Annotated in this window: 102 protein-coding genes and 1 pseudogene (1 of these 103 only partly in view); 56 read left to right on the plus strand and 47 right to left on the minus strand. The window is 64.9% G+C overall.

The genetic code is table 11. The features are described from left to right. Positions 1-208 precede the first annotated feature (208 nt). Both I3J27_RS11910 and I3J27_RS11915 read left to right on the plus strand, forming a co-directional pair. Positions 209-724 carry a YcgN family cysteine cluster protein gene (locus I3J27_RS11910; RefSeq protein WP_270169216.1) on the plus strand — a complete coding sequence of 172 codons (516 nt, stop codon included), beginning with the start codon at positions 209-211 and terminating at the stop codon, positions 722-724. Positions 725-879: 155 nt separating this feature from the next. Further along, on the plus strand, positions 880-2,463 hold the full coding sequence (locus I3J27_RS11915) for an MDR family MFS transporter (protein ID WP_270169218.1): 1,584 nt from the start codon (positions 880-882) through the stop codon (positions 2,461-2,463). 4 nt (positions 2,464-2,467) lie between these two features. Here I3J27_RS11915 and I3J27_RS11920 read toward each other — a convergent pair. Next, positions 2,468-4,944 (minus strand): annotated as a pseudogene (locus I3J27_RS11920) (GAF domain-containing sensor histidine kinase). 86 nt (positions 4,945-5,030) lie between these two features. Beyond that, positions 5,031-6,665, minus strand: coding sequence for a thiamine pyrophosphate-requiring protein (locus I3J27_RS11925; RefSeq protein ID WP_270169224.1), 1,635 nt, complete (start codon positions 6,663-6,665; stop codon positions 5,031-5,033). A gap of 294 nt (positions 6,666-6,959) precedes the next feature. On the opposite strand from I3J27_RS11925, the gene I3J27_RS11930 reads away from it, so the two are divergent. Continuing rightward, a complete protein-coding gene (locus tag I3J27_RS11930; protein ID WP_270169226.1) occupies positions 6,960-7,598 on the plus strand; it encodes a VOC family protein in 639 nt (212 codons plus the stop codon). 57 nt (positions 7,599-7,655) lie between these two features. Here the strand turns inward: I3J27_RS11930 and I3J27_RS11935 are convergent, their stop codons facing one another. The 5 genes from I3J27_RS11935 to ku all read right to left on the minus strand — a co-directional run bounded on the left by I3J27_RS11935 (position 7,656) and on the right by ku (position 14,006). Next, positions 7,656-10,409, minus strand: coding sequence for a beta strand repeat-containing protein (locus I3J27_RS11935; protein WP_270169228.1), 2,754 nt, complete (start codon positions 10,407-10,409; stop codon positions 7,656-7,658). Positions 10,410-10,803: 394 nt separating this feature from the next. Beyond that, complete coding sequence (locus tag I3J27_RS11940) at positions 10,804-11,217, minus strand: hypothetical protein (RefSeq protein WP_270169231.1); 414 nt, start codon at positions 11,215-11,217, stop codon at positions 10,804-10,806. A gap of 1,028 nt (positions 11,218-12,245) precedes the next feature. Further along, positions 12,246-12,410 carry a Flp family type IVb pilin gene (locus tag I3J27_RS11945; protein WP_091890949.1) on the minus strand — a complete coding sequence of 55 codons (165 nt, stop codon included), beginning with the start codon at positions 12,408-12,410 and terminating at the stop codon, positions 12,246-12,248. A gap of 314 nt (positions 12,411-12,724) precedes the next feature. Beyond that, positions 12,725-12,961 (minus strand): hypothetical protein, encoded by a 237-nt coding sequence (locus I3J27_RS11950; RefSeq protein ID WP_270169241.1) that lies wholly within the window; start codon positions 12,959-12,961, stop codon positions 12,725-12,727. A 58-nt stretch (positions 12,962-13,019) separates the two neighbouring features. Then, positions 13,020-14,006 (minus strand): non-homologous end joining protein Ku, encoded by a 987-nt coding sequence (ku, locus tag I3J27_RS11955; RefSeq protein WP_270169243.1) that lies wholly within the window; start codon positions 14,004-14,006, stop codon positions 13,020-13,022. A gap of 235 nt (positions 14,007-14,241) precedes the next feature. Here ku and I3J27_RS11960 point away from each other — a divergent pair, with 235 nt between their 5' ends. The 14 genes from I3J27_RS11960 to I3J27_RS12025 all read left to right on the plus strand — a co-directional run bounded on the left by I3J27_RS11960 (position 14,242) and on the right by I3J27_RS12025 (position 31,650). Further along, positions 14,242-14,397, plus strand: coding sequence for a hypothetical protein (locus I3J27_RS11960; RefSeq protein WP_165448146.1), 156 nt, complete (start codon positions 14,242-14,244; stop codon positions 14,395-14,397). Between the two features lie 240 nt (positions 14,398-14,637). Beyond that, positions 14,638-15,312, plus strand: coding sequence for a response regulator transcription factor (locus I3J27_RS11965; RefSeq protein WP_011085905.1), 675 nt, complete (start codon positions 14,638-14,640; stop codon positions 15,310-15,312). An 87-nt stretch (positions 15,313-15,399) separates the two neighbouring features. Further along, positions 15,400-16,776, plus strand: coding sequence for an ATP-binding protein (locus I3J27_RS11970; RefSeq protein ID WP_270169266.1), 1,377 nt, complete (start codon positions 15,400-15,402; stop codon positions 16,774-16,776). A 162-nt stretch (positions 16,777-16,938) separates the two neighbouring features. Further along, on the plus strand, positions 16,939-18,342 hold the full coding sequence (locus I3J27_RS11975) for a hypothetical protein (protein WP_270169268.1): 1,404 nt from the start codon (positions 16,939-16,941) through the stop codon (positions 18,340-18,342). Between the two features lie 100 nt (positions 18,343-18,442). Continuing rightward, complete coding sequence (locus I3J27_RS11980; RefSeq protein ID WP_270169270.1) at positions 18,443-18,712, plus strand: hypothetical protein; 270 nt, start codon at positions 18,443-18,445, stop codon at positions 18,710-18,712. A gap of 131 nt (positions 18,713-18,843) precedes the next feature. Continuing rightward, positions 18,844-19,965 (plus strand): c-type cytochrome biogenesis protein CcmI, encoded by a 1,122-nt coding sequence (ccmI, locus tag I3J27_RS11985; protein WP_270169272.1) that lies wholly within the window; start codon positions 18,844-18,846, stop codon positions 19,963-19,965. Positions 19,966-20,002: 37 nt separating this feature from the next. Continuing rightward, complete coding sequence (gene ccmE / locus I3J27_RS11990) at positions 20,003-20,539, plus strand: cytochrome c maturation protein CcmE (protein WP_270169278.1); 537 nt, start codon at positions 20,003-20,005, stop codon at positions 20,537-20,539. Further along, complete coding sequence (locus tag I3J27_RS11995) at positions 20,536-22,518, plus strand: heme lyase CcmF/NrfE family subunit (RefSeq protein WP_270169283.1); 1,983 nt, start codon at positions 20,536-20,538, stop codon at positions 22,516-22,518. Before ccmE ends, I3J27_RS11995 begins: the two co-directional genes overlap by 4 nt. A gap of 4 nt (positions 22,519-22,522) precedes the next feature. Continuing rightward, positions 22,523-23,005: a cytochrome c-type biogenesis protein gene (locus tag I3J27_RS12000; RefSeq protein ID WP_270169285.1), complete on the plus strand. Its 483-nt coding sequence runs from the start codon at positions 22,523-22,525 to the stop codon at positions 23,003-23,005. 108 nt (positions 23,006-23,113) lie between these two features. Continuing rightward, positions 23,114-24,457, plus strand: a complete 1,344-nt coding sequence (locus I3J27_RS12005; protein ID WP_270169287.1) for a methyl-accepting chemotaxis protein — start codon at positions 23,114-23,116, stop codon at positions 24,455-24,457. 220 nt (positions 24,458-24,677) lie between these two features. Continuing rightward, on the plus strand, positions 24,678-26,258 hold the full coding sequence (locus I3J27_RS12010; protein ID WP_270169289.1) for a Do family serine endopeptidase: 1,581 nt from the start codon (positions 24,678-24,680) through the stop codon (positions 26,256-26,258). A 307-nt stretch (positions 26,259-26,565) separates the two neighbouring features. Beyond that, entirely contained in the window at positions 26,566-27,246 is a 681-nt protein-coding gene (locus I3J27_RS12015) for a response regulator transcription factor (protein ID WP_270169291.1), read from the plus strand. After that, positions 27,230-28,684 (plus strand): sensor histidine kinase, encoded by a 1,455-nt coding sequence (locus I3J27_RS12020; RefSeq protein WP_270169293.1) that lies wholly within the window; start codon positions 27,230-27,232, stop codon positions 28,682-28,684. Before I3J27_RS12015 ends, I3J27_RS12020 begins: the two co-directional genes overlap by 17 nt. After that, positions 28,681-31,650: a bifunctional [glutamine synthetase] adenylyltransferase/[glutamine synthetase]-adenylyl-L-tyrosine phosphorylase gene (locus tag I3J27_RS12025; RefSeq protein ID WP_270169295.1), complete on the plus strand. Its 2,970-nt coding sequence runs from the start codon at positions 28,681-28,683 to the stop codon at positions 31,648-31,650. The genes I3J27_RS12020 and I3J27_RS12025 overlap by 4 nt, the downstream gene beginning before the upstream one ends. On the opposite strand, the gene I3J27_RS12030 is transcribed toward I3J27_RS12025, so the two are convergent. The 5 genes from I3J27_RS12030 to I3J27_RS12050 are packed head-to-tail and all read right to left on the minus strand — an operon-like array spanning position 31,625 to position 37,620. Then, positions 31,625-31,861 (minus strand): formate dehydrogenase subunit delta, encoded by a 237-nt coding sequence (locus I3J27_RS12030; RefSeq protein WP_270169297.1) that lies wholly within the window; start codon positions 31,859-31,861, stop codon positions 31,625-31,627. The two genes, I3J27_RS12025 and I3J27_RS12030, sit on opposite strands and share 26 nt — an antisense overlap. After that, the gene (gene fdhD, locus I3J27_RS12035) at positions 31,848-32,678 is read right to left on the minus strand and encodes a formate dehydrogenase accessory sulfurtransferase FdhD (RefSeq protein ID WP_270169299.1); all 831 of its coding nucleotides are present in this window, start codon (positions 32,676-32,678) and stop codon (positions 31,848-31,850) included. Before fdhD ends, I3J27_RS12030 begins: the two co-directional genes overlap by 14 nt. A gap of 4 nt (positions 32,679-32,682) precedes the next feature. Next, positions 32,683-35,568: a formate dehydrogenase subunit alpha gene (gene fdhF, locus I3J27_RS12040; RefSeq protein WP_270169301.1), complete on the minus strand. Its 2,886-nt coding sequence runs from the start codon at positions 35,566-35,568 to the stop codon at positions 32,683-32,685. A gap of 10 nt (positions 35,569-35,578) precedes the next feature. Beyond that, the gene (locus tag I3J27_RS12045; RefSeq protein WP_270169303.1) at positions 35,579-37,135 is read right to left on the minus strand and encodes a formate dehydrogenase beta subunit; all 1,557 of its coding nucleotides are present in this window, start codon (positions 37,133-37,135) and stop codon (positions 35,579-35,581) included. Beyond that, entirely contained in the window at positions 37,132-37,620 is a 489-nt protein-coding gene (locus tag I3J27_RS12050) for a formate dehydrogenase subunit gamma (protein WP_270169305.1), read from the minus strand. Before I3J27_RS12050 ends, I3J27_RS12045 begins: the two co-directional genes overlap by 4 nt. Positions 37,621-37,843: 223 nt before the next feature. On the opposite strand from I3J27_RS12050, the gene I3J27_RS12055 reads away from it, so the two are divergent. Next, a complete protein-coding gene (locus I3J27_RS12055) occupies positions 37,844-38,737 on the plus strand; it encodes a LysR family transcriptional regulator (protein ID WP_270169307.1) in 894 nt (297 codons plus the stop codon). Positions 38,738-38,740: 3 nt separating this feature from the next. On the opposite strand, the gene I3J27_RS12060 is transcribed toward I3J27_RS12055, so the two are convergent. The 13 genes from I3J27_RS12060 to I3J27_RS12120 all read right to left on the minus strand — a co-directional run bounded on the left by I3J27_RS12060 (position 38,741) and on the right by I3J27_RS12120 (position 54,122). Then, positions 38,741-41,071 (minus strand): PAS domain-containing sensor histidine kinase, encoded by a 2,331-nt coding sequence (locus tag I3J27_RS12060; RefSeq protein ID WP_270169309.1) that lies wholly within the window; start codon positions 41,069-41,071, stop codon positions 38,741-38,743. A gap of 225 nt (positions 41,072-41,296) precedes the next feature. Continuing rightward, complete coding sequence (locus tag I3J27_RS12065) at positions 41,297-42,670, minus strand: cation-efflux pump (protein WP_270169311.1); 1,374 nt, start codon at positions 42,668-42,670, stop codon at positions 41,297-41,299. Positions 42,671-42,909: 239 nt separating this feature from the next. Continuing rightward, entirely contained in the window at positions 42,910-43,881 is a 972-nt protein-coding gene (locus I3J27_RS12070) for a quinone oxidoreductase family protein (protein WP_270169313.1), read from the minus strand. A 25-nt stretch (positions 43,882-43,906) separates the two neighbouring features. Next, positions 43,907-44,902 (minus strand): NAD(P)H-dependent flavin oxidoreductase, encoded by a 996-nt coding sequence (locus I3J27_RS12075; protein ID WP_270169315.1) that lies wholly within the window; start codon positions 44,900-44,902, stop codon positions 43,907-43,909. Between the two features lie 370 nt (positions 44,903-45,272). Further along, positions 45,273-45,923: a hypothetical protein gene (locus I3J27_RS12080; RefSeq protein ID WP_270169317.1), complete on the minus strand. Its 651-nt coding sequence runs from the start codon at positions 45,921-45,923 to the stop codon at positions 45,273-45,275. Between the two features lie 47 nt (positions 45,924-45,970). Continuing rightward, on the minus strand, positions 45,971-46,171 hold the full coding sequence (locus tag I3J27_RS12085; RefSeq protein WP_270169319.1) for a hypothetical protein: 201 nt from the start codon (positions 46,169-46,171) through the stop codon (positions 45,971-45,973). Between the two features lie 183 nt (positions 46,172-46,354). Further along, on the minus strand, positions 46,355-47,761 hold the full coding sequence (locus tag I3J27_RS12090) for a coiled-coil domain-containing protein (RefSeq protein WP_270169321.1): 1,407 nt from the start codon (positions 47,759-47,761) through the stop codon (positions 46,355-46,357). 552 nt (positions 47,762-48,313) lie between these two features. Next, positions 48,314-49,087 carry a fumarylacetoacetate hydrolase family protein gene (locus I3J27_RS12095; RefSeq protein ID WP_270169323.1) on the minus strand — a complete coding sequence of 258 codons (774 nt, stop codon included), beginning with the start codon at positions 49,085-49,087 and terminating at the stop codon, positions 48,314-48,316. An 11-nt stretch (positions 49,088-49,098) separates the two neighbouring features. Next, positions 49,099-50,118: a 2-dehydropantoate 2-reductase gene (locus I3J27_RS12100; protein ID WP_270169325.1), complete on the minus strand. Its 1,020-nt coding sequence runs from the start codon at positions 50,116-50,118 to the stop codon at positions 49,099-49,101. A 135-nt stretch (positions 50,119-50,253) separates the two neighbouring features. Beyond that, positions 50,254-50,682, minus strand: coding sequence for a CBS domain-containing protein (locus I3J27_RS12105; protein WP_270169327.1), 429 nt, complete (start codon positions 50,680-50,682; stop codon positions 50,254-50,256). Between the two features lie 186 nt (positions 50,683-50,868). Further along, the gene (gene oxlT, locus I3J27_RS12110; RefSeq protein WP_270169329.1) at positions 50,869-52,191 is read right to left on the minus strand and encodes an oxalate/formate MFS antiporter; all 1,323 of its coding nucleotides are present in this window, start codon (positions 52,189-52,191) and stop codon (positions 50,869-50,871) included. A 260-nt stretch (positions 52,192-52,451) separates the two neighbouring features. Beyond that, entirely contained in the window at positions 52,452-53,738 is a 1,287-nt protein-coding gene (gene oxlT / locus I3J27_RS12115) for an oxalate/formate MFS antiporter (RefSeq protein WP_270169331.1), read from the minus strand. 246 nt (positions 53,739-53,984) lie between these two features. Continuing rightward, positions 53,985-54,122: a hypothetical protein gene (locus I3J27_RS12120; RefSeq protein ID WP_270169333.1), complete on the minus strand. Its 138-nt coding sequence runs from the start codon at positions 54,120-54,122 to the stop codon at positions 53,985-53,987. 293 nt (positions 54,123-54,415) lie between these two features. On the opposite strand from I3J27_RS12120, the gene I3J27_RS12125 reads away from it, so the two are divergent. Continuing rightward, positions 54,416-55,747: an Hsp70 family protein gene (locus I3J27_RS12125; protein WP_270169335.1), complete on the plus strand. Its 1,332-nt coding sequence runs from the start codon at positions 54,416-54,418 to the stop codon at positions 55,745-55,747. Positions 55,748-55,772: 25 nt separating this feature from the next. Here the strand turns inward: I3J27_RS12125 and I3J27_RS12130 are convergent, their stop codons facing one another. Beyond that, a complete protein-coding gene (locus I3J27_RS12130; protein ID WP_270169337.1) occupies positions 55,773-56,681 on the minus strand; it encodes a GntR family transcriptional regulator in 909 nt (302 codons plus the stop codon). 86 nt (positions 56,682-56,767) lie between these two features. On the opposite strand from I3J27_RS12130, the gene I3J27_RS12135 reads away from it, so the two are divergent. Genes I3J27_RS12135 through I3J27_RS12155 form a run of 5 tightly spaced genes read left to right on the plus strand, consistent with a single transcriptional unit; the run spans position 56,768 to position 61,700 of the window. Beyond that, complete coding sequence (locus I3J27_RS12135) at positions 56,768-57,706, plus strand: hydroxymethylglutaryl-CoA lyase (protein WP_270169339.1); 939 nt, start codon at positions 56,768-56,770, stop codon at positions 57,704-57,706. Continuing rightward, positions 57,703-58,917, plus strand: coding sequence for a CaiB/BaiF CoA transferase family protein (locus tag I3J27_RS12140; protein ID WP_270169341.1), 1,215 nt, complete (start codon positions 57,703-57,705; stop codon positions 58,915-58,917). The genes I3J27_RS12135 and I3J27_RS12140 overlap by 4 nt, the downstream gene beginning before the upstream one ends. 40 nt (positions 58,918-58,957) lie before the next feature. Next, a complete protein-coding gene (locus tag I3J27_RS12145) occupies positions 58,958-60,001 on the plus strand; it encodes an ABC transporter substrate-binding protein (RefSeq protein ID WP_270169343.1) in 1,044 nt (347 codons plus the stop codon). After that, positions 59,998-60,846 (plus strand): ABC transporter ATP-binding protein, encoded by an 849-nt coding sequence (locus I3J27_RS12150; RefSeq protein ID WP_270169349.1) that lies wholly within the window; start codon positions 59,998-60,000, stop codon positions 60,844-60,846. The genes I3J27_RS12145 and I3J27_RS12150 overlap by 4 nt, the downstream gene beginning before the upstream one ends. A 2-nt stretch (positions 60,847-60,848) precedes the next feature. Then, entirely contained in the window at positions 60,849-61,700 is an 852-nt protein-coding gene (locus I3J27_RS12155; protein ID WP_270169351.1) for an ABC transporter permease, read from the plus strand. Between the two features lie 120 nt (positions 61,701-61,820). Here the strand turns inward: I3J27_RS12155 and I3J27_RS12160 are convergent, their stop codons facing one another. Beyond that, positions 61,821-62,264: an SRPBCC family protein gene (locus I3J27_RS12160; RefSeq protein ID WP_270169353.1), complete on the minus strand. Its 444-nt coding sequence runs from the start codon at positions 62,262-62,264 to the stop codon at positions 61,821-61,823. Positions 62,265-62,659: 395 nt separating this feature from the next. Here I3J27_RS12160 and I3J27_RS12165 point away from each other — a divergent pair, with 395 nt between their 5' ends. The 3 genes from I3J27_RS12165 (at position 62,660) to I3J27_RS12175 (ending at position 63,489) form a co-directional block, all read left to right on the plus strand. Continuing rightward, the gene (locus tag I3J27_RS12165) at positions 62,660-62,869 is read left to right on the plus strand and encodes a cold-shock protein (RefSeq protein ID WP_091953905.1); all 210 of its coding nucleotides are present in this window, start codon (positions 62,660-62,662) and stop codon (positions 62,867-62,869) included. Positions 62,870-62,967: 98 nt separating this feature from the next. Next, positions 62,968-63,210: a transcriptional regulator gene (locus I3J27_RS12170; protein WP_270169373.1), complete on the plus strand. Its 243-nt coding sequence runs from the start codon at positions 62,968-62,970 to the stop codon at positions 63,208-63,210. A gap of 54 nt (positions 63,211-63,264) precedes the next feature. Beyond that, the gene (locus I3J27_RS12175) at positions 63,265-63,489 is read left to right on the plus strand and encodes a hypothetical protein (protein ID WP_270169374.1); all 225 of its coding nucleotides are present in this window, start codon (positions 63,265-63,267) and stop codon (positions 63,487-63,489) included. Positions 63,490-63,564: 75 nt separating this feature from the next. On the opposite strand, the gene I3J27_RS12180 is transcribed toward I3J27_RS12175, so the two are convergent. From I3J27_RS12180 to I3J27_RS12195, 4 genes are all read right to left on the minus strand, one after another. After that, on the minus strand, positions 63,565-63,747 hold the full coding sequence (locus I3J27_RS12180) for a hypothetical protein (protein ID WP_270169376.1): 183 nt from the start codon (positions 63,745-63,747) through the stop codon (positions 63,565-63,567). A 359-nt stretch (positions 63,748-64,106) separates the two neighbouring features. Further along, positions 64,107-65,384, minus strand: coding sequence for a formyl-CoA transferase (frc, locus tag I3J27_RS12185; protein WP_270169378.1), 1,278 nt, complete (start codon positions 65,382-65,384; stop codon positions 64,107-64,109). 65 nt (positions 65,385-65,449) lie between these two features. Next, positions 65,450-67,183, minus strand: coding sequence for an oxalyl-CoA decarboxylase (gene oxc / locus I3J27_RS12190; RefSeq protein WP_270169380.1), 1,734 nt, complete (start codon positions 67,181-67,183; stop codon positions 65,450-65,452). Between the two features lie 74 nt (positions 67,184-67,257). Next, the gene (locus I3J27_RS12195; RefSeq protein ID WP_161966556.1) at positions 67,258-67,953 is read right to left on the minus strand and encodes a GntR family transcriptional regulator; all 696 of its coding nucleotides are present in this window, start codon (positions 67,951-67,953) and stop codon (positions 67,258-67,260) included. Positions 67,954-68,302: 349 nt separating this feature from the next. On the opposite strand from I3J27_RS12195, the gene I3J27_RS12200 reads away from it, so the two are divergent. The 11 genes from I3J27_RS12200 (at position 68,303) to I3J27_RS12250 (ending at position 81,262) form a co-directional block, all read left to right on the plus strand. After that, positions 68,303-70,432, plus strand: a complete 2,130-nt coding sequence (locus tag I3J27_RS12200; protein WP_270169382.1) for an acetate--CoA ligase family protein — start codon at positions 68,303-68,305, stop codon at positions 70,430-70,432. Between the two features lie 55 nt (positions 70,433-70,487). After that, positions 70,488-71,330: an IclR family transcriptional regulator gene (locus I3J27_RS12205; RefSeq protein ID WP_270169384.1), complete on the plus strand. Its 843-nt coding sequence runs from the start codon at positions 70,488-70,490 to the stop codon at positions 71,328-71,330. A 105-nt stretch (positions 71,331-71,435) separates the two neighbouring features. Continuing rightward, positions 71,436-72,404 (plus strand): Bug family tripartite tricarboxylate transporter substrate binding protein, encoded by a 969-nt coding sequence (locus I3J27_RS12210; RefSeq protein WP_270169386.1) that lies wholly within the window; start codon positions 71,436-71,438, stop codon positions 72,402-72,404. Next, on the plus strand, positions 72,401-72,886 hold the full coding sequence (locus tag I3J27_RS12215; RefSeq protein ID WP_270169388.1) for a tripartite tricarboxylate transporter TctB family protein: 486 nt from the start codon (positions 72,401-72,403) through the stop codon (positions 72,884-72,886). The genes I3J27_RS12210 and I3J27_RS12215 overlap by 4 nt, the downstream gene beginning before the upstream one ends. After that, positions 72,886-74,385, plus strand: coding sequence for a tripartite tricarboxylate transporter permease (locus I3J27_RS12220; RefSeq protein WP_270169390.1), 1,500 nt, complete (start codon positions 72,886-72,888; stop codon positions 74,383-74,385). Before I3J27_RS12215 ends, I3J27_RS12220 begins: the two co-directional genes overlap by 1 nt. A 53-nt stretch (positions 74,386-74,438) precedes the next feature. After that, positions 74,439-75,239 carry an NYN domain-containing protein gene (locus I3J27_RS12225; protein ID WP_270169392.1) on the plus strand — a complete coding sequence of 267 codons (801 nt, stop codon included), beginning with the start codon at positions 74,439-74,441 and terminating at the stop codon, positions 75,237-75,239. 86 nt (positions 75,240-75,325) lie between these two features. Beyond that, entirely contained in the window at positions 75,326-77,128 is a 1,803-nt protein-coding gene (locus I3J27_RS12230; RefSeq protein WP_270169394.1) for an adenine deaminase C-terminal domain-containing protein, read from the plus strand. A gap of 152 nt (positions 77,129-77,280) precedes the next feature. Beyond that, positions 77,281-79,065 carry a glyoxylate carboligase gene (gene gcl, locus I3J27_RS12235; RefSeq protein ID WP_270169397.1) on the plus strand — a complete coding sequence of 595 codons (1,785 nt, stop codon included), beginning with the start codon at positions 77,281-77,283 and terminating at the stop codon, positions 79,063-79,065. Positions 79,066-79,078: 13 nt separating this feature from the next. Then, on the plus strand, positions 79,079-79,864 hold the full coding sequence (gene hyi, locus I3J27_RS12240) for a hydroxypyruvate isomerase (RefSeq protein WP_270169399.1): 786 nt from the start codon (positions 79,079-79,081) through the stop codon (positions 79,862-79,864). Between the two features lie 12 nt (positions 79,865-79,876). Beyond that, entirely contained in the window at positions 79,877-80,764 is an 888-nt protein-coding gene (locus I3J27_RS12245) for a 2-hydroxy-3-oxopropionate reductase (RefSeq protein ID WP_270169401.1), read from the plus strand. A gap of 114 nt (positions 80,765-80,878) precedes the next feature. Beyond that, positions 80,879-81,262: a DUF1236 domain-containing protein gene (locus I3J27_RS12250; protein WP_270169402.1), complete on the plus strand. Its 384-nt coding sequence runs from the start codon at positions 80,879-80,881 to the stop codon at positions 81,260-81,262. A 43-nt stretch (positions 81,263-81,305) separates the two neighbouring features. On the opposite strand, the gene I3J27_RS12255 is transcribed toward I3J27_RS12250, so the two are convergent. The 3 genes from I3J27_RS12255 to I3J27_RS12265 form a co-directional block, all read right to left on the minus strand. Then, the gene (locus I3J27_RS12255) at positions 81,306-81,683 is read right to left on the minus strand and encodes a VanZ family protein (protein ID WP_270169404.1); all 378 of its coding nucleotides are present in this window, start codon (positions 81,681-81,683) and stop codon (positions 81,306-81,308) included. Between the two features lie 77 nt (positions 81,684-81,760). Beyond that, positions 81,761-82,357 carry a thiamine pyrophosphate-dependent enzyme gene (locus I3J27_RS12260; protein WP_270169407.1) on the minus strand — a complete coding sequence of 199 codons (597 nt, stop codon included), beginning with the start codon at positions 82,355-82,357 and terminating at the stop codon, positions 81,761-81,763. Positions 82,358-82,365: 8 nt separating this feature from the next. Beyond that, on the minus strand, positions 82,366-82,932 hold the full coding sequence (locus I3J27_RS12265; protein WP_270169410.1) for a thiamine pyrophosphate-binding protein: 567 nt from the start codon (positions 82,930-82,932) through the stop codon (positions 82,366-82,368). A 254-nt stretch (positions 82,933-83,186) separates the two neighbouring features. On the opposite strand from I3J27_RS12265, the gene I3J27_RS12270 reads away from it, so the two are divergent. Then, positions 83,187-84,236: a hydroxyacid dehydrogenase gene (locus tag I3J27_RS12270; RefSeq protein ID WP_270169412.1), complete on the plus strand. Its 1,050-nt coding sequence runs from the start codon at positions 83,187-83,189 to the stop codon at positions 84,234-84,236. A gap of 117 nt (positions 84,237-84,353) precedes the next feature. Further along, on the plus strand, positions 84,354-84,794 hold the full coding sequence (locus I3J27_RS12275; RefSeq protein ID WP_270172706.1) for a flagellar basal body rod protein FlgC: 441 nt from the start codon (positions 84,354-84,356) through the stop codon (positions 84,792-84,794). Positions 84,795-84,828: 34 nt separating this feature from the next. Here I3J27_RS12275 and I3J27_RS12280 read toward each other — a convergent pair whose 3' ends face one another. Then, positions 84,829-85,770 carry an ornithine cyclodeaminase family protein gene (locus tag I3J27_RS12280; protein ID WP_270169414.1) on the minus strand — a complete coding sequence of 314 codons (942 nt, stop codon included), beginning with the start codon at positions 85,768-85,770 and terminating at the stop codon, positions 84,829-84,831. A gap of 154 nt (positions 85,771-85,924) precedes the next feature. Here I3J27_RS12280 and I3J27_RS12285 point away from each other — a divergent pair, with 154 nt between their 5' ends. Continuing rightward, a complete protein-coding gene (locus I3J27_RS12285; RefSeq protein WP_270169416.1) occupies positions 85,925-86,137 on the plus strand; it encodes a hypothetical protein in 213 nt (70 codons plus the stop codon). Positions 86,138-86,140: 3 nt separating this feature from the next. Here the strand turns inward: I3J27_RS12285 and I3J27_RS12290 are convergent, their stop codons facing one another. From I3J27_RS12290 to I3J27_RS12305, 4 genes are all read right to left on the minus strand, one after another. Continuing rightward, entirely contained in the window at positions 86,141-86,716 is a 576-nt protein-coding gene (locus I3J27_RS12290; RefSeq protein WP_270169418.1) for a GNAT family N-acetyltransferase, read from the minus strand. 6 nt (positions 86,717-86,722) lie between these two features. Beyond that, positions 86,723-89,080 (minus strand): Orn/Lys/Arg family decarboxylase, encoded by a 2,358-nt coding sequence (locus I3J27_RS12295; protein WP_270169420.1) that lies wholly within the window; start codon positions 89,078-89,080, stop codon positions 86,723-86,725. A gap of 85 nt (positions 89,081-89,165) precedes the next feature. Beyond that, on the minus strand, positions 89,166-90,362 hold the full coding sequence (locus I3J27_RS12300; protein WP_270169422.1) for a cupin domain-containing protein: 1,197 nt from the start codon (positions 90,360-90,362) through the stop codon (positions 89,166-89,168). 204 nt (positions 90,363-90,566) lie between these two features. Continuing rightward, positions 90,567-91,046, minus strand: a complete 480-nt coding sequence (locus I3J27_RS12305; protein ID WP_270169423.1) for an Lrp/AsnC family transcriptional regulator — start codon at positions 91,044-91,046, stop codon at positions 90,567-90,569. A gap of 133 nt (positions 91,047-91,179) precedes the next feature. Between I3J27_RS12305 and ald the strand changes: the two genes are divergently transcribed. Beyond that, positions 91,180-92,295: an alanine dehydrogenase gene (ald, locus tag I3J27_RS12310; RefSeq protein WP_270169425.1), complete on the plus strand. Its 1,116-nt coding sequence runs from the start codon at positions 91,180-91,182 to the stop codon at positions 92,293-92,295. 13 nt (positions 92,296-92,308) lie between these two features. Here the strand turns inward: ald and I3J27_RS12315 are convergent, their stop codons facing one another. From I3J27_RS12315 to I3J27_RS12325, 3 genes are read right to left on the minus strand one after another with little or no spacing between them, the layout of a single operon-like run. Continuing rightward, positions 92,309-94,219 (minus strand): flavin-containing monooxygenase, encoded by a 1,911-nt coding sequence (locus I3J27_RS12315; protein ID WP_270169427.1) that lies wholly within the window; start codon positions 94,217-94,219, stop codon positions 92,309-92,311. Then, positions 94,216-94,863 carry a TetR/AcrR family transcriptional regulator gene (locus I3J27_RS12320; RefSeq protein ID WP_270169429.1) on the minus strand — a complete coding sequence of 216 codons (648 nt, stop codon included), beginning with the start codon at positions 94,861-94,863 and terminating at the stop codon, positions 94,216-94,218. Before I3J27_RS12320 ends, I3J27_RS12315 begins: the two co-directional genes overlap by 4 nt. Then, positions 94,860-96,353, minus strand: coding sequence for an AMP-binding protein (locus I3J27_RS12325; RefSeq protein WP_270169431.1), 1,494 nt, complete (start codon positions 96,351-96,353; stop codon positions 94,860-94,862). The genes I3J27_RS12320 and I3J27_RS12325 overlap by 4 nt, the downstream gene beginning before the upstream one ends. A 170-nt stretch (positions 96,354-96,523) precedes the next feature. On the opposite strand from I3J27_RS12325, the gene I3J27_RS12330 reads away from it, so the two are divergent. The 7 genes from I3J27_RS12330 (at position 96,524) to I3J27_RS12360 (ending at position 102,814) form a co-directional block, all read left to right on the plus strand. After that, on the plus strand, positions 96,524-97,783 hold the full coding sequence (locus I3J27_RS12330; protein ID WP_270169433.1) for an ABC transporter substrate-binding protein: 1,260 nt from the start codon (positions 96,524-96,526) through the stop codon (positions 97,781-97,783). A gap of 90 nt (positions 97,784-97,873) precedes the next feature. Beyond that, entirely contained in the window at positions 97,874-98,776 is a 903-nt protein-coding gene (locus tag I3J27_RS12335) for a branched-chain amino acid ABC transporter permease (protein WP_270169436.1), read from the plus strand. Beyond that, complete coding sequence (locus I3J27_RS12340; protein ID WP_270169438.1) at positions 98,773-99,792, plus strand: branched-chain amino acid ABC transporter permease; 1,020 nt, start codon at positions 98,773-98,775, stop codon at positions 99,790-99,792. Before I3J27_RS12335 ends, I3J27_RS12340 begins: the two co-directional genes overlap by 4 nt. A gap of 2 nt (positions 99,793-99,794) precedes the next feature. Next, a complete protein-coding gene (locus tag I3J27_RS12345; RefSeq protein WP_270169440.1) occupies positions 99,795-100,550 on the plus strand; it encodes an ABC transporter ATP-binding protein in 756 nt (251 codons plus the stop codon). Next, positions 100,547-101,260 carry an ABC transporter ATP-binding protein gene (locus I3J27_RS12350; RefSeq protein WP_270169442.1) on the plus strand — a complete coding sequence of 238 codons (714 nt, stop codon included), beginning with the start codon at positions 100,547-100,549 and terminating at the stop codon, positions 101,258-101,260. The genes I3J27_RS12345 and I3J27_RS12350 overlap by 4 nt, the downstream gene beginning before the upstream one ends. 164 nt (positions 101,261-101,424) lie before the next feature. Continuing rightward, positions 101,425-101,643, plus strand: a complete 219-nt coding sequence (locus tag I3J27_RS12355; protein WP_211417564.1) for a hypothetical protein — start codon at positions 101,425-101,427, stop codon at positions 101,641-101,643. 112 nt (positions 101,644-101,755) lie between these two features. After that, complete coding sequence (locus I3J27_RS12360) at positions 101,756-102,814, plus strand: YeiH family protein (RefSeq protein ID WP_270169445.1); 1,059 nt, start codon at positions 101,756-101,758, stop codon at positions 102,812-102,814. A gap of 139 nt (positions 102,815-102,953) precedes the next feature. Here the strand turns inward: I3J27_RS12360 and I3J27_RS12365 are convergent, their stop codons facing one another. The 5 genes from I3J27_RS12365 to I3J27_RS12385 all read right to left on the minus strand — a co-directional run bounded on the left by I3J27_RS12365 (position 102,954) and on the right by I3J27_RS12385 (position 107,615). Then, entirely contained in the window at positions 102,954-103,826 is an 873-nt protein-coding gene (locus I3J27_RS12365) for an ABC transporter ATP-binding protein (RefSeq protein WP_270169447.1), read from the minus strand. Beyond that, the gene (locus I3J27_RS12370) at positions 103,823-104,725 is read right to left on the minus strand and encodes an ABC transporter permease (RefSeq protein ID WP_270169449.1); all 903 of its coding nucleotides are present in this window, start codon (positions 104,723-104,725) and stop codon (positions 103,823-103,825) included. Before I3J27_RS12370 ends, I3J27_RS12365 begins: the two co-directional genes overlap by 4 nt. After that, positions 104,722-106,143, minus strand: a complete 1,422-nt coding sequence (locus I3J27_RS12375) for an ABC transporter substrate-binding protein (protein ID WP_270169452.1) — start codon at positions 106,141-106,143, stop codon at positions 104,722-104,724. The genes I3J27_RS12370 and I3J27_RS12375 overlap by 4 nt, the downstream gene beginning before the upstream one ends. Before the next feature lie 181 nt (positions 106,144-106,324). Beyond that, a complete protein-coding gene (locus I3J27_RS12380) occupies positions 106,325-107,098 on the minus strand; it encodes a Crp/Fnr family transcriptional regulator (protein WP_270169455.1) in 774 nt (257 codons plus the stop codon). 220 nt (positions 107,099-107,318) lie between these two features. Beyond that, entirely contained in the window at positions 107,319-107,615 is a 297-nt protein-coding gene (locus I3J27_RS12385; RefSeq protein WP_270172708.1) for a gamma-butyrobetaine hydroxylase-like domain-containing protein, read from the minus strand. Between the two features lie 206 nt (positions 107,616-107,821). On the opposite strand from I3J27_RS12385, the gene I3J27_RS12390 reads away from it, so the two are divergent. The 7 genes from I3J27_RS12390 to I3J27_RS12420 all read left to right on the plus strand — a co-directional run. Beyond that, the gene (locus I3J27_RS12390; protein WP_270169456.1) at positions 107,822-108,595 is read left to right on the plus strand and encodes a ferredoxin--NADP reductase; all 774 of its coding nucleotides are present in this window, start codon (positions 107,822-107,824) and stop codon (positions 108,593-108,595) included. Between the two features lie 102 nt (positions 108,596-108,697). Next, on the plus strand, positions 108,698-110,440 hold the full coding sequence (locus I3J27_RS12395; protein WP_270169458.1) for a fumarate reductase/succinate dehydrogenase flavoprotein subunit: 1,743 nt from the start codon (positions 108,698-108,700) through the stop codon (positions 110,438-110,440). A 34-nt stretch (positions 110,441-110,474) separates the two neighbouring features. After that, complete coding sequence (locus I3J27_RS12400) at positions 110,475-110,708, plus strand: 4Fe-4S dicluster domain-containing protein (RefSeq protein WP_008141081.1); 234 nt, start codon at positions 110,475-110,477, stop codon at positions 110,706-110,708. Positions 110,709-110,710: 2 nt separating this feature from the next. After that, positions 110,711-111,688 carry a HEAT repeat domain-containing protein gene (locus I3J27_RS12405; RefSeq protein WP_270169478.1) on the plus strand — a complete coding sequence of 326 codons (978 nt, stop codon included), beginning with the start codon at positions 110,711-110,713 and terminating at the stop codon, positions 111,686-111,688. A gap of 137 nt (positions 111,689-111,825) precedes the next feature. Beyond that, complete coding sequence (locus I3J27_RS12410; protein WP_270169480.1) at positions 111,826-112,998, plus strand: fumarylacetoacetate hydrolase family protein; 1,173 nt, start codon at positions 111,826-111,828, stop codon at positions 112,996-112,998. Positions 112,999-113,390: 392 nt separating this feature from the next. Next, a complete protein-coding gene (gene ytfQ, locus I3J27_RS12415; protein ID WP_270169482.1) occupies positions 113,391-114,356 on the plus strand; it encodes a galactofuranose ABC transporter, galactofuranose-binding protein YtfQ in 966 nt (321 codons plus the stop codon). 118 nt (positions 114,357-114,474) lie between these two features. Further along, positions 114,475-114,952: the 5' portion of a sugar ABC transporter ATP-binding protein gene (locus I3J27_RS12420; protein ID WP_270169484.1), read on the plus strand. 1,067 nt of this gene lie beyond the right edge of the window; the window shows 478 of its 1,545 coding nt (coding positions 1-478); it begins with the start codon at positions 114,475-114,477; the stop codon falls past the right edge of the window.

The following is a 114,952-nucleotide window of genomic DNA, read 5'->3' on the forward strand; positions in this document are numbered from 1 at the left end:
CCAAGGCGCCCGGCAAGCGTCCGAGGGGACTTGCTGTTCCTTCTAGCCGAGCAGGGCCTATAAACCAATGGTCAGGCTCGCGATTTTGAACAACAGGCCTAATTGACCCCGGTTCATTACGGGCCTCGCGGAGGCGTCGCTTGCGGCACCAGGGCCGCACGCCCTAGATGGCGTCAGCCGTAGCTCTTTCGAACCCTTGTTGAGGCGCATGACCGCAGCTCCCAAACGACCATCAGGCCAGGAAGAATTCTTCTGGAAAACCAAGACGTTGGAGCAGCTGTCGGCGGCCGAATGGGAAAGCCTGTGCGACGGCTGCGGCCGCTGCTGCCTGAACAAGCTCGAGGACGAGGACACCGGCGACATCTATTTCACCCATGTCGGCTGCAAGCTGCTCGATGCCGGCACCTGCGGCTGCAAGGATTACCCGAATCGTTCCGCCAAGGTTCCGGACTGCGTCCGCCTGACCCCGGCCAATGTCCGCACCCTGAACTGGCTGCCGCCGAGCTGCGGCTACAAGCTCGTCGCCGAAGGGCGCGATCTCTATTGGTGGCATCCGCTGATCTCCGGCGATCCCAACACCGTGCATGAGGCCGGCGTCTCCGTGCGCGGCCGGGTCGAGGGCAGCGAAGAGGAGATCCCGGACGAGGAGCTAGAGCACCACATCGTGCAATGGCCGGCGCAGCTGCCGAAACGGGCACGCCTGAAGCGACGCCCGAAGGACTGATCTGCCGTCCGGCCCGGTTCACGTCTGCGCGATGACCCGGCGGTGGGATGCACCCATGCGCCGCGGTGCCTGCCCGAGAAGAACATTCTTCCCTACATTCTCGGCATAGAACGAATCCTTCGCGGCGTTGCGCCGCCTCACGGCTTCCGATCGAGATGAACAAGTTCGACCGGCAGAGTAGTTCTGCCGACATTCAGGCGTTGCCTGACGATATCGCAGACGAGCTGTCGCGCCTTCCGAGCGAGGTCTTGAGCGTCGATGACGCGCCCTCGCTCGCGCCGCCGGCGCCGCTGTCCCAGGACGAAGTCCGGACCATCGTCATCAGCCTGATGGTCACGATGTTCCTCGCGGCACTCGACCAGACCATCGTGGCGACCGCGCTGCCGACCATCGGGCGCCAATTCCAGGATGTTTCGAACCTGTCCTGGGTCATCACCGCCTATCTGCTCGCCTCGACAGCCGTTGCGCCGGTGTTCGGCACCCTGAGCGACATCTACGGCCGCAAGGCCATGATCATCACCTCGCTGAGCCTGTTCGTCGCAGGCTCCGTGTTGTGCGCGATCGCCCCGAACATGCCGATGCTGATTCTGGCGCGCGGCCTGCAGGGCCTCGGCGGCGGCGGCATCATGCCTGTCGTGCAGACCGTGATCTCCGACGTCGTCTCACCGCGCGAGCGCGGGCAGTACCAGGCCTATTTCTCCAGCGTGTGGATGGTCGGCGGCATCCTCGGTCCGGTGATCGGCGGCGTGTTCGCCGAGCATCTGCACTGGTCGATGATCTTCTGGATCAACCTGCCGATCGCGGCCGCCGCCATCGTGATGCTGCTGCCGAAGATGAAGAAGATCCCGGTGTTCCACCGCAAGCGCAAGGTCGACTGGCTCGGCGGCGTCTTATTGATGGCCTCCGCGGTTGTCTTCATGCTGGTGCTGACCTGGGGCGGCACGCGTTTTCCGTGGCTGTCGCCGACTGTGATTGCGATGGTGGGCGGCGCCGTCGCGCTCGCGGTCACCTTCGTCTGGCACGCGCGCCGCGCCGACGAGCCGTTCCTGCCGCTGAAGCTGCTGACGGGATCGGTCGCGCCGTTCGCGCTGACGGCCGGCGGCTGCGGCTTAGGGGCGATCACGGGTCTCACCGTGCAGCTGCCGCTCTATTACGAGCAGGTCTATCACCTCAGCGCCAGCGAGGCGGGTCTTGCACTGATCCCGCTCGCGGCGGTCTCGACTTGCGGCGCGGCGATCGCCGGCCGTACCATGGCGCGCGCCAAGCATTACAAGCGCGTCGCGATCGTCGGCACGTCCTGGGCCGCGCTGTGCGGCCTCGGCCTCACGCTGACCACCCTGCCGCTGTGGGGCCTCTTGACGCTAATGGCCGCGTTCGCGCTCGGGCTCGGTACGACCTTCCCGGTCTGCGTGGTCTCGCTGCAGAACTCGGTGGCGCGTCCGCAAGTCGGCACCATCACGGGTGCGATGAACTTCTTCCGCTCGCTGATGTCCTCGTTCACGGTCGCGGCCTTCGCGGCGATCCTGCTGATCGCGCTCGGCGCCGACGTTCCGCTGGCCGGCGAGCATCATGCCGCCGGTGCCGTCGCCATTCCCGCCGACGACATGCGCCACGCCTTCCGCTACGTCTTCGGTGCCGCGACCGCGCTGATGACCACCGCCGCGCTCTGCCTCATCATGATGGAGGAGCGGCCGCTGGCCGGCCCCACCGTCACCAAGCACGTCGAGATGGCGGAGTAGGGGGCTAGCTGCCTCGATCCGCGAAGCTGCTCTTGCGCGGCAGCACAATCGTGAACTCGGTGAACTTGCCCGGCTCGGACGCGACGTCGATCGTGCCGCCGTGCTGCTTCACGATGATGTCGTGGCTCATCGACAATCCGAGGCCGGTGCCTTCGCCGGCCGGCTTGGTGGTGAAGAACGGATTGAACATCTTCGCCTTGACCTCGTCCGGAATGCCGGTGCCGTTGTCGCGGATGCGGATCTCGATGTGATCGCCGCGGTCGCGCGTGGTGGCGGTCACGACCGGTTCGTAGCCGCCGGCGCCGTTGTCCGCCTTGCGCTTCGTCACCGCGTAAAAACCGTTCGAGATCAGGTTCAAGAGCACCCGCGTGATCTCCTGCGGAAACAATTCGGCGGAGCCTGCCGCCGGATCGAATTCGCGCTTCAGCGTCACGTCGAATTGCGGCTTCTCGGCGCGCGCGCCGTGATAGGCGAGGTTGAGGCTCTCCTCGACCAGCGCGTTGACGTCGCTCAGCCGATGCTCGCCGCCGCCCTCGCGCGAATGCAGCAGCATGTTCTTGACGATGGAATCGGCGCGCCGTCCGTGCTGCACGATCTTTTGCAGATTGTCCTTCAAAAGCTCCGTCAGCTCGTCGACTTCGCCGCGGACATCGTCCGCGAGCCGAACCGGCGCCAGCGCCTCCTTCAGCTCGTCCGTCAGCTCGGCCGAGAGCGAGGCAAAATTGTTGACGAAGTTGAGCGGGTTCTTGATCTCGTGCGCGATGCCGGCGGTGAGCTGGCCGAGCGAGGCCAGCTTCTCGGTCTGGACCAGACGGTCCTGCGCCGCGCGCAGATCGTCGAGCGATCTGGCAAGCTCCCGCGTGCGGTCCTGCACCTCGTTGAACAGCCGCGTGTTCTGATCGCGATCACCGCCTGGTCGGCGAAGGTCTTGAGCAGGCTGATCGCCTTGTCGGGGAAAGCGCCGGCCTCGGGCCGCGTCACGCCGATGGTGCCGATGGCGATGCCGTCGCGCAGCATCGGGATCACGAGGATGCTGCGATAGCCGCGCGTCCGCGCCAGCTCGCGCATCGCCTCGGTGAGGTCAGGCTCGTTCTGCATGTCGCTGCGGAAGGCGAACGCGCCGCTCGTCGCGACCCGGCTGTGAATGCCAGATGCCGCAAGCGGCGCCGGGAACGAGCTGAGCAGCTCCGAATTGCCGGCCGCATTGTCGGTGGTGAATGCGGCCAGATGCAGCATGCCGTCGATGACGCGGGTGACGGTGGAGGAGTGTCCGCCGACCAGCGCCTTGGCGCTGTCGGAGATCGCCTGGAACACCGGCGTGACGTCCGCGGGCGAGGCCGCGATCACCTTGAGGATGTCGGCGGTCGCGGTCTGTCGCTCCAGCGCCTCCCTCGTGGCGTTGAACAGGCTGACATTCTTGATCGCGATCACCGCCTGGTCGGCGAAGGTCTGGAGCAGCCGCACATGATGCTCCGCGAAGCTGCCGGTCGCGCGCCGCGTCGCGATGATGATGCCGATCGCCTCGCCCTCGCTCATCAGCGGCGCGAACAGCATGCTGCGGTAGCCGCGGGCACGCGCGATGTCGCGCGCGGCCGGTTCGAGTTCGGTGTCCGGGAGCTGTGCCGCAGCACCATGGGCCACGAGCCGGTAGGGCGGAAACTGCGCGAACGGCACCGGAAACGAAGCCTGGAGCACGCGATCGCCGGCGGGATCGGTCGGCGTGAACGCTGCAAGGTGTGCCGCGCCGTCGACATAGCGCAGCACTGCGGTGGAGAAGCCGCCGATCAGCCGGTTGGCGTTGGCGGCGATGGCGTCGAACACCGGCTGCACGTCGGAGGGCGATGCCGCCATCACCTTCAGAATGTCGGCGGTGGCAGTCTGCCGCTGCAGCGTCTCGCGCGTCTCGTTGAACAGGCGCGCATTCTCGATCGCGATCAGGGCCTGGTCGGCAAAGGTCTGGAGCAGCTCCACGAGATCGGGCGCGAACGCGCCGGGCTCGGCCCGCGTGACGCTGATCATGCCGACCGGCGTGCCCCGGTTCATCAGCGGCATGAACAGCACGCTGCGAAAGCCGCGGAGCCGCGCCAAATTCCGGTTCAGCTCCGGCACGTCATCGGCCTCGCTGTCGGGAAACTGGATCGTCTCTCCGTCACGAACGAGGGCAAAAGTCGGAAAATCCTCGATCCGCCGTGGGAACGAGGCCTTCAGCCCTTCGTCCGCTTCCGGACTGGTCGGCGTGAACGCCACGAGATGCAGCTCGTCGCCGATGAACTGAAGCACGGTGGCGGAGAAGCCGCCGAGCAGGCGCTTCGAGCTCGACGCAATCGCCGCGAATACCGGCCTTGCATCCGACGGGGAGGCCGCGATGGTGCGCAGGATCTCGGCGCTGGCGTTTTGCCGATCGCGCAGCCGCGCGTTCTCGGTCGCGGCCAACTGCAATTGCCGCTTGAGTTGCTCAATGTCGTTGGAAGGGGTGGTCATTCCTAATCCGGCCTGATGCCGCGACAGGCGCGGCACGGGGCCGGATTATCACATCTCCTGCGGCCGGAGCCAGTGCTCGGCTCGCCTCAGGTCCCCGGCCGCGATACCTCGGTTTCCTTGCTGGTGATGAATTCCAGCAGCACCGGCACGCCTTCTTTCGTCTTCTGAATGCCGCGCTTGATCGCGGGGATGATGTCCTCAGGCTTCGTCACCCGCTCGCCGTAACCGCCGAAGGCGCGCGCCATCGCGGCATAGTCGCCGGAAATGTCGGTCGAGCGATATTTCTCGGTCGAGACCGGCATCACCTTCAACTCGATCGCCATCGAGAAATTGTTGAGCAGGATCGACATGATCGGGATGCGCTCGCGCACCGCGGTCTCGAAATCCATGCCCGTGAAGCCGATCGCCGCATCGCCCCAGACGTTGATGCAGAGCTTGTCGGGTTTTGCCAGCTTTGCGCCCATCGCGAGACCCAGGCCATAGCCGAGTTGCGTCGTCTTGCCCCAGCCGAGATAGGTGAGGGGTTCGACTGATTTCCAGAACGGCGAGAGCTGGTCGCGCGGGCTGCCGGCATCATGGGTGATGATGGTGTTGTTGATGTCGACGGTGTGCTGGAGGTCCCACAGCACGCGATAGGGGCTGAGCGGCGCGTCGTTGCTGGTGAGCTTCGGCATCCATTTCGCCAGCCACTCCTTGTGCGAGGCCGCGATCTCGGCCGCGACGGCGGAGGCATCGCGATCCGCGGTGACGGTCTTGCCGATCTCCTCCAGCAGCGCGTCGAGCACGAGGCCGGCATCGCCGACGAGGCCGATCCTGGCCTCGACGTCCTTGTTGAGATGATTGGGATCGAGCGTGGAGTGGATGACGGTCTTGCCCTTCGGCATCGCGACGCCGAAACTGGTCTCGGTGAAGGAGCAGCCGAAGCCGAAGATGACGTCGGCATCCGCGAGGAATTTCGGCACCGCGCGCGGCATCGCGAGCCCGCCGGAGCCGAGCGAGAGCGGATGCGTTTCCGGGAACGACGATTTGCCCCCGAGGCTGGTGGTGACGGGAATCGCCAGCCGCTCGGCAAGGCGCTTCAATTGCGGCCAGGCCTGCGCATAATGCACGCCCTGGCCGGCATAGATCACGGGACGCTTGGCGCCCACGAGCAGGGCGGCCGCCTCCTTCACATGCACGGGGTCGGCGCCGTAGCGCGTGCGCAGCACCGGGGTGTAGTTCAGGGGCTCCGGCACCTCCTCGTTCCACATGTCGGCGGGGATCTCGACGATCACGGGCCCGCCGCGGCCGTTCTTCAGCTTGGTGAAGGCACGGCGAAAGATGTTGGCGACCTCCGCAGCCAGGATGATCGGCTCGGAGGATTTCGAAAACGGCTTCATCGCCTCGCTGGAATTGAAGTTCGGCTCGATATGCGCAAGCCGGCGCTGATAGCCCATCGGCAGCACCAGCACGGGAACGGATTCGCCGTAGCATTGCGCGACGCCGCCCATCGCGTTCTCCGCGCCCGGCCCATGCTGCATGCAGAACGCGCCGATCGTGCGTCCCGACGTCACCCGCGAGATCGCATCCGCCATGTGCACGCCGACGCGCTCCTGCCGCACCATCACGGGGCGGATCTCGGCCTTGGCCGCATGCTCGATCAGGTGGTTGACCGGATAGCCGCAGAGGATCTCGATCCCCTCGCGCTTCATGATTTCCGCAATCGCGGTGCCGAGCTTCATGGCGTCTCTCTCCCTTAGGGCTTGCCGGTTGGCCCGGCTGGTTAGGCAGAGAGGATCAGGAATCGGCTGGACGGTAAAGCGAAGCGCGGCGCGGATGCGGTAGGTCAGCCATGCAGGAGGGCGTCGCCAAGCCACACCGTCGCCAGTAAGTCACGGCCCTCGTGATGAATGTTGCGGCGGCTCCGTTCGCTCGGAATCGGAACGGCTCATCCGGATGTCGGAGCTGGGCGACGACGTTGTCAGCCGGAGAGGATGATTGCATGATGCGGCAATTTCGACGCGGAATCCCGAACGATGCTGAAGCTCGATCATATCACGGTCATCGCTCCGAGCTTGGCCGAAGGCGTCCTCCACGTTCGAAACTGCCTCGATCTCGATATTCCGTTCGGACAACGCCACGCCTATATGGGCACCCATAATCACCTGCTTCAGCTCGGTGACACGGTCTATCTGGAAATCGTGGCGCTCGACCCCGAGGCCGATGCGCCGGGTCGCCCGCGCTGGTTCGGCCTGGACGATCAGGACCAGGTCAGGTCCGATTGGGACGAGGGCCGCCGCTTGCGGGGCTGGGTCGCGAGAACCGACATGATCGATTCGATCATCGCCCGCCGGGGAGAGATCTTCGGCGCGAAGGTCGCGCTTCCTGCGGCCGACCCTTCGTTCGACTTCACCATTCCGAATGACGGATCTCTCCCTCTCGACGGAGCTGCTCCCTCGATCATAGACAGGCGTGGCAAACCCCGCTCGATGGCCGCAATAGCCGATCTGGGGGCGCGGCTGACGTCCTTCACGCTCGAGCATCCGGAGCCCGTCGCCTTGGAGACGCTGTATCGTGCGTTGACGATAGACCGGCCGCCCGACATCGTCAGGGGATCGAAACTGCGCTATCGCGCCCGGATCGAAACGCCGGGCGGGCCAAGGGAGCTGACCTGAACGCCGCAGGCATCCGGCGGCGCTCTCCCATTCTCCTGCGGTGCCGGCTTCGAATGCTCAGACCAGCGTGCCCGCGTAGATATTCGCATGGGCGAGCAACGACTGGATCACGATGTTGTCGCCGGGACCTCCGTCCAGCACGTCGATGCCGCCGCCGCCGATCAGCACATCGTCGCCGAACTCGCCGAGCAGCGTGTCGTTGCCCGCGCTGCCGATGAGCACGTCGTCGCCGCCGCCGCCGTCGAGAACGAGGTGCGGCCCGCCGGGACCGACGCCCGACGCCTCGATCACGTCGTCGCCGCCCAGACCGTTGATGGTGATGGTGTCGTTGAAGTCGAAATTCTCGATCACGACCTGGCTTGCCAGGCCGTCGATCACCAGCGCGCCGTTGCTGTTGAGCGAAAGCGTGATGACGTCGTCTCCGGTGGTGCCGTTGATCACGATCTTGTCGTCCGCGCCGTCGCCGCCGGCGGTGCCGGGAACGGCGCCCAGATCGATCCTGACCTCGGTCACGTCGGTGCCGCTCATGTCGCCGACATTGATCGTGTCGGCGCCGCCGCGGGCGTTGAACGCGATCGTCTCGACGCCGTGCGTGTCCATCGTGATCGAGGCGACGTCGCGCGTCAGCTCGGCACGGTCGCCGTTGGCGAAGATGTTGATCGTTTCGGCGATATTGGCACCGTTGAACAGCAGGGTGTCGGTGCCGCCCTGACCCTCGATCGTGTCGTTGTCGTCGCCCGGATTCCAGACGAAGGTGTCGTTGCCCGCGCCCATCAGCGCGACGTCGTTGCCGTCGCCGCCGCTGATCAAATCATCACCCTGGCTGCCGCGAATGGTGTCGTTGCCAGTGCCGCCGTTGATCGTCAGTTGCAGCACGCCGGCAGCCAAGCCGCTCGCGTCGATGACGTCGTCACCGCCGAGGCCGTTGAGCGTCAGCTGATCGGTCGCGTCCATGGAGGTGAGGTGGGTGGTCGCATGCAGGCCGAACACCGTCACGCCGCCGGCGTTACCGCTGACGCCGAACGTGTCGGCGCCCTGGGTCGCATCGACCGTGACGGTATCGGCCGCGCCGTCGGGCGTTCCGGTTGAACCGCCGAGGTCGATGTTCACCCGCGTCACGTCGGTCCCGGTCAGATCGCCCACCGTGATGTGGTCGGTGCCGCCCAACGCGTGGATATCGACGTGCTCGACGCCGTGCAGGTCCATCGTGATGTTTGCGACGTCGCGCGTGAGCAGGGCGCGATCGCCATTCGCGGCAATGGCGAGGTTCTCGGTAATGTTGGCGCCGAAAAATCGCAGCGTGTCGAGGCCGGTGCCGCCCTCGACGGTGTCGCTGCCGTCGCCCGGATTCCACTGGAAGATATCGTTGCCGGCGCCCAGCAGGGCGACGTCGTTGCCCTGATTGCCGTCGACGAAATCATTGCCGTCGCCGCCGATCAACGTGTCGCTGCCACCGCTGCCGAGGATCGTATCGTTGCCGGCGCCGCCATCGATCGTCAGGCGCACGATTCCGGCGGCAAGCGCGGCCGCCGAAATCATGTCGTTGCCGCCGAGACCTTCGATCACGAGCGCATCGTTCGCGCCTTCCGCATTGGTGATGGCGAGCGCAGCCGGCAGTCCCGCGACCGCAACCGAAGTGCCCGAGCCGGACACCTCGATCGTGTCGGCGCCGCGCGTCCCCTCGAGCGTGATCGTATCCGCCGCACCGTCGCCGGTCCCGGCCGAGCCGAGATCGACATTGACCTGCTTGACGTCGGTTCCAGCCAGGTTGTGGACAACGATGTTGTCGCTGCCGCCGCGCGCGTTGATCGTGATGGTCTCGATGCCATTCAGGTCCATCGTGATGTTGGCGACATCGCGGGTCAGCAGGGTGCGTCCGCACTCGGCCGCGGCAAGGCTGATGGTCTCGCCGATGTTCGAGCCGTTGAACAGCATTGTGTCGGCTCCGGCCTGTCCGTCCACCTTGTCGCTGCCGTCGCCCGGGTCCCACTGGAAGGTGTCGTTGCCGGCGCCGAGCAGGGCGGTGTCGTTGCCCTGGTTGCCATCGATGAAATCGTTGCCGTCGCCGCCCAGCAGGCGGTCGGCGCCGTTGCCGCCGAGGATGGTGTCATTGCCGGCCCCGCCATCGAGCGTCAGGTTGATGAGCGCGGCGAGGTTGCCGGATGCGGTGATGACGTCGTCACCACCATTGGCTTTGACCACGAGGTTCTCAGTGGTGCCGATGTCCAGCGAGAACGGCGCCGGGTCGAGGCGGTCGAAGCGCACGCGCGTGCCGTTGGCCGTGATGGTGAAGATCTCGCTGCCGTTGCCGCCGTTCACCTCGGCGGTGTCGATGCCTTCGCCGCCTTCCATCAGGTCGCTGTCGTCACCGGGGTTCCAGATCATGCGGTCGTTGCCGGCTTCACCGAACATCCGGTCGTCGCCGTCGCCGCCGATCAGGACGTCATTGCCCGCGCCGCCGAACAGCAAATCGTTGCCGCCCTTGCCGAGCAGCGTGTCGTTGCCGGACTGCCCGAACAGCATGTCGCCGCCGGATCCGCCGGTCAGCGTATCGTTGCCGGCGCCACCGAACAGGTTCGCCGCAGGCATTGCGCCGTTGCTCTCGTCGATCGTGATGATGTCGTTGCCGTCCTGGCCAAAGGCCTGGATCAGTTTGGTGTTGGCGACCGTCGCGGGGCCGCCTTTGACTGCGACCGCGCCATGGTTGACGACGATCGTCCCGGCCGCGTTGCGGCCCAACAAGACCGTGTTGTTGTAGCCGTTGCCAAGGACGGTGAGAATTCCGGCGGAGAAATTTGCTGTGACAGCCATGTGCGCTTCTCGCTTGCGTGATCGTCGAAACAGGCCGTGCGGCGGTATCGTGACGCTTTCGCGATGCCGGGGCGGACGGCAGACGACCTTGTCTGTAGGCCGGGATGGCTGTGCCGGCTTGACGGATGCCTTCGGACGGGCTCCTGTTTTTCTTGAGAACAGCTTGATTTTCGCGAAGGCGGCCGCGCCTGCCGGCGAAACAGTGCGCCGAAGCCGATCCCGGTTTTCGCTGCACTCCATTCGGGCTACGAAGCAGCGTCGGTTCGATGCAGCAGGCTGTAGCCGGGGCGCAGCATCCGCCGTAGCTCCGAGAGCGAAGGCGTAATCTAGGGCAATTGCGTCTGTTGGAACTGCACCCGGATTTCGCCGCACTCCATCCGGGCACCAAACGTTGCTATTTGCAGTTTTTGCAGATCGTCAGCTTTCGCTTCAATGCCTCGTCTTCCTGATCGATCGATGAGGGATCGGCGGAGCTATTCGCATCCGGATTGGACTTCCCGCCCTTTGCCGCGCGTGACCTCACGGGCGGCGTCACCTGGCTCGGCGTGTCATTGTCGTCGACGGCGCTGAAGCCGTCGTAGTCGGCGGCCGGATTTGGCGCCGGTGCAGGCTCACCGATCACGGATGTCGAAGCTCTGCCGGCCGTCGCCGGCGGAAGTCTCGAATTCTTGGCGCCTGCGCGCGGCGGCGATGCATCGGGCGGCGCAAGCGAGACCGGCGGAGGGGCCGAAGTCTGTCCTCTCGCGCCGTCGTGCGGCCAGATGCCGGCAAACATGAGGCCGAGAGCCAGGAGCGCCACGCGTCTCATCCGCATCCTTCAAACGTCTCTGGTTCACCGATTGACGGCATGGCGCGTCGCGCGACGCCATGCAGAAGAGTATCAGGACTCGCATGGCCGTCAAAGCGCCGTCGCCCGCCTCGGTCCGACATGGCGAGCGGACCGGGCTACGATCCCTAGCGCTGCCCGACGGTCAAAACACCCCAGTGCTGGGTCAATCGCCGGCCTTCAAAATATTCGTATTTACGGAAATTCTGTTTTGCCGTACAACCCTGCACATCCCGGCCCGCCACGAGGGGCGTTTCGCGACCGTCACGGGACGCGGGTTGGGATGCGGTGGCCGCGACGGCGTCGGCGCGTCGGGTGGGTTGCAGGGCGGGAGACCGTGAGCAGCCGCTCGCGCGGTACGACTCGGCGCTGACAGCGTCTTCGTTCGGCCTCGACGGCGAGCGCACGCCAGCCGTGGAGGATACGAGCGAAGATGTGCGCGGACGGAGAAGTCGTGTGGTCCTGACGCCCGGGGTCTGTGCGTCAAGTCCTGTGGTGATGCAGCGGCCCGACCGGGCGCGCGCATCAGCGATCGATAGGGCGACGGGGGCAATAGTGCATCGCTCCCCGGGGAGAGCACGAAGGACACCGTTAAAACCATCCGCGCAGGGAAGGCCGGGCGACCGGCATCACCTGTGGTCCACACCGTGCGCGTTTATCCGCACACGGGACTTCGGGTGCCAGCCGGCGCCCGGCCTTCCCTGCGCCCTTTCTTGATGAGGGGCGAAAGCGAAGAGCAAAGCTCGGGCGAACGCCGCCGCGAGAGCGCGAAGATGCGTCTGCTGTTTGAAATGTGAATGGCAGGGGAGCGTGGTCGCTCACACTCCGTCATTGCGAGGAGCGCAGCGACGAAGCAATCCAGAATCCCTCCCAGGAAGGACTCTGAATTGCTCCGCTTCGTTCGCAGTGACGGGGAGAGAGCACAGCCCACAGCGCGGCCTGAGGCCGTGCCGAAGTCAGCGCATGCATGAACGTCGCGCCAGGCCAGACCGGCCGTGACAGCGCGCCCGTTACTTCAGCGACGAACTGATCGAGTTGAACTTGTTGTTGAGGAGCTGACTGCCCGTGTTGTTCACGACGGTCACGATGGCCAGCGCGATGCCGGCGGCGATCAGGCCGTATTCAATGGCGGTGGCGCCAGTCTCGTCGGCAAGGAAAGACCTAAGCAAACTCATTGCCAGCTCCTGTTCATCCGATCCAATGTATGGCCGCGTCGTTTTCGGACTCGTAAATCGATCGAATAGATTTTTCTGCGCGCCAGGAGAAATAAGCCCAGGGTGGTCGCGCTTCCGTCACATACGACGGCATTCATTAAGTTAAGGTTCCACCGGTCCATTCAAATGGATGCAAATCGGCAAACCCTCGCAAAGGGCGGGCGGCAGCCGCGGCGTCCGTCAGGACGTAGCGGAAACGAGCGTGCCGCTTAACGGTTTGTTGAGCCTGTTCGTCACCGTCGGCAACGTTGCTTGCGGGGAATGCCGATCGGCGCTCATCCGCCGCGGCCGTCCGCATGCAGTGCCCGCAACATCGCGATGCGGGCGAACATGATCCAGCCGCCGCCGGTCTCGGCTGCGTTGATCAAGGTCTCGATCGCGGTCTGCCAGTGGGCTTCGTGCTGTGCGTCCGCAGGGAGCCGCATGATGTAGTCCGCCGCCTGCTGCAGCGTCAGCAGCTTGCGCTTGCCATCGACGCGAACGGGATCGTCGAACGCCGTCGACCAGGGCATCTCAGGCCGGCCGCGAGGTGAGGGGTGACGTCACGGCGCGATGGCGGCGTCGATGCGTCTATCCGGCCTTCTTGGCCCGCGCCGGTGCGCGTGCCGGCTTGTCGGCGGCCTTCTTCGCCGCGTCCTTGGGCGCAGCCTTCGCAGCAGCAGCGTCCTTGCCGCCCTTGCCTGAGATCGGCAGCAGCATCTCGCGCTGGCCCTCGACGCGCTTCTTCGGCTTCTTGCCCTTGACGGTCTCCTTGACGACCTTCGCCGCGGGCGCATCCTTCTCGTTCGCGATGCTCTTCTTCAGCGCGTCCATCAGATTGATGACGTTGCCGCCGGTCTTCGGCGTGGCCTTTGCCGCGATCGGCGCGCCCGATCGCTTCTTGTTGATGAGGTCGATCAGCGCGGTCTCGTAATGATCCTCGAACAATTCGGGCTCGAACGCGCCGGATTTCTTCTCGACGATGTGCTTGGCGAGATCGAGCATGTCCTTTGTCAGCTTCACGTCCTGGATCTCGTCGAAATACTCCTTCTCGCCGCGCACCTCGTAGGGGTAGCGCAGCAGCGTGCCCATCAGGCCGCTCTCGAGCGGCTCCAGCGCGATGATGTGCTCGCGGTTGGTCAGCACCACGCGGCCGATCGCGACTTTGTCCATGCTGCGGATGGTCTCGCGGATCACCGCATAGGCGTCGTGGCCGACCTTGCCGTCGGGCACGAGGTAATAGGGGCGGATCAGATAGCGGTTGTCGATGTCGGTCTTCGGCACGAACTCGTCGATGTCGATCGTGTGCGTGGAATCGAGCGCGATGTCGTCGAGCTCGTCCTTGGTGACTTCGATGTACGTGTCGGTGTCGACCTTGTAGCCCTTGACGATGTCCTCGGACGTCACCTCGTCACCGGTCTCGGCGTCGACCTTGAGGTACTTGATCCGGTGGCCGGTCTTGCGGTTGATCTGGTTGAACGAAACCTTCTCGGTATCCGAAGTGGCCGGATACAGCGCGACCGGACAGGTCACGAGCGACAGACGCAGAAAACCCTTCCAATTGGCGCGGGGGGCCATGGGCTACTCCAAACGCAACAAGGACAGACTTACGAGGATACCATCGGGGAACAGCGAATCATACACGGTCCGGCATGAAATCCTGCAACTGCGTTAACCGGTCGCCGGGGGCGTGGTTGCTGCGCCATCGGGAGGCAAAAGCCGGAACATCGTATCCAATCACGCGTTGGCCCGGGACAGTGGGCTGCGAGGAGGTCGCGGTCACCGGAGGCGACATCCAGAGATTGAGGGCATCATGGCAACCACGCGAGACCAGCATCAGATCGTCGAAACTGCAACCGAGGCGCGCCAGGGCGAACCTGGGCCGTCGGTCGCCGCGCTGCTCGCCATCTCGACCGGGCTTGCGATCCTGATCCTCGCCGTCATCTGGTTCGTGTTCTTCCGGACCTGACGGCCGGGCCCCAAGAGGCGCCCTAGGAGGTTCAGGCTTTCGACTCGCCGCGTAACGCGGCACATTGCGCCCGCCACGCCGCCGGTTCGTCCGGTGGCCTGGCGGGCGCAGTCGCTTCTGCCGCGAACAGATCGGATATGACCAAAAAGTAACGCATCCGGTTCCCCGCGTTCATATTCAGTTCACGCCGGAATTGCTCATGTGGTGCGGTGTTCATGCGGCCTATGTCTGGAGAGAAGCGTGCGCCTGCTCGTTGTTGAGGACGACCCCGATCTCAATCGCCAGCTCACCAAGGCGCTGACCGACGCCGGTTACGTCGTCGACCGCGCCTTCGACGGAGAGGAGGGGCACTATCTCGGCGACAACGAGCCCTACGACGCCGTCGTGCTCGACATCGGCCTGCCGAAGAAGGACGGCATCTCGGTGCTGGAGGCCTGGCGCCGCAACGGCCGCACCATGCCGGTCCTGATCCTCACCGCGCGCGACCGCTGGAGCGACAAGGTGCAGGGGTTCGATGCCGGCGCCGACGACTATGTCGCAAAGCCGTTCCATCTGGAGGAGGTGCTGGCCCGCATCCGCGCCCTGCTGCGCCGCTCCACCGGCCATGCCCAGAGCGAATTGAGCTGCGGCCCCGTCACGCTCGACACCAGGACCGGACGGGTCAGCGTCTCCGGCAATCCCGTCAAGATGACCTCGCACGAATATCGGCTTCTGGCCTATTTGATGCACCATTCCGGGCGCGTCGTGTCCCGCACCGAGCTGGTCGAGCACCTCTACGACCAGGATTTCGACCGCGACTCCAACACCATCGAGGTGTTCGTCGGCCGCATCCGCAAGAAGCTGGACGTCGACATCATCCAGACCGTCCGCGGCCTCGGCTATCTGCTGACCCCGCCGCCGGCGCCGGGCGCCTGAGGTCCCTTGACGGGAGGCCGAACAGGGGCCTTGGTCCGGTCATGACGTCCGACGCCCTGCCATCCTGCGCCTGCCGGGACCCTTCCGATGGCCGCTAGCTCGCTTGCCAACCGCCTGTTCCTGTCGGCGACGGCTTGGCTCGTGGTGATTCTGGCCATCACAGGCGTCGTGCTGTCGTCGGTCTACAAGAACGCCACCGAGCGTGCCTTCGACCGCCGGCTCAATCTCTATCTGCGCACCCTGATCGCCGAGGTCGCGACCCCCGACGAGCCGCCGGACCGCCAGTTCCAGTCACTCGGCGAGCCCCTGTTCGAGCTGCCGCTGTCCGGCTGGTACTGGCAGATCACGCGCACCGACACCGAGAAGCCCGAGGTGCGCTCCTCGCGCTCGCTGTGGGACAAGAAGCTGCCGAAGCTGGAGGAGCAGGGCACCGAGCTCACCGCTGCCGGCATTCGCCTCGCCTATGTCGACGGGCCCGAGGGACAGAATCTGCGGATGGTCGAGCGCCCCGTCGATCTCGGCGCGGACGGCAAATATCTGGTCAGCGTTGCCGGCGACGACACCGAGATTTTCGACGAGACGCGGAGCTTCGATTACTATCTCGGCGGCACTTTCACCGCGCTCGGCATCGTGCTGCTGCTGACCACCGTGTTCCAGGTCCGCTTCGGCCTCGCCCCGCTCAAGCGCATCTCGGAATCCATTGCCGACATCCGCTCCGGGCGGGCGGAGCGGCTCGAGGGTGAATTCCCCGTCGAGATCGCGCCACTGGCGCGCGAGACCAACGCGCTGATCGAGGCCAATCGCGAGATCGTCGAGCGCGCGCGCACCCATGTCGGCAATCTCGCCCACGCGATCAAGACGCCGCTCTCGGTGATCGTGAACGAGGCCGGGGCCCATGTCGCCGACCCCTTCGCGGCCAAGGTGATGGAGCAGGCGGACGTGATGCGCGACCAGGTCGCCCATCATCTGGAGCGCGCGCGCATCGCGGCGCGGGTCTCGGTCGTCGCGACCGTGACGGAGGTCGCGCCGGTCATCGAGGCGCTGCGGCGGATCATGGAGAAGATCCACCGCGACCGCGGCATTCTCGTCGAGGCCAAGGCCGATCCCTCGGCGAAATTTCGCGGCGAACGGCAGGATCTGGAGGAGATGGTCGGCAATCTCGTCGACAATGCCTGCAAATGGGCAGCCTCCCGGGTCTTCATCGAGGTCCTGGTCGAGACGCCGCACCAGGCGGGTGCCGGCCCGCGCCTGCGGATCATCGTCGACGACGACGGGCGTGGCCTGTCGGAGGCCGAGCGCACCCAGGTCTCCCGGCGCGGCCAGCGGCTCGACGAGTCCAAGCCCGGCTCGGGGCTGGGCCTGTCGATCGTCACCGACCTTGCCGCGCTCTACGGCGGGAACCTCTCGCTGGGCGGCGCGCCGATCGGGGGCCTGCGGGCGGAGCTCATCCTTCCCGGAATATAATCCTTTGTTCCGACGCGGTTATTTCGCCTGGGCGCCCCCGATCCGGACGAAACCGGAGCTATTTCAGGGCGACTTCCTAAACGGCTTCTTAAGTGGGGATCTCATAAGATCGCGCCCGGACGTCTCCCATGTCCGCCATTTTACCGTGCATTACCCGGGCGCATGAGCCAGACATCGATCGAGCGGCTGAGGGAATATCTCGCGCAGCTCCCGCCGCAGTCGCAGGCACTGCTGATGCGGGAGTTCGAGCGCGCGCTCGAACGCGGCCAGGACACGGCTGTGGCGACCCTCGTGCTCGAGCAGCTGCGCAAGATCGTGCGCAAGACGGAGGCCGACGACGCCCCGCCGCCGCGCACGGACGATCTGTCGCGGTTGCTGTTCCAGGTGCTGGAACCATTTCTGGTCGAGGCAGGAGCGCCGATCCGGGTCGGCCAGATCCGCCGCTCCTCGCTGCAGCCGATCTGGCAATGGCTCGGCCGCGACGGCGCCCCGGACAAGGTGAACGAATTCGAGGCGGCGCTGGCCCGCACGCCGGCCGCCGACGGTGCAGGGCAGGTCGAGGCCCTCGCCTCGAAGCTCCAGGCGGTCGCCGCGGATGCCATCTTTGCGCTGACGGGGCCCGGCGGCGGCGACAGGTCGCGCGCGCTCGCCCGCGTCGGCCCGCCCAACGTGATCGAGGACCTCTATTCGATCGGCGCCGTGCTCCAGGTCCGCGACGCCATCGCCACCCTGAACGAGAAGCTGCCGCGCTTCCTGCGCGCCTTCGGCGATGCGCAGATCGCGTCTGTGATGGCGACGCTCAACATTCCCGTCCTCCAGACGCCGCAGATGCTGCCCTTCGCGTTGTCGATCGTCGTGCAGCGGATGACCGCGCGGTGGCAGATCATCCGCCTTGCCATCAAGATCGCCGCGTCCGACGACGAGATCCGCGTCGCGGCGACGCCCTATGGCGTCGCTGTCACGATCGCGCTGCATGATTTGTCCTGTGTCGCGGCCGCGTTGCGCATGGACATCAAGCGCGGCCATTTCGACAACGTCGCCGACAATCTCAAGGCGTTGCATGACGGCGTGCGCGGCCTGCGCACGGAGCTCGACCTGCGCAACGATTCCGCCTGGGGCAAGCAGCTGACCTCGATCCGCGCCGACATCTCCAATGCGTTGCAATCGGAGATCGACAGCGTTCCAGGCCGCGTCCGCCGTATCCTGCGCCAGCGCCCCGAGAAGGACATTCCGCCCGGCGCGCGGATCGACAGCACCGAGGTCGAGGAAACCGTGGCGCTGATCGATTTCGTCGCAACCTGCCGCAACTATGCCAGCGAGCTTGCGATCAACGAGGTGACGCTGCGCACCTATTCCGACCTTCAGCAATATGTGGAACGGTCGACCGAGCAGCTGGTGCAGTCGCTGCGCGCCGCAGATCACAAGGTCCGCACCTATCGGCAGCAGCAGGTGCAGGCTGCGATCCGCTTCTGCCAAGTGCTGTTCGGCGACGATTACGCCTCGCTGATGAGCCGCGCCGCGGAGAACGCGGCCACGGGCGAGCGCAAATCGTCGCGCGCGAGCTGATCAAGGCGCATAATTTCGCAGTCGCAATTTTAAGTTGACGGTGTGCGTGGTGAGCCCTACGGTCCCCGTGCAAGTTTTTGCAATTTCTATCTGTGGGCGCATGAAACCTCTTATCAGCTCCATCGAAATCGAGAACCGCGTCGTTGTTGCCAAATATCAAAGGCTGATGGTCGGCGCGAAGGTGGTGCTGGTCGAGAAGGCAAGCGGTCGGCAGCTGCCTGAAACGGTCACCAGGGTTGCATCCCCCGTTCCCGTCGGGGCATTGCGCATCAGATTGCCTGACGCCATCGAGCCGGGAACATATTTCCTGCGGGCCTTCAACGGGCACGGCGAGGACGCCGCTCAAAGCGTGGACTTCGAGATCGGCTAAGCCGTTGGATTTTCACCGTTTCGGGACCGTGCCCGGTCGCGCCGAATTGACAATTGTCAATTGCCGCATCGTCCGGCCGTGGTGTAAAGCCACCTATGGGCGCAGTTCGCGCGCCGCCGGAAGCTTGCCAGATGACGCTATGGTTCGTGTTCGCGCTGATGACGGTCGCGGCGATTTTCGCCGTGCTTCTGCCGCTCGGCCGTAGCGGACGCGCGCAAAATCATGGCAGCCAAAATCATGGCGGAGAAGTCGCGGTCTACAAGGATCAGCTGGCCGAGGTCGAGCGCGATCTCGCCGCGGGATTGATCGCAGCCCCCGAAGCCGAGGCCGCGCGCGTCGAGATCAGCCGCCGGCTGCTCGCCGCAGCCGCCAGCGAACCGGCAACCGCGCCGAAATCGAGCGTCAAATGGCGCCGCGCGGCGGCCGTGCTCGCGCTCGCCGGCCTGCCGCTGGTTGCGATCGGCGTCTACATGCCGCTCGGCTCGCCCCGGCTTCAGGATTTTCCCCTGGCGCAGCGGGCCCGCGAATCCGGGTCGGGTATGCAATCGCTCGAGAACCTCGTCGTGCAGGTTGAGCAACATCTGGAAAAGAATCCGACCGACGGACGCGGCTGGAACGTGCTCGCGCCGGTGCTGGAGCGGCTCGGCCGATTCGACGAAGCGGTGCGCGCCTATCGCAACGCGCTCACCTATAACGGCGAGAGTCCGGAGCGCCGGTCCGATCTCGGCGAGGCGATCGCGGCCGCCGCGAACGGTGTCGTGACTGCGGAGGCGAAGAGCGAGTTCGAGCGCGCCCATGCGCTCAACGCCGACGATCCCAAGGCGAACTATTTTCTCGGTCTTGCCGCTGAGCAGGACGGTCGCAAGGACGATGCCGCCAACATCTGGCGTGCGCTGCTGGCGAAAGCCCCTGTGGACGCGCCGTGGCGTCCCCTGGTGCAGTCTTCGCTGGCGCGGGTCGGCGGCGGTACGATGCCGGCGCTGTCGGACGAGACGATCGCGGCGTCCAAGGACATGAACGAGGGCGATCGCAATGCGATGGTCCGGGGCATGGTCGAACGGCTCGCCACACGCCTCAAGCAGAACGGCGACGACGTCGAGGGCTGGCTCCGCCTGGTGCGCGCCTATCTCGTGATGGGTGATCGCGTCAAGGCGATGGGGGCATCGACGGATGCCCGCCAGGCGGTCGCCAACGATGCCGGGCGGCTACGCCAGCTCAATGAAGGCCTCAAGACGCTCGGGCTCGACGGATGATGATCTCGGGACGGGACGAGCAGGAAACGGACACGCCATGACGCGCAAGCAGCGACGTATGACCATCATCGGCGGCTCGCTCGCCGTGCTCGCGCTCGCGGCCGCGCTGGTGCTCAACGCCCTGCGCGACTCCATCGTGTTCTTCTCGACCCCGACCATGGTCGCCGAGAAGCACGTTGCGCCGGGCAAGCGGTTTCGCCTCGGCGGCCTGGTGCAGCCCGGCTCGCTTCAGCGCGGCGACAATCTTGCGGTGAGCTTCGAGGTCGCCGACGGCAACGCCAAGCTGCCCGTCGCCTACAAGGGCATCCTGCCCGATCTGTTCCGCGAAGGGCAGGGCGTCGTCGCCGAGGGCGTGCTCGACGCCAACGGCGTGTTCAAGGCCGACACCGTGCTCGCCAAGCACGACGAAACCTACATGCCCAAGGACGTCGCCGATGCCCTGAAGAAGCAGGGGCACTGGAAGGACGATTACGACAAGGCTTCGGGTGGCGCCAAACCTTCTGACGTCAAGCCTTCTGACGCCAAGCCTGCGGCAACGACCGCACAGGGCAATCCGGTAGGAGCGGTGCGGTGATCGCGGAGTCAGGACATTACGCACTGGTGCTGGCGCTTGGATTGGCGCTGATCCAGTCCATCGTGCCCCTGATCGGCGCGCGCTTGCGCGATGACGCGCTGATGAACGTGGCGCGCTCGACGGCGCTGGCGCAGCTCCTGTTCGTCGGTGCGTCGTTCGTCGCGCTGGTGATGCTGCACGTCGACTCGGATTTCTCCGTCGCCAACGTCTACGAGAATTCCCACTCGATGAAGCCGCTGCTCTACAAGATCACCGGCGTCTGGGGAAACCATGAAGGCTCGATGCTGCTGTGGGTGTCGATCCTCGCGCTGTTCGGCGGATTGGTCGCCGCCTTCGGCAACAATTTGCCGCTGTCGCTGCGCGCGCGTGTGCTGGCCGTGCAGGCCTGGATCGCCAGCGCCTTCTATCTCTTCATCCTGGTGACCTCGAACCCGTTCCTGCGCATCGCGAGCCCGCCGATCGAGGGACGCGATCTCAACCCGGTGCTTCAGGACATCGGTCTCGCCGTGCATCCGCCGATGCTCTATCTCGGCTATGTCGGGTTCTCGATCTCGTTCTCCTTCGCGATCGCGGCGCTGATGGAGGGACGAATCGATGCGGCCTGGGCGCGCTGGGTGCGGCCGTGGACGCTGGTCGCCTGGATCTTTCTGACGCTCGGCATCGCGATGGGCTCTTACTGGGCCTATTACGAGCTCGGCTGGGGCGGCTGGTGGTTCTGGGATCCGGTCGAGAACGCCTCGCTGATGCCGTGGCTTGCCGGCACGGCGCTGTTGCACTCGGCGCTGGTGATGGAGAAGCGCAACGCGCTGAAGGTCTGGACCATCCTGCTGTCGATCCTGACCTTCTCGCTGTCGCTGCTCGGCACCTTCCTGGTGCGCTCGGGCGTCATCACCTCGGTGCACGCCTTCGCCACCGATCCGACCCGCGGCGTGTTCATCCTGCTGATCCTTTGCCTGTTCATCGGCGGCAGCCTGTCGCTGTTTGCCGGTCGCGCGACCTCGCTGAAGCAGGGCGGGCTGTTCGCGCCGATCTCGCGCGAGGGCGCGCTGGTGCTGAACAATTTGCTGCTCACCGTCGCCTGCGCAGTCGTGCTGTTCGGCACGCTCTATCCGCTGGCGATGGAGATGCTGGCCGATTTCAAGATGTCGGTCGGTGCTCCCTTCTACAATCTCACCTTCGTGCCGTTGTTCACGCTCCTGCTGCTCGCCGTGCCGTTCGGGCCGATGCTGGCATGGAAGCGCGGCGATCTGCTCGGCGTGACCCAGCGCCTGCTCGCGGCGGGCGTTGCCGGCCTCGTTGCCGTCGCCATCGTCTGGGGCTGGGCCAGCGGCGGCGCTACGCTGGCGCCGCTCGCGATCGGGCTTGGCATCTTCGTCATCGCCGGCGCCGTCACCGACCTCGTCGAGCGGACCGGCCTCGTGCGGCTGCCGTTCGCCACGGTGCTGCACCGGGCGCGCGGCCTGCCGCGCTCGGCCTGGGGCACCACGTTCGCGCATGCCGGCCTCGGCGTCGCGCTGATCGGGATCGTGTGCGAGACCACCTGGAACAGCGAATATATCGCGACGATGAAGCAGAACGACGTCGCCCATGTCGCCGGCTACGATCTCAAGCTCGACGGCCTGTTTTCGCGCCAGGGGCCGAACTTCCGCGAGATGATCGCCGAGTTCAACGTCAGCCGCGACGGCGAGAAGATCAGCGTCATGACGCCGTCCAAGCGCAGCTTCACGACACGCGGCTCCTCGACCACCGAGGCCGCGCTGCTGACGCGCGGCGCGAGCCAGCTCTACGTCTCGCTCGGCGACGCCACCGCGGAGGGCGCCATTGCGGTCCGCATCTATCACAAGCCACTGGTGCTCATGATCTGGTGGGGACCGGTGCTGATGGCGTTCGGCGGCGTGCTGTCGCTGTCCGACCGGCGCCTGCGGGTCGGCGCGCCGAAGCCGGCGCGGGCCAAGCAGCGCCTCCAGCCGGCGGAGTGATCCGATGCGGCGGATGATGGCTACGATCCTCGCGCTGATGCTGCTGGCCTTGCCTGCGGCGCACGCCGTGCAGCCCGACGAGATCATGTCGGATCTCGTGAAGGAGTCGCGCGCGCGCGACCTGTCGCGCGAGCTGCGCTGCATGGTCTGCCAGAACCAGTCGATCGACGATTCCGATGCGCCGCTGGCGCGCGATCTGCGGCTGCTGGTGCGCGAACGCATCGCGGCCGGCGACAGCAATTCGCAGGTGCTCGACTTCCTGGTCGCGCGCTACGGCGAGTTCGTGCTGCTCAAGCCGCGCTTCGAGCGGCAGACCATGCTGTTGTGGCTGCTCGCGCCGCTGCTGCTGATTGGCGGCGGCCTGGTGCTGTGGCTGCAAATCCGCCGGCGCGCGCGAAGCGGTGCAGACGTACCAGCTCTGCCGCTCACGCCCGAGGAAGAAGCGCGGCTCGCCGCCTTGATGTCGGAAGAGCCAAAGTCCTCCTGACCTAAGTAATGATACCTAGGCCGCCTGCGGCAGCCTGTTTCATGCTCTGTTGACCTTTGTCTGGAAGCTTGTCGCGAGATTCGATTCCAGACTTTTGAGTCCGCAGCGATGTTCACGAACAGCAATCTGACGATCCGCTTCCTGGTCGGCGCCGTCGTCGCTGCATTATTGTTCCTGCTGGGCATCGGCGGCGGTACCGGTTTCGTCGCGGTGCTCTATCTCAACAACGAGATCACCAGCCTGTCGTCGGACTTCGCCGCGCTGAGCGGTCCGGCGCGCGATCATGCGATGCTGATCTATCAGCAGGCGCAGACGGCATTCTCCTGGTTCCTGATCGCCTGTGGCGTGATCGCGGTGGTCGCCGTTGCGATCTGTCTCACCACCTGGTTCGCGGTGCGCAACGGCATTCTCAACCCCTTGGCGGCGATCGTGCATGCCATGCGTGAGGTCGCCGACCAGAAGTTCGACACACCGGTGCCGGGCCTCGGCGGCACCAACGAGATCGGCCTGCTCGCCGGTGCGCTGGAGGTGTTCAAGACCAGCGGCCTCGAGCGGCGGCGCCTGACGGAGCAGCAACTCCACGAGGCGCAGCACCAGGCCGAGCGGTCGAAATTCCTCGATGCGCGGATCAAGCGCTTCAACGATCTCGTTGCCGGCGTCGTCGACAGCGTAGCCTCGTCGGCGGCGCATCTGAAGAGCAATGCCGAGACCCTGTCGCGGACGGCCAACGACACCAGCAGCAAGGCCAATGCGGTGGCGAGCGCGGCAAGCCAGGCCAGCGCCAGCGTCCAGACGGTCGCGGGCTCGGCCGAGGCGATGACCAATTCGATCGGCACGATCAGCCGCCGCGTCACCGACGCGACCCAGCGGGCCGAAGGCGCAACGTCCCAGGCCGAGAAGAGCCGCGATACCATCCACACGCTGTCGGACGCCGCCGACAAGATCGGCGAGGTCGTGCAGCTCGTGCAGGCAATCGCCTCGCAGACCAACCTGCTGGCGCTCAACGCGACCATCGAGGCGGCGCGGGCTGGCGAAGCCGGCAAGGGTTTTGCGGTGGTCGCTTCCGAGGTGAAGAGCCTCGCGCACCAGACCAGCAAGGCGACCGAGGAGATCACCTCGCACGTCGCCAGCATCCAGGGCATCACCGCGGAGACGCGCGGCGCGATCGACGGCATCTCGAAGACGCTGTCGGATATCTCGTCGATCATGTCCGGCATCGAGGTCGACACCGCCCAGCAGCGCAACGCCACGCAGGACATCACAAGCAGCGCGCAGGACGCCGCACACGGGACGCTCGACGTCTCCAATCACATCGTCCAGATCACCTCGACGTCGGCCGAGACCGGGCGCATGGCCGCCGAGGCGCGCGATTCCGCGGTCGATCTGTCGCAGCAGGCCGCAACCCTGAAGCGGGAAGTCGACGAATTCATCGTCAGCGTCAGGGCGAGCTGAAGGCGTCAAAAACGCGCGTCGGCCCCGCTCACGGGAACTCGATTAAGTTCCTGTCAGTCCACGATTTTCCGCCTGCGCTAAACTGCCGCATTCGCGTGGCTCTTCATTACAAAAGTTTAACCCCGCCGCCAGCGCACGGTAAGGCGGGAGCCCCCATCTTCAGGTCCGTAAGGTGCTGCCATCCGGCACCAACAGAATTCAAGGCCCTGGAGATCCCCGCATGAGCGACCGTATCGACCTCACGAACCTTCCGTCCTACCGGCAACCCCGCCGGTCGGTTTTCTCCGCGCGCAGGATCGCGTTGATGGCCTCGGTCGTCGCCGGCCTCGGGATTGCCGTCCACGGCTTCAGCCCGTCGACCTCGCCTGTCGACCTGTTCTCCAGCCCGGCGCATGCGCAGGTCAACAACGAGGTCCGGAAGGTCGAGCGTCCGGTCGGCTTCGCCGACGTCGTCGAGCGCGTGAAACCGTCGGTGATCTCGGTGAAGGTCAACATGAAGGAAAAGACCGCGAGCAACGACGATGGCGATGATTCGTCGTCGCCGTTCCAGCCGGGCTCGCCGATGGAGCGCTTCTTCCGCCGCTTCGGCGGTCCGGATGGCATCCCGGGTTTGAAGGGCGGTGGTCGTGGTCGCGTCGTGCAGGGCCAGGGCTCCGGCTTCTTCATCTCGGCTGACGGCTTTGCCGTGACCAACAACCACGTGGTCGACGGCGCCGACAAGGTCGAGGTCACGACCGACGACGGCAAGACCTACACCGCGAAGGTGATCGGCACCGACCAGCGCACCGACCTCGCCTTGATCAAGGTCGAGGGCAGCACGAACTTCCCGTTCGCCAAGCTCGCCGACAGCAAGCCGCGGATCGGCGACTGGGTGCTGGCGGTCGGCAATCCCTTCGGCCTCGGCGGCACCGTGACCGCGGGCATCGTCTCGGCCAGCGGCCGCGACATCGGCAACGGCCCGTATGACGATTTCATCCAGATCGACGCGCCCGTGAACAAGGGCAATTCCGGCGGTCCGGCCTTCGACACCAACGGCGAAGTGATGGGCGTCAACACCGCGATCTACTCGCCCTCCGGCGGCAGCGTCGGCATCGCGTTCTCGATTCCCGCGAGCACCGTGAAGAGCGTGGTGGCCCAGCTCAAGGACAAGGGCTCGGTCAGCCGCGGCTGGATCGGCGTGCAGATCCAGCCCGTGACGTCCGATATCGCCGACAGCCTCGGCATGAAGAAGGCCGAAGGCGCGCTGGTGGCGGAGCCGCAGGCGAACGGTCCGGCGGCCAAGGCCGGCATCGAGTCCGGTGACGTCATCACGTCGGTCAACGGCGAATCCGTCAAGGACGCCCGCGAGCTTGCCCGCACCATCGGCGGCATGGCGCCCGGCGCGACCGTGAAGCTCAACGTGCTGCACAAGGGCCAGGACAAGGTCGTGAACCTGACGCTGGGCCAGCTGCCGAACACGGTCGAGGCCAAGGCCGACACCGACAAGGACAGCGGCAAGGGTGCGAGCCGCGGCACCGACGTGCCCAAGCTCGGCATGACCGTCGCGCCCGCCGACTCCGTGGCCGGCGCCGGCAAGGAAGGCGTCGTCGTCACCGAAGTCGATCCGAAGAGCGCCGCGGCCGAACGCGGCTTCAAGGAAGGCGACGTGATCCTCGAGGTCGGCGGCAAGAGCGTGAGCACCGCCGGCGAAGTCCGCGACGCCATCAACACGGCGCGGACCGACAACAAGAACAGTGTCCTGATGCGCGTGAAGAGCGGCGGCCAGTCGCGCTTCGTCGCCGTGCCCATCGCCAAGGGCTAATCAAGGGCTGATCAAGGCTGAGCCTTCAGGAGGCTTCCGAAATGAGGGGTGTCGCCGGCATCAGTCGCCCCCGCCGCCGACGCCCTTCGGGGGAGCAGCGTAACGTTCGCTTCCCCAGTCTACCTTCCGGTGGAATTACGCCCCCCTCCGTCGGAAGGCCTAGGGCGGTGAAGTCCCCCCAGCTTCACCGCCCGCCTTTTTGCCTACCCAGGTTTTCGCCCAGGTCCCGTTTGCTTGGCTTGCATGCGATTGCCGCTCGCGCCATGTTCAGAGAAGGTTGACCCCCTTGACCGCCGCCGAACGCACGATGCGCCTCCTCATCATCGAAGACGACCGCGAATCCGCCGACTACCTCGTGAAGGCGTTTCGCGAGGTCGGACACATTGCCGACCACGCCGCCGACGGCGAGGAAGGTCTCGCCATGGCCGAGAGCGGCGATTACGACGTGCTGGTGGTCGACCGCATGCTGCCCAAGCGCGACGGCCTGTCGCTGATCGGCGCGCTGCGCGACAAGGACGACACGACGCCGGTGCTGATTCTCTCCGCGCTCGGCCAGGTCGACGACCGCATCAAGGGCCTGCGTGCCGGCGGCGACGACTATCTGCCAAAGCCCTATTCCTTCGCCGAGCTGCTGGCCCGGGTCGAGGTGCTGTCGCGCCGCCGCGGCGGACCTGCCGAGGACACGCTCTACCGCGTCGGCGATCTCGAGCTCGACCGTCTCTCCCATCGCGTCGCCCGCGGCAAGGACGAGCTGACGCTCCAGCCGCGCGAATTCCGCCTGCTCGAATACCTCATGAAGCACGCCGGCCAGGTGGTGACCCGCACCATGCTGCTGGAGAACGTATGGGACTATCATTTCGATCCGCAAACCAACGTGATCGACGTGCACATCTCGCGGCTGCGCTCCAAGATCGACAAGGGCTTCGAGCGGCCGCTGCTGCACACGATCCGCGGCGCCGGGTACATGATCCGTGACGGCATTCGGTAAACTCGTCCGCACCACGGCATTCCGGCTGACGCTGGTCTACCTTTTGCTGTTCGCGATGTTCGCGGCCTCGCTGCTCGGCTATTTCGCCTGGAATACGCGGCGGCTGATCAACGAAGAGATCACGCAGACGGTCAACGCCGAGACCTCGGAAATCAACGAGCTCTACGGCCGCAGGGGCCTGCGCGCGCTGGTGCTCGCGATCGAGTCCCGCGCGCTGCGGCCGGGCGCCAACCTCTACCTCGTGACCACGCCGACCGGGCAGGCGATCGCCGGCAATGTCGGCTCGCTGGCGCCCGGCGTGATGGCGACGCGCGGCTGGACCGAGACGGCGTATCGGCGGATCGAGGACGCGGACGAACGCGATCATCGCGCGCTGGTGCGCGTCACCGAGCTCGAAAACGGTTTCCGCCTCCTGATTGGGCGCGATCTCGACGAGCGGCGGCGCCTGTTCGGCATCGTCGCCAAGGCGGCGCAATGGTCGATCCTGATCGTGGTCGTGCTGGGTCTGGGCGGCGGCATCTTCGTCGCGCGCCGCGTGCTCACGCGCATCGATGCGATGAGCGGCACGGCGCACCGCATCATGACGGGCGATCTCAGCGAGCGCCTGCCAGTCGGGCGCAGCGGCGACGAGCTCGATCGCCTCGCCGAAAACCTCAACGCCATGCTGGAGCGGATCGAGGCGCTGATGGCGGGGCTGAAGGAGGTCTCCGACAACATCGCCCACGACCTCAAGACGCCGCTGACGCGCCTTCGCAACCGGGCCGAGGAGGCTTTGGCGAAATCGGGCTGCGAGGCCGATTATCGTGCCGCGCTGGAACGGACCATCGAGGAATCCGACGGGCTGATCCGCACCTTCAACGCGCTGCTGATGATCGCACGCGCCGAGTCCGGACAGGCGCGCGGCAATATGGATGATTTCGACGCCGCCGATGTCGCAGGCGGCATCCACGAGCTCTACGAGCCGCTCGCCGAAGACGACGGCATGACGCTTAAAGTCAAGGCCGAGCCCACGCCGGTTCATGCCAACCGCGAATTGATCAGCCAGGCGCTCGCCAATCTGGTCGAGAATGCGATCAAATACGGCAAGCCGGTCGCGCTGACAGGCGGAACCGTGGTCAGCATGGACTCCAGGCAGGTCACGATCGAGGCGAAACGCGAGGGTGACCAGGTTCTGCTCAGCGTCACCGATCGCGGCCCCGGCATTCCCGAAGCCGACCGCAAGCATGTCGTCGAGCGATTCGTGCGGCTTGAGGCCAGCCGCACGCTGCCGGGCTCCGGCCTCGGTCTCAGCCTTGCCGCCGCGGTCGCCACATTGCATGGCGGAGAATTGCGGCTGGGTGATGCCCAGCCCGGCCTCGTCGCCACGCTGGTGCTCCCGGCGCGAGCCGGCGACAGGGTTGCTCCGCCAATACCGGATGTGCCACAGAAGGTGGCATGAACCACTCCGCGCCGGGAAACGCGGACAAGCATGGTGAGAGTCTGGCCGCACGCTTCGCGGAGGCTCCCCATATTGCCGCTTCCACAACCGACGAACCACGTTTTGAAAACTGGCTGGCCGAGCTCGAGCCGGCGCAGTCGGCCCGTCTCGAAGCCTTGTTGGTTCGTCCCTTCGCGCGGGGTATTTTCACCGGCATCGCGGAATTCTCGCCCTATCTGTTCGATCTGGTGCGCGCCGATGTGCCGCGCCTGATCCGGTTGCTCGAATGCGATCCGGACGCACATCTCACCGCGCTGATCGCGGATGCGACCGACGCGGTGTTCGTCGCGGCCGACGAGGCCGAGGTGATGCGGCTGCTTCGCCGCATGAAGGCGGAAGCCGCGCTTCTGATCGCGCTGTGCGACATCGGCGGCGTCTGGCCGGTGATGCGGGTGACGGCGGCGCTGACCGATGTCGCGGTGTCCTCAGTGCAGGCGGCGCTGCAGTACCAACTGCGGCAGGAAGCCGCACGTGGCAAAATCCAGCCGCCCAATCCCGAGACACCCGAAGAGGGCTGCGGCCTGATCGTGCTCGCGATGGGCAAGATGGGGGCAGGCGAGCTGAACTATTCCAGCGACATCGACCTCATCGTCTTCTTTGATCCCGACAATACGACGCTCGCGCCCGACATCGAGCCGCAACCGTTCTTCGTCCGGGTGACGCAGGGCATGGCGCGCCTTCTCCAGCAGCGCACTTATGACGGCTACGTCTTCCGCGTCGACCTGCGGCTGCGTCCCGATCCGTCCTCGACGCAGGTGGCGATCTCGCGCGACGCTGCGCTGAACTATTACGAGCGGGAAGGGCGCACGTGGGAGCGCGCGGCGATGATCAAGGCGCGTGCCTGCGCCGGCGATGCCAAAGCGGGCGAGGCACTGCTCGCCGAGATCGCGCCCTTCGTCTGGCGCAAGCATCTCGACTTCGCCGCGCTTGCCGACGTGCACGACATGAAGCGGCAGATGCAGACCTACCGCGGCCAGAGCGAGATCGCGGTCGAGGGCCATAACGTCAAGGTCGGCCGTGGCGGCATCCGCGAGATCGAGTTCTTCGCGCAAACCCAGCAGCTGATCGCCGGCGGTCGCCATCCCGAGTTGCGGGTGCGGCCGACGCTTGCCGCGCTGAACATCCTCGCGTCGAGCAACTGGATCACCTCTGCGGCGCGTGACGAGCTGACCGTGGCTTACGAATTCCTGCGCCGGGTCGAGCACCGTCTCCAGATGATCGCGGACGAGCAGACCCATGTGCTGCCCGACGACAAGGAAGCGGTCGAGCGCTTTGCGCGCTTCTTCGGATATCCGGATCGCGAAGCCTTCGCGCGCGATTTGCTGCGGCAGCTCGGGATCGTCCAAGGCCACTACGAGAAACTGTTCGAGGGTGACGATCCGACCGGCACGGCAAAACTGCCGGCGCTCGATTACGGCGCCGGTCCCGACGATCCGCGCCTGCTGCAATATCTGACGACGCTCGGCTTCAAGAAGCCTGCTGCGGTCGCACAAACCGTGCGCGACTGGATCACCGGCGATTATCGCGTATTCCGCAATGAGGCGACGCGAACCGCCTTCATCGACTTCGTGCCGGCCCTGATCGACGGCCTCGCCCATGCCGAGGAGCCCGATCGCGCCGTCGTGGCATTCGATCATTTCCTTGGGGCCCTCCAGCTTGGCGGCCGGCTGATCACGCTGCTCGGCCAGAACCGCGATCTCGTTGCGCTGGTGGCGCTGGTGCTGGGCGCCGCCCCCAGGCTCGGCGAGATGCTGGCGCGCAAGCCGCAGCTCATGGACGGCCTGATCGACCCACGCTTTTTCGGCGCGATGCCGGACAAGCAGGAGTTGTCGGCGCGATTGGCCGCGACGGTGCGCGACGCGGATTCCTATGAGGAGTTCCTCGACCGCTTGCGCCTGTTCGGGCAGGAGAGCCTGTTCCTGATCGGCACGCGCATCCTGTCCGGCACCGTCTCGGCGCAGCAGGCGAGCACCGCTTTCGCCGATGTCGCCGAAGGCACCGTCCACACCGTTCATGACCTCGTCGCCGAGCGCTTCGCGGCCCAGCATGGCCGCATCAAGGACCAGGAGACCGCGATCATCGCGATGGGTCGGCTCGGCAGCCGCGAGATGACGGCATCGTCTGATCTCGACCTGATCCTGCTTTACGATTTCGACGGCGACAATCCCGATTCCGACGGGCCAAAATCGCTTCAGGGCGCGCACTACTTCGCGCGCTTCACCCAGCGTCTGATCAGCGCCTTCACGACGCGCACCAATTACGGCGTGCTCTACGAGATCGACATGCGACTGCGCCCGTCGGGACGCGCCGGTCCAGTGGCCTCGAGCCTCGTCTCATTCGCGGGCTATCAGGCCAACGAAGCCTGGACCTGGGAACACATGGCGCTGACGCGGGCGCGCGTGGTGTCGGCCTCGGATGAATTCCGTGGCCGCATCGAGCGCATCATCCGCGATGTCCTGACCCGCCGCCGCGACCGGACGATCATCGCCAACGACGTGGCCGACATGCGGCGCGCGATCGCGCAGGAGAAGGGCGAGAGCGATCATTGGGATCTCAAATATGCCGCTGGCGGCATGGTCGATATCGACTTCATCGCGCAATATCTCCAGCTCGTGCACGCCCACGACAAGCCTGACATTCTCGACGTCGGCACGCTGCAGGTGCTGGAAAATGCATGCAGGCTGGGTGTGCTCGCGCAATCGGAGACCGAGGTCCTGCGCGCGGCGGCGCGGCTCTATCACGACCTGACGCAGATCCTGCGTCTCTGCGTCAGTGACCGCTTCAAGCCGGAGACCGCCGGCACCGACCTGCTGCGCGTCATGGCACGCGCCGGCGATGCGCCGGACTTTTCGTCACTGGAAGCGCGTGTGAAGGAAACCCAGAGCGAGGTGCGGCGCGTGTTCAGTGCGCTTCTGGAAGGGAAGTAGCCGGCTTCAGCGAGGTGAGCGCCTCGCGCACATTGGACTCCAGGCCCGCGCCGCCGGCATCGAGATGGGCGAAGATCGCGCGCTTCATCCGCGGGTCCCAGAACTTCTTGATGTGATCGGCGATCCCCGGCACGGCCTTGTCGTGGCCCTGGCTGCGGAAGAAGGTGCCGATCTGGTTGGCCATGTAGACGAGGCGGTCAGGCGACGACATCGATAATCTCCTGAGCACGATGGCCTGCAAGGCGGCCGTGGTGCGTGAATATTTCAAACCCATCGCTGCGGGCGATTGCGATCAGCGTGATGCCGGCAGCTTCCGCGGTGCGCACCGCGAGCGCGGTGGGTGCGGAAACCGCGACCATCACCGGTGCGCCGATGGCGGCGGTCTTCTGCACCATCTCGACCGAGACGCGGCTCGTCAGCAGCACCATGCCGGCGCTTGCATCGGTGCGGCTGCGTGCAAGCGAGCCAGCAAGCTTGTCGAGCGCGTTGTGGCGGCCGACGTCTTCGCGCAGGGCGCCAATTCCGCAGGACGGCGACCAGAACGCGGCGGCATGGACGGCGCGGGTCTGCATGTTGATCGACTGCAACGGCGCGATGGCCTGCATCGCCGTCATGATCTGTTGCGGCGTAAAGATCTGGCCCTGCGGAACGACCGCCGCAGGTCGTATCGCCTCCGCGATCGAATCGATGCCGCAGATGCCGCAACCGGTTGGGCCGGCGATATGTCGCCGCCGCTCGCTGATGCGCGAGGCATCGTCCGAGGCCAGCCACATGCGCAGCTCGATGCCGTCGTCGAGGCGGACGATCTCGAGCGACCGGATGTCATCGACCGACTTGATGATGCCTTCGTCCAGGCTGAAGCCGACCGCGAAATCTTCCAGATTCTGCGGCGTCCCCATCATGACGGCATAGGTGCCGCCATTATAGGTCAGCGCCAGCGGCGTCTCCTCCGGGATCAGCCGTGCGCCCTCCGACGCGACACCGTCGCGCCAGATCTCGCGGTCGATGGCCTGGACCGGCACGTGCATGCCGTTACTCCGCGGCCTCGGCGGGCGCGATGCGGCGGGAATGCCGCGCCTGCTCGTCGTAGGACTTCTGCCAGTCGGACGGGCCGTTCGATGGCGAGATCTGCACCGCCGTGACCTTGTATTCGGGGCAGTTGGTCGCCCAGTCCGAAAAGTCGGTCGTGATGACGTTGGCCTGCGTGTCCGGATGGTGGAAGGTGGTATAGACGACACCCGGCGACACGCGGTCGGTGATCTCCGCGCGCAATGTGGTTTCGCCGGCGCGGCTTTGCAGCCGCACCCAATCGCCATCGCGCACGCCGCGCTGCTCGGCATCGTGCGGATGGATCTCGAGGCGATCCTCGGCATGCCAGACCACGTTGTCGGTACGCCGCGTCTGCGCGCCGACATTGTACTGGCTGAGAATGCGGCCGGTGGTGAGCAGCAGCGGGAAGCGGGGACCGGTGCGCTCGTCGGTGGCGACATATTCGGTGACGATGAACTTGCCCTTGCCGCGGACGAAGCCGTCGATGTGCATGACCGGCGTGCCCTCGGGCGCCTTCTCGTTGCAGGGCCACTGCACCGAGCCGAGTTCGTCAAGCTTGGCGTAGGAGACCCCGGTGAAGGTCGGCGTCAGCGCCGCGATCTCGTCCATGATCTCGGAGGGGTGGCTGTAGTTCATCTCGAAGCCCATCGCCTTGGCGAGGCCGATGGTGACCTCCCAGTCCGCCATGCCGTTCTTCGGCGACATCACCTTGCGCACGCGCTGGATGCGGCGCTCGGCGTTGGTGAAGGTGCCGTCTTTCTCCAGGAAGCTCGAGCCGGGCAGGAAGACATGGGCGTAGTTTGCGGTTTCGTTCAGGAAGAGGTCGTGGACGATGACGCATTCCATCGCCGACAACGCGGCGACCACATGCTTGGTGTTCGGGTCGGACTGGAGGATGTCCTCGCCCTGCACGTAGATTCCCATGAACGAGCCTTCGATCGCGGCATCGAACATGTTGGGAATGCGCAGGCCCGGCTCCGGGTTGAGCTTGACGTTCCAGAGCGCTTCGAACTGGTCGCGCACGGCATCGCCGGAGATGTGACGGTAGCCGGGCAGCTCGTGCGGGAACGAGCCCATGTCGCAGGAGCCCTGAACGTTGTTCTGGCCTCGCAGCGGGTTCACGCCGACGCCGGGACGGCCGATATTGCCGGTCGCCATCGCAAGGTTGGCGATCGCGATCACGGTGGTCGACCCCTGGCTGTGCTCGGTGACGCCGAGGCCGTAATAGATCGCGCCGTTGCCGCCGGTGGCGTAGATGCGGGCGGCTTCACGCAACACCTGCGGATCGACGCCGGTGAGGATCGCGGTGGCTTCCGGGCTGTGTTTCGGCTGGGCGACGAAGGCGGCCCATTCCTCGAACTCGGCCCAGTCACAGCGCTCGCGCACGAAGGCTTCGTTGGCGAGGCCCTCGGTGACGATGACATGCGCCAGCGCGGTCACGACGGCAACGTTGGTGCCGGGCATCAGCGGCAGGTGCAACGCCTTGACGTGCGGCGATTCCACCATCTCGGTGCGGCGCGGATCGATCACGATCAGCTTGGCGCCCTGGCGCAGCCGCTTCTTCAGGCGGGAGGCGAACACGGGATGAGCCGAAGCCGGATTGGCGCCGATGATGACGGCGACGTCGGTATCTTCCACCGAATCGAAATCCTGCGTGCCGGCCGACGTGCCGAAGGTCTGCGACAGGCCATAGCCGGTCGGGGAGTGGCAGACGCGGGCGCAGGTGTCGACATTGTTGTTGCCGAAGCCAGCGCGGATCAGCTTCTGCACCAGATAGGTTTCTTCATTGGTGCAGCGGGACGAGGTAATGCCACCGATGGCGTCGCGGCCGTATTTCTTCTGGATGCCGCGCATCTTGGTGGCGGCAAACGAGAACGCCTCGTCCCAGGACACTTCGCGCCAGGGATCCTCGATCCGCTCGCGGATCATCGGCTTGAGGATGCGTTCCTTGTGGTTGGTGTAACCCCAGGCGAAGCGGCCCTTGACGCAGGAATGGCCGCGATTGGCCTTGCCGTCCTTGTACGGCACCATGCGCACGACTTCCTCGCCGCGCATCTCGGCCTTGAAGGCGCAGCCGACGCCGCAATAGGCGCAGGTGGTGACGACGGAGTGCTCGGGCTGGCCGATCTCGATCACCGACTTCTCGGTCAGCGTCGCGGTCGGGCAGGCCTGCACGCAGGCGCCGCAGGAGACGCATTCGGAGCCGAGGAAGCTCTCGCTCATGCCGGGCGAGACGCGGCTGTCGAAGCCGCGGCCGGAGATCGTCAGCGCGAAGGTGCCTTGCACCTCCTCGCAGGCGCGGACGCAGCGCGAGCAGACGATGCACTTGGAGGGATCGTAGGTGAAGTACGGGTTGGACTCGTCCTTCGGCATCCAGGCTGCGTTGACCTCGCCGTTAGTCTTGCCAGGTGTCTTGGCGAAGACGTGGTTCTCGCCCTCATAGCCGTAGCGCACGTCGCGCAGGCCCACGGCGCCCGCCATGTCCTGCAATTCGCAGTCGCCGTTAGCGCCGCACGTAAGGCAGTCGAGCGGGTGATCGGAGATGTAGAGCTCCATCACGCCCTTGCGCAGCTTCTTCAGCCGTTCGCTCTGGGTGTGCACGACGAGGCCGTTCATCACAGGCGTGGTGCAGGATGCCGGCGTGCCGGCGCGGCCCTCGATCTCGACGACGCAGAGCCGGCAGGAGCCGAACGCATCGACCATGTCGGTCGCGCACAGTTTTGGAATCTGGTGGCCCGCGTCCATCGCGGCCCGCATGATCGAGGTGCCCTCGGGCACCGTGACCTCATTGCTGTCGATGGTCAGCGTCACCATCGTTTCTGATTTCGAGCGCGGCGTGCCGTAGTCGATTTCTTCGATCAGAGACATCGTTGTTCTCCTATTCCGCGGCCTGAAGCGTGGTCGGTACGGGTGCAAAATCTTCCCGGAAGTGCTTCAAGGCGCTGAGCACGGGGTAGGGCGTGAGGCCACCGAGTGCGCAGAGCGAGCCGAATTTCATGGTGTTGCAGAGGTCTTCGACGAGCGCGAGGTTTTCGCTGACGCGCTCGCCGCGGATGATCTTCTCGATGGTCTCGACGCCGCGGGTCGAGCCGATCCGGCAGGGCGTGCACTTGCCGCAGGATTCGATGGCGCAGAACTCCATCGCGAAGCGCGCCTGCCTGCGCATGTCGACGCTGTCGTCGAACACGACGATGCCGCCATGGCCGATCAGGCCGTCGCGCGCCGCGAAGGCCTCATAGTCGAACGGCGTGTCGAACAGCGCGCGCGGGAAATAGGCGCCGAGCGGGCCGCCGACCTGCACCGCGCGGACGGGGCGGCCGGTGAACGTGCCGCCGCCGATGTCGTCGACGAGTTCGCCGAGCGTCACGCCGAACGCCGTCTCGAACAGTCCGCCATGGCGGATGTTGCCGGCGAGCTGGATCGGCATCGTGCCGCGCGAACGGCCCATGCCGAAATCGGCATAGGCCTTGGCGCCCTCGGCGAGGATGAAGGGGATCGCCGCGAACGACAGCACGTTGTTGATGACGGTCGGCTTGCCGAACAGGCCGTGATGGGCGGGCAGAGGCGGCTTGGCGCGCACGAGGCCGCGGCGGCCTTCGAGGCTTTCGAGCAGTGAGGTCTCTTCGCCGCACACGTAAGCGCCGGCACCGACGCGGACTTCCATATCGAAGCTATAGGTCGAGCCGCCGATCTTGTCGCCGAGATAGCCGCCGCGCCTGGCCGCCACGATGGCGGCGTTCATCGCCTCGACCGCATGCGGATATTCGCTGCGGATGTAGATGTAGCCCTTGGTGGCGCCGACGGTGATGCCGGCGGTCGTCATGCCCTCGATCACCAGGAAGGGATCGCCTTCCATGATCATGCGGTCGGCGAAGGTGCCGCTGTCGCCTTCGTCGGCGTTGCAGACGATGAATTTGCGATCCGCCTTCGCTTGCGCGACCGTCTTCCACTTGATGCCGGTCGGGAAGCCCGCACCGCCGCGGCCGCGCAGGCCGGATGCCGTGACCTCGGCGAGGATTGCGTCGGAGCCGAGCGACAGGGCGTGTTCCAGGCCCTTGTAGCCGCCATGGGCGCGGTAGTCGTCGAGCGAGCGCGGGTCGATCACGCCGCAGCGGGCGAAGGTGAGGCGGGTCTGGCGCTTCAGCCAGGGGATCTCGTCGGTCGCGCCGAGCCGCAGCAGATGCGGGGTGTTGTTGGCGAGCGCATCGAGCAGGGAGGGGACGTCGGCTTCGGTGACCGGGCCGAAGGCGATGCGGCCCTGCGGCGTCGCAACCTCGATCAACGGCTCCAGCCAGTACATGCCGCGCGAGCCGATCCTGACGATCTCGACTGCCACACCGCGCTTGCTTGCTGCCTGTTCCAGCGCCAGTGCAACCTCGTCGGCGCCTACGGCCACAGCACCCGCGTCGCGTGAGACGAATAGACGCATGCTCATCGCTGTGCCTCCGCAACCAGGGCGTCGAGGCGCTTCTCGTCGAGCCGGCCAATGAGGCGGCCGTCGAGCATCGCGGACGGCGCGGTCGCGCACAGGCCGAGGCAATAGATCGGCTCCAGCGTGACGCGATCATCGGCCGTCGTCTTGCCGAGCGGCACGCCGAGTTTCGCCTCGGCGCGCGCGGCCAGCGCATCGCCGCCGGCGGCCTGACAGGCCTCCGCGCGGCACAGCTTCAGCACATGGCGGCCGGCCGGCTTGTGGCGGAAATCATGGTAGAATGTGAAGACGCCATGCACCTCGGCGCGCGACAGATTGAGCGCCTGCGCCACCATGGGGATGGCTGCCTCCGGCACATAGCCGAACGCTTCCTGAAGGGCGTGGAGGATGACCAGCGTCGCGCCCTCTTGCTTCGCATGTTCGGCGATGATCTCGGCGCCGCGCGTTTCGTCCCAAGGCTCGTAACAAGGCTCGTAAACCGCTGTCATTCTTCGTTCTCAGATTGAGCGTCCCTTCTGCGCAAACTATTTGGAATCATTCGAAGATCAATAAAGCTGTCTCATGCTGCGATTGCGAATTCTGATCGATTTGGAAGTGCTATCGTACGATATGTAAATCCGATGAATTGCTTCCGTTTGCCGGTTTTTCCGTGTTGGTGGGGACTCGTCGTGCTAACTTGCATGCCACGACAGAATCCGAGGGGACGCGCGTTTGCTCGACAAGCTTGAACTGCTGCTGGCGCTGGCGAAGGAGCGGCATTTTGGACGCGCGGCGGAGGTATGCGGGGTCACCCAGCCGACCATGTCGACCGGGCTGAAGCAGCTCGAGGAGATCCTCGGCGTGATGCTGGTCCAGCGCGGATCGCGGTTCCAGGGTTTCACCCCCGAAGGCGAACGAGCGCTGGACTGGGCGCGCCGGATCGTGGGCGATGCCCGCGCCATGCGCGACGAGATCAACGGGCTCAAACATCAGCTCTCCGGCGAGATCCGCATCGCGGCGATCCCAACCGTGCTCGGCATGGTCGCACAACTGACGACGCCGTTCCGCGCCAAGCATCCCGAGGTGCGCTTCCGCATCCAGTCCACGACGTCATCGGAAGTGCTGGGGCTGCTCGAAAATCTCGAGGTGGATGCGGGGCTGACCTATATCGAGAACGAGCCGATCGGCAAGGTGCGCACGATTCCGCTCTACAACGAGAGCTATCGCCTGCTGACGGCGCCCGACGGCATGTTCGGCGATCGCGAGACGGTGACGTGGAAGGAGGTCGGGCAGGTGCCGCTGTGCCTGCTCACGCCCGACATGCAGAACCGCCGCATCATCGACCGCGCGCTGCGCTCGGTCGGCGCGGAGGCGACGCCGACCTTGACCTCGAACTCGCTGCTCGTGCTGTTCACGCACGTGAAGACGGGGCGCTGGGCGAGCGTGATGCCGGCCAAGCTCGCCGAGACGCTCGGTCTCTCCGATACGGTGCGTTCGATCCCGATCGTCGATCCCGAGGTCAATTACAGCATCGGCATGGTGATCCCGCAGCGCGATCCGATGACGCCGTTGATCGCGGCGCTGGTCAATGTCGCGCGGGAAGTTGCGCCGAAGCTGCAATTGTAAGCGTCACGCCGCGGCGGAAATTCCGGACGCCGCCTTGACAGCATCGCGCGGCAGGGTCACGCGGACGACGGTGCCGACGCCGATCCTCGAGCGCAGCCGCATCGAGCCGCCGTGGAGCTGCGCCAGTGAGCGCGCGATTGCCAGGCCCAGTCCCGAGCCGTGATAGGTCTTGGTGAGTTGGCTCTCGACCTGCTCGAACGGGCGGCCGAGCCGCGCCAGCGAATGCGGTGCGATCCCGATGCCGGTGTCGGCGATCATCAGCACGATCCTGTCGTCGAGCTGCCGGCTGCGCACCACGATGCGTCCGCCGTCGGGCGTGAACTTCACCGCGTTGGAGAGCAGGTTGACGATAATCTGCTTGGTGGCGCGGCGGTCGGCAACGACGGAGATCGATTTCTCGATCTCGGCATCGAGCGTCAGGTGCTTGTCCTGTGCGCGCCCGGACACGACGCGGAGCGACTCTGCGAGCGTGTGTCCGAGGTCGAGCTCTTCCATGTCGAGCTTCATGCGGCCGGCCTCGATCTTGGACATGTCGAGGATGTCATTGATGACTTCGAGCAGGTAATGGCCGCTGGTCAGGATGTCCTGGCAATATTCCTGGTACTTTTCCGAGCCGAGCTGCCCGAACATGCCGCTTCCCATGATCTCGGAGAAGCCGATGATGGCATTGAGCGGCGTGCGCAGCTCGTGGCTCATATTGGCGAGGAATTTCGACTTGGTCTGGTTGGCTTCCTCGGCGCGGGTCTTCTCGCGCTGGTATTTCTCGGCGAGATCGGCGAGCTCGTTGGTCTGGCGCTCGAGGGCGGCCTGCGAGCGCTTGAGGTCGATCACGGTGGCGCGCAGGCGCAGATCGTTGTCGACCAGCTTCTGCTCGTGCTCCTTGATGCGGGTGATGTCGGTGCCGACCGAGACGTAGCCGCCGTCCTTGGTGCGGCGCTCGCTGATGTGCAGCCAGCTGCCGTCGTCGAGCTGCGCCTCGAAGGTGCGCGCGCCCGGGCCCTGGCTGGCGGTCTCGTTGTGTCGGGTGCGCACCTCCGGCATACGGCCGACCTCGAGCACGGTCTCGTAGGAGGTACCGGGGATGACGGCGCTGTCGGGCAGCTTGTGCAGGCGCTGGAAGTGCGAGTTGCAAAGCACGAGACGGTCGCTCGCGTCCCACAGCACGAAGGCCTCGTGAATGGTCTCGATGGCGTCGCGCAGGCGCAGATCGGCTTCCACCGTCCGCTCGGCGAGGCTCTTCTGCTCGGTGATGTCGACGGCGATGCCGATCAGGTGCACGCTGGAATCGGTCGCGCCGCTGGTCTTTTCGCAGCGGACGCGGAGCCAGATCCAGTGGCCGTCGACATGCTGCATGCGGAAGGTCTGGTCGATGTGGTCGATCTTCCCGGAGATGAGCTGATTGGCGATCTCGAACAGGTCGATGTCGTCGGACTTCACCAGCGCGTTGACCTCGCCGAAGGTGAGGAGCTCGTTGCGGCCGTCGAGGCCGAGCATCGAAAACATCGATTGCGACCAGAAGATCCGGCCGCGCGACAGGTCCCAGTCCCACAGCCCGCAGCGGCCGCGGTTGAGCGCGGTGTCGATGCGGCCGCGCACGGCGTCGTTGATGAGGTCGCCTTCGCGGGCGCGGGTCGACTGCCAGTGGAAGGCGAAGCCGAGGATCAGGACGACGAAGCCTGTGGTCGCCGACAGCGTCACCGAGAGCGCGGCGTCCGAGCCCCAGATCGGCTCGTTGCGCTCCTGGATCACGGTGACGAGGCCCGGCAGCGACTTGATCTGCCGCGAAGTCGCCATCGCGGCGTTGCCGTTCGGCAGCGTCATGTCGGAGATGTCGCCGTCGCGCGGCGGCGATGCGAGCAGCTGCGCCGTGGTGATCGCATCGAGCAGGCGGTCGTTGCCGGCCGGATCGCTGTCGATGGGAATGCGGGCAAGGATGCGGCGATCGACACCGGCCGAGGTGACGACGACGTGGCGGCCCGAAACTTTGGCTCGGGACGGGATCATGTCGGGCAGCAAAGTCGGCAGGTTCTCGATGTTCTTCAGCCGCTCCTGCCGCACCGAGGTGAGGCGGTCGATGCGCTCGGCGAGCAGGTCGGCGAGCCCGGAGATGTCGTTCTGGATCACCAGGCGCTTCTGGCGTGTCTGATCGACGACCTGCACGAATGCGCCGAGGCAGATCGTGATCAGGAATGCGATGATGAGCGTCGGCACGGCGCGTCGCAGCGCCGGCTCCGCGATCAGGAGCCGATGATAGGCAGGTTTCGCGATCGATTGCGCCAATCCCTTGATCGAATCGGATTGGACGCACGCGTTCGCGGCGTCTGCACGCGACATGCCTTCGGCCCCCTGGAAAACTGCTTACGACGAACTTCGAAAGCAGCCCCACATCGCTTTCGAATCACACCGATTTGAATCCAGTTTTCGCGGGCTGTCGAGAGTCAATGAATCGTTAATGCCGAATAATTCTTATCCAATGGAGAGTTCTTAGCTCTCGCGTCCGTAAATCGACGTGTGCGGTGAGTCCGAAACGAGAACGTGTGACTCCTCGCACATTCTGCATCACGCGCGCGGCGGCTCGGCGTGACTGATGACGCGCTTCACGCTCGGGAACGCGCGGCGCAGCGCGCGCTCGATCGCGTCGACATGCTCGTGCACTTTGATCACGCTCATCGACGGTGCGGCGCGGCAGTGGAAGTTGACGATCTCGCCGGCGTCGGTGTTGCGGACGCGCACATTATGGATGTCGTGGATCTCGCCGCCGGCGGCGTATTCGGCGAGCGCGGCGGCAATCGTCTGCACCCGTTCCGGCGCGGCATCGACGCCGAACGGCAGTTCCGGTTCCAGCGGCTCGATGTGGACGTCGACCTCGACGTCCTCGCCGAACTCCTCCTGGATGTTGCGCTCCAGCGTATTGGCGACGTCGTGAGCGGCCTCGAGCTGCATCCCGGCGTCGACCTCGAGGTCGATGCCGACGATCAGCTTGGTGCCGAGGTCGTGCACCGTGACGTGGTGGATGGCGAGGCCCGAATTGCGCGCGATCACCATGATGCGGTCGCGCACGGTCTCGTTGTCGCGGGCGACGGGGACGGCGGTGAAGGTGAGGTCGGTATCGCCGAACGCCTTGGCGACGGCCGCTTGCGCCTTGCGCTTGATGTCCTCGACCCGGTCGATCGGATAGGTCCGCGGCACCTTTGCGATGGTGTCGATGAACGTGGTCGCTCCGACCATGCGCACGCGAAGCCGTTCGACGTCGATCACGCCTGCTACGCTGCGGATCGCCGCCGTGGCCTTCTCCTGTGCGCCTTCCGGCGCGCGGTCGACCAGCGTCTGCACGGTGGAGCCCGCCATGCGCAGGCCGAGCGCCGCGATCATCACGGCGACGGCGGCGGCGGCGGCGGCGTCGCCCCACCAGAAGCCGAGGCCGGCGAGGATCAGGCCGACGATCACGGCGCAGGACCCCATGACGTCGGAGGCGAAATGCAGTGCGTCGGCGGCGAGCGCCTGGCTGCGCGTTTCCCGTGCGGCGCGGTGCAGGGCGCGGGCGCGCCACAGATTCACGACGATGTCGATCACCAGCACCACGAACGGCACGGCCGAGATGGTCGGCGGCGGGGTTCCCTCGCGCAGGCGGCTATAGGACTCCACCAGGATGCCGCCGGCGAGCACGTAGAGCAGGGCGGTGACGCCGAGCGCGGAGACGCTCTCCAGCTTGCCGTGGCCGTAATGGTGCTCGTCGTCCGCCGGCTTGTCGGACACCCGTACCACCGCCCAGGTGATGATGGTCGCGACCAGGTCGATCGAGGAATGCAGGGCCTCGGAGATCAGGGCCAGCGAGCCGATCGCGATCCCGACCGCGAACTTGGCCGCTGCCATGCCGCCGCTGGCGAAGATCGAGATCGCCGCGACCGAGGTTTTGTCGTGCTGGGGTGTCATGGCGGGGATTTAGCAGGGCGGGGGTGAACATCAAGCGATGATCCACAGCCGTAGTCGCAAGTGAGTTGCAGGAGCGATGGTCTCCACGATCTCGTAGGGTGGGCAAAGGCGCGCAAGCGCCGTGCCCACCATCCTTGCGCGATCGCTGACGCAAGGTGGGCACGCTTCCGCCTTCACTCTTCGAGCTACGGCGGACGAGTCGCTTTGCCCACCCTACGAAACCGGGACTGGAACGACCGCTACGGTGCGGTCACGACGATCTTCCCCAGATGCTTCTTCGCTTCCATGTGCTCGAACGCCTCGTCGATCTTGTCGAACGGATACACCTGGTCGATCGGCAGCTGGAGTTTTCGCGATTCCACCGCGCCCCAGATGTCCTTGCGAACCTGCTCGAAGATCTCGCGGACCTCCTCGATGGTGCGGGTGCGGAAGGTGACGCCGACATAGTCGATGCGGCGCGCGGCATGGAGGTCGAAATTGAAGTCGGCGTGGGTGCCGCCGAGCCGGCCGACATTGACGATGCGGCCCTTGACCCTGGTCGCAGCGAGATTCTGGTTCGCGACTTTGCCGGAGACCTGGTCGACGATGAGGTCAACACCTTCGCCGCCGGTCGCCTTCAGGACCTCGTCGACCCATTTGGGATCGGAGGAGTCGACCGCGAGATCGGCGCCGTACTCCTTCAACCGGCCGCGGCGGGTGGCATCGGTGGACGAGCCGATCACGAGTTTTGCGCCCTTCAGCTTGGCGATCTGCATCGCCATCAGGCCGACGCCGGAGCTGGCGCCCTGGATCAGCACGGCCTGACCGGGCTGCACGCCGCCGATGGTGACGACGGCGTTGTGCATGGTCGCGAGCGCGACGGGCAGGGTGGCCGCCTCCTCGAAGTTCATGTTTGAGGGCGCGCGGAATAGCCGGCCATGGTCGGCCAGCGTGTACTCGGCAAACGCCGCGCCGCCCGAGCCCATGATGCGGTCGCCGACCTTGACGCCCTTGGCATCCGGTCCGAGCTCGGCGACTTCGCCGGCCCATTCCATGCCGAGCACGGTGCCGGCGCCGCCGGCTGCGCCGTGGGCGTGGCCCTTGCGCATGCCGGTGTCGGCGCGATTGAGGCCACAGGCGCGGACCTTCACCAGCACTTGCGTGCCCTTGGGCTTTGGTTGAGCGACGTCGGAAATCCGAGCTCCGTCAGGGCCGTAGACATAAGCCTTCATGAATTACTCTCGCTTCTTGCAGTGATTATTCCGCAGCCTGCGCGCTCGGTCGAGCGATCATGCCTTCGAGCCGGCTGCGAATGATGGCTTCGGCTTCGCGCACGATGCGCGAGACGAGCTCGGCGCAGCTCGGGATGTCCTGGATCAGGCCCTGCACCTGTCCGGCCGACCAGATGCCTTCGTCCGAATTGCCGGTCGCATAGACCATCTTGCCGCGGGCCCCCGCAACGAGCTCGCGGATGTCCTCGAACTTCGCGCCTTCCTTCTCCATCGCGACGACCTTGGTCGATATCTCGTTTTTGGCGACGCGCGAGGTGTTGCGCATGGTGCGGAAGATCAGCTCGGTCTCGCGCTCGTCATTGGCGACGATCTTCTCCTTGATGAGCTGATGGATCGGGCTCTCCTTGGTCGCCATGAAGCGGGTGCCCATGTTGATGCCCTCGGCCCCTAACGCCAGCGCCGCGACGAGGCCGCGCGCATCGGCAAAGCCGCCCGAGGCGATGATCGGGATCTTGATCTTGTTGGCGGCGGCCGGGATCAGGATCAGGCCGGGGGTGTCGTCCTCGCCGGGGTGGCCGGCGCATTCGAACCCGTCGATCGAGATGGCGTCGACGCCCATGCGCTCGGCCGAGAGCGCGTGGCGGACGCTGGTGCATTTGTGCACGACCTTGACGCCGTGCTTCCTGAACTCGCCGACATGCTCCTGCGGCTTGTTGCCGGCGGTCTCGACCACCGTGATGCCGGCTTCGATGATGGCGGCACGGTATTCGGCATAAGGCGGCGGCTTGATCGCGGGCAGGATGGTGAGGTTGACGCCGAACGGCTTGTCGGTGAGGTCGCGGCAGCGCGCGATCTCTTTGGTGAGGTCCTCCGGCGTCGGCTGGGTCAGCGCCGTGATGAAGCCGAGCGCGCCGGCATTGGCGACCGCGGCGACCAGCTCGGCCCGGCCGACCCATTGCATGCCGCCCTGGACGATCGGGTGCTCGACGCCGACGAGCCTGGTGAACCGTGTCTGCAACATGATCTGTTTCCCCCTGGGTGGCCCGCAGGCTCTGTTATCGGTTGGTGGCGGGAGGATGCCGCCGGGGTCGGGAAAAGTCTATTGCACGGGCGTGCGGTGGGGGCGGGGCGATCATGCGGGCGGCGAGGGGATTCCGTGAGGCGGATAATTGATGTCTCACTCCGTCATCCCCGCGCAACCGCGAAGCGGTTGTCGCTGGAGGTGCGAGACATGGGACGCGATGCGTCCCATGGAGAGCCTCGAAGGATGCGCGGCCACGCTGCGGGAGCCGGGCTGTCGCCCTTCGAGGCCTCCGCTTCGCTCCGGCGCCTCAGGGGGACGGACATGGATTGGTGTCCGCTGCTTCAGCCCCGTCGCAATGACGGGAGAGCTACTCCGCCGACAGCCGCACCATCTGGCGGCCGCCGTTCATTTCCTTGAGGCGGTTGACGAAGTTTTCCGGACGCTGCCAGCGATAGGGGACCTGCAGGCCCATGAACTCGGCAATGTCGCCGATGAAACCGGTGCAGTTGGTGGTCTCGGCGTTCCAGACCGGTGAGTTCGCCTGCAATTTCTTGATGTAGGCGAACACGCGCTTGGCGTCGGCTTCGTTCAGATAGACGCGGTAGCTCGCGGTCAGATAGTCCGGATCGAGATCGCCGTAGCTCGCGCCGGTCTCCGACGGCACAAAGGTGAGGTGACCAAGCACGTAAGCGAGCGTGTCGCCGGCCGGCGTCAGGCCCGCGACCTCGACCGCCTTCTCGCTGGTCTTGCCGTACCAGACGAAGGCGTGGCCCCAGCTCGCCGCCGTCCGCGCGCGGAAGTCGACGTAATAGGGACCCTTCTCCGCGCGCGCGACGGAGCGCCGGGTCGATTGCGGCTGAGGTCGTGACGCGCTGTCGGTCGTCGCAAGCGCATTGGCGTCGGCAACGCGCTTGTTCGCTTCGTGGGCCGAGGCCGAGGGCATCATGCAGGCGATCATCGCCGCGAGCGCGAGTCCCGCAAGGATGCAGGATCCCGATCGGTCAGGTCTGTTCGTCACGCTGTCCCCCTCGACTGTCGGCCGCTTACGCAGATCTCTTGTGCGGATCAGTAGCGCGCTGCGACCGGGCCGGGCGCCTTGCCGATCGGGGACTTTCCAATCGGGCTCTTGCCAATCGGCATCTTGCCGATCGGAGCTTGCTCGGAATAGACCGGCACGGGCTGGCGGCGCGGCAGATCCGCGGCGTTCGCAGCCGTCACCAGAGCAAGCGTGGCACCGAGAGCAATTACAATCTTCTTCACAGTCATACCCCTACAAGGTTTGGTCCAAACACGGCTGAGCCGTGCCCCCAGACACGCCTCACAGAAGGGCGGCCGAATGCGTCCAAGTTGCGGCATGCGCGGGACATGTTGGCGGCATTGATCGGGCGTACGCAGATGTGATGTGTCTGGATGTTTCTGGGCGTCGGATGCCGGCCCCTGCGCAGCTTCTCACCCGATCCGGTTGAGGCTGTTCCTGATCGTCGAGAAGATACCGCCGATGTCTTTTCGCAAGGCATCGAGCGCGTTGAAATTGTCGAAGATGCGGCCGAGGCGGTCTTCGACCTCACGCTTGCTTTCGGTCAGCGCGTCGACGCGCGAGGCGAGGGTGACATCGCCGCTCGCTTCGATCTCGCCGACGGTTCTCGCCAGAAGATCGCGTGTGGTGCCGACCTCCGCGATCAGGGCCTCGATGCCGAACACCGGGGCCTTCAGCGGAACGAGGTCGGCCTGCGACTTCGACAGCTCCGTCTTGAAGGCGTTGAGCGTCGCCAGCGTCTCCTGCAACACGCCGAGGCGCTGACGCGACTGGAGCACGAAATCGTTCAGCGCGTTCTGGCGCTCAGTGAGCGTCTTGCCGTCGGGGTCGGTCTCGACATCGGCGAGCGAGCGTTCGAGCTGGGCCTGGCGCTGGCCGAGCTCCTCGAAATCGAGCCGGATGGCTTTCAGGATGTTGAAGCTGTCGTCGATGCGGGCAAGGCGCTGCTCGATCTCGATCTTGTTCTTCGACAGCGTCTCGACGCGGGTGCCGAGCGGCGCTTCGCCGCCGGACTCGAGCTCTTCGATGCTCTTGGCGAGACGGTCGTGGCTGAGGCCAAGCTCGCCGATCACGGCGTTGATGCCGGCGTCGGTCGAGCGCAGCGGCACCAGCTCGGCGTGGGATTTCGCGAGATCTTCCTTGTACTGGTTGAGGGTCGCGAAAATATCCTGGACCGCGTTCACCCGCGTCAGCAGCGTCGATACGTCGCGCGCGATATCCCTCTGCCGGTCGGCGAGATTGTTCTTGCGGTCGTCGGTCTCGAGGTCGTGCAGCGAGCGCTCGAGCTGGTTCTGGCGATCGCGGATCTCGGTGAAGACGGGCTCGACCGCCCGGCGCTGGTCGGCGACCTTGCCCACCATCTCGCGCAGCGCCTGCTGGCGGCGGCGGATGTCGGCGAGCTGGTCATGCATATCGGTGGATTCGTTGCGGCCCTGCTGGAGCAGCGCGCGCTGCTCGGTCTCGCCCAGCTTGTCGTGGAGGGCGGAGACGGCTTCCCTGGGATCGCTCTCGATCAGGTGCTGGACGGTGGCGTCTAGGTGATTTTGCAGGGCGTGGGCGACGACCACGTCTTCCCGAGTCTTCTTGAGCCGGCCGCGGAGGGTGTTGAGGCGCCGGTCCTGGCGTGACAGCCGCCAGGCGGTTGCCCCGATCAGCGCCAGCGCCAGCGCGAGGGGCGCGCCGGTTGCGACGCGCTGCGGGACAGGCAAGCCTCCGAACCAGGCGGGCAGGTGGCCGATATCATAACCAAACGCCTGCTGCGCGAGAAACGCGATGACGGCCAGCAGGACAAACCAGGCAACCAGGAAAAACAGCCACATCGTGACTTCCTCACGCCGGCACACATTTTCGCCATGATTGCTATTGGAGAGCGGAACCGAGATCAAGGGCCGCGCGGCTTGCCGGAGGGTGTCCGGTAGCGCGATCCACGGCTGGTTGCGTCAGCCGATCGGTGGAGGGGGCCTGCTGGAGTTGCCGGGTTCTTCTCGAAGACGCGAGAAGGCTGTCGCCCGCATGAGCGCAGCAACATGCGGGACCACGTCAAGGCCTGTCCCGGATGTCGCTCCGCTCATCCGGGCCACAGCGTCGTGCTCGCTATTATTTCCGGAAGAAGTTCGAGCGCAGCTTGTCGGCGAACCAGACCACGAAGATCGCAGCGAACGCGAGAGCAAAGTACAGAGCGGTCCACAAAAGCGCATTACCGGCATTCGTCATGGCGTCCTCCCCGGCATCAGAAATCGATTGCCGGATAGGATAACGGCGGCCGCGACGGCGCGATTTGCGCAGGATCAATTTTGCCGCGCTGCGGCGAAAATGGCCGGTGGGCCTTCATTCCGGGCACGACGGAGTTGCGCCCGGAATGACCGGGAGGGCTACAGCCGAAACTCGTTCGTCAGCTCGCCGATGCCGTCGATCGCGACGGTCACAATGTTGACCGGCTCCTTCATGACGCCGACGCCGACCGATGTCCCGACGGCGATGAGATCGCCCGGGAGCAGGGTCATGTCGTGGGAGATCTTGCTGACCAGCTCCTGCGCGGTGAAGATCATGTCCGAGATCGGATAGTTCTGCCGCTCCGCGCCGTTGAGGATGGTGCGGACCGTCAGCCTGGCCGGATCGAGGCCGGTCGCGATCACAGGGCCGAACGGGCCGTAATCGTCGATGCCCTTGGCGCGGGCCCATTGCGGGAAGGTGGGGTCGCTGGTCAGGATGTCGTTGGCGGTGATGTCGTTGACGCAGGTGTAGCCGAAGATGAAGCTGTCGGCTTCCGCCGGCGAGACGCGGGCGCAGGTCTTGCCGATGACGATGCCGAGCTCGCCCTCATAGGTTGTCTTGCCGTCGTAATAAGAGGGACGGCGGATCACCGCGCCCGGCGTCGTGATGCTGGTGGTGGCCTTGAGCAGATAGAGCGGCTCCGGCGGTTCGGGCTGGTTCAGCTTGGCCGCGAGCGCGTGAAAGTTGTTCCAGAGCGCGACGATCTTGCTGGGCGCGCAGGGCGCGAGCAGCTCGACCTCCGTCAGCGCCAGAATCTTGCCGGTGGCTGCATGGCGGCCGAACATCTCGCCTTCATGTACGCTGATGCCTGATGAGGTCAGCGTGCCGAAGCCGGTTGCGCCGGCATGGCGGAAGCGGAGCCATTGTTTCATCTCGCCTGCCATCACGCCACCGCCAGTGCGCGCGGATCAGCCGGCGCGGAGACGCCGTCATAGAGGCCGGCGATGCGGGCGCGCTGGGTCACCATCGCCAGCACGGAGTCGAGTGCGGGTGTGGCGATCCCCGTGAGACGGCCCATCTCCTGCACCACGGTGACGAGCGGGTCGATCTCCATCGGACGGCCGCGCTCGAGATCCTGGAGCATCGAGGTCTTGTGCGCGCCGACCTTGCGGGCGCCTTCGATGCGGCGCTCGACATCGACGCGGAACTTGACCCCGAACGTCTCCGCGATCGCCTGCGTCTCCACCATGATCGCGCGTGACAGCGCGCGCGTCGAGGGATCGGTGCAGATCACGTCGAGCGTTGCATGGGTCAGCGCGCTGATCGGGTTGAAGCAGACATTGCCCCAGAGCTTCAGCCAGATCTCGTCGCGGATGCGGTCGAGCACCGGCGCCTTCAGTCCGGCCGCGACGAAGAGATCGGCGAGGCGCTGGACGTCGGACGTGATCTCGCCGGAGGGCTCGCCGAGCGGAAAATTGTTGCCGTAGACGTGCCGGATCACGCCGGGCGCCTCGATCTCGGTGGCGGGATAGACGATGCAGCCGATGGCCCGCTCGGCGCCGATCTCGCGCCATTGCCGTCCGCCGGGGTCGATGCTCTCGAGCGTCGAATTCTCGTGTTGGCCGCCGTGCTTGTAGAAATACCAATAGGGAATGCCGTTGACGGCGGTGACGATGCGAGTGTGCGGCCCGAGCAGGGGCTGCATCTTCTCGATCACGCCGGTGATCGAATGCGCCTTCAGCGTGATGATGATGTAGTCCTGCACGAAGAGTTCGGCAGGATCGTCGGTGCAGCGCGGATGCACGGTGTGCGTCTCCTCGCCTGCGAGCAGCGTCAGACCGCGCTCGCGCATCGCGGCGAGGTGGGCGCCGCGTGCGATCAGGCTGACGTCGGCGCCAGCACGCGCGAGCTGAACCCCGAGATATCCGCCGATGGCGCCGGCGCCGTAGATGCAGATCTTCATGAAATCCTCGCGGGTGACCTGAATTTTGGGACGAAAGATCCGGTCCGGCTCGGAAGGATCCGAGCCGGGGCCGGTAGTCGCAGGGGAAGGGTTGCCGCTCTGAAGCGCGATGAGATCGCGCTTCAGGTCATTGCTTTAGGCCGCTGCTTGCGGCGTGCCGTTGATCGCCTCGTCCATGGCAGCGGCGATGTCGCGCATGCTGATGACGGAGACGAGGCTGTAATCGTCGATCACGGGCAGGTGCCGGATGTGATTGCGGTTCATCAGGTGCCGGACGTGCTCGATCGTGTCGGTCGAGGCGCAGGAGACGAGCTGCTGCACCGAAACGAGCTGCGAGACCTTCACGTTGACCGCATTCGCACCATGCTCGGCGACCGCGCGCACCACGTCGCGCTCGGTGAACATGCCGACCGCAGTGTTGCCCTCGGAACGGACCACGTCCTTGACCACCAGCGCGCTGATGTTGTTGGCCCGCATCAGCTTGGCGGCGATACCCACCGTTTCGTTCATTCGCACCGTGACAACGCGCGGTGTCTTCTTGCGCAGAATGTCTCCGACCAGCATTGCAACCTCCCTAGGGTGAATGACGGATGAAGTGTGGTATACATAATGCCAATCGTCAAGCATTGGATTTGGCGGATCCGAAAAATCTTGCGGCAGTGATGCTGACGTTTGCGCGGCTTCGATTGGGCCAAAAGAAAAGGGCGCATCGCTGCGCCCCTTCCCAATCGTACCTCGGCGTGTGGTGGCTTACGCCGTCTCGGTCTTGGCGTTACCCGTTGCGGTTTCGGCGCTCTCGGCTTCCTTGCCGAGGATGAAGGAGCGGCGCAGCGGCTTGATCACGAACAACGCCATCAGCGCCGCGGTCGCGTTCAGGGCCACTGCCACCACGAACACGGCCTTCCAGCCATACGTGGTCGAGATCACGCTCGCGAGCGGGACGAGCAGGGATGCGGTGCCCTTCGCGGTGTAGAGCATGCCGTTGTTGGTGGTCGCGAATTTCGAGCCGAAGGTGTCGCCGCAAGTCGCGGGGAACAGCGAATAGATCTCGCCGAACACGCCGAAATACACCGCGGTCGCGAGCACGAAGACGACGGGCACGTGACCGTAGGCCGAGAGCGTCAGGAGCATCACCGCAGCGGTGCCGAAGGCGATGAACATGGTGTGCTCGCGGCCGATCGTGTCGGAGACAAAGCCGAAGAACGGACGTCCGAAGCCGTCGAAGATGCGGTCGAGCGAGATCGCGAACGTCAATGCCGCCATCTGGAAGCCGGCGAGCGTGACCGGTGTGTCGGCGATCTTGAAGTCGTGCGCGATCGGGGCGATCTGCGCCGCGGTCATCAGGCCGCCGGAGGCGACCATGACGAAGACGAGATACATCACCCAGAAAATAGGGGTTCGCAGCACCTGCGGCGGGGTGAAGTCGATCTTGGTCTGCGGCAGATTGAGCTGCTTCTTCTTCGGCGGGATCGAGACCCGCGGCGGCTGGATGAAGAAGGCGAGCACGAACACGATCAGGCCCTGGCCGATGCCGAAGGTGAGGAACGCGTGCTGGTAGCCGCTCGATGCGATCATGGTCGCGATCGGCACGATGGTGAGCGCGGCGCCTGCGCCGAAGCCTGCGGCGGTCGCGCCGGCGGCGAGGCCGCGGCGGTCCGGAAACCACTTCAGCGCATTGCCGACGCAGGTGCCGTAGACCGCGCCCGCTCCCATGCCGCCGATGACCGCCGCCGTGTAGAGCAGGGCAAGGCTGTCGGCGTAGGAGTTGAGAATCCAGGACAGCGCGATCATGACGCCGCCGAACATGATGACGATGCGCGGGCCGTATTTGTCGACGAACCAGGCCTCGACCGGCACCAGCCAAGTCTCGGTAACGACGAAGACGGTGAAAGCGAGCTGGATCGCGGCGCGTCCCCAATGGTGCGCATGATCGATCGGATCGACGAACAGCGTCCAGCCGTATTGCAGATTGGCGATCATCGCCATGCAGACGATGCCCATCACGAGCTGGAGCCAACGGAAACCGGTGCGAAGAGGCGCGGCCGTGACGGCGCCATCCGTGCTGGAAATCATCAAGAACCTCCCGATGCGCTTGTCTGGTCGACACCGGTTGCAAGATGACCTGATGTCGCAAATGTTGTGGCTTATCGTCGCAAGCGTGGCGGGGAGCTTGGTATACCATATTCCAGAAAGCAAGCCCTATCTCGGCCACCCCGCGACAAAATGTGCGGTTCCATGGAGCCGGTGGCGATCGCAGAGCCTTCGTGTCAAACGAAAACGCCCGGCCGTGAGGCCGGGCGTCGTTGTTGGGGTCGCTCGCGGTGAAGCGCGGGTCAGACGGTCGATTTGGCGACCACGACCTTGCGCCAGGGCTTGAGCACCGCGATCGCCAGCGCCGAGGCCAGGATGTTGGCGCCGGCCGCGATGATGAACACGCTGTCCCAGGTGCCCGACGATTGCTGCATGTAGTTGGCGATCGGGACCAGCAGCGCGGCGGTGCCCTTTGCGGTGTAGAGCAGGCCCGCATTGGTGGTCGCGAACTTGGCGCCGAACGTGTCGGTGCAGGTCGAGGGGAACAGCGAGTAGATCTCACCCCAGGCGAAGAACACGAAGCCCGAGAGCAGCACGAACCAGAGAGGATCGTGGCCCCAGAGGTAGAGCATCCAGATGCCGACGCCTTCCATGCCGAAGGCGATGAACATCGTGTTCTCGCGGCCGATCATGTCGGAGATCCAGCCGAAGAACGGACGCGTCAGGCCGTTGAGCACACGGTCGATCGTGGCCGCGAAGGTCACCGCGGTCATCGTCACCGCCATCAGCGTGACCGGCACGTTGTCGACCTTCCAGTCGGCCGCGATCGGCTTCAGGTTGGCCGTCACCATCAGGCCGCCGGCGCCGACGATCACGAACATGAAGTACATCAGCCAGAAGATCGGCTGACGCAGCACTTCGGTCGGCTGATAGTTGCGGCGGGTCTGCAGCAGGTTGGCATTCGCCACCACGTTCGGCACCTGGCCCGCTTTCGGCGACAGCAGGAAGAAGGCGAGGATGCAGATGATGATGCCTTGTCCGAGGCCGAAATAGAGGAAGGTGGTCTGGAAGCCACTGTCCTTGATCATGGCCTGGATCGGCGCGACGGTCAGTGCGGAGCCTGCACCGAAGCCCGCGGCCGTGATGCCGGCGGCAAGACCGCGCTTGTCAGGAAACCATTTCAGCGCGTTGCCGACGCAGGTGCCGTAGACGCCGCCGGCGCCGATGCCCGCGACGATCATGCCGAGATAATAGCCGTTGAGCGTGGTGGCCTGCGCGTTGATCGCCCAGCCGATGGCGCAGAGCACGCCGCCGACCAGCACGACGATGCGCGGGCCGTATTTGTCGACGAACCATCCTTCGATCGGCACGAGCCAGGTCTCGAACAGGACGAAGAGCGTAAAGGCCCACTGGATCGACGCGCGATCCCAGCCGAACTTCTTCTGGATGTCGGGGACGAAGAACGTCCAGCCGTATTGGTAGTTGGCGATCATCACCATCGCGCCTACACCGATCGCCAATTGCGCCCAGCGATACGTGTCGCTAACGCGCGCGGCTGTAGGGGCCGTTGCCTGCACCATGTCCGTCATAAAGCCTCCCGTGGCGCCTCTAATTTTTCTGCGAGCGCTGGAGAGGCATTCTTGTATGCATTATGCCAAGCTTCAAGCGCTGGTCCGGCCACCGTGCGCAAATGCCGCAGGTCCTTCCCCGGTTGCGGCTGTGACTCGGGACAGCACAAGTAGAAATGGCCCCGTCGTGCGGGGCCATTCATCAAAAGTAGCATGTTGACGGTTCTGAAACCGGCGCCACGTTCCCGCGGCGCGGGAACCGCCTGCTTACAGGCCGAAACGCGGCAGGTCGCCGTTGTGATTCGAGATCTCGGCGCTCGCCATCAGAAAGCGGTCGACCGCGGCCATGAAGCGGGTGAACAGCGAGGCGGAGGGGGCGAGGGCGACAGAAGCGGACTTGGACATCGGAATTTCCTTTCTTGAGACGGTCAGTCTTGCTGTCTCATTTCGAAAGGCAATCTATGTATACCAGATGCCACTGTCTACGTATGTCATTGCATAGCAGCATGCGCACTCCCGCATTGCAGCATGGTGCCGGGTTAATGAGGCCGTTTCGGGCCTGGAATGACACCAGGGCGCTACTGAAACGGCGTAGCGGCGCGAATTTGGGCAGAATCACCGGGAATCCGGGTCTTGGCAGGGCCAGGCAAAGCCGTTAGTGGTCTGCCCCCTTTTCCAATCATCTGTCAGAGTGGTTCATGTCGAGCGCCTCGCCCGCCGTCTCGATCGGCATCGATTTTGGGACCAGCAATACGGTCGTCGCCCTCGCGGCGGACGACCGCCGGGTCGAGGCCATCCGCTTCGACCATGGCGGCCAGCGCCACAGCACCTATGTGTCGGCCTTGTGCTTCTGGGAGGACCGGCCGGGGGCCGGCGCCCAGGCCGAGGGCGGCCCGTGGGCGATCGAGCAGTTCCTCGAAGGCCGCCACGTCTACCGCTTCCTCCAGTCCTTCAAGACCTTTGCGGCGAGTTCGAGCTTCAACACCACCCAGGTGTTCCGGCAGCGCTTCAAGTTCGAGGACATCCTGGCGGCGTTCCTGCGGACGCTGGCGCGCCATGGTGGCGACAAATTCGGCTTCGAGACGTCGACCATCACGGTCGGCCGCCCGGTGCGCTTCGCCGGCGGCAATCCCGACGAAGCGCTGGCGATGCAGCGCTATCGGGCCGCGTTCGAGCGCTTGGGAGCCGGCCATGCGCGCTATGTCTACGAGCCCGTCGGCGCGGCGTTCTCCTTCGCCCGCAGGCTCGAGCGCGACGCCACCGTGCTGGTTGCGGATTTCGGCGGCGGCACCAGCGATTTCTCCGTGATGCGCTTTTCGCGCGCGGGCGGCGTGTTGCGCGCCGAGCCGCTTGGACACGCCGGCATCGGCATCGCCGGCGACACGTTCGACTACCGCATCGTCGACCATGTCGTCTCGCCGCGGCTCGGCAAGGGCTCCAGCTTCCGCTCGTTCGACAAGGTGTTGCCGGTGCCGAGCGGCCACTACACCAACCTCGCGCGCTGGCATCAGCTCGCGATGATGAAGAGCAATGGCGATTTGCGCGAGCTCCGCGAACTCGCGCGCACCGCGCTGAAGCCGGAGCTGCTTGAGGATTTCATCACCATCGTCGATCTCGATCTCGGCTTCTCGCTGTACCGCGCGGTGTCCGACGCCAAGGTCGCGCTGTCGGCGCAGGATCAGGTGGACTTCCGCTTTCGGGGCGGCGGGGTCGACATCGGTTCGACCATCACGCGGAAGAACTTCGAAACCTGGATTGCCGACGATATCGCCCGGCTGGGGGCCACCGTCGACAAGGTGCTGGGCGAAGCCGGCATCACCGCGCGCGAGGTGGAGAAGGTGTTTTTGACCGGCGGCACGTCGTTCGTGCCTGCAGTGCGAAAACTGTTCGCCGAGCGGTTCGGCAATGAACGGCTGATGTCGGGCGACCAGTTCGAGTCGATCGCCTACGGTCTCGCTTTGATCGGACACAGTCCCGACCCGGACCGCTGGACCGCAAGCGGCGGGCTCGAGTCGAAGCAGGGCGCCTAGCCCTCGTTCACAGTTCGAAGCACCGTTACGCTGCGCCGATCGAGAGAGGGCGTTGGAGGTGACGCGTCATCAGCGCGGCTGCCTCGACGTAGCGGCCGGATTCCAGAACGTCCAATAGCCGCAGATGCTCCGCGATGTGGCGGCGCATGCCGTTCCGGTCGGCGAAGCTACGATAGGCGAAGAGCCGCCGGATCGAATTCACGCGCCGCAGCGATTCGACGAAGAACGGATTGCCGGCGCCGCGGGCGATCTCCTCGTGAAATTCACAGCCGAATTGATAGACCTCGCCGATCGTCATCTTCTCGAGCTCGCCGGCCAGAATCCGCTCCTGGCGCTGGCGCAGGCGCGTGATCACCTCGAGCCCGAGCTGGTAGCCCGGCTGCATGATTGCCGCCGGCTCGATCACTGTGCGGAACGCTGCGACCTGGGTCTGCGCTTCAGGGCTCAACACCGTCTCGGTAAAGCGCCAGCCATAGCCGGGCAGGCGCGCGATCCAGCCCTCGACCGCGATGCGGTCGAGCAGGCGCTGCAATTCGGTCCGGCTCAGCGCGTAGCGGCGCATCAGCTCGGCTTCGGTGACGTCGGTGGGCAGCCGCCGGGCGAGCAGGTCGGCCGCGACGGCGGCGTAGGATTTTTCCGCGCGGTTCACCGCCGCGATTGCGGATCGCGCAGCGCCGGTGCCGGGGCTTCTGGTCAGCACGAAGCCGCGGTTCGGCTCGCCGCGCGCGAACCCTGCAGCCTCGAGCGCCTTCAAGCCCTGCCGGATCGGAGCGCGTGACACGTCGAGCGCATCGGCAAGCCTTTGCTCGATGAGCCGGTCGCCCGCCTTCATGCCGTCCCGTCTGGCCAAGGCCAGGATGAGGCCGGCCAGATGTTCTCCGCGATCCGAACCGTTGCCGGCCGAGCGGTTTCGGGAGGAGTCTGAAGCGGGCATGGCGGCGACCCAAAATTCTAGCTTGACAGACCGTACCACTAATTGTTCTTTAATGCAACAATATACAATCCTGGGAGGGATTGCCGATGACTGGGGCACCCGATGTCCATATCTGCGAGGTCGCCGCGCGCGACGGTTTGCAGAACCTGGACGTCTTCGTTCCGACAGAAGCGAAGTGCGAGCTGATCGACGCGATTGCCGCCGCCGGCATCCGCGAGATCGATGCCGGCTCGTTCGTGCCGCCGAAGGTGGTGCCGCAATTTGCCGACGTGGACTCGGTGATGGCGCACGCGTTGCAACACAAGCGCACGGCAACGATCGGTGCGCTGGTGCCGAACTTCAAAGGCGCGGAGCGGGCGATCGCCGCGGGCGTCGGCGCGATCTATTTCGTGATCTCCGCCAGCGAGAGCCACAACCTTGCCAATGTACGTCGCACGATCGAGGAGCAGCTGGACAGCTTTCGCGCGGTGCGCTCGGCGCTGGACGCTCTCCCGGTCGGCGGGCGTCCCCGCCTGATGGGGGCGGTCGCGACGGCGTTCGGCTGCTCCATCGAGGGGCCGATCAAGGAAGCTGCGGTCGGCCGGGTGGCGCGCGGCTTCGCCGAAGCGGGGGCTGACGAAATCGGACTTGCCGATACCGTGGGCTATGGAACGCCCGGCCTGATCAAGGACATCGTTCGCGTCGCGCGAAGCGAGGTCGGTCCTCAGATGCCGCTCAGGCTGCATCTCCACGATACGCTCGGCACGGGCCTCGCCAATGCTGTCGCGGGCCTCGATGCCGGAATTCGCAGCTTCGATGCCGCGGTATCGGGCCTCGGTGGATGCCCCTTTGCACCGGGCGCGCGCGGCAACATCGTCACCGAGGATCTCGTCTTCATGCTGGAGCGGATGGGGCTGTCCACCGGGATCGATCTCGACCGCCTGATGCGGACCCGCGAAATCCTTAGCCGTCACATCGCGCCCAGGCATTTGACCGGTCATCTGCACGAGGCGGGGATTCCGAAAGCGTTGCGGAGCGCCGCATGAGCAGCGCGTCCGACAAGACGCCACTTCGCCCGCTCGAAGGCGTGCGCGTCGTCGAGTTCAGCCAGATGGTCATGGGCCCGAGCTGCGGGCTGATCCTTGCCGATCTCGGCGCCGACGTGATCAAGGTCGAACCGCCCAAGGGCGATCGCACGCGCGCGTTCAAAGGTCCGGCCTCGGGCTTCTTCAACACCTATTGCCGCAACAAGCGCAGCATCGCCCTCGACACCTCGGCGCCGAGGGGACAGCAGGTCGCGCGGCGACTGCTCGAGGGCTGCGACGTCCTGATCGAGAATTTCCGGCCCGGCCTGATGAAGCGCATCGGGCTCGACTATGAGACCGTCGCAACCTTCGCGCCGCGCTTGGTCTACTGCTCGCTGAAGGGATATCTGCCCGGACCTTACGAGAACCGCCTTGCACTCGATGAGGTGGTCCAGATGATGGGCGGGCTCGCCTACATGACCGGTCTGCCCGATCGGCCGATGCGCGCGGGCGCTTCGGTCAATGACATCATGGGTGGCATGTTCGGTGCGATTGCGATCCAGGCCGCGCTTGCCGAGCGGCAGCGCACCGGCCGTGGCCGCTACATCCAGAGCGCATTGTACGAGAACAACGTGTTCCTGATGGCGCAGGCCATGATGTACGAGACCGTCACGGGCGAACCGTCGACGCCTTACTCCGTCAAGCAGAGCCCTTGGCCGGTCTATGACCTCTTCGACACGCGCGACGGCTCGAAGCTGTTCGTCACCATCGTCGGCGAGGAGCAATGGCAGGCATTTTGCCGCGCGTTCGATCGCGAATCCTGGTTGAGCGATCCGCGCTTCATCACCAGTCAGGATCGCGTCGATCATCGGGATTGGCTGATCCCGGAGATCGCAAGGATATTTGCCCGGTGGGACAAGTCCGCGCTCGCGCAAAAACTCGATCAGCTCGATCTGCCCTATGCGCCGGTGAACAAGCCCGGCGATCTCTTCGACGATCCTCATCTTAACGCCTCCGGTGGATTGATCGACATTGAGCTGCCGGATGGAAGTCACGCCAGGACACCGCTGCTGCCGGTCTCGATGGACGGGCAGCGCCTGCCGAACCGCTACGATCCGCCCAAGGTGGGTGAGCATACGAGAGACGTCCTGACGGAAATCGGCTGCACGCCGCAAGAGATCGCGGAGTTGGCGGCGACAGGCATTGCGACGGCCAAGCCTGAAACTGCCTGACGGCAGCGGTCATCAAAACAAGATTTGCGAGGAGGAATGCATGAGGATCACGCGTCGCGAAGCGCTCATCGCGGGCTCGGCCTTCGCCGCTACGGCCTTTCCCCGTGTGTCGCGTGCTGAAGCGAAGGTTGCAAAGCTCGCGTTCGGGCCCGTCTCGCCGGTCTACGCGATCGGCATGATCGCGGAGCTGAAGGGGTACTTCAAGGACGAAGGCATCGATCCCAAGCTGGTCGCCGGCAATTCCGGCACATTCGGGCGCCAGACGCTCGCCGCGGAGCAGGCGATGTTCGCGCATGGCGACGCCAGCCATCCGCTCCAACTTTCCGCGCGGGGCAAGCCCTGCAAGATATTGCTCGCGACCGAAATGGTGTGCTCCTACGCCAATATCGTCGTCCGCAAGGATCTCTACGAGAGCGGCATCACATCCGTCGAAAAGCTGGCCGCCTACAAGCGGGCCAACGACGCCAAGCCGATCGTTGCCGCAACGGCAATCGGATCGGGGACCTGGGTCTACGGCACCTATGTGTTTGAGGCGCGCGGGCTCGGCGACAGGGTGAACTGGGTGGCCGGCGGCGGCCCGAACACCATGTTCCCTTCGCTCGAGACCAAGCAGTTCGATGCCATCATGGCGCCGCCGAGCTGGATCGTCGAAGTCGAGAAGAAGGGATTTGGCAAGGTGATCTACGACACCGCGAAGCCCGGGGAGTTCGCCAAGGATTTTGGCGGCACGGTACCGGTGCTGGTGATCTACGCGCTTGCCGATACGGTCACGCAGGACAAGGCGATGGCGCAGGCTTTCGTCAACGCCATCTACCGGGCCATGAAATGGGTCAAGGCCTCGCCGCTTGCCGAGGTGCAGGCGCTCGTGGCGCCCAAATATTTCGCCGGCGTCGATCCCGATGCGGTCACTGCCGAACTTGGATTCGACGTGTCGACCTGGTCCTATGACGGCACCATCGACAAGGCCTCGTTCGAGCGCGGCGCCAAACCCTGGTACCGCAAGGGCACGGACATCCCCGCGACCAAGTACGAGGATGTCGTCGACCTGAGCTTCCTCGACGCGGCCAAGGCGAAATTCAAATGATGTCCTCGCCCGTCCCCGGTCTTGCGCTTGCTCCGCAAGCGGAGAGCCCGGCCATCCCGGGCCGGCGCATCGCCGTGCAAGGCTTGATGAAATGCTTCAGCACCGGGAGCGGGCAATTCACGGCGGTGGACAACGTGTCCTTCGACGTGCGCCAGGGCGAGTTCGTCGCGCTGCTTGGCCCCTCCGGCTGCGGCAAGAGCACGATCCTGAACATGGTCGCGGGCCTGCTGCCGCGCTCGGGCGGGCGCATCTTGATCGACGACGACGAGGTCGAGCCGGGCAAAGTGAACCGGAAGGTGGGTTACGTCTTCCAGCGCGATACGTTGTTTCCCTGGCGGACCGTCGAGCAGAACATCGGATACGGCCTGGAGATCGCAGGCGTCGCGAAGGCCGAGCGTGGCGAACGCGTCGCCAAGGCGGTCGACCGGGCCGGACTGACCGGCTTCGCCCAGACGTTTCCGCGCATGTTGTCCGGCGGTATGCGACAGCGCGTTGCGCTGATGCGGACGCTGATCCTGGAGCCGGAGATCCTGCTGATGGATGAGCCGTTCGGGGCCCTCGACACGCACACCAAGCTCGAGATGCACAAGACGCTGCTCGAGATATGGGAACGCGAGCGGCAGACCGTTCTCTTCGTCACTCACGATCTCGGCGAGGCGCTGACGCTCGCGAGCCGGATCATCCTGTTATCCGCGCGGCCGGGGCGATTGAAGGAGGATTTCGACGTCGCTATCCCGCGTCCGCGCGATCCGGTCGGCCTGCGCGAGACCGCCGAGTTCGGCCGGCTCTATTCCCATATCTGGCATTCGCTTGGCGAAGAATTTCGCCGAACCAGGGCGGACTGATCATGTCTTCTCGCCGCTCCGTCATCCTGTTCTGGCAGCTTGCCATCCTCGCTCTGACGCTCGTCGTCTGGCAGTGGGGTTTCGAGTGGAGCAAGATGCTCCTGCCCAAGGCCTATCTGCCGAAGATCCTCGATCCGTACTTCGTGGCAAAGCCGTCGCTGATCTGGAACAGTTTCCTGCGCCTCGGCTGTTTCAGCGACGCGAGCGGCTTTCTCGCTTGTATCGGGAACAACGACAACAATCTCTGGGTGGCGACGCTCGTCACGCTCAAGAACACGTGGTGGGGCTTCCTGTTCGGCAGCGCCACGGGGATCGCAGCCGGCCTCGTGCTCGGGCGTTCCGATTTTCTCGCACGCGTGTTCGGCCCCTATGTCGTCGCGCTCAATTCGATTCCGCGCATTGCGCTGGTGCCGCTCGTCATCCTGATCTTCGGGCTCGGCGATCTCTCGAAGATCGCGACCGCCTGGCTCGTCGTGTTCTTCGTCGTCTTCTTCAATACGTTCGAGGGCACGCGCGCTGTCGACCGGGATCAGATCGCGGCAGCTCGCCTGATGGGCGCCAGCGAATTCGCCGTCTTGCGGACCGTGGTCATTCCATCCGCTCTCGCGTGGGTGTTCGCATCCCTGCTTCCCGCGGTGTCGTTCGCGCTGGTCGGCGTCATCGTCGGCGAGTTCATCGGCGCCGAACGCGGTCTTGGAAAGCTCATCATCGAGGCAGAGGCGCGTGCCAATGCCAGCGAGATGATGGTGGCGATCTTCGTCATGATGATCGTCGGCATCGTGCTGGCCATGCTCGTGCAGGCGCTGCAATCATATCTGCTTCGCTGGCAGCCGCAGTTCGAGGGGGCGGGGTAGGGCGACGCGCCGGTCGGGTGGGCAAAGGCGCGGAGCGCCGTGCCCGCCATCTTTTCGGAGATTGAGAGAGCATCGGTGGGCACGCTTGGCCTTGCCCACCCTACGATATGGATGCCCGCGTTACTGATTGATCTCGGGCTCGACGAGCTTCGCGAGATTTCGCAGCGATTCCTGCCAGCCGAGATAGCAGGCCTCCGGCGGAATGACGTCGGGGATGCCGGCCTGCGTGATGTCGACTTCGGTGCCGACCGAGACCTTCTTCAGGATCACGGTCACCTGGATCTCGCCGGGCAGATTGGGGTCGTCGAACTTGTCGGTGTAGCGCAGGCGCTCGCCGCGGACGAGCTCGAGATATTCGCCGCCGAACGAATGGCTGTTGCCCGTCGTGAAATTCCGGAACGACATCTTGAAGGTGCCGCCGACCTTCGGCTCGAGGTGATGCACGGTGCAGGTGAAGCCGTTCGGCGGAAGCCATTTCGCCAGCGCGTCGGCCTCGAGGAAAGCGCGATAGACTTTCTCCGGGCTGGCGGTCAGGACGCGGTGCAGGCGGACAGTGCTGGGCATGCTTGTGATCCTCGCGAATAGATGGGCCCGACATTGGCGTCTATGGCCCCTTCATGTCACGAGGACGACCGGGGAGCCGCCGATCCGACAGGGTCCCCGCGATTTCTTTGCCTTTGGGAGATCGGCGGCGGCTGCGATCGGAAAACGCGGCGGCAAACGTTGCTCTGACGATAGTGGTTCGGCTGTCCCGGGCTCAGGGCGGAACTCGCGGGTGCCAATTAAGTCTGGCCAAGCCTTGCGGAGGGCGATGATGAGGTATACCTTGAGGCGGTTCGTTCAGCCGCTGTGCCTTGTTGAATGCGCCCGCGGGCTCCTTTTCCATCGACATCGACGAATTGAATTTGTTCTGCGTGACGATCACGCGGAGCGCGCGCGTGTGCGCTTTGGAGAAGAAAATGACGACAGGTACTGTGAAGTGGTTTAACGGCCAGAAGGGCTTTGGATTCATTCAGCCCGACGACGGCGGCAGCGATGTGTTCGTGCACATCAGCGCGGTCGAGCGGGCTGGTCTTGCGGGTCTCGCCGAGGGCCAAAAGGTCAACTTCGAGGCCAAGACCGACAAGATGCGGGGCAAGGTCAGCGCTGAGAATCTCTCGCTGGCTTAAGTCCTCCAGTGCCGTTTCACGGATGTACTGAAACGGCCATGCGACCCGCTCGATCCCTGGATTGAGCGGGTTTTGTCTGTTGCCGAGCAGGGTTAATCATGAGCGCCAAGAGGTCGGCCGAACCGTCACCCGAGAGCATCGCGCGCTCCAACCGTCAACGCTTGGCTGCCCAAGAAGGTGCGCAAGCGATGCTGGACGCCGAAAAGCAGGCTGTCGACCTTCGCAAGAACATGGCGCGGCTTCGCGAGCTCCGCGAAGCCAAGGAAGCGGCCGATGCCACACTTCAGGCGTCGTTGCCGGCCCCGACCCCGACGAAGCGCAAGAAAAAGGCTCTGAAATAGCCCACGACAATATCGCTGACGAACGACGGGAGGGGGCCGATCACATGCCAAAGAGTGCGGGTCGTGCCTAGAATCAAGCCGGACGGTGGTGGCACAATCACTTTCTTTCTCGCGCTCGGCGCGGGCCGGCAAATGTGCCGACTTGCAACGACGTTTCTGACCCAGAAGCAGGCCTTCAGCTATCTTCAGAAGAACCGAACCGAGTTCGAGCGCATCGCGCGGGCGCGGCTCGCTTCCGGGGAGCTCGAGGACGGGATCGTCGTGCTCTCGATGCTCTAGCGTGGGACCGGGCGCCGATTTCGGCACAGCGCCCCTTGGTGCACACCTTGATCGTAACCACGCGCAAAACGCTTCCTATTCGGAGCGGCTGCCTTGCTTGGCCTCACGAGCCAATCGCTCGGCTTTCAACCGCTCGCGGTTCTGCTCGAAGGAATGCTGGGCCTTCGCGTAGTCATTCATCGGCTTCTGCGCTTTGACCGGCTTGAACGCCTTGTCGGCTTCACGCTTGGCGCGATCGGAAGATTGGTCTCTCAACATGTCGGCCTCGATTTGATCAACGAGCGCGGCCCCGGCGAGTGCCGGACGCGACGCATGTCTTGCGCAAGCTGATACGGATCGACGCCCTCCGGATCAGAAGGCGGCCAATTCGTCAGCGTTGGGCGGGTCCTTGCGAGGCGTTCAGTCACTCGCTGTGAAGGCGGCACGCTCGCATTTCCTAGAGCACACCGGTTAAGGGAGCAACGGCCGGCTGCCGCATCGGTTCCTCTGGACCAACCCATAATTTTGCGTCGGATGGTCCGGCGGGTGTGAAGCCTGCCGATTGCGGGACGTTGCTGCCGCCGCCAACGAAAAAGGCCGCCGAAACCGGCGGCCTTTCGCGTCTCAGATGATCGTGCTTACTCAGCGGCCTGCTTCTGCGGCGGGTCGAGCGCGCCGGACTTGTGGATGTCGGCGACCTGGTGATCGCTGAAGCCGAGCACCGAGCGCAGGATCTCGTCGGTGTGCTCGCCGAGCAGCGGGGAGCGCTCCACCTCGCTCGGGGAGTCCGACAGCTTGATCGGGTTGCCGACCGAGATGTACTTGCCGCGGGTGGGGTGGTCGACCTCGACCACGGTGCCGGTCGCACGCAGCGACTGGTCCTCGGCGATCTCCTTCATCGACAGGATCGGGCCGCAGGGGATGTCGTCCTTGTTGAGGATTTCCATCGCCTCGAACTTGGTCTTGGTCATCGTCCACTGCTCGATGCGGGCGAAGATCTCGTTCAGGCGCGGCAGGCGCACGGCCGGCTTGGAATAGTTCGGATCGGTCTTCCAGGTCGGCTCGCCGATCACGTCGCAGATCTTCTCCCAGACCGGGGCCTGGGTGATGAAGTAGATGTAGGCGTTGGGATCGGTTTCCCAGCCTTTGCACTTCAGGATGCGGCCGGGCTGGCCGCCGCCGGAATCGTTGCCGGCGCGCGGCACGGCGTCGCCGAACGGAATGCCTTCGCCGAACTGGCTGTATTCCTTGAGCGGACCATGGGCGAGGCGCTGCTGGTCGCGCAGCTTGACGCGGGCGAGGTTGAGCACGCCGTCCTGCATCGCCGCGGTGACGCGCTGGCCCTTGCCCGAATGCGTGCGCTGATAGAGCGCGGTGACGATGCCGAGCGCGAGGTGCAGGCCGGTGCCAGAGTCGCCGATCTGCGCGCCGGTGACGAGCGGCAGGCCATCGCGGAAGCCGGTGGTGGAGGCGGCGCCGCCCGTGCACTGCGCGACGTTCTCATAGACCTTGCAGTCTTCGTAGGGGCCAGGGCCAAAGCCCTTGATCGAGGCGACGATCATCTTCGGGTTGATCGACTGGATCTTCTCCCAGGGGAAGCCCATGCGGTCGAGCACGCCGGGGCCGAAATTCTCGACCAGCACGTCGCACTTCTTGATCAGCTCGGTGAGGACTTCCTTGCCCTTGGGGTTCTTGGTGTCGAGCGTGATCGAGCGCTTGTTGTGGTTGAGCATGGTGAAATACAGGCTGTCCACGTTGGGGATGTCCTGCAGCTGGCCGCGGGTGATGTCACCCACGCCCGGACGTTCCACCTTGATCACGTCGGCGCCGAACCAGGCCAGCAGCTGCGTGCAGGTCGGTCCCGATTGGACGTGGGTGAAGTCGAGAATGCGAACGCCCTCGAGCGCTTTGGTCATTGTGTTGCTCCGTACTCTGTGTCTGCCCCCGCCAACCGCAGGGATTAAGGGGTTGAAGGGAGGACTTACTTTTTCTTCTGCAGAACGCTCTGCGGATTGAGGTTGCCGATGCGGCCGCTCTCCGAGCCTGCGGCCGGATCGATCACCGCGTTGATGAGCGTCGGCTTGCCCGAGGCCATCGCCTCGTTGACGGCGCGCTTGAGCTCGTCGGGCGAGGTGGCATTCACGCCGACGCCGCCGAAGGCCTCCATCATCTTGTCGTAGCGCGCGCCCTTGACGAACACGGTCGTCGCCGGATCGGCGTTGACGCTGTTCACGTCGGTGCCGCGATAGATGCCGTCATTGTTGAAGATGACGACGCAGATCGGCAAATTGTAGCGGCAGATGGTCTCGACCTCCATGCCGGAGAAGCCGAAGGCCGAGTCGCCTTCCACCGCCAGCACGGGGTGGCCGGTCTCGAGCGCAGCGGCGATCGCCTGGCCCATGCCGATGCCCATCACGCCCCAGGTGCCGACGTCGAGACGCTTGCGCGGGCGGTACATGTCGATGACGCCGCGGGCGAGATCGAGCGTGTTGGCGCCTTCGTTGACCAGGATCGCCTCGGGATGATCCTTGATCACGTTCTTCAGCACGCCGAGCGCGCCGTGATAGTCCATCGGCGATTTGTTGTTCATGAGCTTCGGCGCCATCTTGGCGACGTTCTCTTCGCGCTTGGTCGAGATGGCCTTGGTCCACTCGGCCGGCGGGGCGGTCCAGCCCGAAGCCATGGCCTGGTTGAAGGCCGAGACCACCGAACCGATGTCGCCGACCACGGGCGCGACGATCTCGACGTTCGAATCCATCTCACGCGGCTCGATGTCGACCTGGATGAACTTCTTCGGCGTTTCGCCCCAGCTCTTGCCCTTGCCGTGCGAGAGCAGCCAGTTCAGCCGTGCGCCGATCAGCAGCACGACGTCAGATTCCTTCAGCACGGTCGAGCGGGCAGCACCTGCGCACTGCGGATGGGTGTCGGAGAGGAGGCCCTTGGCCATGCTCATCGGCAGGAAGGGAATGCCGCTCTTCTCGACGAAGGTCTTGATCTCCTCGTCGGCCTGCGCGTAGGCCGCGCCCTTGCCGAGGATGATGAGGGGACGCTTGGCGCCCTTGAGCACGTCGAGCGCGCGCTTGATCGACGCGGGCGAGGGGATCTGTGCGGGAGCAGCATCAATCACCTTGACCAGCGACTTCTGGCCGGCCTCGGCGTTCATCACCTGGCCGAACAGCTTTGCCGGCAGGTCGAGATAGACGCCGCCCGGGCGGCCCGAAACCGCGGCGCGGATGGCGCGAGCGAGACCAATGCCGATGTCCTGGGCGTGCAGCACGCGATAGGCCGCCTTGCACAGCGGCTTGGCAATCGCGAGCTGGTCCATTTCCTCGTAGTCGCCCTGCTGGAGGTCGACGATCTCGCGCTCGGACGAGCCCGAGATCAGGATCATCGGGTAGCAATTGGTGGTGGCGTGCGCGAGCGCGGTGAGACCGTTGAGGAAGCCGGGCGCGGACACCGTGAGGCAGATGCCGGGCTTCTTGGTGAGGTAGCCGGCGATGCCCGCCGCATAACCGGCGTTCTGCTCGTGGCGGAACGAGATCATGCGGATGCCTTCGGCCTGTGCCATGCGGCCCAAATCCGTGATCGGGATGCCCGGCACATTATAGATGGTGTTGATGCCGTTCAGCTTGAGCGCGTCGATGACGAGATGAAAGCCATCCGTCAGTTCCTGCTCGGTGCCCGGTGCTTCGGACTTGGTCGCGGTATTCAGCATGGGCCTTGTCTCCCTGGTCTCAAGATATTGGGGCGAGTTTTTCGCCCTTCTGGTGAACGTTGCGAGGTGAACAGTTACGTAAACAGTTCCTGGCCGTGCGCTTCGACATAAGCGGCAAGGCCGAGGGTGTGGTCGCGGGCGCGCTTCTCGGCGAGCTCGGTGTCGCGCGCCTCCAGTGCTTCGATCATGCCGAGATGCTCGGGCAGCGAGGTCGCGGTGCGGTCCTTGCGTCCGATGGTCAACTGGCGATAGCCGCGCACGTGCAGCAGGAGATCGTTGGTGAGATCGACCAGCACTGGCGATTCCGACAGCGAGATCAGCGCCTGATGGAAGGCGATGTTGGCGCGCGAATATTCCTCGACGTGATCCTCGGGCAGGCGGTCCTTGCCGAAATCCTTGAAGTAGTCGCGTAGCGCCGTGATGTCCTTCTTGCGTGCGGTGGTGGTGATGAGGCGGGCCGCCATGCTCTCCAGCGCCGCCCAGGCGCGGATCATGTCGACGATCTCGCTCTTGGTCCGGCGCACCACCATGATGCCGCGGCGGGGAACGGTCTTCACGAAACCGTCCTGCTCGAGCATCGCGATGGCTTCGCGGATCGGGGTGCGGCTGACACCCAGGCGTTCGGACAGCGCGCGCTCGTCGAGCATTACCGGCTCGGGCGTCGAGTAGATGTCCATCCTGAGGATGGCTTCCTTCAAGGCGTCATACGCCTTGTTCTTGAAGCTGCTCTCCGGGGCAATACGAACGATTGCGATATCTGCCTCGGCCATGTTCGGCAACGCCTTGGTTGGTTTCCGCAGTGACACGACGAATCTCCTCTGGTGGGAGTCGTCTTTTACAGGATTATTAACTGGAAAGTTTTTGGCATACCACATGCCAGAATGTCAAGCTGGCTATTTTTTGCGGCGTTCTAAGCCATGCAGTAGCTTGACAAGTTGGCTTCTGGCATACCAAATGCCATCGCCAGCCATTTTTGATCCAAGGCGGCGGAGTAATCTCAGGCTTTATGCCGCTCCGTTCCGCGGAATGGAACAGAGCGCGGCGAATGGCAAGCATCACGGGCAGCCGCAATACGCGCGCGCTTTGAAAAGAACGAACTGAGCTCAAGGGAGAAGCCACATGTCCAATTCCAAAGATGCCGTCCGCAAAGTGCTCGACCAGGTCAAGGCGGACAACCGCACCAGCCTGACGGCGCCGGAAGGCAAGCTGGTCTGCGACGCCTACGGCATTCCGGTGCCGAAGGAAGGCGTGGCGAAGTCGGCCGGCGAGGCCGGCAAGATGGCCTCCTCGATGGGCTTCCCGGTGGTGATGAAGATCGTCTCGCCGGACATTCTCCACAAGACCGAAGCCGGCGGCGTCATCGTCGGCCTCAAGTCGGCTGAAGATGCCGAGAAAGCCTACGAGACCATTCTTTCCAATGCCAGGAAGTACAAGGCCGATGCCAAGATCGAGGGCGTCCAGGTGCAGCAGATGCTGGCCGGCGGCACCGAGGTCATCGTCGGCTCGATCACCGACGGCTCGTTCGGCAAGCTGGTCGCCTTCGGCCTCGGCGGCGTGCTGGTCGAAGTGCTGAAGGACATCACCTTCCGCCTCGCGCCCGCGACCAAGGAAGACGCGCTGTCCATGCTCGACGGCATCCAGGCGCATGAAATTTTGAAGGGCGTTCGCGGCGGCGAGGCGGTGAACCGCACGGCGCTGGCCGATGTCATCGTCAAGGTCTCGCAGCTCGTCACCGATTTCCCTGAAATCGTCGAGCTCGACCTCAACCCGGTGTTTGCGACGGCGAAGAGCGCGATCGCCGCCGACGTCCGCATCGTCGTCGACTTCGCCTATGTGCCCAAGCCGAAGCCGCGCCCGACCGAAGAGATCGTTGCGGCCATGAGCCGCATCATGCAGCCGAAGGCGGTCGCCGTGGTCGGCGCCTCGGCCGAGGACGGCAAGATCGGCAACTCCGTGATGAAGAACCTCATCAACGGCGGATACAAGGGCGACATCTATCCGATCCATCCCAAGGCCGCCGAGATCCTCGGCTACAAGGCCTATAAGAGCGTCAAGGACGTGCCGGGTGTGATCGACACAGCGGTGTTCGCGATCCCCGCGAAGTTCGTGGCGGCCGCGCTCACCGAATGCGGCGAGAAGAAAATCCCGGGCGCGGTGCTGATCCCGTCGGGCTTCGCTGAAGCGGGCGCGCCGGAGCTCCAGGCCGAGATCGTCGAGGTCGGCAAGAAGTACGACATCCGCCTGATGGGGCCGAACATCTACGGCTTCTACTATACGCCAGCCAATCTCTGCGCGACCTTCTGCACGGCCTATGACGTCAAGGGCCACGCGGCGCTGTCGTCGCAGTCGGGCGGCATCGGCATGGCCATCATCGGCTTCTCCCGCTCGGCGAAGATGGGTGTGTCGGCGATCGTCGGACTCGGCAACAAGTCCGACATCGACGAGGACGATCTGCTCGCCTTCTTCGAGCAGGACCCGAACACCAACCTGATCGCGCAGCACTGCGAGGACCTCAAGGACGGCCGCGCCTTTGCGGAAGCCGCCAAGCGCGTCTCCAAGAAGAAGCCGGTCGTCGTGCTCAAGGCCGGCCGCACCTCGGCCGGCGCCAAGGCGGCCTCGTCGCACACCGGCGCGCTCGCCGGTAACGACAAGATCTACGAGGACGTCCTGGCGCAGTCGGGCGTGATCCGCGCCCGCAGCTTGCGGCAGCTGCTCGAATTCGCCCGTGGCGTTCCGGTGCTGCCGACGCCGAAGGGCGAGAACGTGCTGATCATCACCGGTGCGGGCGGCTCGGGCGTGCTGTTGTCGGACTCCTGCGTCGACAACGGCCTGTCGCTGATGTCGATGCCGCCGGATCTCGATGCAGCCTTCCGCAAGTTCATCCCGCCGTTCGGCGCGGCCGGAAATCCTGTGGATATCACCGGCGGCGAGCCGCCGATCACCTACGTCAACACGGTGAAGCTCGGCCTGTCGGACGAGCGCATCCATTCGCTGATCCTCGGCTACTGGCACACCATCGTGACGCCGCCGATGGTGTTCGCCCGCAACATGGTCGAGGTGAAGAAGGAGATGGAGGCCAAGGGTTTTGTGAAGCCGATCGTGGCGTCACTGGCCGGCGACGTCGAGGTCGAGGAAGCCGCCGAATATCTCTACCAGAACGGCATCCCCGCCTATGCCTATTCGACCGAGCTTCCGGTCGAGGTCCTGGGCGCCAAGTACAAGTGGGCGCGCGGGGCAGGGCTGCTCTGAGCTGTGACTTCACCTCTCCCCGCATGCGGGGAGAGGTGACAACTGTCAGGTCGCGATGGGCAAGAACGTGATCCGGCGCAAATCTCTCGAGCCCCGATCGCCATCGGAGGCTGACCACGATGCGCGCGACGGCGGCGTACAGTCCGTTGACCGCGCGCTGTCGATCCTCGAAACCTTGTCCGAAGACGACGAAGGCTATCGCCTCAGCGATCTCGCCGTCCGCACCGGCCTGTCGGCCTCGACCGTGCATCGCCTGCTGGCGACACTGGAGAGCCGCCGCTTCGTGCAGTTCGACCGCGCCGAATCCAAATGGCATGTCGGCGTGCGCAGCTTCACGGTGGGCGCGAGCTTCGCGCGGCGGCGCAATTTCTCCACGCAGGCCATTCCCTACTTGCGCAAGCTGCGCGATCTCACCCGCGAGACCGCCAATCTCGCCGTCGTCGACGACGAGTTCATCATCGTGCTGACCCGCATGGAGAGCCGCGAGATCATGCGCTCCCTGACCCAGGTCGGCGGCCGCGTCCCGATGGTAACCTCCGGCGTCGGCAAGGCAGTGCTCGCGACCTATTCCGACGAGGATGTCGGCGCGGTCATCCGCCACCACGGCATGCCCCGCCTGACCGAGAAATCGATCGTGCGGCCGAGTGACCTGTTCAAGGAGCTCGAGAGAATCCGCAAGCAGGGCTACGCCCTCGACGACGAAGAGGCCTCCATGGGCCTGCGCTGTGTTGCTGCGGTCGTCTATAACGACTGCGCCGAGCCGCTCGCGGCGATTTCGGTCTCCGGCATGACCAGCCGGCTGACCGACCAGAGGTTGCCGGAAATCGGGCAGATCGTGCGGGATGTCGCCGCCGAACTGACGGCTGCGCTCGGCGGGGTGATCCCGGCGCCCCGCTAACCAGGCCTCGCGGGGGATGTCACTGGACAGCGTCAGCCGTTTTGGCTGATATGCGGCCAAACGACACAATGCGGCAAACGTCCGCATGAGCCTGGAGATGCCCCCATGTTTCGATTTCCCGTGCGCCTTGTCGGCGCAGCCGTCGCGCTGACCCTTGCGGCGGCGACGCCGAGCGTCGCCCAGCAGCTCGAACTCAAGCTGATGGCGCCGGCCGCGCCCGGTGGCGGCTGGGACCAGACCGCGCGCTCGATGCAGCAGGCGCTGGTCGCCGCGGGCGTCGCGCGCAGCGTGCAGGTGACCAACGTTCCCGGCGCCGGCGGCAGCGTCGGCATTGCCCAGTTCGTCAACGGCGCCAAGGGCGACGGCAACCAATTGATGGTCAATGGCTTCGTCATGGTCGGCGCGCTCGCCATGAACAAATCGCCGGTGACGCTGGAGCAGGTGACGCCGATCGCGCGCCTCACGGAGGAAATCCAGGTGATCGTGGTGCCCGCGAATTCGCCGATCAAGACTGCGCAGGATCTGGCTGCCGCGGTGAAGGCCGATATCGCCAAGGTGACCTTCGCCGGCGGCTCGGCCGGCGGTGTCGACCATGTGATGGCGGCGTTGTTCGCAGGCGCCGTCGGCGCCGACGCGAAGAAGATCAACTACATCCCGTTCTCCGGCGGCGGCGAGTCGCTGGCGGCGATCCTCGGCGGCAAGGTCACAGCGGGCATTTCGGGGATGAGCGAATATGAAGGGCAGATCAAGTCCGGCAAGCTGCGCGCGATCGGCGTGACCTCGGAGAAGCGCATCGCAGGCAGCGACATCCCGACGTTCAAGGAGCAAGGCATCGACCTCGTGATCGCCAATTGGCGTTCGGTGGTCGCGCCTCCCGGCATCACGCCGGAGCAGCGCAAGACATTGAGCGATGCGGTCGAGAAGATGGTGAAGTCTGACGCCTGGAAGGAGATCCTCAAGCAGAAGGGCTGGGAGGATGCCTATCTCGGCGGCGACGCCTTTGCCGACTTCCTGAAGAAGGAAACGGTGCGCGTCACCGATGTGCTGAAATCGGTCGGCCTGGTCAAGTCATGAGCTCGAGCGATCCCGTCCAGCCGCCGCGGCGCGTCGATCGCGCCGGCATCGTCATCGCTGCGCTGCTCGCAGGTTTTGCGGCGGTGCTGGTCTGGGATGCGCGCGGCCTGCAATCCACCGCGATGTACGGCATGGGGCCGGAGGCGATGCCGGTCGTGATCGCCGTTGGCCTCGCGCTGCTCGCGATCGGCAATTTCATCGATGCGTTGCGCGGCAATCTGCCGGCGCGTGAGAGCGCCGATCCCGTGCCTGTTGTCCTGATCCTCGTCGGCCTGGCGCTGCTGATCGCCATCATCGGTTTCGGTGGCGGCTTCATCCTGGCGACATCGGCGCTGTTCGTCACGACGTCGGCGGCGTTCGGGCGCCGTGCCATCATCATCGACAGCGTCATCGCCCTGGTGATGTCGACACTGATTTATCTCGCGTTCGACCGCCTGTTGACGCTGAGCCTTCCCGCCGGCCCCCTGGAGCGACTGCTGTGATGGACACTTTTGCGGCGCTGGCCCACGGCATGGCCGTCGCTGTCCAGCCGATGAATCTGCTTTATGCGCTGATCGGCGTCTTCCTGGGCACGGCCGTGGGCGTGCTGCCGGGTATCGGCCCGGCGCTCACGGTCGCGCTGCTGCTGCCGGTGACCTACAAGCTCGACCCCGGCGGCTCGCTGATCATGTTTGCCGGCATTTATTACGGCGGCATGTATGGCGGATCGACCACCGCGATCCTGATCAACACGCCCGGTGAGAGCGCCTCGATGGCGACCGCGCTCGAAGGCAACAAGATGGCCAAGGCCGGCCGCGGCGGGCCGGCGCTGGCGACCTCGGCGATCGGCTCCTTCGTCGCCGGCACCATCGCCACGATCGGATTGGCCTTTCTCGCGCCATGGCTGGTCGATTTCGCCGTGCGCTTCGGCCCCGAAGATTACTTTGCATTGATGTGCGTCGCCTTCATCACGGTGTCGGCGACCTTCGGCGATTCCCCGATCCGGGGCCTGACCAGCCTGTTCATCGGCCTGACGCTCGGCCTTGTCGGCATCGACAAGCTGACCGGCCAGGCGCGGCTCGCCTTCGGCGTCCCCGAACTGCTCGACGGCGTCGAGGTGACGACGCTGGCGGTCGGCCTGTTCGCGGTGGGCGAGGCGCTTTACGTCGCATCGCGCCGCCACCACACCGAGGAAAAGCTCGAGCCGGTGCGCGGCTCGCTGTGGATGACGAAGGAAGACTGGAAGCGCTCGTGGAAGCCGTGGCTGCGCGGCACCATGTTCGGCTTTCCGATCGGCGCGCTGCCGGCGGGCGGCGCGGAGATCCCGACCTTCCTGTCCTATTCGACCGAGAAGCGTCTCACGAAACACCCGGAGGAGTTCGGCAAGGGCGCGATCGAAGGCGTCGCCGGACCGGAAGCCGCCAACAACGCCTCCGCTGCCGGCACACTGGTGCCGCTGTTGACGCTGGGATTGCCGACCTCGGCGACGGCCGCGATGATGCTGGCGGGCTTTCAGCAATACGGCCTCAATCCCGGGCCGCTGCTGTTCGCCGAGCGGCCCGATCTGGTCTGGGGCCTGATCGCCAGTCTCTTCATCGCCAATTGCATGCTGCTGGTGCTCAATCTGCCGCTGGTCGGCCTGTGGGTGCGGCTGCTCGCGATCCCGCAGCCGTGGCTCTATGCCGGCATCCTCGTGTTCGCGACCATGGGCACCATCGCGGCAAAGCCGTCGGTGGTGGAACTGTCGATGCTGGCCGGCTTCGGCGTGCTCGGCTTCCTGATGCGCCGGTTCGACTTTCCGATCGCGCCTGTCGTCGTCGGCCTGATCCTCGGGCCGATCGCCGAGAGCCAGTTGCGCCGCGCGCTCGCGATCAGTCTCGGCGATCCCATGACGCTGCTCCAGAGCCCGATCTCGGCGACACTGCTCGGCATCGCACTGGTTGCGCTGCTGGCCCCCTTCGTGCTGAAGGGGATGGGACGCTTCAAGGCGAACGAGGACTAGCCGTCCCGACGCCCGCATCTTCGAATGCCGCGATCATCTCGTGGGGAAACGCCATGCCATCGGAACTTCGCTCGCCCCGTCTCGCCGTCCTGATCGATGCCGACAATGCTTCCGCGAAGATTGCGGACGGACTGTTCGAGGAGATCGCCAAGATCGGCGAGGCCAGCGTTCGTCGCATCTACGGCGACTTCTCCAATGCGCGATCCAGGGGATGGGCCGACATTCTGTCGAAACACGCCATCATCCCGCAGCAGCAGTTCGCCTATACGACGGGCAAGAATGCGTCCGACATAACCCTCGTCATTGACGCAATGGATTTGCTCCACAGCGGCCGGTTCGATGGCTTTTGCCTGGTGTCATCCGACAGCGACTTCACCCGTCTGGCCGCCCGCATCCGGGAACAGGGCGTCGACGTTTTCGGGTTCGGCGAGCAGAAGACGCCGGAAAGCTTCCGGCAGGCCTGCCGGAGGTTTGTTTACACCGAGAATTTGCTGGCCGCCCCAGCGAACACCCAGGATGCCGCCTCGAGGTCGGCGCCGCTTCAGCCGCCTGATGCCGCCACGCCCATCATCAAGAAGGTCATTACCCAGCTGGAGAGCGAGGACGGCTGGGTCGCGCTCGGTGAGGTCGGACGGCAGCTCGCCAATTTGGCGTCCGATTTCGATCCGAGAACGTTCGGTTTTCGCAAGCTGAGTGACCTCGTGCGAAAGACGAATTCATTCGAGATCGACGAGCCGAAGGGCCGATCGATGCGGATTCGGGTCAAGGCCGCCGCCGCACCACCGCCGAAAAGGCGGAACTCGCGCAGACCTCCCAGGACGGGGGCGGCAGGGGGCACGGCGCCTAAGGCGTAAGCAGGACGTGCCGTTATATTTGCGCTTGCCCCTGCCGGCTTGCCGGCGCAATCATCGCTGGGCTGTCCAATCTTCGCGAGAGCCCCATGACCAAGCTCACTCGTTTTGCCGTCGCGCCGCTGCACAGCATGACGCGGCGCCTCGCCGATGTTGCCTCAGCGCGTGTCGCGCCGGATCTCGTCGTTACGGGCGCGCGGGCGCTCTCGACCTATTCGGAGCGCATCCACGCCAATCGCGAGGTCTGGATCACGGGCGGGCGGATCGCCGCGGTGAAGCCGGCAGGGGCGGCGAAGACGGTCTGGAGCGATGTCGCGACTTACGACGCAGCCGGCGGCATCATCGCGCCGGGCCTGGTCGATCCGCACATTCATATCGAATCCTCGATGGTGACGGCCTGCGCCTATGCCGAGGCCGCGCTGCTCAACGGCACCACCACGATCTTTTGCGACAGCCACGAGATCGGCAACGTCATGGACGTCGCCGGCGTCGAGGCGATGCTGGAGGACGCGCGCGAGGCGCCGCTGTCGATCTTCCTGACGGTGCCGAGCACGGTGCCGGCGACGTCGGCGGAGTTGGAGACCGCGGGCGGCGATCTCACGCCGGACAAGATCGCCGGCCTGTTCGACCGCTGGCCTGAAGCCGTCGCGCTCGGCGAGAAGATGGATTTTGTTCCCGTCACGATGGGCGACGAGCGCAGCCATGCCATTCTGGCCGCCGCCTTGAAGCGGGGACGGCCGGTGTCCGGCCACGTCTATGGCCGCGAATTCGTCGCGGCCTATGCGGCGAGCGGCGTCACCGACACCCATGAAGCCATCGACCGCGACATCGCCGACGATCTGCTCGACGCCGGCGTCTGGGTATTTCTGCGCGGCGGCCCGCCGACCACGCCCTGGCACTCGCTGCCGCAGGCGATCCGGACCATCACCGAGCTCGGGGCCTCGCACAAGCGCACGGCGGTGTGCACCGATGACCGCGACGCCGATGATTTGCTTCTGTTCGGTCTCGACTGGGTCGTGCGCGAAGCCGTGAAGGCGGGGATGTCGCCCGAGCAGGCCTGGTCGATGGGCTCGCTGCATGGCGCCACGCGCTTCGGCATGGACGGCGATATCGGCGGGCTCGGCGGTGGCCGCCGCGCCGATCTCGTGCTGATGGATGATCAGCTCAAGCCGCAATGCACCTGGTATGGCGGCGAGCTCGTGGTCGAGCACGGCAAGATCACGCCGCGGCTCGATCAGGCGCTGTCGCAGCGTTATCAATATCCGAGGGCAGCCTACGTGACCGTGAAGCTGCCCGAGAAGGTCGAACTGACGCCGGAGCTGCCGGCGAAGGCCTGCACTGTCAACGCGATCAAGACCGCGCTTCCCGGCATCACGCTGATTCACGAGAAGGTCGCGATCGAGCCGGCCAAGGACTGGCCGTCGCTGTTTGCGCGCTACGGCCTGTGCTTCGTCACGGTGGTGGAGCGCCACGGCAAGTCCGCCGGCAACGTCGCCCATGGCCTCCTCAAGGATTTTGGCCTCAAGCGCGGCGCAGTCGCCTCCAGCGTCGGGCACGACAGCCACAACATCATCGTGGCCGGGACCAACGAGCCGGACATGCAGGTTGCAATCGCCGCCATCAAGGAGCATCAGGGCGCCGTCTGCGTCGTGGCCGACGGCAAGGTGAGGGCGCTGGTCCCGCTGCCGATCGCAGGCCTGCTCTCCGACAAGCGCGTCACCGAGGTGGCAGAAGAGGTCAAGCTACTGAAGAAGGAATGGGCGGAGGCCGGCTGCACCATCCCCTACATGGGCTTCAATCTGATTCCGCTATCGGTCATTCCGGAAATTCGCATCACCGACAAGGGCCTCGTGCTGGTTCCGCAGATGGAGCTGGCGCCGCTGTTCGAGTGAACGGCTTTCACGCGTCTCTTGATCTAACCGATTGAGACCACCGCGATTTTTTCGCGGCTGCCGCATCGTGGAAAATAAAATCGATCTCGTTGAGATCGCATCTTCCGCGCCCGATGATCTCGCTCGCTGACGCAACTTGAGCGAGGTCCGATATGGCGAAGATGCGAGCTATCGATGCTGCCGTGCGAATTCTGGAGAAGGAAGGCATCTCGACCGCCTTCGGGGTTCCCGGGGCCGCGATCAATCCGCTTTACTCGGCGCTGAAGAAACGCGGCTCGATCCGCCACATTCTGGCACGGCATGTCGAGGGCGCCTCGCACATGGCCGAAGGCTATACGCGGGCCAAGGCCGGCAATATCGGGGTCTGCATCGGCACCTCGGGTCCGGCCGGCACCGACATGATCACCGGGCTTTATTCGGCGATCGCCGATTCCATTCCGATCCTCTGCATCACCGGGCAGGCGCCGCGGGCGCGGCTCCACAAGGAAGATTTCCAGGCGGTCGACATCGAGTCGATCGCGAAACCCGTGACCAAATGGGCGGTGACGGTGCGCGAGCCCGCGCTGGTGCCGCGCGTGTTCAGCCAGGCGTTTCATGTCATGCGATCGGGCCGGCCGGGACCGGTGCTGATCGACATGCCGCTCGACGTGCAACTCGCAGAGATCGAGTTCGACGACGAGACCTATGAGCCGTTGCCGGTCTACAAGCCGGCGGCGACCCGCAAACAGGTCGAGAAGGCGCTGGAGATGCTCAATGCCGCCGAGCGGCCGCTGATCGTGGCGGGCGGCGGCATCATCAATGCCGATGCGTCCGACCTGCTGGTCGAATTCGCCGAGATCGCCAACGTCCCTGTCGTGCCGACGCTGATGGGCTGGGGCGCGATCCCCGACGACCACGTGCTGATGGCCGGCATGGTCGGCCTTCAGACCAGCCATCGTTACGGCAATGCCACGATGCTGGAATCCGATTTCGTGCTCGGCATCGGCAATCGCTGGGCCAATCGCCACACCGGCTCGGTCGAGACCTACACCAAGGGCCGCACCTTCGTGCACGTCGACATCGAGCCGACCCAGATCGGGCGCGTGTTCAATCCCGATCTCGGCATCGTCTCGGACGCGAAGGCCGCGCTCGAACTCTTCGTTGCCGTCGCCAGGGAGTGGCGCCGGTCAGGCAGGCTCCGCGAGCGCCAGGCGTGGCCCGCTTCCTGCCGCGATCGCAAGAAGACGATGCTGCGCAAGAGCCATTTCGACAACGTGCCGATCAAGCCGCAGCGCGTCTATGAGGAGATGAACAAGGCGTTCGGCCGCGACACCACTTACGTCACCGTGATCGGCCTGTCGCAGATCGCCGGCGCGCAATTCCTTGGCGTCTACAAGCCGCGCAACTGGATCAATGCCGGGCAGGCGGGCCCGCTCGGCTGGACGCTGCCGGCGGCGCTCGGCGTGCGCGCGGCGTGTCCTGATCGCGAAATCGTCGCGCTGTCGGGCGACTACGACTTCCAGTTCCTGATCGAGGAGCTCGCGGTCGGCGCGCAGTTCAACCTGCCCTACATCCACGTCGTCGTGAACAATTCCTATCTCGGTTTGATCCGCCAGGCCCAGCGCGGGTTCGACATGGACTATCACGTCCAGCTCTCGTTCGAGAACGTCAACGCGCCGGAGCTCAATGGATATGGCGTCGACCACGTCGCCGTCGCCGAAGGCCTCGGCTGCAAGGCGATCCGCGTCACTAATCCCAAGGACACGCAGGCGGCGTTCGCGACCGCGCGCGAATTGATGGCGAAGCACCGCGTGCCCGTGGTGGTCGAGTTCATCCTGGAACGCGTCACCAATATCGCGATGGGGACCGAGATCGACAACATCGTCGAGTTCGAGGAGGTGCTGGACCTGCCGCTCGACGAGGTCGGAAGCACGCGCGTGCTGCAGCCGGCGGAATAGGGAAGGACAGCACATGCCGAAATTTGCCGCCAATCTCACCATGCTCTTCAACGAGATGCCGTTCCTCGACCGCTTCGCTGCTGCAAAGGCCGCGGGCTTTTCCGGGGTCGAGTATCTCTTCCCCTATGATTTCGAGAAGGCGCAGCTCCGCGAACAGCTCGAAGCCCACGGGCTGACGCAGGTGCTGCACAATCTGCCCGCCGGCAACTGGGCGGCGGGCGAGCGCGGCATTGCGATCCTGCCCGATCGCGTCAGTGAGTTTCGGGACGGCGTGTTCCATGCCATCGACTATGCCAAGGCACTCGATTGCGATCAGCTCAACTGCCTCGTCGGCATCGCGCCTGCCGATGCCAATCCGCACGAGCTCAACGAGACGCTGGTCGGAAACTTGCGCTTTGCCGCCTCGACGCTGGCACGGGAGAACATCAAGCTGCTGGTCGAGCCGATCAACACGCTCGACATTCCAGGCTTCTACCTCAACGGCACCGAGCAGGCGGTGCAGCTGATCTCCGAGGTGCGGTCGAACAATCTGTTCATCCAGTACGACATCTATCACATGCAGATCATGGAGGGCGATCTCGCCCGCACCATGCAGGAATACCTGCCGCAGATCTCCCACATCCAGCTCGCCGACAATCCCGGCCGGCACGAGCCGGGCACCGGCGAGATCAACTATCCCTTCCTGTTCCGCCACCTCGATGCGATCGGCTATCGCGGCTGGGTCGGCTGCGAATACAAGCCGCGCACCACGACGCTGGAAGGCCTGTCTTGGCACGCTGCGCAGACTTTTGAGACCTGAGGAAATCCAGACATGATCGACATCGGCTTCATTGGACTTGGCACCATGGGACGGCCGATGGCCGGCCATCTTCTCGCGGCGGGCCATCGCGTTCTCCTGTACGACGTCGCACCGGTCGCGCCGGAGCTGATCGCGGCGGGCGGCATAGCCTGCAAGTCGGCCAAAGAGGTCGCGCAGGAGGCGGATGCGGTCATCATCATGGTGCCGGACACGCCGCATGTCGAAGCCGTGTTGTTCGGCAAGGACGGCGTCGCGAGCGGCATCTCCAAGGGCAAGATTGTCGTCGACATGAGCTCGATCTCGCCATTGGCGACGAAGGAGTTCGCCAAGAAGATCGAGGCGCTCGGCGCCGACTATCTCGACGCGCCGGTGTCGGGCGGCGAGGTCGGCGCCAAGGCGGCGAGCCTCACCATCATGGTCGGTGGTCCCGAGCGCGCCTTCAACACCATGAAGGGCGTGTTCGACAAGATGGGCAAGAACGTCACCCGCGTCGGTGCCAACGGCGACGGGCAGACGACCAAGGTCGCCAACCAGATCATCGTCGCGCTGACGATCGGGGCGGTGAGCGAGGCGCTGCTGTTCGCCTCGAAAGCCGGCGCCGATCCCGCACTGGTGCGGCAGGCGCTGATGGGCGGCTTTGCGTCCTCGCGCATTCTCGAAGTGCATGGCGAGCGCATGGTGAAGCGCAATTTCGATCCCGGATTCCGCATCGAGCTGCACCAGAAGGACCTCAACCTCGCGCTCGAAGGCGCGCGTGCGCTCGGCCTGTCGCTGCCGAACACGGCGGTGGCGCAGCAATTGTTCTCGTCCTGCACCGCGCATGGCGGCAAGGCCTGGGATCATTCGGCGATGGTGCGGGCGCTGGAACTGATGGCGGGCCACGAGATCGCCACAGCCTGAACTGTTACGCGGTAACACTCTCCGGATGTGATGCATTTTTGGCCGCGGGGGAACTGGAACAATGGTCCTGTCCCGCGGTTGAAGGCGCATCAACAAACACTGGAGAGTGTGGTCATGAAAACCCGTCTTGTGATTTCGTTGGCTGCCGCGTCGCTGCTGGCGTCGAGCGCAGCCTTTGCCCAGTCGACGACCGAACAGGGCGCCAGAGACGGCGCGCGTGCGGGCGGCGATATCGGCGGCCCGGTCGGTGCGATGGTCGGCGGCACCGTCGGTGCGGCCGTGGGCGCTGGTTTGGAAATTCCGAATGCCATTCTCGGCGGAATCCCGCGCGATGATTCAGTGGTGATTCACGAGCGCGTCGTCGTCGGCGAGCCGCTGCCGCCGACCGTGGTGCTGCGCCCGGTGCCGAACTACACCGAGTATCGCTATGCGGTCGTGAACGACCGTCGCGTAATCGTCGAGCCGCGGACGCGCCGCGTCGTCAAGATCATCGACTGATCGATCAGAACACAAGCTCTGAAGAGACAGGCCCTGCGGAGCGTCACTCCGCGGGGCCTTCGCCTGTCACGGTCGAGCTTGCGCGAACGCGCGTCATGACCCAATCGGCAGCGGTCGCGAGTGCAAAGCCGAGGCAAGCGGTGCCGCCATCGACCAGGAAGTCCTCCAGCCGCGCATGTCGGCCGGGCGCCCAGAACTGCATCATCTCGAGCACGCCGATCAAGACCACCGCAATCGCCGTGGTCAGCAGGCGCCGCCGCGGGTAGGCAAGGCCGAAGGCCAGTCCCAGCAGGATGAAGGCGAGCGCATGTTCACCGTCCTGGCCGAGGTCGGAATGCGGCCGCAGGCCGGGGGGACCGAGGGTGGCGAACGTGACGGCGGCCGCGAGCAGCCAGGCAAGAAAGCGGACAAAAACGGACATCCGGTGCGGATAGCACGGAATCGCGACGGCCTGTTGCGGCGGAAGGATCAGATCGCCGTGTAGTTAATGACGAAAAGTTAAAGCGGCTCGCGCACACCAAGGCCGTGCATGAATCGTTCCCGGATCTGCACGGGATCCCTGCGGGTGGTGCCGACACCCGGCTTGTCGTCGATGCGCACGGCGATCAGGCTGGGCTCGGAGGCGGACATGGCCCCGTCGACAAGGCGCTCGAAATCCTCCTCGTCCGCGGCCCAGGCACTGTTGGCGAGCCCCGAACCGGCGGCGATGGCGACGATGTCCGCGACGCTTGCCGCCGGCGTCGGCTGCGCGCCGGTGATCTGGTAGATGCCGTTGTCCATCACGATCATGATGAGGTTCTTCGGCTTCAGCGTTGCGATCGTCGAGAGCGCGCCGAGCTGCATCAAGAGCGAGCCGTCGCCTTCGAGCGCGAAGACGCGGCGGTCGGGCTGCGCCAGCGCGACGCCGAGCGCGATCGGGAAGGCGAGGCCCATGCTGCCGAGCATATAAAAGTTCTGCGGGCGGTGGCCGGCGGCCCAGAGGTCGAAATTGGTGTTGCCGATGCCGCCGATCACGGCTTCCTCGTGCTTGAGTTTTGCGATCAGCCGCGAGGTGACATCGAAGCGGTTCATGACCTTGGTGTTGCGGTTGTCCATGGCCGGCCTCACTTGTCGAAGGTCTTGCCGCCGGTGAGCAGCGGGTTGAGGATCAGCGCCACCGGCGCCTGCGTGGTGACGGCCTGCTTGATGGAGCGGTCGGCGATGAATTCGAGCTCGTCGAGCCGGGTGATGGTGTGGTGCTCCAGCGCGAGCGAGTCGAGGACGGGGCGCATGGTGCGGCAGACCAAGGACTGGCCGTAGTTGAACTCGCCGAGCGTGCCGCGCTCGGAGACGAACATGATCAGTGGGATCTGGTAGGGCACCGCGAGCGAGGCGAGCACGTTGGCGAGCGTGGCAAAGCCGGAGGTCTGCATCAGCACCGCGCCGCGCCGTCCACCCATCCAGGCGCCCGAGATGATGCCGACCGCTTCCTCCTCGCGGGCTGTCGCGAAGGTCGTGAAGAAGGGATCGGCGTGCAAATTCTTGATCAGCGGCGTCAGCACGCGGTCGGGCACGTAAGGGATGAGGCTGATCTCGTTCCGCTTCAGGGTTTGCAGGACAATGCCGTGCCAGCTCTCGTCACTGGACCCCTGGGTTGCCTGGGACGCGGTCCGCTGTTCCGCAATCGCCATCGCCTTCTCCCTTCAGCCGCGCATGTTCTTGGTCTTGGTCGTCCCGGTCCTGGCCCTCGCGGCAGTCTGCCGAACTTGACGCGGCGGGCGGGATTGTCAACATGTCCCGGCCTGCACCGTGATCTGCGCCGGACGGCCTGCCGTGGCCAGCACCGCCATGTCATATGTGGGCAACGAAAAAGTGGGAGGAAGCACGGGGGGAGCGCGCGCCGCGCTGGCCTTACTGAATCTCCCGGAGAGCCGGAAGGGTCCTGATGTCCGTCAACAGCAAGCGCGTCGTTTATTCCAATTATTTGGCCAACCCGATCTATATCGACATCCTGAAGGCGCGCCCGGACGTCCGGCTCGATCGCATCGAGAACGCCAGCCCCGAAGACTTCTACGCGCCGATGCTGAGCGCTGCCCATGTCTACCAGATCGGCGCAGCCCGCGACGAGCTGGCGCCGCATTTTCATGTCGACGCGTCTTTCCTGAAGCGCACGCCGAATCTCCTGCTGGTCTCCAGCAACGGTGCGGGTTTCGACCCTGTCGACGTCGATGCCTGCACGGATGCGGGCGTGCTGGTCGTCAACCAGTCCGGCGGCAACGCCCATTCGGTCGCCGAGCATGCGCTGGCGATGATGCTGACCCTGTCCAAGCGCATCATCCAGTCGGACCGCCGCCTGCGCCGTGAGCGCGACGTCAACCGCAACGATCTCGTCGGCAACGAGGTCGAGCACAAGACCGTTGGCATCATCGGCCTCGGCAATGTCGGTCGCCGCATCGCTGCGCTATGCAAGGGCCTGCTCGGCATGAAGGTGCTGGCCTACGACCCGTACCTCACGGCCGAAGTGATGGCGGAGCGGGGCGGGGAGAAGGTCGAGCTCGACGAGCTCTTGCGCCGCGCCGATTTCGTCTCGATCTCCTGCCCCCTCAACAAGGGCAGCCGCAACATGATCAGCGTGCGCGAGTTCGGGCTGATGCAGCCGCATGCCTACTTCGTGACCACGGCGCGGGGCTTCATCCACGACGAGGACGCGCTGCTCCAGGCGTTGCGCGACAAGCGCATTGCCGGTGCCGGCCTCGACGTCTGGTCCAAGGAGCCGCCGCCGCCGGAGCATCCGCTGCTCCAGCTCGACAACGTGCTGGCGAGCCCGCACACCGCGGGCGTCACCATCGAGGCGCGCCAGAACATGGGCCGGATCGCGGCCGAACAGGTATTGGAAACGCTCGACGGCAAACGCCCGCCGCGCATCATCAATCCCGAGGTCTGGCCGGCCTATGCGGCGCGCTTCAAGCAGGCGTTCGGCGTGACGCCGGGGTAGGGATGCGGAAAGCCTGATCGCGCTCCGATCGTTGGTTACGAGGGTGAAAACAGAAAGCGGCGGATTTTACCCATGGCGTGAATGAACGCGTATGATCTGTCCTGTAAATCAGCGTTCATGAGCATACTTTCGATCGCGACATCCGGGCTTTCTGCAGCGAGCCTGCGCGTGAACGTGGCCGCGAGCAACATTGCCAACATCGGCACGACCGGCCCGCTGCCGGCATCGGGCCGATCGGGCACGTCGGCCGGTGCGGGCATTGCTCCGACGTTTCCCGCGGCCTATGTGCCGCTGCGAGTCGATCAGGTCTCTCAATCGAGCGGCTCGACGCCGGGCGGTACGGTCGCGACCGTGTCAACGGTTTCGCCGAGCTATATCGCGCAATCCGACTCGAGCGCTTCCTTCGCAAACCAGGACGGCCTGGTCGCAGCGCCGAATGTCGACCTTGCCAGCGAATTCGCTGAGCTGGTGACCGCAAAGTACAGCTTCATTGCCAATGCGAAGGTCGTTCAAGCCTATTCCGAGACGGAAGACACACTGCTCGATATCAAGACTTGACGACTGATGTCGGCCCTGTTCCGGGAGCGGGCGTCTAGTCCAGCTTGGTGCCAAGCTGCTTGAACACGGCCTCGCAAGTCATGAGGTCGAGATGGCCGCCGCCCGCGTTCTTGAAGAACGTGGTGTCGGACGGTGAGGTGCGGCCCTGCACGCGGCCGCCGGCGAGATCGTAGAGATCGCCGAGGACGTCGGTCTCGCTGATCGCGCCGCTGGCGATCGGTTGCAGGATATCGCCGACGCCGTGGAAGGCGGATTCCCGCCGGTCCACGAAGACGCGCGACATCTTTGCTGCGTCGTCATCAGCCTCGCGGGTTTGCGGGGTATAGCCGCCGACGAGGTCCAGATGCGTGCCTGGCCGCACATTGCGGCCCTTGATCAGCGGCTGATGCGCGCGGGTACAGGTGGTGATGATGTCGGCCTCGCGCGTCGCGGCGTCGAGATCGGTGATCGTCTCCGTCTTGACACCGTCCTTCGCCAGACGCCGAGCGAGATCCGCGGCGCGGTCCGGGTTTCGATTCCAGACCAGCACGCGTTGCAGGGACGGCCTGACGGTGCGATGCCCCCGGATCAGCCATTCGGACATCTCACCGGCACCGACGCACAGCAGCGTCTCCGGATCGGGCGGGGCGAGCAGTTTCGTGCCCAGCGCGGAATCGGCCGCAGTGCGCCAATGCGTGATCTCGGTGCCGTCCATCGCCGCCAGCGGTTTGCCATTGGTGCCGTCGAACAGCACGCACACGGCCTGCACGGCCGGCATCTTCCCTTCCGCCAGATTGGCCGGGAAGCTGGTGAACATCTTGCTCGCCATGTAGCGGCCGGGATCGACGGCACTGCGGATGACGTACTGCGCCCCTTCGCCGCCAAGGAAGGCGTCCAGCACCTCCATCTTCGGCCGGCGATGCGCCTCTTCCAGCGCTGCAATGAGGATCGGAAAGGTCAGAACTTTCGTGACTTCGGTATCGGAGACAAAGTGCAAGGCAATATCCTCATGGGTAGGCCGGTATCCGGCTTATCCCCGGGCGGCAGGTTCCGCAATGGATTGTCCGTCTCGGCTTGATCCGCGTCAAAATCTCCTTTCCCGGCTCGGCCTAAATGGGATTAGAGTGCCGCCGGGGCAGCAGGGAGGTCCCATGTCGACTTTTGTGGTCAAGTTCATGAAGGATGTGCTCGGCCAGTACGGCCGCGAGATCGAGGTGTGCCAGGGCACGCTCGAGATCGACGCCGCCGACGAGGACGAGGCCAGGGAGCGGGCGAAGGCGAAGTTCTGCAAGGACCAGGCGTTGCATCACTGGTCGCTGCATGCCGATCGCATCCACGTCAGACCGGCTGACTTTCCGTCCTGAGGCTCAGCGGCCGGGCGAGGTTACGGGCGGCGGCGCGGTGACGCCCGCGCCGAGCGAACGCTGCACCATCACTGTGTCGGACCAGCGGCCGTGGCGATAGGCGACGCCGCTGAGCAGGCCGGCGCGCGCGAAGCCGAACTTCTCATGCAGCGCCAGCGAGGGCGCGTTGTCGGCATCGATATAGCCGATCATCTGGCGGAAGCCGGCCGCTGCACAGGCATCGATCAGTTCCTGGAGCAGAAGCCGTCCCACCCCGCGGCCGAGATGCTCGTGGTGGACGTAGATCGAGTGCTTGGCCGTGTAGCGATAGGCCGGGCGCTTGCGGAACAGGACGGCATAGCAATAGCCGACGACCTCGCCGCGAAAGGTCGCGACCAGATGCGGCAGGCGGGTCTGTTTCAGGTTCTTGCGCCGGTCGCGCAGGTCATCCGGCTCCGGCGCGCCGGTTCCTTCGACATCCCGCGGCACGCCAGTGCGGACGTGATGGCGGTAGATCGCCAGCATCGCCTCGACGTCGCTCTCGCGTGACGGCCGGACCAGCACCGGCTCGTCACTTGCGCGCGCAGCTGTTTCGTTCATCGGCACCTACTCGGCAACGACGTAAGTATAGAGCCCGATGCGGCCGCTCGCATCGATCTCCTTGTAGACGCCCTGGATTTCCACATCGAAGCCCGGGAACGTGTTGAAGCAGGTCTCGAACATCTTGAGATAATCCACCATGGGCTTGGCCCGTTCGGTCAGGCGTTCGCCCGGCACGATGGTGGCGATGCCGGGCGGATAGACCACGAAGGGCGTGGTGGCGATGCGGCCCGCGATCGCCTCGATCGGCAGATAGTCGACGTCGTTCTTGAACAGATAGCGCGCGGCATCGCGGGGCGACATCGCGATCTCAGGCATGTGCTCGGGCATGAATTGCCGCGCCTGGAGGGCGCTGACGTCGGCCGCACGGAAGAAGCGATGCATGTCGCCGCAGAGGTCACGCAGCCGGATGCCGGCATAGCGTGCCTGCCGCCGCTGATAGAACTCCGGGATCGCGTCCGCCAGCAGCGCATTGTCGTCGTGCAGTCTCTTGAACGCGACGAGACCGGAGATCAGCGTGCCGGCCTTGCTCGCTTCGACGCCGGGGGTGAGCAGGAACAGCAGGGAGTTGAGGTCGTTCTTTTCGGGGACGATGCGGTTCTCGCGCAGATATTGCGCGACGACCGGCGCGGGAATGCCGTGCTCGGCATAGGCGCCGGTGGCGCGATCGAAGCCGGGCGTGAGCAGCGTCAGCTTGTTCGGATCGGTCATGGCAAAGCCTTCCGCGAGATCGGGAAAGCCGTGCCAATTGGTATCCGGAGAGAGTTGCCACAAGGCGGGATTGGTCGCCAGCTCGTCGGTGGAGAGGGTTTCCCAGGCGACGTTATGGGCGGCGCCGGGGCGGCTGACGTCGGGGATCGCGACACGATCGGGGACGAAAGGCTCGAAGAACCAGCGGCGGTCCGTATTCTGCTCCTTCTCCTCGAACTCCCGGCGCATCGCGCGGATCTTCTTGCGCAGCTCGATGCCCAGGCGGATCGTGTCGTCCCACAGCACCTCGCCGGAGCGCCCCTTCATCATCTGCGCACCGACGTCGAGTGAGGCGAACAGCGGATAGAACGGCGAGGTCGAGGCGTGCTGCATGAAACTTTCGTTGAAGCGGCGATGCTCGACGCGCCGCTTCTGGCCGCGGATGTGGCGGTCCTTGATGTGGATCTGGGACGCCTGCGAGAAGCTCGCGAGCTGCTTGTGGGTCGACTGTGTCGCGATGATGCCGGGCGCCTCGGGGGGAAGGTTCGCCAGCCCCATGGCGAAGCGGCCGGCATAGAGCGGGTGGAATTTCATGAAGCCGGCCCAGGCCTCGTCGAACAGGATGTATTCGCAGAGATGGCCGATGCGCTTCAGGATCATCTCGGCGCTGTGGATCGAGCCGTCATAGGTACATTGTTCGACCACCGCGACGCGGAACGGACGCTCTTTGCGCCAGGCATCCTTGTCCGTGACCAGCGGGTGGTTGCGGATCGCCTCGCGCAAGGCCTTCTCGTCGAGCACGTCCCATCGCATCGGGCCGATCAGGCCCCAAGCGTTGCGGACGGTCGGGACGTAGACCGGGATGCCGCCATTGATCATCAGCGCGCCGTGGTGAGCGGCCTTGTGGTTGTTGCGGTCGAACAGCACGAGGTCGCCGTCGGTGACGAGCGCGCCGAGCGCGACCTTGTTCGAGGTCGAGGTGCCGTTGAGCACGAAATAGGTCTTTTCCGCGCCGAAGATCTGCGCGGCCTCCTTCTGCGCCTTCAGCGCCGGGCCCTCATGGGTGAGGAGGTCGCCGAGGTCGAGCACGGAATTGTCGAGGTCGTCGCGAAACACGGATTCGCCGAGATGCTCGACGAAGACCCGGCCGATCGGGCTCCGGTTGTAGAACACACCGCCATTGTGACCGGGGCAGGTCCAGAGCTGGTTGCCTTCCTCGGCATAGTCGACCAGCGCGCCGAAGAACGGCGTCTTCAGCGTCTCGGCATATTGCTTGAGACGGCTGATCAAATTCTTGGCGATGAAGGTCGGGGTCTCCTCGGAGAGGAAGACATAGCCGTCGATGAAGTCGAGCACCTCGACCGGCAGGTCCTCGAAGCGCTTGCGCCGGATCAGGAGGATGATCGGGAAGTCGAGGCCGCGGCGCCGCATCAGATTGATCAGCGCCGAGGTCTTGCCCTCCAGGCCCTTCTTGCCCCAGTCCACCACCATGCAGCCGATCGCGGCATCGGTCTGCACCGCAATCTCGGCGTCTTCCAGCTTGCGGGCCCGGACCACCTCGAAGCCGGAGCGCTGGATCTCCTCGATGATCTGGTTGAAGCGGAGGCCCTCGAGATCGTCGGCGTCGAACACGGGTGCGGCGAACAGGAAGTTGAAGCGCTTGAAATAGTCCATGGCGTGTCCCGAATATGCAGAGACTGACACGTCTCTGCATATTTGATGACAGTTCTATGACGGCGCTTCAGGCGCGAAGACGTGCTCAGCTCGCGCTGGCGATGACCATGCGCTTGCGCCCGAAATTTGCCACCGTCGCCTCCGGTACGCCGAAATTGTTGGCGAGCAGGTGTCGCGGCGCCTTGGCGAGCCAATCGCCCAGGCTGCTTTCGTGGTAAGCGCCGCTGTCGAGCACGCCAATCACTTCAGCGTCCTCCTTGCCGACGTTCTGGATGGAATGGCCGCAATTGGCGGGGATATAGGCGCATTCGCCGGCCGAGAGTTCCGCAACCGCAACCCGCTTGTCGAACGCGAACAGGGTCACGCGCGTGCGTCCCTTCAGGACGTAGTGCCACTCGTTGGCGTCGGTGTGCCAATGCGGCTCGTGCATTGCGCCGGCTTTGAGCTTGAGCACGGTCCCGGTCATGTTGCTCGAAACCGGAAACTCCTTGGCCGAGGCCACGTAGAGCTGGCCGCCGGCGGTGCTAACGCGCGGCTTCTGCGCCATCAGCGGGAAGCGATGGGTCCGGTCGCGGTCCAGCGCGCGGGCGGCCTTCGCCTGCGGACCGTCGAGCGCCAGCACCTCGCCCTGCATGATGTAGGTTTCTGCCTTCGGGTTGGCACTGAGGATGTCGCTGGAGACGCCGAGCGCCTGCGACAGCGTCGGAGCGTCATAGCGGCTCATCCAGTCGCTGATGCCGAACGTGCCGTGCTCGGAATAGAGGCCGTCATCGAAGGCGAGGATGGCGTGACAGGGGGCAGGGCCCAGCGTCTGGATGGCGTGGCTGTGGCCTTTCGGGAAGAACCAGAGATCGCCGGGTGCGAGATTGACCACTTCGAGTTGGCCCTCGGGATCGACCACCGTCACCTGGCAATGGCCCTCGACGACATAGGCCCATTCGGCCGAATTGTGCCAATGCATTTCCCGGGCGCCGCCGGCGTTGACGAAGAGATGCGCGCCGGCAATTCCGGTCGCGAGCGGAAGCGTGCGGGTCGTGACCTCGCGCGCCCAGCCGCCGGACGTGGCCTTGATCGGTCCCTTGTCGAGCGAGGCCGTGAACACCACGGGATCGCCGGACTTGCGCGGGACCGTCTTCATGAATTCCGATGCCGGAGCCACGTCGTATCCCGCGGCATGCCCGTCAGGGGCGGCCATCGCGGATTGTGAGGCGCCCAGCAAACTGGAGGCACCGGCGCCAAAGGCAACTGACTGGATGAAGATACGGCGGTTGGATTTGAACATCGAAGACCCCGAATATCAGATGGTTGTATGAAGTGGATCGCGAAAACCTTCGATGCCGCGCCACATCCATCTGGGTCTGATGAACGCCTCCGTTGCGCCTCAACCGTTCGGTCGAAGCGGCACTTCAATTATCTTTGATGATGGAATGAAAGCCGCTGTGAAGTGGTGCGCTTGACAGCGCGATCCCAGCAGGGCGCGACTCGGCTAGCGCTTGGCTTCGCCGAACACCACGGTCGGCACCGCGCGGTTGACCACCTCGCGCAAGGCAAAACTCGATTGCACGCGCGCGACGCGCGGCAGGCGCGACAGCTCGGTGCGGTGGATACGCTCGAAATCCTGGATGTCGCGGGCGAGCACGATGAGGATGTAGTCGTCGGTGCCCGACATCAGGAAACAGCGCACCACGGAGGGGCACTTCACCACCTCCGCCTCGAACGCCTTCAGCGCATCGTCGCTCTGGCTCTCCAGCGCGATACGCACCAGCACGGTCGTGGTGAGGCCGAATTGCGCGAGATCGAGCGCGGCCTGGTAGGCCTGGATGTAGCCGTCGTCCTCCAGCGCCTTCTGCCGCCGCGCCAGCGCGGTGCTTGATAGCCCGACCTTGTTGGCGAGCTCGGTGTGGCTGGCCCGCGCATTGGTGGTGAGTTCCGCGAGGATGGCGAGATCTTTCCGGTCGAGGGCCAAGGTTTCGTTTCCAGCGTGAAAGGGCGTTGATGCGCCGGAAACCGGCGCGGGGAGGCCAAAGCTAGCGGATATTTGCACGAAACCAAACCGGCGACGTCGCTACGATCATCGGGTGAATCAAAAGGAGCTGAGAATGCGTGTCGGTGTGCCCAAGGAGATCAAAGTGCAGGAATATCGCGTCGGGCTCACTCCGGGCGCGGTCCGCGAATATATCGCGGCCGGGCACGAGGTGACGGTCGAGACCGGTGCCGGCAGCGGTATCGGCGCCACCGACGAGGTGTACCAGCGGGCAGGGGCCTCCATTGCGGGGAGCGCCCGCGAGATATTCGCGACGTCCGACATGATCGTGAAGGTGAAGGAGCCGCAGAAGGGCGAATGGGCTCAGCTCCGCGAAAGCCAGATCCTGTTTACCTACCTCCATCTTGCGCCGGATCCCGATCAGGCCAAGGGCCTGCTGGCCTCCGGCTGCACCGCGATCGCCTATGAAACCGTCACCGACGCGGCCGGTCACCTCCCCCTGCTCGCGCCGATGAGCGAAGTCGCCGGCCGCCTCGCCATCGAGGCCGCCGGCGCCGCGCTCAAGCGGTCCGTCGGCGGCCGCGGGCTGCTGCTTGGCGGCGTGCCCGGCGTGCAGCCGGCGCGCGTCGTCGTGCTCGGCGGCGGCGTGGTCGGAACGCAGGCCGCGCGCATGGCCGCTGGGCTCGGAGCGGAAGTCACGGTGATCGACCGCTCGATTCCGCGGTTGCGCCAGCTCGACGACCTCTTTGCCGGACGCGTGCGCACCCGATTCTCCACGATCGAGTCGGTCGAGGAGGAGGTGTTTGCCGCCGACGTCGTGATCGGCGCCGTGCTGGTGCCGGGCGCGAGCGCACCCAAGCTCGTCACGCGTGCGATGCTGAAGTCGATGCGGCCGGGCGCGGTGCTGGTCGACGTCGCCATCGACCAGGGCGGTTGCTTCGAGACCTCGCATCCGACCACGCACACCGATCCGACCTATGAAATCGACGGCGTCGTGCATTATTGCGTTGCCAACATGCCGGGTGCCGTGCCGGTGACATCGAGCCAGGCTTTGAACAATGCGACACTGCCGTTCGGCCTGATGCTGGCGAGCAAGGGCTTTGCGGCGGTGCTGGAGAACCCGCATTTGCGCAACGGGCTGAACGTGCACCGCGGCCGCGTCACCAACAAGGCAGTGGCGGAGAGCCTCGGACTTGAGTTCGCGCCGGTAGAAAGCGGGCTGGCGGCATAAGTGTGCCGCTCGCTCACCCCTTCGTCAGCCTGTACTGCCGCAGATCCGGATCGTGCGTCATGCGCCAATAGTCCACGAACCGCCATGGCATCGCCGAGAACACGCGGCCGCTGCTGTTGCGGTAGTAGGTGCTCATGCCCGGATGGGTCCAGATCATGGCCTCGTGCTCGGCGTCGACCTTGCGGACATAGTCGTCCAGCACGTCCTGACGGACGTCGATCGCTGCGACGTCGTGCTCGATCATGCCGGCGAGGCAGGCGGAGATATAGCGGCTCTGGCATTCCGACTGGAAGATGACGCTGCCGCCATGGGCGGGCCCGGAGTTCGGGCCGAGCATGCAGAAGAAGTTGGGAAAGCCTGGCACGGTGAGGCCGAGGAACGCGGTCGGATTGTCGTCGGCCCAAGCCTCGCGCAGATCTTTGCCATCGCGGCCGTTGACGTTGAGGCGCGCCGCCATCTCCGTGACCTTGAAGCCGGTGGCGACCACGATGATGTCGGCGGGGCGGTGCTTGCCATCGGCGGTGACGATGCCGGTCTGGTCGAAATGGCCGATCGCCTCGGTGACGAGCTCGACATTGTCCCGCGTCAACGTCTTGAACCAGTTGTTGTCGAGCAGGATGCGCTTGCCGTAGGGCGGATAGGTCGGCACGCATTTCTCGATCAGGTCGGGACGGTCCTTCAACTCCGACAGGATGAAGTCGGTCAGTTCCTGGCGGTGCCGGTCATTGCCCTTGTTGACGGCGCGCTCCGGATGCGGCCAGGCCGGGTCCTTGCGCAGGAAAGGCAGGAGACCGTCGCCATAGCGCCAGAACATGTTGAAGCGATACCACTGCACATAGAAGGGCAGGTGCGCGAGCAGCCAGCGGGCGCCCTCGCTGATCGGATCGGAATAGCCCTTCACCGGCCGCGCCCATTGCGCGCTGCGCTGATAGACCGTGACGGAGGCGACGCGGCCGGCAATCGCCGGCACGAGCTGCATCGACGTCGCGCCGGTGCCGATCACGGCGACGTGCTTGCCGTCGAAACTGACATCATCGGACCACAGCGCCGAGTGCAGGATCGTTCCCTTGAAGTTTTCTTCGCCCTGGAAATGCGCGCGGGAGGGGTCGTTGAGCTGGCCGATGGCGGAGACAAGCGCGGTGGACTCGAAGGTCTCTTCGCCGTTCCTCGTTTTCAGCGTGGAGATCCAGCGCCGCTTGCCTTCGTCCCAACGGGATGACGTCAGCTCGGTGTTGACGCGCAGATGCTTGCGGATGCCGTATTCCTCGGCGACCTTTTGGAGATAGCCGAGCAATTCCTCGCGCTGGCAGAAATAGCGCGTCCATGCATTGCCCGAGCCGAACGAGTAGGAATAGGAATGGTTCGGCGTATCGACGCCGCAGCCGGGATAACGGTTGATCCACCACGTGCCGCCGAGCTCGTCGTTCTTCTCGACGATGGTGTAGGGGATGCCGAGATGGCCGAGCGCGACGCCGAGCGCGATAGCGCAGACACCGGCACCGACGATCAGCACGTGCTGGTCCGCGAGCTTGCTGTCGGAAGGGCGATTGGTCCAGCGCGGCTCGCGCGGCACGAAGCCCATCTCCTCGCGCATCAACGGCGCATATTCCGGCGCGACATTCTCGCCGAGGCAGGCACGCATCATCTTGAGCAACAGCTCCTCGCCGGGATCGGTGATGACGGGCTTGGGCGTGCCATCGGCAAAGAGCTTGACGACCGCAGCGCGGATCTCGTCCTGGATCTCGGGGGGCACCCCTGCCTCGGGATCGGGGATGAGGCGAATGTCGCGCTTGGGCAAATACGGCGGTTCGAGCCATTTCTCGTCGCCGGTCATGTGCACGAGCACCATCAGGAGGCAGCGGATGTCTCCTTCGGCGATGGCCGAAGCGATGTCGAACGGCCTGTGTGGAGATGCGATGTTCATGGCGTGTCCTGATCTCCGGATGCAGTGAAGAGGCCGCGCGTCATCAGCTTGCGATAGGCGGAGATGACGTGGTCGGGCACGGCGGTGACGAGGCCTTCCGAATAGGAGTAGCGGCGGCTGAGGTAGCCGCGCGAGCCCATCAGCATATGGACGATCGCCTCGAACTCCTCGTCGCTGTAATCCTGAATTGCGCCGGAACGCCGCGCGCGACGCAAAATGCGGACATAGGCGACCGAGATGTTGTCGAGGTGCTTCTGGTAGCCGATCGGCGCGAAGAACTCGGCCTCGTTGAGGATACGCAAGAACTCCGGCACCTCGCGGATGAAGTCGAAGAAGGCGGAGAAGCGCTCGATCTCCTGCCGCGCCGCATCCGCCGTGCCGGTGCGGGCGCGGATGAACTCGACCATGTCGAGGCCGATCTTGGGCAGGAGCTGGTCGAGCAGCTCCTGGCGGTTTTCGAAATGATTGTAGAAGGTGCCTTGGGCGACGCCGGCCTGCTCGGTGATGCGGGCAACGGACGCCTCGGCATAGCCATGCTTGCCGACGACCTTGGTGGCGGCGTCGAAGATCTTCTGCTTGGTCCAGGCGTTGCGCTCGACGCGGTTGAGTTTTGTCACTTTCGCGGTGGCTGGGCCTTGCGTCATGCCACGGTCTCCAGTTCAGCGCGCAGCACGCGCTTGAGAATTTTTCCGCTGGGATTGCGGGGCAGGCTGTCGCGGATGACGAACTGTTTCGGCACCTTGAAGCTTGCGAGCCGCGCGCGGCAGTGTTCGGTGAGGGCAGGGAGCTCGAGGCTCGCGCCTTCGGCCAGCACGATGATGGCGACGGGACGCTCGCCCCAGCGTGGATCGCGCAGTCCAACCACCGCGACCTCACGTACCTCTGGTAGCTCGTGGATGACGCGCTCGACCTCGGAGGAGGCGATGTTCTCGCCGCCCGAGATGATCATGTCCTTCTTGCGGTCGGTCAGATAGAGAAAACCCTCGTCGTCGAGATAGCCGATGTCGCCGCTGCGGAACCAATCGCCGAAGAAGGCGGACGCCGTCTTCTCCGGATCCTGCCAATAGCCGCGCGTGATCTTGGGACCGCGCAGGCAGATCTCGCCGTTGACGTTCGGCGGCAGTTTGTTGCCGTCCTCGTCGCGAATCTCGATCTCGACATGGGCGATGGCGCGGCCGGTCGAGCCGATCTTCTCGATCTCGCGGCCGGCCTCCATGAAAGTGTCGCCGCCGACGGTCTCGGTGAGGCCGTAGGCGTCGATGTAGCGCGCATTGCGAAAATAGTCGGAGAAGGCGCGGATGCGCAGCTCCGGCGTCTTCTCGCCGCCGCCGATCGCCCATTGCAGGCTTGAGACGTCGTAATGGTCGCGGGTGGGGCAGGTGAGCATCGCGGTGGTCATGACGGGCGCGAACCAGGCGGCGTTGAGTCTGTCCTCGGCGATGGCGCCAAGGGCCGTCTCCGGCTCGAAATTGCGCTCGATGTGGATGAAGCCGCCATGCCAGAGCACGGCAATGCCGGGCAGGTCGAGCGCGCCGACGTGATAGAGCGGCCCGACGACGAGGAGGCGCGTGTCGGCGCCAAGACCGAGAGCAATCGTCTGGTCGGCCGACTTCCAGTAGAAATTATCGTAGGCGAGCATCACGCCCTTGGGGCGGTCGGTCGTGCCCGAGGTGTACATCAACCGCATCAGGTCGGATGGCTGACGGATGCGCATCGGCGCCGGCGCTGCATCGCTTGCGAGACGCGTGACGCTTTGCTGCGCTGCCTCGTCGAGTACGACAATTCGGGTGCCTGCGGCATTTGCGGCTAGCTCTTCATCGACGATCAACAGGCGTGCGCCGGCATTGCCGACAATGAAGCCGACCTCGTCGCGCGAGAGGCGGAAGTTGATCGGCAAGAACACCGCGCCGAGGTGGCTGGTCGCGAAGACAAGTTCGAGAAACGCCGCGCTGTTCTTCATCAGCACGGCCACGACATCGCCGGCGCCGATGTTCTGCGCGGCGAGCCAGCCGGCTGCTTGCCGGATGCGCGCATCGAGAACCGCGTAGGAGATCTCCTCGCCGCGATATTTCAGCGCGGGCCGCTCCGGCGTTCGCCGGGCATGGAAGGCGATGAAGCTCGAAAGATTGATCATTCTGCGGTTTCGGGCCGATTGGCGGCCTCGTTTCCTCTCCTTATGAATTCTGACTCATAATTCATGTTTGGCTTGACGTCACCCCCTCCCTCTGAAATCCTCGGGAACACGGAGACGAGACGATCTCCGACAGGGATCAGGACACGCCGACCCGAAAGAGGGAGGGGAAAATGACGAGAACCCGCACGCCGGGCATCAGCCGCCGTTCAACGCTGGCGCTGATGGGCGCCGGTGCGATGAGTGTTGCCGCGCCGTGGGTGGCGCGGGCGCAAGCCAAGACCATCAAGATCGGCATGCCGACGATTCTGTCGGGCCGCGTGGCGCAGCTCGGCACGTCCTCGCGCAATGCGGTGATGCTAGAGGTCGACAAGGTCAACGCCGCTGGCGGCCTCGCCGGGCGGCAGATCGAGATGGTGATCCGTGACTCCAAGGGCCAGCCGCAGGAAGCTGCCCGCGTCGCGCGCGAGCTCGTCAATACCGACGGCTGCGAGCTGCTGATCGATGCCGAAGCCTCGTCTGGCGCCTTCGCGGTGCACGAGGTTGCACGCGATCTCGGCGTGTTCTGCATCCACACCAATTCGGAGACCTCGGCGCTGACCGCGGACCCCAAGCAGCATATTCCCAATGCGTTCCGCACCGCGCGGCAGGGTGTGCACGACTCCATCGTTGGCGGCAGTTATGCCGCAGCGATCGCCAAGGCCAAGGGCCTGAAGAAATGGGCGACCTGTTCGCCCGACTATGCCTACGGGCGCGATACGACCGGCGAATTCACGCTGTACCTGAAGCGCTTTGCGCCCGAGGTCGAGATCATCAGCGAGTCCTGGCCAAAGCTGTTCCAGCCCGACTACACCGAAGTGGTCACCAAGATACTGCAGGCCAAACCGCAAGCGCTCTATTCCTGCCTGTGGGGCGGCGATCTCACCTCTTACATCGACCAGGCCAACATCTACGCGATGTTCGGCCAGATGGAGGTGTTCGCGGTCAACATGGCCGACTACACCGCGCTCACCGTGGTGAAGAACCTGCCCAAGGGCATCCACTCCGGCAACCGCTACATCAAGAGTTTCCCAGCGACGCCGGTGAATGCCGCCTGGGGCGATGCCTACAAGGCAAAGTACAACGAATATCCGACCAACTGGTCGTGGGAGAACGCCACCGCAATCATGTTGATGGCGGAAGCTGCGAAGAAGGCGAACTCGGCCGACGGCAAGAAGATCGCGGAGGTGCTGAAGGGCCTCACCATCAAGTGCCCATTTGGCGCCGACGGCACCGTGACGATGCGCGGCGACGATCACACCCTTGTCGGCTACGCGATCGGCTGGGGCACCACGATCCCGCAGGAGCCCTACGTGCCGGAGATCAAAGCTGGTGACTGGAAGACCATCTTCGAGCTAGAGGCCGAGTGGAAGAAGAGCAAGGGCTACACCTGATCACGCGCTTGGCGGGGACGGGCGACCGTCTCCGCCGTCGTCGTTTCGTTTTCCGCGCCGTCTCAAGCGCGCCGCAATGAAAGTGCTCCCGTGGATCTCGATGCGCTCGCCGGCTGCCTCTCCAGCTCCGCCTGCCTGGTGACGCAAACCACCAGCGGCTTCATTATCGGTATGCTCCTGTTTCTCGTGGCGGTCGGGCTGACCTTGATCTTCGGCGTGCTGAAGGTCGTCAATTTCAGCCACGGCGCCTTTTACATGTTCGGCGCCTATTTCGCGATGACGGCCTATCAGCTCACCGGCAGCTTTGCGCTGGCGATGCTGGCGGGCGCGGCCGGCACGGCCATCCTCGGCCTGGTCTTCGAGCGCGTTTTCATGAGTCGCGTCTATGGCGCCGATGTCTTGATGCAGCTGCTCGTCTGCTACGCCTTCGTGCTGATCTTCGACGATGTCGTGCGCATCATCTGGGGGCCCGAATTCAAGTCGATGGGCATGCCGTCCGCGTTCCAGGTGATGCCGTTGTTCATCGCCGGCGGCGTGGTGCCGCCATATTATCTGCTGCTGATCGGCGTCGCGCTCGTCGCGGCGATCGTGCTCGGCATCGGGCTGTCGCGCAGCCGGATCGGCAAGGTGATCCGCGCCGCCGCGCATAATCCCGGCATGGTGTCGGCGCTCGGCATCAACACCGGCCTGATCTATGGCGGCGTGTTCGCGCTCGGCGGCATGCTGGCAGGGCTCGCCGGTGCGCTCGCCGCGCCGGTGCGGTCGCTGACCCCTGGGATGGGATTTTCAGTGCTGATCGAATCCTTCATCGTCACGGTGATCGGCGGCATGGGCTCGATCCTCGGCGCGCTGATCGGCGCGCTGCTGCTCGGCCTGATCCGCTCCTTCGGCTCGCTCGGCTTTCCACTGTTCACGGAAGGCCTGATGTACCTGTTCATGGTGATCGTGCTGGTCTCCAAGCCCACCGGCCTGTTCGGCAAGGAGGCGGCATGACCGAGCTGGAAGCCGGACGCGCGCAAACGCTGGCGCCGGTGCGCAGCGGCGCGGCGCTACAACGCTATCGAGATGTCCTGATCGCCGTGGTCGCCTTCGCCGTGCTGGCGAGCCTGCCGCTGTTCACCGGCAGCAAGGCGCTGCTCGACTTCGTCATCCGCTGCTCGGCTTACGGCCTGTTCGCGACCTCGCTCAACCTGCTGGTCGGCTACACCGGCCTGACCTCGTTCGGCCACGGCATGTTCTTCGGCCTTGGCGCCTACGGCTTCGGCCTGATCATGCAGAAGCTTGCCGTGCCGATTCCGGTCGCCTTCATCGCGACATTGGCGATCACGGCGGTGGTTGCGGCAATCATCGGCGCGATCTGCGTGCGGCTGAAGGAGATCTACTTCGCCTTCGTCACGCTCGCGTTCCAGATGCTGATCCACTCGACCATCCTGTCCTGGGCCTCGTTCACCGGCGGCGACCAGGGCCTGCGCGGCGGCATTCCGCGCCCCGCATTCCTCGGCATCAACCTCGCCAATCACGTCCATCTCTATATCGCGAGCTGTGCGCTCCTGATCCTCGGCCTGCTCGCGATGCGCCAGATCGCGCAATCGCCGTTCGGCTACACGCTGCGCATGATCCGCGACAATGCCGCGCGCGCGAGCTTCCTCGGCATCGACGTCTGGCGCGCCAAGCTCACCGTCTTCGTGCTGGCGGCGCTGTTCGCATCGATGGGCGGCATGGTGATGGCGCTGTTCGTCTCCGGCGCCTATCCGGAATTTGCCTATTGGACCATCTCGGGCGAGGGCATCTTCATCAACATGCTCGGCGGCGTCTCGACCTTCCTGGGGCCAATGGTCGGCACCGTGTTGCTGCTGCTCCTCAACGACACCGTGACGCGCTTCACCGAATATCACGGCATCGTGCTCGGCGTGGTCATCCTGTTCTTCGCGCTGGGCCTGCGCAAGGGCCTCCTGGATTTCGTCTCCGAATGGATTTCGCAGCGGCGCGACGCAGGCGAGGGGCGCTAGCCATGCTCGAGATCCGCAACCTCGCAAAATCATTCGGCGGCGTGAAGGCGACCAACGACGTCTCGCTCGCGTTTCCCGACGGCTCGCTCACCGCCGTGATTGGCCCGAACGGTGCCGGCAAGAGCACGTTCTTCAACCTGATTACGGGCGCCTTGAGGCCGGACTCGGGCCAAGTATTGCTCGACGGCGTCGATCTCGCCGGCCGCTCGCCGCCGGAGATCGTGCGTCACGGCATCGGCCGTGCCTTCCAGGTCGCGAGCATCTTCAAGTCGCTGACGGTGCAGGAGACCATGCTCGCCGCCGTCAGCGCCGATCAGCGCACTTCCGCGGTGCTGCACAAGCGCTTTCCCTTGCCGGAGACGCGTGAGCGCGCCGAGCACGTGATGGAGCTGCTGGGCCTCGCCGGTAAACGCCATCGCACCGCTGCGACGCTGTCGCATGGCGACCAGAAGCTGCTCGATATCGCGCTCGCGCTGGTGCTCGAACCGAAAGTGCTGCTGCTGGACGAGCCGACCGCCGGCATGGGCCCGGAAGAACGCTGGCGCATGATCGACAAGGTGCGCGAGCTCTGGGAGACGCAAAAGATCACCGTGGTCTTCATCGAGCACGACATGGACATCGTGTTCAAGATCGCGCCGAAGATCGTCGTGCTCTGCTATGGCCGTATCCTCGCGACCGGCACGCCCGACGAGATCCGCAACAACAGCGCCGTGATCGATGCCTATCTCGGCACCGAGCATGCGGGAGCCGCCGCATGAGCGACGTCGTCATCGAAGTCGCCGATCTCGACGTCTATTACGGCACCAGCCAGATCCTGTTCGGCGTCGGCCTCTCGGTCCGGCAGGGCGAGACCATGGCGCTGCTCGGCCGCAACGGCGCGGGCAAGTCGACGACCATGAAGGCGATCATGGGTCTGGCGCCGCCGCGGCGCGGCAGGGTGAGCCTGCGCGGTGCGGTGATCTCGGGGCAGAAGCCGCACCATATCGCGCGCGCCGGCCTCGGCTTCGTTCCGGAGGACCGCCAGATCTTTCCGGAGCACACGGTCGAGGACAATCTCGTCATCGGCAAGAAGAAGGGACCGGGCGGCGAGGACGAATGGTCCATCAAGCGCATCTACGAGGTCTTTCCGCTGCTGGAGCCGTTGCGCCATCGCATCGCCGGACGCCTGTCGGGCGGCGAGCAGCAGATGCTCGCGATCGCGCGCACGCTGATGGGCAACCCCGCGCTGTTGTTGCTGGACGAGCCGAGTGAGGGGCTCGCGCCGATCATCGTGCAGCGGATCGGCGAATTGTTGCGGCAGCTCCGCCAGCTCGGTTCGACCGTGCTGATCGCCGAGCAGAACATGCATTTCTGCCTGGGGCTGGCGAGCCATGCCACCGTCATCGACAAGGGCCAGATCGTCTATGCTGCCGGGATCGAGGAGCTGAAGGCCAATGACGCGATCCGGCGGCGATATCTGGCCCTTTAGGCCGGGCTGCCGGTGCCTAAATAGGCCGAAAGAAGAAAACCATTGCCCGGGGGGTGTCTGACGGAAGGAGTTTCCCCTCCGGGCGGCAAAAACGCCAATCGCTTCCATTGCCGTTTTGGGCCGAAACGACGACATTCCCGTCAGGATTTGATGGATTGACGACCATGGAACGCACCGGATTTGAGCCCTTCGGCGAGCAGCTGGTGTCCGCAACGGACACCCAGCCGAAATCGCGTGCCTCAAAGCTCCTGCTGCGGGCCGGCACCACGGTGTTCTGGTCGCTGGTGGCGGGCATCGTGCTCGCGCGCGCGGCCTTTTTCGAGCCGGGCGTTTATGACGGCTTCAGCCGCGTCGCCTCGCTGGCCAAGAGCCTGATCTTCTAAGGCCATTTATTCCGGGCCGAGGATAGAACTTCCCCTCGGCCCTGATATGTCGAAAACATATTTCCCAACGGAAGCGCGCTGCGTATAAATCTTTCTCCTCTGGGAGAGATTTGTGTCGCAGAATCAAGCATCCAGCCCGGCCGGCGCCAAGCCGGCTACTGCCATGAGCCGCGTCGTCGCGCTGATTCCCGGCATCCTCCTCTGCATTGCCGTCGCCGGTGTCTCGGCCCTGCTCGAGCACCTGGAGCTGGGCGTCTTCGAGCATCCCTATGTCGAGGCGCTGGTGATGGCGATCCTGCTCGGCATGGCGCTGCGCAGCTTCTGGAAACCGGCGCCGCGCTGGCAGGCCGGCATCGCCTTCAGCGCCAAACAGCTCCTCGAAGTCGCGGTCATGCTGCTGGGTGCTTCGATCAGCTTCGCCGCCATTGCCGCTTCGGGCATCGCGCTGCTGGCGTCGATCGCCGCGGTGGTCGTGATCGCACTCACGGTCAGCTTCGGCCTCAGCCGGATGCTCGGCCTGTCGACGCGGCTGTCGATCCTGATCGCCTGCGGCAACTCGATCTGCGGCAATTCGGCGATCGCCGCGGTGGCGCCGATCATCGGCGCCAACAACGACGAGATCGCGTCCTCGATCTCCTTCACCGCGATCCTCGGCGTGATGATGGTGCTCGGCCTGCCGCTGCTGATTCCGCTCCTGCAATTGTCGGCCACGCAATACGGCATCCTGGCAGGTCTCACTGTCTATGCGGTGCCGCAGGTTCTCGCGGCGACGGTGCCGGCCGGTCTCGTCTCGACGCAGATCGGAACGCTCGTGAAACTGATGCGCGTGCTGATGCTCGGGCCGGTCGTCGTCGGCCTGTCGCTCGCCGCCTCACGCTGGCAGAGCGGCGCCAAGAAGGCCAATGTCGGCTTCTTCCGCCTGGTTCCGTGGTTCATCCTCGGCTTTCTCGCGCTGGCGACCCTGCGCTCGCTGGAGATCGTGCCGGGCACGGTGGTCGGGCCGGTGACGAAGATCACCAGTTTCCTCACGGTGGTGTCGATGGCCGCACTCGGCCTCGGCGTCGACGTGCGCGTGCTGGCGAATGTCGGCGGGCGCGTCACCGCGGCCGTCACGCTGTCGCTGATGCTGCTGCTCGGCATCAGCATCGCGCTGGTGCACTGGTTCAAGTGATTGGAGCGAAACTGCCGTAGGGTGGGCAAAGGCGCGCGGCGCCGTGCCCACCAGTCGGTTCAGCTTGTAGCCAAGGGGTGGGCACGCTTCGCTTTGCCCACCCTACGTGACCGTCATCGCCGGGAGCGGGACAAGTCAATCAGATCACATCCGCCAGCGAATGGCCGTGCAGCTCGATGTTCAGCCCCTGCATGCCCATGTCGCTGATCTCGCCGCCCATCGCCTTCAGGCTTTCCTCGCGGATCAGCGACATCAGCCCGCGGCGCAGCGCGAGAAACTCCGACGACATCATCATCGATTGCTGCCGCGGCCGTTCCAGCGGAATCGGAATCTCCGCCTTGATCGAACCGGGGCGGGCGGTCATGCAGTAGACGCGGTCGGAGAGGAAGATCGCTTCATCAATGTCGTGGGTGACGAACAGCACCGAGATCTTCAGCCGCTGCCACATATTGGTGAGGATCTGCTGCATGATGACGCGGGTCTGCGCATCGAGCGCGCCGAACGGCTCGTCGAGCAGCAGCACCTTCGGCCCCGTGGCGAGCGCCCGGACGATCCCGACGCGCTGCTTCATGCCGCCGGAGAGTTTTTCAGGATAATGCTTCTCGAAGGCTTCGAGACCGGCGAGCCCCAACAGCGTGCGCGCCGCGCGTTCCCGCTGCGAGCGCGGCATGCCGCGCATCTTCAACCCGAACTCGACGTTCTCCCGCACCGTCTTCCAGGGAAACAGCGAATATTGCTGGAACACCATGCCGCGTTCGGCGCTGGGTCCGTTCACAGGCTCGCCGTCGACGGTGACGATGCCCGTGGTCGGCTTGAGGAAGCCCGCGACAGCGTTGAGCAGCGTCGACTTTCCGCAGCCGGAGGGTCCGACGATCGAGACGAACTCGCCGGGCTTCACATGGATCTGCGTGTCCGTGACGGCCTGAACCGGCCCCTCGATGCTGTCGTAGCTGAGGGAGAAGTTCCTGACTTCGATGTGGCCCTGCGGTGCCTTGGTCGGAATCTCTGTCATTTCAGTCTCCACGGCATCACCAATTGCCCGGCGCCTCGGATCAACATGCTCGATCCAAGGCCGAGCACGCCGATCGCGATCATGCCGAGTGCGATGTCGGCATACTGGACCAGGGAATAAGCTTCCCATGTGAAGTAGCCGATGCCGTACTGACCGGAGATCATCTCGGCGGCGATCAGCGACACCCAGGCGACGCCCATGCCGACGGTGAGGCCGGTGAAGATGTGCGGCAGCGAAGCCGGGAAATACACCTCGCGGAAGATCGAGCGCTCGCGTGCGCCGAGACATTGCGCGGCGCGCACCAGCACGGGATCGACCAGCGACATGCCGTGCAGCGTGTTGACCAGGATCGGAAAGAACGAGCCGAGGAAGGTGATGTAGACGATGCTCTGCTCGTTGGTCGGCCACAGCATGATCGCCATCGGCACCCAGGCGATCGCCGGGATCGGCCGCAGCACTTCGGCCACGGGGAAGATGATCTCATGCACCAGCTTGAAGCGACCCATGATCAGGCCGAGCGGGACGCCGACGATGGCCGCGAGCGAGAAGCCGATGAAGATGCGCCGGCAGCTCAGTGCGATGTGCAGCAGGAATTTGGGATCGTGGATCGCCTTGGTGAAGCTCGCATAGACCGCGAGCGGCGAGGGCACGTTGGTAAAGCGCACGAAGAACACGACGCGATAGGTCGTGAGCAGGTGCCAGACCAGCAGGAAGGCGAGCAGGGAGATGACGCCGATCGCGGTGGCGCGCAGGCCGGCGCGGTTCAGCTTGTACCAGCGCAGTGCGAGTGTGACAAAGGAAGGCGGTGTCGCGGGCGGGATGACGGCGGGCACGGGGCCTGCCTCTGCAATGGCCGGCATGCTGTCCTCGGGATGTCTGACGAGGGCGGGACTGCTCACGTCTTGCCTCCGCCGACGGCCGCCTTCACCGCGTCATCGAAGCCGAGCACCTTGCCGCTGATCTTGGCGGCGTAGGCTTCCGCGTCCTTCTTGAGCAGGAACGGAGCGACCTCGCCATTACCGACCGCGAAGAAGGCCTGGTCGGCGAACAGCTTGATGCCGCGCGTCGTGTCGAACACATAGGCGACGTTGATCTTCATGCCCTTGGCCTTGAAGTCGGCATAGGCGCCGAGCGTGCAGGCGGCGGACGAGAACGGCATGATGCCTGAAGCGTCGATCCAGACCTCGCCGGCCTTGCGCGGGTCGGCGATCGGCTTCTTGCAGAAGGAATCTTCGCCGGAGATATCGTAGTTCTTCGTGCTGGCAATCTGCGCGTCATAGTCGAGCTTCATCTCGGCATAGGCCCTGCGGATGTAGCTGTCGTCGACCCATTTCTTCGGATCGAACTCCTTCATGCGGCCGAGGTTTTGAAGAACCTTGACGTCGGCAGTGGCCGCGTCGATCAGCGCTGGCTTCACCGTGGGATCGGTGGTCATGTTGCCGCTGGGACCCAGGAAAATGTATACGACTTCCTTGCTGATGCCGGTCCATTCCTGGATCTTTTCCGCTGCCAGCTTGGGATCGTCGCGCAGCCACTGGTTGGCGGCGATGACGGCCTTGAAATAGGCAACGACGACCTCCGGATATTTTTCGGCGAAGTCGGTGCGGACGACGATGCCGTGGAAGGTCGGCAGATTGGTCTCGACGCCGTCGAAGATTTTTCGCGCGAAGCCGCGGAACGGCAACAGCTCGGCGAAGGGGACGAAGTCGGCATGCGCGTCGATCTTCTTCTCCTGGAGGTTGGTCGAGCCGACCTCGGGACTCTGGCTGACGAGCTGGAAGTAATCGGCAGGGTAGCCGCGGTCCTGCATCGCCTTCAGCACCATGCCGTGCGCGGCGGAGCCAAAGGGCACGCTGACGAGCTTGCCTTTGAGATCGGCGAGATCGTAGTAGGGCGAGTCCTTGTGAACGACCATGCCGTTGCCGGAGCCTGACAGGCTGTAGGCGGCAATGCCGATCAGGCGGCTCTTGCTTTCGGGATTGCTGTCGAAGGTGAAGCCGTTCACGATCAGCGGATAATCGCCCATCATGCCGATCTGCAGCTTGTTCGCCATCATCGCGTTGGTGACGGGCGGGCCGGACGTGAAGTTCTGCCACTCCAGCTCGAACTTGATGTTGGCGTACTTGCCGTCCTTCGGCAGGTATTTTTCGAGGAGATGCAGTTGCCGGATGACGACGCCGGCCGTCACCGTGTTGGTCGTGGTGTCCTGTGTTCCGATACCGAGCGTGACGGTTTCCGCCGCGGCCGGCTGCACGAAGACTAGCGCCAGCGATGTCACCGAGATCGCGATCGAGAGCGTGGGAAGGTGGCGGACCATTCTCATCCTCATTCGGTTGGATGTGCTGTGGTTGCCATGATTGGGTGAGGGCACCGGCAGGGCAAATCCGGAATGATGACCGCAGTCGATTAGTTGCCGGGAAAAGCTGATTGCATACTCCTTGGGCAGTCCTGCACTATAAAGCCGCTTGCCTGTGCACCGGCCTTGGCCGCAAATTCCTCTAGTCGGATGCGTGACCGCGCATCTCCTCCAGCACGTCGGGCCGGCAGACTACGATCTGCGAGCGCTTGGTCAGCACGATTCCCTTCTCCTGCATGCGCTTCAGGCTGATCGTGACCCACTGTCTGGTGGCACCGACCATGTGGGCGATGTCGGCATGGGTGAAGGCTGCCGCGATCACGCGGCCGTCGGCATCCTCGACGCCGTAAAGCTCGACGAGATGCAGCAACAGATGCGCGAGGCGCTGCGTGATCGAACGCGTTCCCAACATCTGGGCCAGCGCGGAGTAGCATTTGCCCTTGAAGGTCAGGCCCTCGATGAGGCCGATCGCGAGGTTCGGGATCTCGACCGCGAGCGAGCGCAGCTCTTTTCCGGGCAGATGCACGACGCTGCAATTGCTGGATGCGACGCCGGACCATTGATGCACGGTGCCCTCGAACACCTCGGGGCCCCCGACGAAATTGCCGACATGCCAATAGGCGAGCGTGATCTCGCGCCCAAGCGGGGAGGTGTAGAACACCCGGATACGTCCGCTCTCGATCAGCCAGATGCCGTCATGCTTGCCGCCCTGGCTGAACAGCGTCTGGCCGCGGTTGAGCACTTTTCGGCGGCCCTGCTTCAGCACCAGTTCCCGCTCGCGCGGCGAGAGCTTGTCCATCAGCGGCGGCGGCCCGCCGATCCATTGCTGGTTCTCGGTGAGCAGCAGCGAGGAATTGCCCGCGGGCCGGGCGGCCGGTGGAACAGCCCCGCGAACTACATTGGCCGCCTGCAACATCGTCTGCCTCCGGAACGTTCAAATCGTTCTAAAGAGGAGCAATGTCCGTGCCAGATGGGGGCCACTCACACCGCCGTCGTCGCGCGCGAAGGCGGGCGATCCAGTATTCCAGAGACAGCAACGGGTTACGGAGAGGTCGCGGCGTACCGGATTGCCGCCTTCGCGGGGAATGACAGCGGAGTTTGTGGCCGCTACTGAGCCAATCGCGCGGTGGCGTCGATTAGCGTCCCGCCAAACTCAACAGATACGTCTTCGGATAAATCCCCCTGTTATGCCCATCCGAGAACGAGATGTTCAGCCCATAGCCGAGATCGCCGATCTCCGTGATCGCGATGCCGGGAAAGCTTGCAGGAAAGCGGCCGTCGAAGCGGGCGCGGGTGCAGTGGGCGCATTTGCAGGAGAGGCGGAGTTTTTCCGCGGGGACGCTCAGCGCATCGCCCTCGGTCGTGCGCACGAGGAGCGTCGCGAGATCGGCGCTTGTCTCATAGTCGGCCAATGTCGGCGCCACCAGGGTCATGGTCATGACGAACCTCCGACTCCTGTCTACGTCGTCGCGACAAGCCCGCGATAGCAACTAATTGCCAGCGCGGACGCAGCGGTGCTGCCTGCTCTTCAATCACCGTCCGCGAAATGTGAAACTAATCGACCGGGATTTTCACTTCCGAATTGCCGGACTCTCCTCTCTCCGAAATCTTGTGCGCCAACGAGGACTGAGGAGAGACCATGAGCGCATTTCAGAAGGAAACGGTTTTGTCGGTCAGGCACTGGACCGAGTCCCTGTTCAGCTTCACCGCGACGCGCGATCCCGGCTTTCGTTTCCAGAACGGCCAGTTCGCCATGATCGGCCTGGAAGTCGAGGGCAAGCCCTTGATGCGAGCCTACAGCATGGCGAGCGCCAATCACGAGGAAGCGCTCGAATTCTTCTCGATCAAGGTTCAGGACGGCCCGCTGACCTCGCGGCTCCAGAAGATCAGGGAAGGCGACATCATCCTGGTCGGCCGCAAGGCGACGGGCACGCTGATCACCGGCAACCTCATTCCGGGAAAGCGCCTGTTGCTGCTCTCGACCGGGACGGGGCTCGCGCCGTTCGCCAGCCTGATCAAGGACCCTGATGTCTACGAGAATTACGAGACCATCGTGCTCGCCCATGGCTGCCGCCAGGTCCCGGAGCTCGCCTATGGCGAGCGCCTCGTCGAAGGCCTGCGCGATCACGAATTCTTCGGACCCTTGATCCGCGACAAGCTCGTCTACTACCCGACCGTCACCCGCGAGCCGTTCCGCAACCGCGGCCGCATCACCGACCTGATCGCCTCCAACCAGCTGTTCGACGATATCGGGCAGCCCGGCCTCGATATCGAGACCGACCGCATCATGCTGTGCGGCAGCCCGGCCATGCTCGAGGAGCTTCCCGCGATGTTCTCCGCGCGCGGCTTTGTCGAGGGCAATCACAGCCAGCCCGGCCATTTCGTCGTCGAAAAGGCCTTTGTCGAGCGCTGAGGCGCAAATCGCATCCCGGCGACAACTAATTGCTATCACCGGAAAGCCCCCTGAACAAATCTGATGCAAAGGCGCCGGCACCCGGCGAACCAGGAGCAAGCGATGGCACTAGATCAGATCGTCGACGGACTTTCGGAAGTTTCCTGCGACGTGCTCGTCATCGGCGGCGGCACGGCCGGCCCGATGGCGGCGCTGAAGGCGAAGCTGAAGAACCCGAAGGCCAACGTCGTCCTGCTCGAAAAGGCCAACGTCAAGCGCTCCGGCGCGATCTCAATGGGCATGGACGGGCTCAACAACGCGGTCATCCCCGGTTACGCCACGCCGGAGCAGTACACCAAGGAAATCACCATCGCCAATGACGGCATCGTCGACCAGAAGGCGGTCTATAAATACGCGCAGAACTGCTACTCGATCATCGAGGAGCTCGACAGTTTCGGCATCCGTTTCCTGAAGAACGAGAACGGCGACTACGCGGTTAAGAAGGTGCACCACATCGGCACCTACGTTCTGCCGATGCCGAACGGCGAGACCGTGAAGAAGGCGCTCTATCGCCAGCTCCGCCGCGCCCGCATCCTGATCTCCAACCGCTACATGGCGACGCGGCTGCTCAAATCGTCTGACGGCCGCATCGCCGGCGCGATCTCCGTCAACACCCGCACCGCCGAGATCCTGGTGATCAAGGCCAAGGCCGTGATCCTCTGCATGGGCGCCGCCGGCCGGCTCGGCCTGCCGACCTCCGGCTACATGTTCGGTACCTACGAGAACGCCGCCAATTCCGGCGACGGCTATTCTATGGCCTATCACGCGGGGGCCGCGCTCGCGAACCTCGAATGCTACCAGATCAACCCGTTGATCAAGGACTATAACGGCCCGGCCTGCGCCTATGTCGCCGGTCCCTTCGGCGCTTTCACCGCCAACAACGAGGGCTCGCGCTTCATCGAGTGCGACTACTGGTCCGGCCAGATGATGCTGGAATTCTACAACGAGCTCCTGTCCGGCAAGGGCCCGGTGTTCCTCCAGCTCAAGCATCTTCACCCGGATACGATCTCGGAAATCGAATCCACGCTGCACAAGGTCGAGCGTCCGACGCGCGGCTTGTTCCAGCAGGGACGGGGCGTCGACTATCGCAGCGAGTCGATCGAGATGCACATCTCCGAGATCGGCTTCTGCTCCGGCCACAGTGCCTCGGGCGTGTTCGTCGACGACAATGCCCGCACCACCGTGCCCGGCCTCTACGCTGCCGGCGACATGGCGAGCGTGCCGCACAACTACATGCTGGGCGCCTTCACCAACGGTTCGGTCGCAGGCATCGACGCGATGGAATTCGCCGACGGCCATGATTTTGCGGAGTTCGATGCCGCCGACGTCGCCAGGGAGCGCGACCGCGTGATGGCGCCGACGAAACGCGAGGACGGCATTCCGCCGAACCAGATCGAGTACAAGACCCGTCGCCTCGTCAACGACTATCTCCAGCCGCCGAAGGTCACGCGCAAATACGAACTCGGCATGCGGCGCCTTGCCGAGGCGCGCGAGGACATGCAGGAGCACATGATCGCGCGCAACGCGCACGAATTGCTCCGTGCCCTCGAAGTGCAGTCGATCATGGACTGCGCCGACATGGCGGTGCATGCCTCGCTCTACCGCGAGGAAAGCCGCTGGGGCCTCTATCACTGGCGCACGGATTTCCCGGAGAAGGACAACGAGAACTGGTTCTGCCACACGCTGCTGAGCAAGCAGGACGGCAAGATGACCAGCGAGAAGCGTGCGGTCGAACCCTACGTCGTGCCGATCGCCGACGACGAGAAGGACCTCTACGACAAGCAGCGCATTCGCGCCACCGCCTGATCCGCCGCCAATAGCAAGCAACAGGAGACATCACATGCCTCTCGCCTCCTACCAGACATCGGTTCCGGTGGTCGTCGACGACGCCAAATGCATCGCCGACAAGGGCTGTACCGTGTGCGTCGACGTCTGCCCGCTCGACGTCTTGCGCATCAGCGACATGACCGGCAAGGCCTACATGGCCTACGACGAGTGCTGGTACTGCATGCCTTGCGAGGCCGATTGTCCGACAGGCGCCGTCACCGTCAACATTCCCTATCTGTTGAGGTGATCATGTCGAGCCCATTCGAATCCTACGACGACCTCGAAGATGCTGACGAGCGGCTTCAGGCCGCCGATCCCGCCGAACGCCGCGTTGCCATCATCGCGCTCGGCCATTCCGGCGATCCGGCCGCGGTCGCACATCTCGCCAACATGGTCGCCGATCCCGACGCCGGCGTGCGCCAGCAGGTCGCGATGGCGCTCGGTGAGTTCGACGGACCGGAGGCGGCGAGCGCGCTGGTCAAGCTGCTGGTCGATCCCGAGAGAATCGTGGCGTCGGCCGCGGCTGACAGCATGGCCGAGTTCAAGGATCCCGCCTGCGCGGAGATCATCCTGCCGCTGGTCAAGCATGCCCACGCCTTCGTCCGCATGGGTGCGCTACGCGCGCTGAAGGAATTGCGCTGCAAGGACACGCTGAAGCCGGCGCTGGAGGCGCTCCAGGATGCAGATGCCGCCGTGCGCGTGCAGGCGATCGGCGTCATCGGCTTCCTCAAGCTCGAGGAGTCGATCCCGGCATTGACCGCGCTGATCAACGATCCCGACGCTCATGTCCGCCGTGCCGCCGTCAGCGCGCTGGCGTTTTCGCAGATGAAGCCCGCGGCGGAGACGATCACGCGCGCGCTTAAAGATAGCGACTGGATGGTGCGTGAGATGGCGGCGGAAACGCTGGGCCTCAACGTCAACGGCGCGATCGCGGCTGATCAGCTCGTTGCTTGCCTCGGAGACGAATTCTGGCAGGTGCGGTTGAAGGCGATCCGCAGCCTCGGCCGGATGAAGATCGAGCGCGCGGTCCGCCCGATCGGCCATTGCATCAATCACGACCAGGCCAATTTGCGGAAGGAAGCGGCCGCCGCGCTTGGCGAGATCGCCCATCCCGACGGCGAGGCGTTCCTGGCCGTCATTGCGGATGACGCCGATCCCGACGTCCGCAAGAACGCGCGCTGGGCGCTGCAGCAGATCGCGGCCCGCAAGGCGCGCGCAGGCGCATAAGGGACGCGGACAGGGGGATAGCGGCTCTTCGGCGGCGGTCTGGACTTCCCCCGCCAGACGTTTATTGGTCTTCGCTAATGGGATCGGCCCGCCGTTCGAACGCGGCCGATCCTTAAAAAACAGCGAGGACGCCGGCCATGACGACACTGTCTGTTAAAGACCTTCTCCCCGAGGATGGAACGAAGGGAACGCTGGTCGGCCGTGTCTGGCTGCCGCAGGTGAACGGCCCGGCTGTGCTCGCCGTGCGTGCCGACGGCGTCTTCGACGTCACTGCAAAGTTTCCGACCGTCAGCGCGCTTTGCGAAGAGGACAATCCCGCCAAGGCGCTCGCAGCGGTCAAGGGCGAGCGCATTGGCGATCTCGAGGCCATCGTCGCTAACACCGCGCCGGATCGGCGCGATCCGAACAAGCCGTGGCTGCTCGCGCCGGTCGATCTCCAGACCTTGAAAGCCGCCGGCGTCACCTTCGCCATCTCGATGCTGGAGCGCGTGATCGAGGAGCGGGCCAAGGGCAATCCGGCCTCGGCCGAAGCGATCCGGAAAGAGGTGACGCGGCTGATCGGCGACGATCTGTCAAAGCTCAAGCCGGGCTCGGACCAGGCGATGCACCTGAAGCAGGTGCTGATCGATCAGAACGCCTGGAGCCAGTATCTCGAGGTCGGCATCGGTCCCGACGCCGAGGTCTTCACCAAGGCGCCGACCTTGTCCTCGGTCGGCACCGGCATGGATGCCGGGCTGCATCCGAAATCGACCTGGAACAATCCCGAGCCGGAGCTGGTACTGTTCGTGTCGAGCCGCGGCAAGATCGTCGGCGGCGCGCTCGGCAACGACGTGAATTTGCGCGACTTCGAGGGACGTTCGGCGCTGCTGCTGTCGAAGGCCAAGGACAACAACGCTTCCTGCGCGATCGGGCCGCTGCTGCGGTTGTTTGACGACACCTTCTCGCTCGACGATGCGCGAAAACTCGACATCAGCCTGAACGTGAAAGGCCCGGACGGCTTCGTCCTCGACGGCCATTCTTCGATCAGCATGATCAGCCGCGATCCCACCGACCTCGTCGCGCAGACGATCGGCAAGGTGCATCAATATCCCGATGGCTTCGTGCTGTTCCTCGGCACCATGTTCGCGCCGGTCAAGGATCGCGACGCGCCGGGGCAGGGGTTCACCCACAAGCGTGACGACATCGTCACGATCTCAGCGCCCCAGCTCGGCAAGCTCGTCAACCGCATGCGCACCAGCGACGAATGCGAGCCGTGGACATTTGGCATCGGCGCGCTGATGAAGAATCTGGCGCAGCGGAAGCTGGTCTAGTTTTACTTCACTTCTCGACGCTTGCGGCAGGGCGATCGCAGAAGCGCGTTGTATGAGGTCGTCATGCCCGGGCTTGTCCCGGGCATCCACGTTCTTTGTGCCACACCGAGAATCGTGGATGGCCGGGACAGGCCCGGCCATGACGCTGTGGCCGGCGGCCGACCCGCATCAATTCCTTCATCTCCGCGTTGCATGGGGGGAACAAAATCGCGCTTGGCGTGTCATCTGGCTGCTCAGGTGCGCCCAGCCGCGTCTTCTCCCAAATAGTCAAATAATATGACTAGTCGAAACCCAACTTCCGTGAAATAGTCCCTCCCGCCGCCTCAAAGGGCGGCCTGCGGGTGCCATGCTACCAACGGCGCCTTGGATAAACACCTTGGGAGACACGCCTGATGACCCTCAAAGCCCTCTTTGCGGCCAGCGCCACCACGGCATTGCTGCTCGCGCTTCCGGCGAATGCCGCCGAGCTCACGATCGGCTTCTCGCAGATCGGATCGGAATCCGGCTGGCGCGCGGCCGAGACCTCGGTCTCCAAGCAGGAAGCCACCAAGCGCAAGGTCAATCTCAAGATCGCCGACGCCCAGCAGAAGCAGGAGAACCAGATCAAGGCGATCCGCTCCTTCATCGCGCAGAACGTCGATGCGATCTTCCTTGCGCCGGTCGTTTCGACCGGCTGGGATTCGGTGCTGAAGGAAGCCAAGGAGGCCAAGATCCCGGTCGTGCTGCTCGACCGCGACATCGATCCCTCCGGCAAGGAACTCTATCTCACCGCCGTGACGTCCGACAGCGTGCACGAAGGCGCGGTCGCCGGCGACTGGCTGGCCAAGACCGTCGGCGACAAGGCCTGCAACATCGTCGAATTGCAGGGCACGGTCGGCGCGAGCGTCGCCGCCAACCGCAAGAAGGGTTTTGATACCGCGATTGCCAAGCACGCCAACCTGAAGGTGGTGCGCAGCCAGACCGGCGACTTCACCCGCGCCAAGGGCAAGGAAGTGATGGAGAGCTTCATCAAGGCAGAAGGCGGCGGAAAGTCGATCTGCGCTGTCTACGCCCACAACGACGACATGATGGTCGGCGCGATCCAGGCGATGAAGGAAGCCGGCCTCAAGCCGGGCAAGGACATCCTCACGGTCTCGATCGACGCGGTCCCCGACATCTTCAAGGCGATGGTTGCCGGCGAGGCCAATGCGACGGTCGAGCTCACGCCGAACATGGCGGGCCCGGCTTTCGATGTCGTCGCGGCGTTCAAGGAGAAGGGCACCGTTCCGCCGAAATGGATCCAGACTGAATCCAGGCTGCTCACCGCCGCCGACAATCCGCAGAAGGAATACGACAGCAAGAAGGGTCTCGGTTACTGAGGCGGGATGCCAGCCGGGCTGCGTCTTGCAGCCCGGCGATCCCCCTTCGAAACCGCTGCACGAACGACTAGGGTGGGTGTCCGCATCACGAGCGGGCGCCGGTGGGAGTGACGTCGCCATGGAGAACAGCCTTGATCCTGCTCCGCCGCTATTGGAGGTGCGCGGGATCAGCAAGAGCTTCGGTGCCGTGCGCGCGCTGCAGGAGGTCGACTTCACGCTTCGTGCCGGGGAGATCCATGCGCTGCTAGGTGAGAACGGCGCCGGCAAATCCACGCTGATCAAGGCGATCACCGGCGTGTTCCCGCGCGATGCCGGCATCGTCCGCCTCGGTGGCGAAGAGGTGGCGCCGCGTTCGGCCAAGGCCGCACTTCAGGCCGGCATCGCCACCGTCTATCAGGAGGTCAATCTGCTGCCGAACCTCTCGGTGGCGCAGAACCTGTTCCTCGACCGGCAGCCGATGCGTTTCGGCATCGTGCGCGAAGGCGAGATGCGCCGCTGCGCCAAGGCGCTGCTTGCCGACTTCGGCCTCGACATCGACGTCGCCGCGCCACTCGGCAGCTATTCGGTCGCCGTGCAGCATGTCACCGCGATCGCGC

This window comes from Bradyrhizobium xenonodulans, assembly GCF_027594865.1.
GTDB lineage: Bacteria > Pseudomonadota > Alphaproteobacteria > Rhizobiales > Xanthobacteraceae > Bradyrhizobium > Bradyrhizobium xenonodulans.

Bases quoted from the DNA above. Each gene is read 5' to 3' on its own strand.
- I3J27_RS11910 (WP_270169216.1), top strand. From the start codon at position 209: ATGACCGCAGCTCCCAAACGACCATCAGGCCAGGAAGAATTCTTCTGG.
- I3J27_RS11915 (WP_270169218.1), top strand. From the start codon at position 880: ATGAACAAGTTCGACCGGCAGAGTAGTTCTGCCGACATTCAGGCGTTG.
- I3J27_RS11925 (WP_270169224.1), bottom strand. From the start codon at position 6,665: ATGAAGCTCGGCACCGCGATTGCGGAAATCATGAAGCGCGAGGGGATC.
- I3J27_RS11930 (WP_270169226.1), top strand. From the start codon at position 6,960: ATGCTGAAGCTCGATCATATCACGGTCATCGCTCCGAGCTTGGCCGAA.
- I3J27_RS11935 (WP_270169228.1), bottom strand. From the start codon at position 10,409: ATGGCTGTCACAGCAAATTTCTCCGCCGGAATTCTCACCGTCCTTGGC.
- I3J27_RS11940 (WP_270169231.1), bottom strand. From the start codon at position 11,217: ATGAGACGCGTGGCGCTCCTGGCTCTCGGCCTCATGTTTGCCGGCATC.
- I3J27_RS11945 (WP_091890949.1), bottom strand. From the start codon at position 12,410: ATGAGTTTGCTTAGGTCTTTCCTTGCCGACGAGACTGGCGCCACCGCC.
- I3J27_RS11950 (WP_270169241.1), bottom strand. From the start codon at position 12,961: ATGCCCTGGTCGACGGCGTTCGACGATCCCGTTCGCGTCGATGGCAAG.
- ku (WP_270169243.1), bottom strand. From the start codon at position 14,006: ATGGCCCCCCGCGCCAATTGGAAGGGTTTTCTGCGTCTGTCGCTCGTG.
- I3J27_RS11960 (WP_165448146.1), top strand. From the start codon at position 14,242: ATGGCAACCACGCGAGACCAGCATCAGATCGTCGAAACTGCAACCGAG.
- I3J27_RS11970 (WP_270169266.1), top strand. From the start codon at position 15,400: ATGGCCGCTAGCTCGCTTGCCAACCGCCTGTTCCTGTCGGCGACGGCT.
- I3J27_RS11975 (WP_270169268.1), top strand. From the start codon at position 16,939: ATGAGCCAGACATCGATCGAGCGGCTGAGGGAATATCTCGCGCAGCTC.
- I3J27_RS11980 (WP_270169270.1), top strand. From the start codon at position 18,443: ATGAAACCTCTTATCAGCTCCATCGAAATCGAGAACCGCGTCGTTGTT.
- ccmI (WP_270169272.1), top strand. From the start codon at position 18,844: ATGACGCTATGGTTCGTGTTCGCGCTGATGACGGTCGCGGCGATTTTC.
- ccmE (WP_270169278.1), top strand. From the start codon at position 20,003: ATGACGCGCAAGCAGCGACGTATGACCATCATCGGCGGCTCGCTCGCC.
- I3J27_RS12000 (WP_270169285.1), top strand. From the start codon at position 22,523: ATGCGGCGGATGATGGCTACGATCCTCGCGCTGATGCTGCTGGCCTTG.
- I3J27_RS12005 (WP_270169287.1), top strand. From the start codon at position 23,114: ATGTTCACGAACAGCAATCTGACGATCCGCTTCCTGGTCGGCGCCGTC.
- I3J27_RS12010 (WP_270169289.1), top strand. From the start codon at position 24,678: ATGAGCGACCGTATCGACCTCACGAACCTTCCGTCCTACCGGCAACCC.
- I3J27_RS12015 (WP_270169291.1), top strand. From the start codon at position 26,566: ATGCGCCTCCTCATCATCGAAGACGACCGCGAATCCGCCGACTACCTC.
- I3J27_RS12025 (WP_270169295.1), top strand. From the start codon at position 28,681: ATGAACCACTCCGCGCCGGGAAACGCGGACAAGCATGGTGAGAGTCTG.
- I3J27_RS12030 (WP_270169297.1), bottom strand. From the start codon at position 31,861: ATGTCGTCGCCTGACCGCCTCGTCTACATGGCCAACCAGATCGGCACC.
- fdhD (WP_270169299.1), bottom strand. From the start codon at position 32,678: ATGCACGTGCCGGTCCAGGCCATCGACCGCGAGATCTGGCGCGACGGT.
- fdhF (WP_270169301.1), bottom strand. From the start codon at position 35,568: ATGTCTCTGATCGAAGAAATCGACTACGGCACGCCGCGCTCGAAATCA.
- I3J27_RS12045 (WP_270169303.1), bottom strand. From the start codon at position 37,135: ATGAGCATGCGTCTATTCGTCTCACGCGACGCGGGTGCTGTGGCCGTA.
- I3J27_RS12050 (WP_270169305.1), bottom strand. From the start codon at position 37,620: ATGACAGCGGTTTACGAGCCTTGTTACGAGCCTTGGGACGAAACGCGC.
- I3J27_RS12060 (WP_270169309.1), bottom strand. From the start codon at position 41,071: ATGTCGCGTGCAGACGCCGCGAACGCGTGCGTCCAATCCGATTCGATC.
- I3J27_RS12065 (WP_270169311.1), bottom strand. From the start codon at position 42,670: ATGACACCCCAGCACGACAAAACCTCGGTCGCGGCGATCTCGATCTTC.
- I3J27_RS12070 (WP_270169313.1), bottom strand. From the start codon at position 43,881: ATGAAGGCTTATGTCTACGGCCCTGACGGAGCTCGGATTTCCGACGTC.
- I3J27_RS12075 (WP_270169315.1), bottom strand. From the start codon at position 44,902: ATGTTGCAGACACGGTTCACCAGGCTCGTCGGCGTCGAGCACCCGATC.
- I3J27_RS12085 (WP_270169319.1), bottom strand. From the start codon at position 46,171: ATGACTGTGAAGAAGATTGTAATTGCTCTCGGTGCCACGCTTGCTCTG.
- I3J27_RS12090 (WP_270169321.1), bottom strand. From the start codon at position 47,761: ATGTGGCTGTTTTTCCTGGTTGCCTGGTTTGTCCTGCTGGCCGTCATC.
- I3J27_RS12095 (WP_270169323.1), bottom strand. From the start codon at position 49,087: ATGAAACAATGGCTCCGCTTCCGCCATGCCGGCGCAACCGGCTTCGGC.
- I3J27_RS12100 (WP_270169325.1), bottom strand. From the start codon at position 50,118: ATGAAGATCTGCATCTACGGCGCCGGCGCCATCGGCGGATATCTCGGG.
- I3J27_RS12105 (WP_270169327.1), bottom strand. From the start codon at position 50,682: ATGCTGGTCGGAGACATTCTGCGCAAGAAGACACCGCGCGTTGTCACG.
- oxlT (WP_270169329.1), bottom strand. From the start codon at position 52,191: ATGATTTCCAGCACGGATGGCGCCGTCACGGCCGCGCCTCTTCGCACC.
- oxlT (WP_270169331.1), bottom strand. From the start codon at position 53,738: ATGACGGACATGGTGCAGGCAACGGCCCCTACAGCCGCGCGCGTTAGC.
- I3J27_RS12120 (WP_270169333.1), bottom strand. From the start codon at position 54,122: ATGTCCAAGTCCGCTTCTGTCGCCCTCGCCCCCTCCGCCTCGCTGTTC.
- I3J27_RS12125 (WP_270169335.1), top strand. From the start codon at position 54,416: ATGTCGAGCGCCTCGCCCGCCGTCTCGATCGGCATCGATTTTGGGACC.
- I3J27_RS12130 (WP_270169337.1), bottom strand. From the start codon at position 56,681: ATGCCCGCTTCAGACTCCTCCCGAAACCGCTCGGCCGGCAACGGTTCG.
- I3J27_RS12135 (WP_270169339.1), top strand. From the start codon at position 56,768: ATGACTGGGGCACCCGATGTCCATATCTGCGAGGTCGCCGCGCGCGAC.
- I3J27_RS12140 (WP_270169341.1), top strand. From the start codon at position 57,703: ATGAGCAGCGCGTCCGACAAGACGCCACTTCGCCCGCTCGAAGGCGTG.
- I3J27_RS12145 (WP_270169343.1), top strand. From the start codon at position 58,958: ATGAGGATCACGCGTCGCGAAGCGCTCATCGCGGGCTCGGCCTTCGCC.
- I3J27_RS12150 (WP_270169349.1), top strand. From the start codon at position 59,998: ATGATGTCCTCGCCCGTCCCCGGTCTTGCGCTTGCTCCGCAAGCGGAG.
- I3J27_RS12155 (WP_270169351.1), top strand. From the start codon at position 60,849: ATGTCTTCTCGCCGCTCCGTCATCCTGTTCTGGCAGCTTGCCATCCTC.
- I3J27_RS12160 (WP_270169353.1), bottom strand. From the start codon at position 62,264: ATGCCCAGCACTGTCCGCCTGCACCGCGTCCTGACCGCCAGCCCGGAG.
- I3J27_RS12165 (WP_091953905.1), top strand. From the start codon at position 62,660: ATGACGACAGGTACTGTGAAGTGGTTTAACGGCCAGAAGGGCTTTGGA.
- I3J27_RS12170 (WP_270169373.1), top strand. From the start codon at position 62,968: ATGAGCGCCAAGAGGTCGGCCGAACCGTCACCCGAGAGCATCGCGCGC.
- I3J27_RS12180 (WP_270169376.1), bottom strand. From the start codon at position 63,747: ATGTTGAGAGACCAATCTTCCGATCGCGCCAAGCGTGAAGCCGACAAG.
- frc (WP_270169378.1), bottom strand. From the start codon at position 65,384: ATGACCAAAGCGCTCGAGGGCGTTCGCATTCTCGACTTCACCCACGTC.
- oxc (WP_270169380.1), bottom strand. From the start codon at position 67,183: ATGCTGAATACCGCGACCAAGTCCGAAGCACCGGGCACCGAGCAGGAA.
- I3J27_RS12195 (WP_161966556.1), bottom strand. From the start codon at position 67,953: ATGGCCGAGGCAGATATCGCAATCGTTCGTATTGCCCCGGAGAGCAGC.
- I3J27_RS12200 (WP_270169382.1), top strand. From the start codon at position 68,303: ATGTCCAATTCCAAAGATGCCGTCCGCAAAGTGCTCGACCAGGTCAAG.
- I3J27_RS12205 (WP_270169384.1), top strand. From the start codon at position 70,488: ATGGGCAAGAACGTGATCCGGCGCAAATCTCTCGAGCCCCGATCGCCA.
- I3J27_RS12210 (WP_270169386.1), top strand. From the start codon at position 71,436: ATGTTTCGATTTCCCGTGCGCCTTGTCGGCGCAGCCGTCGCGCTGACC.
- I3J27_RS12215 (WP_270169388.1), top strand. From the start codon at position 72,401: ATGAGCTCGAGCGATCCCGTCCAGCCGCCGCGGCGCGTCGATCGCGCC.
- I3J27_RS12220 (WP_270169390.1), top strand. From the start codon at position 72,886: ATGGACACTTTTGCGGCGCTGGCCCACGGCATGGCCGTCGCTGTCCAG.
- I3J27_RS12225 (WP_270169392.1), top strand. From the start codon at position 74,439: ATGCCATCGGAACTTCGCTCGCCCCGTCTCGCCGTCCTGATCGATGCC.
- I3J27_RS12230 (WP_270169394.1), top strand. From the start codon at position 75,326: ATGACCAAGCTCACTCGTTTTGCCGTCGCGCCGCTGCACAGCATGACG.
- gcl (WP_270169397.1), top strand. From the start codon at position 77,281: ATGGCGAAGATGCGAGCTATCGATGCTGCCGTGCGAATTCTGGAGAAG.
- hyi (WP_270169399.1), top strand. From the start codon at position 79,079: ATGCCGAAATTTGCCGCCAATCTCACCATGCTCTTCAACGAGATGCCG.
- I3J27_RS12245 (WP_270169401.1), top strand. From the start codon at position 79,877: ATGATCGACATCGGCTTCATTGGACTTGGCACCATGGGACGGCCGATG.
- I3J27_RS12250 (WP_270169402.1), top strand. From the start codon at position 80,879: ATGAAAACCCGTCTTGTGATTTCGTTGGCTGCCGCGTCGCTGCTGGCG.
- I3J27_RS12255 (WP_270169404.1), bottom strand. From the start codon at position 81,683: ATGTCCGTTTTTGTCCGCTTTCTTGCCTGGCTGCTCGCGGCCGCCGTC.
- I3J27_RS12260 (WP_270169407.1), bottom strand. From the start codon at position 82,357: ATGGACAACCGCAACACCAAGGTCATGAACCGCTTCGATGTCACCTCG.
- I3J27_RS12265 (WP_270169410.1), bottom strand. From the start codon at position 82,932: ATGGCGATTGCGGAACAGCGGACCGCGTCCCAGGCAACCCAGGGGTCC.
- I3J27_RS12270 (WP_270169412.1), top strand. From the start codon at position 83,187: ATGTCCGTCAACAGCAAGCGCGTCGTTTATTCCAATTATTTGGCCAAC.
- I3J27_RS12275 (WP_270172706.1), top strand. From the start codon at position 84,354: ATGAGCATACTTTCGATCGCGACATCCGGGCTTTCTGCAGCGAGCCTG.
- I3J27_RS12285 (WP_270169416.1), top strand. From the start codon at position 85,925: ATGTCGACTTTTGTGGTCAAGTTCATGAAGGATGTGCTCGGCCAGTAC.
- I3J27_RS12290 (WP_270169418.1), bottom strand. From the start codon at position 86,716: ATGAACGAAACAGCTGCGCGCGCAAGTGACGAGCCGGTGCTGGTCCGG.
- I3J27_RS12295 (WP_270169420.1), bottom strand. From the start codon at position 89,080: ATGGACTATTTCAAGCGCTTCAACTTCCTGTTCGCCGCACCCGTGTTC.
- I3J27_RS12300 (WP_270169422.1), bottom strand. From the start codon at position 90,362: ATGTTCAAATCCAACCGCCGTATCTTCATCCAGTCAGTTGCCTTTGGC.
- ald (WP_270169425.1), top strand. From the start codon at position 91,180: ATGCGTGTCGGTGTGCCCAAGGAGATCAAAGTGCAGGAATATCGCGTC.
- I3J27_RS12315 (WP_270169427.1), bottom strand. From the start codon at position 94,219: ATGAACATCGCATCTCCACACAGGCCGTTCGACATCGCTTCGGCCATC.
- I3J27_RS12320 (WP_270169429.1), bottom strand. From the start codon at position 94,863: ATGACGCAAGGCCCAGCCACCGCGAAAGTGACAAAACTCAACCGCGTC.
- I3J27_RS12325 (WP_270169431.1), bottom strand. From the start codon at position 96,353: ATGATCAATCTTTCGAGCTTCATCGCCTTCCATGCCCGGCGAACGCCG.
- I3J27_RS12330 (WP_270169433.1), top strand. From the start codon at position 96,524: ATGACGAGAACCCGCACGCCGGGCATCAGCCGCCGTTCAACGCTGGCG.
- I3J27_RS12340 (WP_270169438.1), top strand. From the start codon at position 98,773: ATGACCGAGCTGGAAGCCGGACGCGCGCAAACGCTGGCGCCGGTGCGC.
- I3J27_RS12345 (WP_270169440.1), top strand. From the start codon at position 99,795: ATGCTCGAGATCCGCAACCTCGCAAAATCATTCGGCGGCGTGAAGGCG.
- I3J27_RS12350 (WP_270169442.1), top strand. From the start codon at position 100,547: ATGAGCGACGTCGTCATCGAAGTCGCCGATCTCGACGTCTATTACGGC.
- I3J27_RS12355 (WP_211417564.1), top strand. From the start codon at position 101,425: ATGGAACGCACCGGATTTGAGCCCTTCGGCGAGCAGCTGGTGTCCGCA.
- I3J27_RS12365 (WP_270169447.1), bottom strand. From the start codon at position 103,826: ATGACAGAGATTCCGACCAAGGCACCGCAGGGCCACATCGAAGTCAGG.
- I3J27_RS12375 (WP_270169452.1), bottom strand. From the start codon at position 106,143: ATGGTCCGCCACCTTCCCACGCTCTCGATCGCGATCTCGGTGACATCG.
- I3J27_RS12380 (WP_270169455.1), bottom strand. From the start codon at position 107,098: ATGTTGCAGGCGGCCAATGTAGTTCGCGGGGCTGTTCCACCGGCCGCC.
- I3J27_RS12385 (WP_270172708.1), bottom strand. From the start codon at position 107,615: ATGACCCTGGTGGCGCCGACATTGGCCGACTATGAGACAAGCGCCGAT.
- I3J27_RS12390 (WP_270169456.1), top strand. From the start codon at position 107,822: ATGAGCGCATTTCAGAAGGAAACGGTTTTGTCGGTCAGGCACTGGACC.
- I3J27_RS12395 (WP_270169458.1), top strand. From the start codon at position 108,698: ATGGCACTAGATCAGATCGTCGACGGACTTTCGGAAGTTTCCTGCGAC.
- I3J27_RS12400 (WP_008141081.1), top strand. From the start codon at position 110,475: ATGCCTCTCGCCTCCTACCAGACATCGGTTCCGGTGGTCGTCGACGAC.
- I3J27_RS12405 (WP_270169478.1), top strand. From the start codon at position 110,711: ATGTCGAGCCCATTCGAATCCTACGACGACCTCGAAGATGCTGACGAG.
- I3J27_RS12410 (WP_270169480.1), top strand. From the start codon at position 111,826: ATGACGACACTGTCTGTTAAAGACCTTCTCCCCGAGGATGGAACGAAG.
- ytfQ (WP_270169482.1), top strand. From the start codon at position 113,391: ATGACCCTCAAAGCCCTCTTTGCGGCCAGCGCCACCACGGCATTGCTG.